A 107,197-nucleotide genomic window follows, 5' to 3' on the forward strand; every position below is an offset into this window, starting at 1 on the left:
CTTTCGACCACCGTTCCTGCATACCCCGAAATCGACCAATTGGAGGCGGTCAGCTCCTCCTTATAACGATCGTTAAGCAGTGTAACCTTAATTTCTTTGCCTGCCTCAGCACCTTTAATCACCGCAGAAGCATCTGCAAGTATTACCGGACCGATCGCAATCGCATTCAGATTAAAGCCTTGGTCTACGACTCGTACGCGCAGCGTATGGATGCCAGCCGTCAAAGCAATGGTATCCGAAGCGGTAGCCCATGTATCCCAACTGCCACTGCTAAGAAGCTCAGTGGTTGCCACAACTTGGCCTTCCGCAGCAAGCTGCGCCTTGGCCCCTTCATTCGTCGTCGAATACTGGTACGTAATGCCGTATTCAGCGTCATCCGGCACTTGAACGACATAATCCATCCAATCATTCGGATCAGCGTAGCTTACGGCCGAGCCATTAACGAGCACGTTGTGCGCAGCCGTGAATTTGCTGGCTTCTAGAAGTGCCGGCAGCTGTACCGGAGCCGTCTCTGATTTGGAGAAGGCAATACTCTTCATGTTGTAATCGTTTTTGCTGACGGACATCGTCAATTTGTGCGTACCTGCAGGAAGCGAGGTGCGAACGCGCTGATTCGCAAAATATTCCCACTGGTAAGTCGTTTGGTTCACGGGCAGCGTCACAAGCGGCTCACCATCGAGCTTAAAGCTGACCAAGCCATCCGTCTGGAAGCCAGCAAGCGCAAGATCGAGGTCGTATTCGCCAGCTTCCGCTACTTTAATTACATATTCAAACGAAGCCGTACCATTCGCTGCAAAGGAGCCCAGGTAACCGCCAGCATTAACCTGATATGCGCCTTCCGCCGATGCGAAGCGCGTAGCGTCTATCACCGCGGGTACTGCCGTAATTTGCGTACGGTTCCAGCGGTAAGTAGCCGCCGATTTAGCCGGGATAACCGCATCGATTTGCAAGCCGTCGACCAAAATTTTGAATGGCTGCGGATCGTTGGTCTGATTAATGACGACCGTTACGATCTCCTTGCCGTCCGGGCTTGCAAAAGCAACGTTCGTTACCGTTGCCGCAGAGCCGTAGTTGCTGTCGATACGCACATAACCTGGTTTAACAAACTTCGTATACTGGCCCATCAAATAATATTCAGGCAGGAGCCAGTAGGCATCAGGATTGGAAGAATCCTGCACGACAGGCGTTGGATCTGGAATACCGACCCATTGATGCGCAGATATATCACTGTCGAGCATCGTCACCCAACTGTTGTAGCTTTTCGCGTAATTGCGGAAATATTGTGCAATCCGGTCAGCGCCGGTCGTTCCCCATACGGCACGCTCGGTCAAATATACGCTTTTTGCCGGGAACAGCTTCTGAAGCTCTGTCATCATCGACAGTTCGCCGCCGTAATCGTGAAACGCCGTTCCTTCAATGGCGTCGTATGCGCCTTCTAACGGGTTGCCCAAAATTTGAGCCGGATACGCCATCGTGTCGCCCGGATTATGGTCGAACATCCACAGCTTCACGCTTTTGATTTTGGCATTGCTGTTTTTATCCAGCTCTGCGCGAAGCAGCTTGGCGAGGCGTGATGCCTGCTGCCAAGACATGGCCGTGCTTGGATAATCAATTTCAAGCAAAGGCTCGTTTTGCAGCGTCATGCCTTCAAAGTAGATGCCATGCTCCGCGTAAGCCTCCAAATATTTAACATAGTAGGTTGCAAGCACAGGCAGGTACTCTTCCTTCACCTGGCCTCTTATCATGCTGCCAGTCGTCTTCATCCAGCCCGGCGGGCTCCACGGCGAAGCAAAAAACTTCACATCCGGATTGATCGCCTGGATTTTCTTAACCGTAGGAATGATGCCGAAATCGATATCCTTCTGAATCGAGAACTTCTTCAGTTCCACATCCGTCTCGCCCGCTGGCAAATCGTTATACGAATAGAACTTCTGTGCCGTGAAATCGGATGTGCCGATCGTCAATCGAATTAGGCTCATGCCAATGCCGCTGTCCTTGTCAATCAGCTTGCGGAGCAGCTCCGTCTGCTTCTCTGGCGACATTTTCACAAGATTATGAATCGTTGACTCCTCCATGGACGAACCGATGCCCAGCATCGTCTGGTACTGCTTGTCAGGATCAATCGTAATGGCAGTTGCTGCCGAACCGTTCGGAAGCGAAAGCGCCAAATTCGGCTGCTGCTCCAGCTTCTTGTCCCCCGCATGATAGCGGTCGGCGTAATACCATTTGCGGTCGCCCGCATCGCGTTCGCTCGAAATCCATGACTCGACGGCTCCGTTAATGAGAGGAACTGCTCCTTCGCCGCCATTGCCCGGCCCCGGCTCCCCGCCGTCACCGCCTGCCGGCACATCGCCGGTACGCGTAAATTCAACCCAGTTAAAGTTCATATCTCCTGCGATAAACTCGAGCCTCAGCTTTTGCATGCCTGCCTGACTGAGCACGATGTTATCTACAGTAGCCGTTTGCCAGCTTTGCCAGCCACCTGTAGAGCCTACGCTCAATGTACCCAGCGTCGCTCCGCCTTCTGTCTTGATCTTCATGCCTGTCGCTCCGCCGTTGCCTGCATAACGGAAAGCTACGCTGTATGTTCCCGGCTCATTCACCTTGACGGCGTAATCCAGCCACGCACCAGCTGCCGTCCAACCGATGTTTTTACCGCCGCCGGTATCCTGCGTATCCTCGGTGTTCAGACCGCTGCTTTTCGCCGAGAAGGCTTCTGCTTCCACCTTGCCCGGTATCGGCAGGGATGGCAGCTCCGGCTGCACAGGCTTGGCAGGCAGCTCCGGCGTCGCTTCTCCGCTCGCCAGACCATACCCTACAGGGAACAACAGGTTGGCGCTGTTCTCTGCTGTAATTGGATAATTCGTCAAATAGAACGGCCATTTCATCGAGTTTTTCCCTTTGAACTCCTTATCGCCAATCAACACGTCAGCGACGCCCTGGCCTTCTGTTCCTGGCAGCCAGGCGGCAACCAAGGCATCCCAGTCATCCATTTGGTCCGCAATCGTAAGCGGACGGCCGGATACGAGCACGACCACAATCGGAATGTTCGGGTCTGCTGCGCGAATGTTCGCGATCGTAGCCAGGTCTTCCTCGTCAAGGTTCAGGCTTGTGCGGTCACCCGCCGATTCTGCGTAAGGCGTTTCGCCAACGACCGCAATTGCTACGTCATACCCCGCGGCTCCGCGGCCGTGTTTGTTATACGTCACCTGCTTCGAAGCGCCTGCAACTTCTTTTAAGCCTTCATATATTGTCGTTCCGGTTGTAATCGCACCGGAAGCGCCCTGCCATGTGATCGACCAGCCGCCGGACTGGTTGCCGATATCGTTCGCATTTTTGCCAGCAACGAAAATCTTGTCCATATCCTTCAGCTGCGACATAATCGGCGTACCGTTCACAACATCGTTTTTCAGCAGCACGAGCGATTCCGCAACAGCTTGGCGCGCCAGCTTGCGATGCTCGGGGGTTCCGAATTCACTGGTCAAGTCCGGGTCCGTCTTTGGATGCTCGAACAAACCGGATGAGATTTTCACTTTCAAAATCCGCAGCACAGCATCGTCAAGACGCTCCTCCGTAATGCTGCCTTCCTTCACAAGGCTAATGAGATGATTCAGGCTTGCCTTCCAATCACCCGTCAGCATGAACATGTCCACGCCTGCGTTGACGGACATCAACAGCTGATTCCTCAAGCCACTAACCGCTTGGCCCTCCTGATTGCGGTTAATTTGCTGAATAGCATTGTAGTCCGAAATAACAAAACCCTTAAAGCCAAGCTCGCCTTTCAGCACATCGGTGAGCAGCCTCTGGTTGGCATGCATTTTGAGTCCTTGAATGCTGTGGTAGGAGGCCATCACCGTTTGTACACCTGCATCAATCGCAGCTTTGTACATATCCAGATCACTCGCGATCAGCTCATCCTCCGTATATTTCGTTACGTTTCCTTGGTTCGTGCCGTTATCCGTATAGCCCTCGCCTAGAAAATGCTTCGCTGCGCCTACGACATGCTTCGTCTGGCTGCGTTCCTCGGCAGTCGCTCCTTGCAGCCCCTGAATATAGGCCGCGCCGAGCACCTTGGAAATCGCTTGATTGCTGCTGTAGCCTTCATATGTACGGCCCCAGCGTATGTCCTGCGGTGCAGCGATCGTCGGCGCAAAATCCCAATTCGCACCGGTTGCCCGGATTTCCTTGGCCGTTGCTGCTCCGATTTGCCTCATCAGGTCAGCATTGTTTGCTGCGCCGAGGCCAATATTATGCGGAAACAACGTCGCTCCCTTCACATTGTTATGGCCATGCACGCCATCCACGCCATACAGCAGCGGAATGCCCAGCCGTGTGGATAACGCTCCGTCCTGGTAACCGTCAATCAACGTCTGCCAGTTCTCGCGCGTGCTGTCCTGCTGCCTGCCGCCGGGGAATGATCCCCCGCCGCTAAGCACAGAACCGATGAAATAATGCTTTACTTCCTCCGGTGTAATATTGGACTTCTCCGGCTGTATCATTTGTCCTGCGCGTTCCTCCAGTGTCATTCTAGAAAGCAAGTCCGCTGCCCGGGCATCCACGCTCTTCGCTGGATCCAAATACGCCGGAAGCAATCCCGCAGACTGCGTCAGAGGCGCCGCGCCGACCGACAATAAACTTGTCATCAGCGAAACGACCAACAGCATTGCCGTCATCATGGATATCTTTCTTTTCAACCCAAACCCTCCTCAAAGACTGAAATAGTGGTCTCTTCGCCACGACTGCTTCACCTCGCGAATGACAGCCATAGACAAGATTATCTCCAAGTATAAAAGTGATGGCGGTTTGAAACTATGGCGCATTCTTGCGATCATGTGCGTTGTTTTTTCGTATTTTGCAAACGGTTCCATATCCGCACGAAGTTTTGCAGAAATAGACAACATTCCTCAAAATTTGCTAATTGGTACCAATAGAAACTACAATAGAGGTATAGCATCAAAAAAGAACAAAGGAGGCTGCGATAAATGAGTTCATTTTCTTCATGGCTGCAAAGCACCAAGCAAGGACTAAACGATCAGGTCAAGAAATTAAAAAATAAAGATTTTATGGACGCGGTCGTCGCGGGCTGTGCAATCGTTGCAGGAGCTGACGGTTCCATCAGTTCCGCTGAGAAACAAAAGATGGCCGGCTACATCAGCCGCAGCGAAGAGCTAAAGGTATTTGATATGACCGATGTGATTAACCGTTTCAACCATTACGTAGGCAACATTGAGTTTGACGGCATGATCGGCAAGCAAGAAGCGCTTAAGGCGATTGCCAAATTCCGCAGCAAACCGGAAATCGGCCGTGTTATCGTCGGCGTGTGCAGCGCTATCGGCGCCGCAGACGGCGATTTCGATATGCAAGAGCAGGCTGCCGTTCGTGACATCTGCAACACGCTAGGACTGAACCCAAGCGAGTTCAGCCTGTAAGAGCATAAGGCAAGCAAAAACGCCTTCGGCGTCCTTAAGACGCTGAAGTAGCTTTGTCGGTGAAATATAAGACTTCTTTATCATGTAAAACATATAAAGTCTTATCTTTCAAGGTGAAACGGTTATCGCCATCCTTTAGTGGCGCGGCGCGTTTCATTCCGAGAAATATAGAGAAGGGATAGCGAAATGATATCCTCTCCTATATTTCAAGGTGAAACGGCTAACCGCCGTCCTTTGGTGGCGTGGCGCGATTCATTCATATATTGCAAAAAAGAACCTCCAAAAGCCACAGGAAACTGGGCTTTGAAGGTTCTTTTTAGTTAGCGATGCCACTTATTTGAAATACACTTTTTACCACCGAACCGTTGAGCTGCTACTCCTTGCGAAACGCCTCATTGTAGCAGCGCCTGCATACCGGCTTGTAATCTTCATTGCCGCCGATCTGGATTTGCTCGCCCGCATTCATTGGCTGTCCGTCCAAATAACGGATGACCATCGTCGCCTTGCGGTCGCAAAACCAACAGATCGTCTTGATCTCTTCAATTTTATCCGCTTGAACGAGCAGGTTATAGCTTCCCTCGAACAGCTGATTTTGAAAATCATTTTTGAGCCCAAATGCCATCACCGGTATATTAAGCTCGTCCACCACCTGCGTAAGCTCCAGGATATGGTGCTTCTTCAAAAACTGCGCCTCATCAATAAGCACGCAGTAGATTTTGGAAGGTACCGCCGCAGCCACGCGCTCCTTCACGCTGTCATATAGATTCGTCGTATCCAGCACCGGAATCGCTTCCCGCTCAAACCCGACTCGTGAGCCTACTCGGTCCACGCCGCCTCGCGCGCTGACGGAAGGCGAGTAGATCAGCACCTGCTTGCCCTGCTCCTCATAATTGTGAGCAACCTTAATAATTTCAAATGATTTTCCGCTGTTCATCGTGCCGTATTTGTAATAAAGCTGTGCCAACCAAATCTCCTCCAAAAACAGTCAATGCTCCTATTATACAGGAAGCGGCGGCATGAAACGATTAGAACTTGCAGAGTTCCCTCATGCCGCTATGAACCGATGCCTAGAAGCTTTGTTTTGGCTTCGCCATAGGCTTTGACGATTTGCTGTATTTTTTGAAACTCCGGATCAGTGGGTCCCAAATCAGCCATAAACATCCGGTGCAAAATTTGATTATACATATTTTGACGGGTTTCCATGAGCTCGACCTCCAGCCGAATCAAATCCTCCAGATCATTCTCCTCAATGAGCCGCTCGATATCAAGCGATTGATCCAGAGGCCGGGGCTCCTCGTCAAAAATACGGTCGGAGCGGCCGCCAAGCCGCGGCAGCTCCTCATATTCGGCTTCCTGGTGACCCAGAGGAATTGAAGTATTTAACTCCGAGAGAATAATCCCCTCCTTAGCCAGCATGACCTGGAACGGCCGGTGCTGAAGCAGATCGGCAATGACGAGCCTGCTCATATCCTTGTTGCGGATAAGCGAGGAATCGAAAGGATGAAGGACCCATTGCTGCTCGCGGTAGAACAGGTTGAAGGTAAACCATTCACCGCCGTATATATAGCGAACATTGATATTTGACTCCGAAATAATTTCATAGGTAAACTCCAAATGGATTACCTCCGATCAGCTAGTATAATATAATTAAGATTATACCAAATCAGAGATAGCCACTACTAGCCTCTTCAAAAAACGCCCGGCTGGTCCACGATGGCTTCTGCTCTTTCGGAGCTTGCGACGACAATTAAAACGACAAGCAGCGCTGCTAAGACAATCCCGCTAATCATGGCGTAATCACCTCGTTTTTTCTTTAAGGCTATGCCGCCAGCATTCTTTTTATGAGCCATATCCTCCATTTTATTCATTATTAGACTCCATAAGCGGCATATAACCGGCCATAGCTGTCCGATTAGCAAAAACAGTCGTTTCGCGGAAAGCTTGGCATCCTCTGCTGTATTGCCTTTATCATTGTGTTTATTTATGCAAAAAAAGACGAGCCCAAGAGAGCTCGTCCGTCATGCGTAAGTTGAAAATATTACTCCAGAAAGCCTTTGGACGCTGAACTCGGAAGCTCCGATTGAGCTGCTCCCGAACCCCCTTGAATGCCTAAACGCTGGCCAACCTTTTGGTTGATTTGCGTCATTTTCTCCGTTTGCTGCGATACCGTTTGGATGATTTGGCGGTTTGAATTCTCGTACTTGTCCATTGCCGAGAACAAATCGGACATTGCCCGCTCTACCAGCTCCATGCTCATGGCCGGCTTGGTCAACGCTTGATTGGCTTTTTCGCTTGTTTCGTTCAGCAGTCGTGCATTTTCGGCAAATTGGTTGCCCAACATCTCATTCGTTGAATTGACCGCTTCGATTGCTTTCATCTGATCATCGATCGCACTTGCGATCAAGACCGATACCGACATCAGATGCTGCGTTTTGTCTATGGAGCTGTCTAGGGCATCCATCAGCTTGTCATTCGTGTCATTAATAATATCGGTTGCCGCAATCGCCTGCTGATACAGCATAATCATTTCCGTATACGTCTGAAGCTTGGTCACGACCTTGCGAAGGCCCCGCTCCAAATGCGTTTTCCGGTGTTCATTCTCGGGCTTCGCAATCTCATCCTCGAACATCTTCTTCAGGCGGTTGCCATATTCTACGAGCAGTTGCAAATCATATACGTTATCCAGACTGCTGCGCTTTAGATTTCTCATATGCACGACATTCTCTTCCAGATTATCACGACCGTCGCGCAGCGACTTTACGATGACTTGCACATTTGTTTTAGCCGATTGGTATTTGTAAATGTAGTTTTTCATCGGCGCTTTCCGCATCAGCTTCTGCACAAGCGTCAATTGCTTGCTTCGGCTTAAGTCCTCAACCTCGCTGCGCAGCTTCAGCATGTTGTTTGCTACCTCGGATCGTTTGCCGGACATGAGGTCAGACAGTGGTCTCTCCAGCATCGTCAGCGTCTGTCCGGAGCGCTCCAGCGTCTTTTGCCCTTTTTTCGTGATTTCATCCATTAGCGTATCGAGATGCATCGCATCCGTTGTCGCTACCTTCTGCATCGTGCTTTGTACTTCCTGCTCCAGCTTCTGAAGATCCTCGTTTCTTATCTGTACGAGTTGTTGTGCCATTATCCATTTCCCCTTTCGTTAATCAGTAATACGGTCACTTAATCCATTAGGCTCCATTGAATTAGTACAACGGTAGGTTAGCTAGTAAACGTGTAGTCATTCGGTAAGACAATCGTTTAGTTCTCAGGCAATCGTTTAGTCTGTAAGCCGGTAACGTTGTTGAATTAATTCTGCTTTCGTATGCAGCTCCATTAAGTCCTTCTGCTCAATCGTTTTCGTGTAGAAGGTAAGCTTGGAGTCGATATCCTTGATGCCATCGAGCAAAAGCCGCCTGTTTTTGCGCTTCGCTTCGCCACTTAACCGCAGAAAGGGATTAATCGTTGAATTCAAATCCTTTCTTATTAAGCGCACGATGTTATGATTAATGCTTGCATCGCCCAAGGCGACCAAATCCGGAATCAAACGGTTGAGACGTGCAAGCAAAGCCAGCGTCTTCTGAACAATTTCATCATCCAAATTATTTTTCTCACCCTCGAGCAAAATCATATCCTCGATAATTCCAATGTACTCTAGGGCAGAAGCAAGCTCTGGATCTTGAATGACCGGCTGCGATGCCGGAAGTTTGGCCTGTGCCGCAGCAGGAGCCGGGGATGAAGATCGTAATTCAGATGTTGGCTGGGGCGCATTGACCGTTCTCTGCTGCTCATGCTCTATTGTAGGAGGTTGGATTTCCGTCCGACCTCGCTGCCTCAGCGAAAGCGCGACTAGTATTCCCACTGCAGGTATGGCTATAGCTATATAGGGAGAAGAAACCCAATAAACAACTAGCGAGACCAAGTAGCTGCCTATCGCTATGCCTAAGGCTTTATTCGTTACATTCATTGCTGCACCTCCATTTAAGCTAGCTTATCCTCAAGTCTATGCTAGTCTCCATAAATCAATTATCTCGTTTTTCCTATAGGGAAGTCAATTTTTAAAAGAACAAAAATTCAAACAATTCAGTCAAGTGCAGATGGATCCGCACTTTTCAGTATAAATACAGTGCAACACTAAATCATCTACTGTATAAATTGAACTAAGTTTCTCGTATTGGTCGCTGCGCAAATAGATCATTCTTTACGATCGCGGTTGTAACCAGATTTTTTGATTGAATAAGACAGTTAAAGGTAAGAATCCGGCTACAAAAGGCGAACACTTCGTTTCTCCAGAACGATCTTCTCGCTTCGCTTAAACTTCATTTCTTTTGTTCCACATATATAGCTACATTACTTAAAATAGGTCTAAAAATTAGATCTATCTAGTCTCAACCCACCAATTTTCCGCTAAAACGCCAATCCAGAGTCATTTAGATCCAAAAAATAGACCTATTTCTCCCAAACTGGCTGCTTTACTCGAAATAGGTCTAAAAAGTAGATCTATTCCAGTATCAATCCATCAATTTTCCTCTAAAACGTCATTTCAGAGTCATTTAGATCTAAAAAGTAGACCTATTTCTCCCAAACTGGCACCATTACTCGAAATAGGTCTAAAAAAGTAGATCTATCCCAGGTAATGGTTAAGCAAGAAATAATTTATACGAAAACAGCCAAAGAAAAAGAAGGGACTCTCGCCGCCTTCTTGGTGGGTAACGCTATTTAGTGGGTTCAGTATATTTAGTGGATTCAACTTATTTATCGGGTTTAGCTTATTTAGCTGATTTAACCGATTTAGTTGATTCAGCTTATTAGTCGGTTTAGCCGTTATTTACTTAACCCATTTAATGATATAGCCTGTTAAATTAGCTTCACACATTGCCTGTTATCACCCATTAGTTCGTGATTGGCAAAATGTTTTCCTTCATAATAAGCGGCTGCTCCACATAGCCGGCTTGAATGCCAAATTGCGGAACAGGTGGTGCTACCTGTTTTCTTTGCAGCGCTTGAACGGCCAAATAAGGCATGTTTACGCCGGAGAGGCAGGTAATATAGAGGCCGCCGGACATGCGCGGATTGATTTCCAGCAATTTTGGCACACCGTTATTATAACGAACTTGAATATTAAAAGCATATGGAATACGCAGCGATGATGCAATTCGCTTGGCAATATCAAGCAGCTCTGGCGACTCTTCCAGCAAGTAGGTGCGCCCTGTTGATTTACGCCGAGGAATCGCGGTAAGCAGTTCACCCTCAGCGGTAGATACGCAATCGATGCTGTATTCCGTGCCATCGAGCAGTTCCATCACCATCAAGGGTTCAAAAGACTCCGTCAACGATAAAGTTTGGTAAGCTTGATCAAACGTCGTGGTCAGCGTCACGTAGCCATATAGGTCACGCAGCGGATCACGCTCGTTGTCGATAATGCGGAAGCCCATGCCTCCTTCGGATACCGTAGGCTTAAAGCAAACCTTATGTCCTGCTGCTACAAGCTCCTCATACGCTTGCTTGAATTCTTCTGCCGTATGGACGACGCGGTAGTCCGGAATCGTGACCAGCGCTTTATCCCGGATCGCTTCGTAAAACTTATCCTTCTCAATCATGGCATCAAGCAGCTCAATATCGCGGCAAACCATTACCTTCGTGCCAATCTCGTCAAACAAATGGACATATCGAGAAATTTCCTCCATATGCAGGCGGGGAATAAAAATATCAATCCGATTCGTTTTACAGAAATCTACGCAGAAATTCACATACTCCAGGCCAAAAACAGCAGGTTCTGTCCCGATATGATCGGACGCAAGCAAAGACATATGATTGATATCCGGATGTGTGCCAAAAAATTCAAACGCTTCGCCATCCGGATTATTGCGAATCATATTAATGTAGTGATACGCTACCGAAAACCAACGATTCATATATACGCGTGTCATGTTTGTCTACCTTCTCCCATGTCATTAAGAATAATGTACTGATCCGTGCTCAAGATCTGCGTGCATGCTCCAAAATAGTGCCAAGCAGTTCGTCCGAAGCAAGCGCCCCTCTGGCTTCCGTAAATTGAATATGGGGATGCGTATCGTAGGTTCGGCCCAATTCGCCATGGGCAGGCGAAAGAGCAAAGTCCGCAGCAAGCAGCAAGCTTTCATCGAGCAAGCTGTCACCCGCGGCATAGACGAAGCTTGAGCCAAGCTTCTCCTTCACATATTGAATAGCCGCTCCTTTGCTAACTTTCTCCGGCACCAAATAAATTTTCCGCCCTTGAAGCGAATAGCTCCATCCATGCGCAACAAGCTCCACGCGCAGCTCCTCCAGCGTTTCAAGCGGCAAGCGGTCCCGTTCCACCTTAATGGAATAAAATAGCTCATCGCAGAGATCACTGGATTTGACCCAATGGTCGCTTGAGATTTTGGCGAACAGGCTTGCGATTTCGGTATGCCCGGCGCAATGCTGCTTAACCGCGTCGCGGACGAAGCTTTGCCATTCTTGATCGACTTGTCCATGAACCAGAATAGTGCCGCCGTTGCTTACGATGACATACTCCGGCTCGAACAGCTCCCTAATCCCGAATATACGGTTAAACTGCTCCGGGATGCGGGTCGTCACGGGAACGAAACGGACATAGCTCGCCAGCTCCTTCAGCTTCTCGATAGCAGGCTTCGTCATATAGGAAATATGTCTGCCCTCGTACAACTCAACAGGAACCATCTCTTCGATAGCCGTTTCGCCTTTGGATCTCGCGGAATAAATAAGCGTTTGATCCAGATCGCTCGCAAAAATCATTCCGTTTCCCCCTTCAAGGCTTTAATAATGCCGCAGCATGAATAGGTCATATCCTTGTATTCCTCGACAGGAACGCCGCGATCCTGCGCAAGCAGAAGGATATGCTTCAAGTTAGGATTATCGAGCCGATCAACTAAAATCTTCCACGGAACCCTGCGCAGAAGAACACGCGTGGTCTCCCCAACTCCTGGCTTAATGAAATTAACATCGGTGATGCCAAAATCCGTTTGGATACGGGCAATGTCCTGCATCCCTTGCCAAGTGATCGCCATCTGGCTGGGGTTCCCTTCCATTTGATTGGCTTCTTCCTTAGAGTCGTTCACAGTCTCATCGAAATAAGCGGAAATTTTGTCTACAAAGACGCGAGATAAGTCGGACGGTTCCCATTCCTTGTAATATTTTGCCCCGTGAAAATCATTCGGCCCAATAAGGTCATCCCGCAACACGGTGCGGCTGATCAGCCCCGAAACCGTTGAGTTCAGGCAAGCGCTCGGAATGAGAAAATCCTCTCTCGTGCCAAAGGTACCCGCGCAATAGCCGGGGTCCGCCAAAACGGCAAGCTCATCATTCAGCTCGATGCCGTATTTTCGCTTCATCTGCGCGCAGGCGTCTATCAGTACCTTTCGGATCGCTCCTTTTCCCGTCCAACCGTCTATGAACTGCACGGCTTTGCCAGGATGGTTCTGGTTCATATAGAGCAGAGCGTTCTCGTCAATGCCCTTCCCGCGAATAATCGACAGACTGTAATGGGGCAGATTGACATCGTACATTTGCTTCACGTAACGTTTGATCAACACACCTATCGGCGTGCCGCCGCGGGCTAGCGATGCGAGCACAACATCAAATCCGTGTTTCTTGAGGATCATCTCCGATACCGTGCCGACGGCTCTCGCTATCCGTGCAGCGGAATCATTTAGCGTCAGCTCGAACAACCCAATATATTCAGCGGTAGGCTGATATTCGATCGGCAAGCTTTCGGAATAATGGCCGCCCGTTTGCATGGCTGTCTCCCGATCCTCGGTGCGCTGCTCCAAGGCCACTCCGCTCAGATCCTTTAGCAAGAAGATAACATCATCCGGATCATAGCTGCCGATTGCAGCTGGCTTCTCCAGCCGTTTGCAACTGAAATAGACAATATGGATACGCGGGATGCCTAACGATTGAAGGATGCCTTTAAGCTCCTCCAACTGACTTGAAGCAACCTCGCGTTCCAGAAACAAAAACATTTCATCATAATGCCCATGCGGGATGTTGTACATGAAATTCGTCACATCAGTATGCTCGGGGGAGGCAAAACGAAATGCGGAATGGACGGCATAATCAGGATGGACATAAGGATGAATCGGGCTTCGCGTACTCGACTGGTACCATGCTTGAGGACCAAGCTTTGCCGCTACTCGCATGGGGATATACATAAATTCGCCAGTTCCCATGCAAAGCGTCTTGCCGCCTGTTCTATGCTGCTCTAGATAAGCCGCAGCCCTGTCCACTTCTTGATCCAGCAGCAAGCTTTCCTCTGCCGTCAGGCCAAAACGGCCCGTGTTCAGCAAGTAAGGAACTTCGTCTCCCGCAGCCGCTAGGCCTGCGAAGCAATGATTGACATAAAGGAAGTCAATCGTCGTCTCCGCCACCTGCTCGCGCTGCTCAACCAAATAATCCGTGCTTTCCACAGGGGCGCCCTGTACCTCGATTTGTCCGTTTACCAGCGATAAGCAGTTCACGCTTATACCCAGCTCATGTTCCAGCTCGCTGAAGCGCTCCCTATGCTCCTCTGAACGCCAATCCAGCAGGCTTGCTACGACGTAGCTTTTTCTGCCATACTTCTCATGCAAATCACGAATGATATTAATCGTCGTTTTGCCCGTAGTCATCTCGTCGTCTACCAGAACAATCGTCTCTGCTTGCTCGAATAATGCAGCATCTGCGGCATAACAGCGATGTGTCGTCGCATGTGAATGCTCTTCTTCAAAATCAATGCAGGAGGCCATATAGCCGATACTCTCGCGAGTCGTATGCAAATAGGATGCCTGTCCTTCGAACATATCAAACATGCTGTGGCCAAGCGCCGTTGCTGTTTCCGCAAATCCGATAAACAACGTTTTTTCAGCCAATTTCATTTTGCTGCTTTTCATCTGTTCATAGATAGGGGCTGCGGAATCCGGCGCCTCGAACGCCTGCAGCAGCTGCTCGATCTGAATCGAAAGCGGCTCCCCTCTGAACTGCTGATACAATAAACCAAGTGCCGCGCCTGATAATAAAGAGACATGAGGCCTTACCGGAATATGCTTGCCGAGCACCTTGCTAACGAATAAGAAGCTTCGTTTCTTATTAATTCTCGCCGCCATCTGGAACAGCTGTTCCAGGGGAAGATCGAATGCATTACCCGTCACCTTGATCGTAACCTCTAAATCTCCAATTATATTAAACGATTGCTGACTCTCGTTCTGCTGCAAGCAGGCAGGTGAAGTTTTGGTTTTCATTTAGCACCCCATATATGTTCGATCTGATCATCATTCGTCTGGCCCAAGTCATATGCGGCTTGAATTCATTCATTTTGTTCGAATAGCGGCTCTTCATCACGCCCAAATCGCCTTGTCCGTTTTCAATAATGTGCAGAGCATCCATATACTCCTCGTGCGTCACGACAAACATCGACTGTACCGGCTTGATATGGGTAGGATGAATAATGGTTTTACCGAGAATACCATTTTCCTTGTCCATAGCAACCTCTCGGATAAGTCCGTCTACATATTTATTAATATACTCCATTCGCAAAATACGGCCATGCCGCCCCATGCTTTCCTCGAAAGGCGTCTGCCGAAGCTGTGGCTTAAAGACGCGGTCGCTCTTGAAGTACTCCCATACCGGTCCTGATATCACATAATGGTTGTCCATCCGGCCAAATACATTAACGATATCCGCAATGCAATCTCGTATAACGCCAATATCATAGATGGTATGATCGGGACTTCTACGAAGCCCAAATAAGCTTGAAAAGTCTGTAGCGCCAATGCGAACGTTCAGCACGTATTCCTTATACTCATTAAGGAGTGCTGATATACCTTGGAGCGTCTCTACTCTCTTCTCACGGTAAATAACATCCGCGCTCTCGAGTATAGGCATGCCATACAGCGTGGAGCAGCCTGGGGATTTACGCTTGTTATAATCCGATAGTAGCCTCAAATAATCGCCGCCGGTTTCCACATTGAATTTCGGAAATACGATTCCGGTCACATAGGCGATTTCTTCTCCGAAGAAGGAAAGCAGCCGCTTCAACTGTTCTACGGAGCGTACTCTAATAAAAATAAGCGGAATATCATCGGAACGTAATAAGCCTGCCGCAATGTAGCGACCAATCTTCAAGAGCGTTGCTTTCAATGTTGCTTCTGCATACTCCAGCTGGTTATCGCCTACTGCATCTTCAAGGTCTATCACCATTGACACGAGTCCCTCGTGTTTAACGGCTACCAAATCATCTGCTATGTTATCCTTGGTTGCCGGCATATAAAGCGCGGCACCAACCGCGTGAGCAATAATTTCTTTGTCAGCATAATTATTGAACTGAGTCGGAAGGGAATAAAAGAAATTTTGCTCTTCTTCATTGGTAAGATAGTTGAAATACCTCAAAGTTATCCCTCCTAAAAATGGTGTAACGCAAGCTGAGAGTGAAAAAATATCCCTCGAGACTCATTGAGGGATATTTCAAATAGTAAAATTATTTGCTGATTACGCCGCTTCGGACTCTCTTTTTTTGCGCACAGCGCTATAAATGAGAGTTCCTGCGAATACTGCGATAATCAGGCCAAAGAACAAGGTATGCGGAACATGTAAGCCATACGCCCCACCGATCATTTTCAGACCGATGACAATAATGAGAATAAAGGCTGCTTTCTCAAGCTCCGGAAATTTGTCGATCAGCTTGAGGAAGACTTGAGCGACACCACGCATCATGAGAACGCCGAGAATACCGCCAAGGAACAATACCCACACTTCTTCGCTCACGCCAAATGCAGCAAGAACGCTATCGATACTGAAGGCAATATCCATAATTTCCACGGCAAGCACGGTACGCCAGAAGCCATAACCTTTGTTTTTAACTTCAGCTTCTTCATCATTGTTTTTCTTGCCAATGTACGGAATCAACGGTACATTGCCGACACGAGCAAGCTTGAATTCGAGATGGAAGAGATTACTTAATGCAATCCATAGCAAGTACAATCCACCGGCCACTTTAATCCACGTAATTTGAACCAGATACACACCCACACCGATGGCAATAAATCGGAAAATATAGGCTCCAATGATCCCGTAGAACAACGCGCGCTTCTGCTGCTCTTTCGGCAAATGCTTAACCATTACCGCTAGAACCAGCGCATTATCCGCCGATAGCAAGCCCTCTAAAAGCACGAGCGTTGCAATGATGCCCCAGTTGGTTGGGTTCGTAAAAACTTCTGATAAGTTGTCCCAGTGAAAAAAGTTACCGAAATTGGCTATGATGTTGTTGAAAAAATCAACCATCTGTGAAAACCTCCGCAATATGCATTATTTGCTTCCTTGCACCCATTTTAGGCCCCAGCGATAGGCCTCATCGAGCTCCTTATGTCCCGAAAAATACTCCACAAGCCGCTGAATACTGAAGGTTTGATCACTTACGTTTTCCACCATGGCAATCGCGCACATTCCCTTGCGATTATTATGCTCGTCCATGCGAACTTCAATGTCAGGTCCGCCCGATTGCTTAATCGTCACAATGCCTGCCGCTTCTGCCCAGTTTGTTGCTCCTTCATAAATATAAGCATAAATGACGATTCTCTTAATTTCGGATACTTTATTCCCGTTTATGCGAAGATTTTCGCCCGTTGTTACTGAACCCGTGCGGTCATCGCCATCGAGGGAAACGTATGGCGCTCTCGAGAAGTCACCGAAGCTGTTGCCTAGAGCCTGTACTGCGCCCTTCATTCCATTCTTCAATTCGTACAGGCAGCCGACATCAAGGTCGACACCGGAGCTTGAACGGCCAAAAAATCCAGTCGATGCTTTCTTCTGGTTCCAGTTCAAGTTCACGACGATTTCACCGAGTGCTCCTGAACCCTTCTGTAAATTAATAACATCTCCGCGCTTGCTGAGGGAAATCTTGCTCAGGTTTACTGGCGCTGCTTTCGGTTCCGTAATAATCGGCTCAGGCGGTTTAGGCGGGATGACTGGAGCTTTCTCAGGAGCTGGCGGCGGTGTTGGCGCGTCGGCCTTTACTTCGATACCAAAGCTATTGCACAGCGCGGCAAGCCCGCCAGAATAGCCTGATCCAATGGCGTTGAATTTCCATTCGCCATTATATCTATATAAATCTCCTACGACAATCGCAGTTTCGATAGAGAAGTTTTTTCCAATGTCATACCGCAAAATCTCACGGCCTGTGGTTTCGTCAACGACGCGAATATAAGCGTCATTCACGCTAGAAAAACTTTGTCTCTTCGCTTCGCCATCATAAATGGTAAGCGTAAAAGAGATACGTTCAATCGCTTGAGGCACCTCGTTAATGCGAACTACGACTTGCTCCTGGTCCACTTTTCCTGCTAAATTTCGTTTATTCTCACCAACTAGTTCGATCGAACCACTGGCATCCTTGGGATTGCTATAAAAAATCAAATCCGAGTCTCCTGCAACCTTTCCATTGGCACGCAATAAAAAGGCGGAGAAATCAACATCAATGCCCGATTCGCTGCTCCATCCCATACCGACGACAAGATTTTTAACGGATGGGTTGTTTTTGGTAATATCCGCCTTCTGGCCTTTCAATAATGCAAGCTCCATGCGTAAACCGCCTTTCCGTAAAATGGATTAGGATGGCTGGTATCAGCCTCGCCACCCTAAACGTTCAAATGCATTACACGGTTAATCCATAGTTCCGGCAAAGAGCTGCAAGTCCGCCTGAGAAGCCTGAGCCGATCGCTTGGAACTTCCAGTCTGAGCCCTGCCTGTATAGTTCGCAGAAAACGATCGCTGTCTCGATGGAGAACTCTTCCCCGAGGTCATAACGGAGCACTTCTCTGCCAGAGGATTCGTCAACCAAACGAACAAAGGCATTCGATACTTGTCCGAAATTTTGGTGCCTGGATTCGGCATCATGAATGGTTACGGTAATCCCAATCCGCTGGATGTGGGCAGGCACCTTCGAGAAGTCGATTTTGACCTGCTCGTCGTCTCCGTCGCCCTCGCCCGTACGGTTATCCCCGGTATGCTCAACCGCGCCGTTATAGGCAATCAATGCATTATAGAATACAAAATCCTTCTCATCCTTGGCCTTCCCGTCCTGATGCAGCAGAAAGGCACTCGCATCAAGATCGATTTCGCCGCCACCTGAGTATTTATTTGTATCCCAGCCAAGACCGAGCACAACCTTGGTAAGGCCTGGGTTAGTTTTGGTAAGATCAATCCGTTGTCCCTTGGAAAGATTGATGGACATCGTGTTATTCCTCCTTAACGCCTGCAAGGCTCTGAACGCTTACGCCAAAGCAGAGCCTAGCCAGCCCATTTTTTTTGATAGCCGCTTTCTGCAGCAACAAGCTTCATCGACTAGCGCCGAGCTATAGCTAACCTTAAGCGGCAGTGGCGATTCACAGCTCCACTCGGAACGTGAATCCAATGATTTCTTTTTCAAAAAAAGGGCCGCCGCCGGCGACCCTTTACGGGTAGTTGTCGATAATTAGTTAGTAGCCAAACCGTAGTTGCGTGCCAAGCCGCCCAATCCGTCTTGGAAGCCGCTTCCGATCGCGCTGAATTTCCACTCACCTGCATTACGGTAAAGCTCACCAACGATAACCGCCGTCTCAATGGAGAAATCTTCTCCCAAGTCGTAACGGATCAATTCAGTGCCGCTTTGCTCGTCAACGATACGAACGAAAGCGTTGGAAACTTGTCCGAAATTTTGGCTGCGTGCTTGCGCATCGTGAATCGTAATGCTGAATGCGATTTTGTCCGTATCCGCAGGAACTGCCGAAAGGTCAACTTTTACTTGCTCATCGTCCCCGTCGCCCTCGCCTGTACGGTTGTCGCCCGTATGTTCTACGGAACCGTTGCTGTTCTTTGGATTGTTATAGAAGATAAAGTCGGAATCAGAACCTACTTTACCTTGTGCGTTCAAGCAAAATACAGAAGCATCAAGGTCAAAGTCTTTGCCGCCATCATATTTATTAGTATCCCAGCCTAGACCAACCGAAATTTTTGAAAGACCTGGGTTTGTTTTCGTAAGATCGATTTTTTGTCCTTTGGATAAGCTAATTGCCATTTGAAATGCCCTCTTTTCTCAATAGAATTATTGGTATTGACGAGCAAGAATATCGATATGGGCAGCATGAGTGCCTTCTCCGATTGCATTGAACTTCCATTCCCCATTGTGCCTGTAAAGCTCACCGACAACGAGCGCTGTCTTGCCACCGTAGTTGTCCGTCAAATTAAAACGGATCAGCTCTTGGTTGTTAACCGGGTTAACGATACGGATAAACGCGGATTTAATCATTCCAAAATCCTGACGTCTGGATTCACATTCATAAATGTTGACCACGACGAGGATTCTTTCAACCGCAGCCGGAACTTGGTTAAGCTGTACGATGATTTGCTCATCATCGCCATCGCCTTCCCCTGTGATATTGTCGCCCGTATGAACGACAGATCCGCAGCCGCTTTGCTTATTGTAGAAGCAAACGAGATTTTTCTCACCGGATAGTTTGCCGTTTGCATCAAGCAGCAATGCGGAAGCATCACAGTCGACGTTAGCAGCCTTCTTCAATCCGAAAAATCCGCCTTTTACCGCGGCAGGGTCCCAGCCGAGTCCTACGATCACCTTGCTGAGTCCGGCGTTGCCCTTCGTGAGGTCAACCTTCTGACCCTTAACGAGAGAGATAGCCATTAGATTTGCACCCCCTTTCCTTGAGTGTTGCGAAGAGAACCATAGATTGCTTCATTGATGACCAACGTTCTAACCATCAATACGCCTAATCGACAGGTAGGTTCCAAAAAAAATGCAGTCTCTACATTATTCTACAAAACCTGATTATTACCTCTTCTTTACTTAAAAACATTATAAGGCTAGCGGCCTTGTGGCAATTGCCACATGAAGACATACGCTACGTTTAATTTTATAACATACCTCGTTCCAATTACAAATTTCTTCAAAATAAGAAACATTCAGGAGATCATGTCGAATACACTCTCATCATAAGCATGTACCCTTTTAAACAAAGTGCAAAACAGGATTCGCAGCGTTAATAAAGCAGACACTATTTTTCTAAAAAAAGGGTGGAAAAATCAGATCATAAGGGGGATAATTATAATTAGTAAATACACACTCGCGAGGTGTTCGCATGGACTTTATAAAAAAGAACAAAACCGGCCTTATTTTTGCCGCTTTGCTCCTCATTAACGGATTATTCTTATTATCGCTTTATCTTTCCAAAAATTAAATAAAGCAGACAAAGCCCCTCGCTTAGGCCCGTCTGCTTGCATTTCGTAGTACGCGCTCCCTTATGAACGTACGGGTTCTTTATCCTTCTCCTCATGCATCGCAATAAGCTTCTCATGATGTGTAGAATATAATGCCTTCACTTCCTCCTGCGGCGCCAAATATTTTTTCGCGCTGTTCACAGCATTGGGACCTTCCGTAAAACCGCCAGCGATCAGCTTCAGCTTGCCAGGGAACGTAACGACGTCGCCTACCGCAAAAACACCATCTATATTCGTCTTCATATGGACATCGACAACTATTTTGTCCTCTTGCAGTTCCAGGCCCCAATTTTTGATCGGACCTAGATCTCCCGTAATGCCGTGGTTAACGATAACCTCGTCTACATAAAGCTCACGCGTTTCCTTTGTCTCCAAATGCTCGATCGTCACGCGGCTTACCTGTTCACCGTCGCCATGCAAATCTTTCAGCCAAAATGGGGTAATAATGTCTACGGAGGAGCTTCTCATTTGGGTAACGTTGCTCTCATGCCCGCCAAATTGATCACGCCGATGGACGACCGTGACCTTTTCTGCAATGGGCTCCAGCGCATTCGCCCAGTCAACCGCCGAATCGCCTCCACCGGAGATGAGCACCTGTTTACCCCGAAAATGATCGAGGCTGTTTACCGCATAATGCAGGCTGTTCCCTTCATAACCGTCCGCACCCTCTTGGTCAAGCTTGCGGGTCACGAACGTGCCATGCCCAACCGCTAAAATAACGGTACGCGAATAATGCGTCTCTCCCGTATGGCTGATTAAGCGAAAGTGCCCGTTCGAAAGCTTCTCCAAATGCTCAATTCGCTGGGACAAAACTACCTCCGGCTTAAAAGTCAGTCCTTGTTTTTCCACTTGTTTGATAAAATCAGCGCCTGTAATGGCAGCAATGCCGCCCACATCATGCAAGACCTTCTCGGGATAGAACTGAACCTTGCCGCCGAGCTGCGGGGCAGACTCGATAATCTTTGTCCTCAGCTCCCTCATACCGCTATAAAAGGCTGTAAAAAGTCCTACCGGCCCTCCGCCAATAATCGTAACATCATATATATCCATCTCAGTTTGAGCTGTCATCTCTTCGTTTCTCCTCTCCAGGATACCGCTTTTTCCTCATTATAATTGATAATGATTATCATCGTCAAATACATTCTCAATTTTCCGCGTCTCTGCTTGAGCCATGGTGTTATTGAGATATGCGGGTGAATGAAGTACATTACAACTATAAACATTAAGGAGCACAACAATGACGATTCAAGAAATAGATGAAAAACACCTTTTTAACCTTATGCCCAGCGGCAGTGGAAAAACAGCCGTCTATTTTTTCACTCCGCTATGCGGCACTTGCAAGCTCGGCGAGCGCATGCTGGAAATTGCAAAGCTAACAGGCATTTCTGTTCCGCTCTTCAAGCTGAACATCAACTATGCGCCGCGCCTGCGCGAGCAATGGAAAATAGCCAGCGTACCTTGCCTGGTACTGCTTGAGAACGGCGAGCCCATTCAAAAGGAATACGCCATGACGTCGGTTGACTATGTGTATTCGCTTTTGAAGTAAGAGGCTTGATTAGGTCGAGGGAGAGAGAGGAACATCAATCAGCGAGATCGACTTTTGCGCGCCGCCGCAGCCACTTAGCTTGTACGTAAAGGTTTGTTTGGCTTGCTCTTTCATTAGCGATTCGCACCGATACGTCTTGACGGTAGGCGAACCATATTTATCCTGCGAGGTATCGTAACGGACCTCGATCTGCTCTTCTATTCTGGAGAGGCTGTAAAAGATCGGGTCTGCCTCCTTCGTATAATGAACAACCCTGACCTGATCTGAAAAACCGCTAATAAACGCATCCAATTGCTCACTGTTTTGTACGATACCGAGCTTCGCGATAACGTCTTCTGCCTCATTTACTACATATTCATTTGCCGTAGGGGCTGCTTGCCCCAGCCCTTTGTCTGGACTGGTGGCAGCACAGCCTCCAAGCATGAGTATGATCCCTGCAAAAATGATTATTCTGCTGAATGCCATGACCTATCTTCCTTCCTGCTAACTGTATTTCTTAATGCAGACGCTCCTGATTCACCTTTTGCAGCTCGCTGCTGGAAAGAACTGACTCGCTTCGCCTAATCGAATCATCGGCCGTTGTTCTTAGCCTGCATTTGGCTTATCTGCTGACGAAGTCTTAGAATGTCGGCCATAAGCGCTTTTTGTTCCGAAGGCTCTTCCGGCTGCGCGCTGCTCATCAGCTGCGTCAGCCGAAGCTCCAGCATTTCTCGTTCATTCTGGTCGATCTGCTGCTTCGGGGACAATAAACAGCTGCGGTCCTTAGAGCTATATTCCTCATAGGAGCCCGGAAACAGGTTCAGCTTCCCCCGTCCCTCCATCACGAGCAATCGGTTTGCCGCCTGACGGATGAAATAGCGGTCATGAGTCACAAGCAGCACTGCACCTGGATAGTGAAGAAGCGCCTCTTCCACCTGCTCGCGCGTGCCGATATCCAAATAATTCGTCGGTTCATCGAGCACGAGCAGATTTGCTTTGCCAAAGTAGAGCTTTAGAAAGGCTACCCGGCAGCGCTCGCCCATACTCAAATCGCCAATCCGTTTGAAGACATCCTCCTTGGAAAATAAGAAGCAGCCGAGAATGGTCCGAGCATGGGATTGAGTCATATTAGGCAGTGCAAGGAGGCTGTCTAATATGGTCGTAGCGAGATCAAGCTTGCTGAGCTCTTGCTCGAAGTAGCCAATCGTCGTTTGCGGATGAAGGACTACCTTTCCTTCATCCGGATTTAAGCTGCCTGTCGCCAGCTTCAGCAGCGTCGACTTGCCCACGCCGTTTGGCCCAAGTACGGCGAGGCGGTCACCCCGGCCAATGGTAAGGCTAAGCTTGCTTAATAAAGGGGGATGGCCCTCATAGGCAAAACTTACATTATCCATGCGAAGCAGCGAGGATGCTGCAAACTCATCTGTCTCCAAGAGCATCCGCAGCTCCGCATCCTCGCGAGGCTTGTGCACCTTACCCTGTTCCAGCCGCTCCAGTGCGGATTCCTTGGCGTGCAGCCGCGATACGTTCTTTTTCGATTTTGACCGAAGAAAATCATTTTGACCTGCTGCCTTATGCGCTTGCTGGAACCATTCCGCATACATCCTGATGCTATCAAGCAGCTTTTCCCGCTCCAGCTCCTGCTTCTTGTACTGTGCCAGCTGCGTTCTCCGCTCCAGCTCTTTCTGCTCCTTGTATTCTGTATAGCCGCCCGTATAACGCCTGCAGCCTCCGGCCACCAGTTCCAAAATGGATGTAGCCGTGCGGTTGATAAACATTCGGTCATGCGAGACGTACAGCACCGTTCCCGGATAGGTCTGCACCCATTGCTCCAGCCAAGCAAGCGCCTCTGCATCCAAATGGTTCGTTGGCTCATCGAGCAGCACCAGCTTCGGTTCCCTAACCATAAGGGCGGCCAGCTGGGCTTTCGTCTTCTGCCCTCCGCTAAGCTGCGCAAATGGCAAGCCCCATAAAGACGGATCGAAGCTTAGCTGCTTCAAACATTGCTCCGCTTTTACCTCCCCTTCATAGCCGCCAAGCTGGACATATCGCTCATATTGCTCGCTGTAACGGTTCAGCAGTTCCTCGCCTGACTCCCCTTCTTGCATTTGCTTGGTTAGCGCAGCCATGCTTTGCTTGAGCTCAAACCATTCAGCCGAACCCGCCTGTACGAATTCCAGTAAAGTGAGCGAGGAGTCGAGCTGTGCCTGCTGATCCAGCCAGCCCCATTCCTCCAGAGGCAAGAGGCGCTGTACCTCGCCGCCATCGAAAGCGAGCCGGCCCGTCAAGCCCTGCAATAGTGTCGTTTTGCCGATTCCATTACGGCCGAACAGTGCGAGCCGCTCGCCTTCTTTTACCTCAAATTCAATATTTTCAAATAGCAGCTTGCCGTCAAATTCTTTATTTACTTGTTTAATCTTTAATAGCATCAAAAGACATTCCCCCATTTGTCCGAACATAATAAAAAACCGTGGCCAGCGGCACACGGTCGAATACGCAAGGGGAAAATCAAATAAACGAAAACAAAGGATGCGTCACGCCGCTGCAAAGCGGGTAAACATCACCTGTATATCGCAACTGATTCATGTTACTTAGGACCCCAAATCGACACACGTATCCCTGACCGGTTCTCGCTTAATCGAGAACGCCGCTTGTACTTAAACAAGTTGTTTACAGGAATCGTGAATTACTTCATCGGCTGGGTTACCTCCGTCAGTCATCAGTTTTAATATGCGTCTATTATATCGGACAAATGAATCTGAATTCAAGCCCAAGTTTACATAAGGTACCAAATAAAGTTAGTACTAGGCTGCAAAGTCCTAATCGGCGATCATATACCCTATACACAATTACACTATGGAGGTGCCTCATGAATCCAGTTTATATTACGAGCATCGGGAAGTTTTTGCCCGGCTCTCCTGTCAGCAATGATGAAATCGAAGATTATCTTGGTAAAATCGGTGGCAAAAGCTCAAAATCCATGCGCCGCATCCTCGATCAAAATAAAATACGCTTTCGCCACTACGCCTTGGACAAAGAACAAAAGAGCCTTTACTCCAATGCAGAAATGGCGAGTAGAGCTATACAGGATGCCCTCACGAGAAACAAAGAGGCCTTGCAGGACAAAATTGATTTTCTCGCTGTCGGCACGACGCAAGGCGATTTGCTTGTTCCGGGCTTTGCCAGCATGGTACATGCAGAAACCAGCCTCCCCGTGATGGAGGTCGCCACTCACCATGGCGTCTGTGCAAGCGGGATGCAGGCGATGAAGAACGCTTACCTGCATGTGCAGTCGGGCGAGCAGCAAACCGCCATCTCCTGCGCCAGCGAATTTCCGAGCCGAGTCTTTAAGCATACGCGATTCGAAGCGCAGGCGGGACTCGCCGAGCGCACCGTTCCATTCGATACCGACTTTCTAAGGTTTATGCTCTCTGACGGCGCGGGCGCTGCGGTGCTGCAGCATCAGCCTTCCACCAGCGGATTGTCGCTGCGCATCGAATGGATCGATAACAAGTCTTACGCGAATCTCTATGACGTCTGTATGTATGCAGGCAGCAACAAAGAAAATCCCGAACAGGCAAGCTGGCTCGATTATCGCTCCATTCACGAGGCTGCCGATGACGGCGCCATCAATTTAAAGCAGGATATTCGGCTGGTGAATGAAATGCCCAAAGTTGGCGTGAACCGTTTTTTCGAACTGGTCGATGAAGGCAAGGTTGACCCTGCGGGCATTGACTGGATGGTCTGCCATTATTCCTCCCATTTCTTCCGCGAGGAAATATTCAGGCTGCTGCAGCTCGGCGGGCTTACCATCCCTGAGGAGAAATGGTTTACAAATTTGTACACGAAGGGAAACACTGGCGCGGCGTCGATCTATATCATGCTGGAGGAGCTGCTAAATGAAGGCCATTTGCAGCCAGGCGAGAAAGTGCTGTGCATGGTGCCCGAGAGCGGCCGATTCCAGACCTCGTATATGCTGCTGACGGTCGTTGGCTCAGCCATTGAGCCCGGTGGCGCTGCATCTCAGCCTGTGTTCGAAGAGCGTGAGCCTGAAGCTCCGCATTTGGAGTACGACGAGGCTGATCATGTGCAAGCGCAGCTGGTGAGGCAGCTGGTTCAGGTATGGATCGATTTTGAGCAAAAGCTCGCACAGGTCCCGGTCATCCATAAGCTGTATAACCAGAAGTTCACGCTCAGCGATTACAAGGCCTTGATGGAAAATATCCGCCAGCAAGTCATTGACGGTTCGCAGTGGATCGCCCGCGCCGCGTCCTATATCGCCATTGAGCATATCGATCTTCGTTCCACGTTCATTGCCCATGCGCGCGATGAGCATCGCGACTTTCAAATTCTCGAGCGCAATTACGTTGCCGTCGGCGGCGAGCTAAGCAAAATCCAATCGGGGGAAAAAAATATTGGCAGCGAGGCGCTCTCGGCTTATTTATTCCAGCGGGCTAGCCGCGATAATCCCGTCGACCTCATCGGAGCCATGTGGATTATCGAAGGGCTCGGCTGCCGGATGGCGCGCTACTGGGGCGAGATGATTCGCGACCAGCTTGGGCTTAGCGATGAAGAGGTATCCTTCTTGCTTTATCACAGCGACTCCGACGAAAAACATTTCGAACGGCTGGAGGCCGTCGTTCAGCATCCGATGCTGACCGCGGACATTGCGGCGCGTATCGTGAAAACAGCCAAAACGACGGCCCGGCTGTATCTGCTGCAGCTAGAGGAGCTGGGTAATGTATGAGCAACGCCGATTATTTCAATAATATGCCGCATGACAAAAACGATCCCAATCCGTTTTTAGCCATCTACATGGACCAAAGCATTCCCTTCAATGAGGAAGCAAAGGCCGCTTATCTCAAAGATTGCGCCAGCAAATCGAGGCAATTTCTGCTGCCGGTGCTCCGGCCGTTCGCAAGGATGATGATTATTCTATTGCAGCTCTACAAAATCATAGTCCCAAAAGCGTTCACATCCTCCAGGCTGCTGCACCGGGTGCTCCATTTTGGGATGAAAACCTTTGTCAGCCCAAGCGCAAACTTTATGATTTTGCGCCACTTTTATCTCGGATCCGAGGTGCTAGGCTTTATTCGGGACAATGTGCCCGGCGTTCAGATCGAGATGAATCCGCTAAAGCCTACTCACCTAGAACCGGTAAAAGACGATCTCTTTCTCATTCACGATCTTAACCTATACAACTTCGTCATCAATCTAAACCGCGAGCTGCGTGAGAAGGGAATTGAAGTAACGAAGCAGGAGCAGCTTCAATTCGGGTCGATTACATCGACTCCTTTGCCGATCGAGCAAATGCCAAACCGTTGGACCAACTTTATGGATCTGACCACAGCAATCGAATGCTTCACCCCTGTTTATCAAATGTTCCTGACGGACAATGATTTTTGGCGGGCGACCAACTCGCTCCAGCTTGATGAGACCATCGGTATTCTCGCCTCCAAAATCATCGGCAGCAACGATCGGCTCGCGCTCATTAATAACAAGCATCCCATGGTGCCGCTGACGACGCTGAAAGCCGGCTTTCGGCTCGTGCTTCACGGATTAGCGACGGAGCAGCTCCATGCGCTGCTTGTCGAGCTTAAACTCAAGCAGCAGAAAGGTCAGGCTACGTAAGTAGCACTTACAATCGCATAAACCTATTAATGAAAAAGGCAATCCCACGGCTCGCGGGATTGCCTTTTTTTCGGTTTTTCAGCCACTTCGTTATTGGCGTTCAACCTTAAATCCTTTTTTCTCTAAAAGCGGTACGATACCGTCTTGCCCAATCATATGAGCCGCCCCTACAACAACAAAGTACGTCTTCTTCTCGCTGCCATTCAAGTATCCGGTAATTTTATCCACCATCGGTACGTTCCGGTCGGAAAGAAGCGCTTTGTAAAACTCGTCGTTCGTCATCGTGGACTGGGTCAGTTCGAGCAACTGCTCCTCATTACCAGTTGCCCACATTTCCGATAACGCATCAATTCCTGAACTTTCTGCGTAATATTGTTCAATGGATGAATTCAGCATTTCCTCCTGCAGTTTGTCCGAGAAATTGTTAAACATATTAAGCTGATACTCAATGGATTCCAGCTCAAGAATCGGCAGCTGGCTTGCGATGGCCTGCTGAAGGAAGTGTGCATCAATGCCGATGCCAGCATCGAAGCCTGATTTAGCCGAAGTTAGATAATCCAGTGCGGAGGATACATTCCATGCTTTGAAGGTATCGAGCGCATGGGTCTCCAACCCGTTCTCTTTCAAAATTCCACCTAGCTTCTTGTACGCTTCGGCTGAGATATGATCCTTTAACGTCGTATTATCCTTATAAACGCTTATATCCAACACTTGCTTTTGAACAGCCTCATCATCCATTTTCGTAATATCAGCCTCTACGACCAAAAAGTTGGAGGCCTCATAGGCTTTCTGAATTTCAGGCCGCAGCGGATACATCGCCTTGTTCGCAATATGTATCGAGCCTAGCAAATAGACGGTATTTCCAGCATTTTCGGTTTTCCAAAGGAAGCCGCGGCTAGGTTCTCTTGCCTCAATCGTAACGGCCCGCTGTTCTTTATTCCAGGATACCTCATAGCCCGATGCTTCGCTGACCGTACGCAGAGGAATATAGACCGTTCCCTTAATGAGCTTCGGAGCGACAAGCAAGCCTTGCTCCGATTGATTGACTACGGCCCCCAGATTGCCGATTTGGAATAATAGGACGAGTCCTTCTTTCTTACCCGTAATGACTTTGTTATCTTGGTCCCAAGTGACTTCGAAGCCAAGCTTCTCAAGAATCTGCTTCGCAGGAACCAGCGTCGTGCCATGCTCCATAATCGGCTGTTGTTCCCCAAGCTGTACCTGCTGATCTTCAAGCCAGACTGAAATCGGCTTTTCATCCGCTTGGACATTGGTAACGAACGAGAATAGTAGAGCTAGTGAAAGAAATAATGCTGCAAACTTTTTCATATACGGACCCTCTCTTTCTTCATCCAGCGGCCTGCTTGCGAGATATCGGATCTGTCAGCATTTACCGCCTTCCTATCCACTATTTTACACAGAGCCCTCGCGCAATTTCCAGTTCGGAAAATACCAATCTATTTTTCGTTGCAAATCGGATGGAAGAATGCTGACCTACGCTGTATGTAAGGAGATGCAGCCGTTTGGCATCAAAAAAAGGCATGCGCCGCACAGGTGCGCATACCATTATTGTTCTTCAATTTAACTTGAACTAAAGCTTGTCGTTTTGGTCGCTGCGCGGGTAGATCATTCTAGGGTGGCGCGGTTGCAGCCAGACTCTTTGATTGACTAGGACATGTTAAGCTAAAAATAAGGTAAAAATCTGGCTACTAAGGCGTACACTTCATTTCTTCAGATCTATCTTCTCGCTTCGCAGATCCTTCAGATCCTTCATATCCTTCATATCCTTCATTTCTTTCGTTCGACTTATCTATTTCTCCAAAACCCAACCATAAGCTACCCATTTGATGACCCTGGACTAATTTAGATCTATTTTTTAGACCTATTTCATCCTTTTCGTCTATTCGCGTCAGATTAGATCTGAAAATTAGATCTATTTCTCCAAAAACCAGCCATAAGCTGCCCATTTGAAGCCGCTGGGATAGATTAGATCTATTTTAAGACCTATTTCATCTATCTCAGTATACGCTCGAAGCTGCCGATGAGTGCAAGCAAACGAAGTTTGTGCGCGAACGGTTCCTCACTTAAGAAAAGATTAATGAACGATGAGATTCACCAACTGCTGTTTGAAGACGAGAGTATGATTCACGATTATTTATGGAGGAAATACCCAATTACAAATGGCTATCATGGACCAACTGTGCGTCCGTATGGAATCCTGCTTTCAGAAAATTTTTAAGTCTAAAATCATTGGTTGAGCTTATATAGCAAGATCCTTCACGATGAAAAATCATAATTCAAAAAACGGTCGGCATTTCTCATGCTGCTCCAAATATCTGCACTTTCTCCGCCTACATACCAGTAGGCTAAGCCTGCAAGCTTGGCATCCACAACCAGCTTGTACTTGGCGGTTAAAGAACGCCCGTCTTCGAGCCACATGCGGTGGCGCACGCCATTTTTCAAATAAGCGGCTGTATATTGGCCGATCTTCGCGTCCCACACCGGTTTGATGGCAAATTGGGCCATAAGCGCATTTTGCTGGGTGAGCGAAATAAACTCGGTTGAAGCTACGCTGCCGTCCTTGTTCAAATCCCAATCGCGATTGTAGAGCGGCACCGCTAAAATGATTTTCTCGCCTGCTACATGCTGCAACAGCTTGTACAGAGCGGCCTTGTCGAAGCCTAATGACGCATTAGAGCCCGCCTCCGAGCCTCCTCCCCAATGCTCGTCATAGCCCATCAAAACAACGTAATCCGCCTGCTTGCCGAGTGCTGCAAAGTCCAAAGCATCCGTCCAGTCAGTGCCCCTGTCGGGCGATACATCGATAGAAAGCGTAACGCTAATTAGCTTGAGCTTCTTCGATAACTCTGTCATAAACGCGGTAAGTGCCGCGCGGTCCTGCGGCGCAACATTTTCAAAATCGATATTGAGTCCGTCGAGTTTATAAGACTTGGCGTAATCAACCAGTTTGGTAACCGCGTTGCTTCTGGCGGCCGAACTAGACAGCATCTGATGCGTGGCCGCCTGATCGGAGCGGTTGCCAACCATCGCCCATACTTTTTTGTTATGCTGCTTGGCCCATGTTAGGAGAGAAGAGTCCGTGTTATCCGTTATATTGCCTGACGCGTCTGTAAAATACCAACGCGGGGATAACGTATTCACATTGGACCTCAGCACGTTGTTCTGATACTCTTTCGTGGTCTGGCCATATTGCCAGCCAAGCTTTATTGATTCTTCCGGCGCTGCTTTCAGCTCCGCTTCCCAGTTTTTATTCTGGAGCACTCGATAGATCATAACCGCCGTCTCTTGTCTTGTGATCGGTTTAGTCGGCCGGAAATCTCCTTGCTCATCACCTTTGATTAAACCTAACTGCTTTACAGCCGCTACGGATGTGCTTGCCCATGTAGCAATCTGGCTGCTGTCGCCAAAGGTTAGCGATCCCTCTGCTTTGCTTCCTGCTTGCTTTAGCGCCCTAGCCAATAAAACGGCTGCCTCCTGCCTGGTGACCGGCATCGACGGCGCGAAACTGGTAGCACTAATGCCATCTGCCAAGCCAAGCTGAACGGCTGCTTGTATCCAGCCATAATGCCATGCTTGCTTGGGAACGTCGGCAAATGGAGAGACCGGTGATGTTACCGGCTCCAAGCCCAGAAATCGGTCGATGATCGTCACAAATTCCGCTCGGGATATAGATTGGGCCGGAGAGAAGCTTCTCTCTGACGTGCCCGTTATGATTTTCCGATTATATAAATCTATGATTTCCTGTTTGGCATAGCTGTTTCCAATATCATCAAAGGGCAAGCTGCTCAAGCTGTCTACTGGCTTTCCCATCGTTGTAAATACGGTTAGTAACGCAATGGTTACCATTGCGAATCTATGATATGCCCGTTTCATGAAGACCCTCCCAAAGAACCGCATCTCCGAAGCATATCAAACTATGAAAAATTACTCATTGCAAAAATAATGGTAGATTGCTTGAACTCCGATAGTCTCCTCTACAAAAAAAACGAGCGCCCCTTATCCAAATGGGAAGCGCTCGTTTAATTAAGACAACAATAGTAACTACCTGTGTAATGAGGCTGGCTTTTAACCTACATTACCATTCTCGCCACTTACGCTTCTGGCTTCGTTTCCAGCGGTTTCAATCTCGCTTCGATCTGCGCACGCTGCGGTTCAAGGAATGGAGGCAATGCAAGCGATTCGCCAAGATGATTGATATCCTCATCCGTATCGAAGCCTGGGCCGTCGGTGGCCAGCTCGAACAATATGCCGTTCGGCTCGCGGAAGTACAAAGAACGGAAGTAAAATCGGTCGACGAATCCGGAATTCGGAATGCGTACACCGCGGATATGATCGATCCACTCGCGCAATTCATCGTCATTGTCTACGCGGAAAGCTACGTGATGAACGCCGCCGTAGCCCTGCTGCTCACGCGGAAGATCATTCCGCTCCTCGATATGAACCTCTGCCCCGCTTCCGCCTTCCCCCGTTTCAAATACGACAATATCCGGCTGGCCTCCCACTGTTGATGGATATTTCCCTATTTCCCTGAAGCCCATTAGCTGAGTTAGCACGAGTACGGTCGGCTCTGGATTTTTGACGGTAAGCTGTACGGGACCTAAGCCCAAAATCCCGTATTGCGCAGGCACGGTGCTTTTCTCCCAAGGAATTCCGCCCTTTACACCGATGTTGTTCTCGTCAGAAACAAGGACCAGGCGTTGCCCTTCAAAATCTCGGAATGCAATCGTCTGGCGTCCCGCTCGCTCTGTTATTTCGTCATGATCCACTTCAAACTGCTCAAAGCGTTCTTTCCAGTAACGCAGCGCCGCATCGTTCGCTACGCGGAGGGATAGAGAAGAGATACTGCTTGTTCCTTCCCGATTTTTGGCGGTCATCGGAAATTCGAAGAAGGTTAGCTCCGTTCCCGGATTGCCTTTCTCATCCCCATAAAACAAATGATAAACCGAGGTTTCATCTTGGTTAACGGTTTTTTTGACCAAACGAAGTCCCAATAGCTGTGTGTAAAACTCAAAATTGCCGGAAGCTGTGCCTGTGATTGCTGATACATGGTGAATACCTTTAAGCTGCATAATATAAACCTCCTCTTATTTTGTAGATCCAAACTTATCGTTTAAATGATTTTATACCAATTAATTTTGAATTTTCTTGAGCAGCATGAGCAGCTGCTTCTTCTCTTCCTGATTCAGAGCATTATATTGTGATGCCTGGTAATACTCTTGTAAGGGAACGACATCATCGAATAGGGCTTGCCCCTTTGTGGTTAGTGAGACATATTTGGTCTTCCACTCTTGCTCACGCTTGATGAGCTCAAGTTCCTCCAGCTTGCTTAACAGCTGCGTAATATTACCTTTGGTAACAAAAAGCTTGTCAGCCAGCTGCTGCTGCGTCAACCGCCCATGCGCGCCAACCTGAGCAAGAATATCGAATTGTGCAGCGGACAAGCTCCACTGTTTCAGATGCTGGTGAGTATCGCGCAAGCTTTGGCTATACACTCGCGATAGGCGGTACCATATCATTAGGCCTAATCGCTTATCGCGTCCAGACAAGCTATTCTTTGTACCGTTTTGCTCCATCTGACCACCTCGCCTCTTTGTTATATTTATCAGTTTAGAACTAAACTGATAAAAAGTCAAGCTTTTCTGCTGCTACCCCTACCCAGGGCTAGGGCGGACGAAGGAGCAATATGGTAAAATGAGCGGATACAAAGCTTAAGGAGATTCAGCATGCTTGAACGGAACCGTTTTTCGCAGCATCACCTGCCCATGGGGCAAGCTCAGTTGGAACTGGCGGCGCGCAACAAGCGCAAACGCAATCGGCTGCTGTTGTTTATTATTTTGGCATTAAGCTCTGTTTTATTATGGAAAAGCATTCTCACCATAGAGCCTTATTTGCCCGAAATTGATCCCGTTCCTGCCCCTGCGGCCCCTGTCACCGGGCTGCACCCGGTCGTATTCGCTAAGCAAAACGAGCTAATCGCCGAGGCGGCAAGCGCCGGCATCGATATACTCATTTCAGATGGATTCCGCTCGAGCGAGGAGCAGGATGCCATTTATGCCAAGGGCAGAACGACCGAAGGCCAAGTGGTAACTCAAGTGCAGGGTGGCCACTCTTATCACAATTATGGACTCGCTATCGATTTTGCGCTGCGAACGAAGAAAGGCGATGTCGTATGGGACATGGAATACGATGGCAACAAGAACGGAAAGGCAGATTGGATGGAGGTCGTCTCCATCGCCAAGAAACTCGGCTTCTCTTGGGGTGGCGATTGGAAAAACTTCCCCGATTATCCTCATCTTCAGATGGACTTCGGCTACTCCATTCGCCAGCTTCGCAACGGACAACGTCCGCCTGTTGATCCTGAATAGTCCTATATCAAGAGTAAACGGCTGTCGCCGTCCTTTGGCGGCGCAGCGCGTTTCATTCCGAGAAATGTAGAGAAGGGATAGCGAAATGATATACGTTCCTATATTTCAAGAAAAAAGAGTGCAACGGGCGATCCGTTGCACTCTTTTGCTTGATATTTGCTTCTTATGGCAAGCAGCATAAGAATAAGCATCACTGCCGATATTAAGGGAAGCCGCTATTACAGACCTGCTATAATCTCATAAGAACGCAGGCGTGCCTTATGGTCGAAGATATGGGCCGCGACCATAATTTCATCAGCCTTTGTCGCCTCAATATACTGTTTCAGCTTGCTTCGCACCGTATCAGGCCCGCCGACGATCGACGATCCGAGCTGCTGCTGCAAAGCGATCTTTTCCTGCGCCGTCCATAAACTATCCATATCGCGTACAGGAGCAGGGAGCGGACCGCGGGTATTGCGGATAAAGGATAAAAACAGCTGCTGCATGGACGTTGCCAGATATGCTGCCTCCTCGTCCGTATCTGCCGCGACTACGTTGACTGCCACCATACCTTTCGGCTTATCGAGAACCGCCGAGGGCTTAAAGCTGCTGCGGTAAAGATTCATAGCTGGCACCGTAAACGTCGGTGAGAAATGTCCCGCGAACGCGAACGGCAAACCAAGCTCAGCTGCGAGCAAGGCGCTAAAATCGCTAGAGCCGAGCAGCCATATCGGAATATCGAGTCCTTCACCGGGAATCGCACGTACGGGCATGCCCACTTCCGATCTAGACGGATCGAGGAACGCCCTTAGCTCTGTTAGCTGTTCCGGGAAGTCCTGCCCGTTGCTTCTTCTGCTGCCGCGCAGTGCCGCTGCAGTTAAGCCGTCTGTTCCAGGCGCGCGTCCAAGACCAAGATCGATCCGGCCGGGAAATAAAGATTCCAGCGTGCCGAATTGCTCGGCGATCACAAGCGGCGCATGGTTAGGCAGCATGATGCCGCCGGAGCCTACCCGGATCGTCGAAGTGCCTGCAGCTACATGGCCGATAACGATCGACGTAGCCGAGCTTGCAATGCTGGCAGCGTTATGGTGCTCGGCAAGCCAATAACGGTTATAGCCCCATTTTTCCGCATGCTGCGCCAAGTCCAGCGTGTTGCTTAGCGATTCAGCCACTGAGCCTCCCTCAACGATTGGAGACACATCAAGAACCGATAATGGAATATTAAAAGTGGAATTACTGCTCGTTTGTTCTGACATTGTGTTCACCCTTTACTTCAAAGTTTAAAAAACCGGCCTTTTAAGGCAAAAACCTTAATTAACTGTATGAATATTAAATACATATTGAACGTAAGGAATAACACATTTCCGGTGAAACCTCTAGCTTTCAAGCCCAGGATGCGGCTGAGAGCCATCATTCTTATAGAAGGATCATTCTTATAGAAGGAGTTTGCTTCCATTAGCGGTAACGGATCATCTTCAATCCATTACCGCTATCACTTCCTAGGCATCTGCACACAGAGATTAACTCTCATGTAAGATACTCCTTAAACCTGCTGCGTTTTTTGCTGCTGTTGGCATTTTCGGATTTTCTCCAGCACCGTTTGCAGCGTATTCTGCTCGAGGTACGCCTCATAATGTTGCTCCGCCTCATAGAAGAAGTGGTCCATGACCACTTGGATATTGGCGGACACGAGACAATCCTCTTCCGGGTTGCCTGAGCACCAGTGCGGCTTCAGCGTACCTCCGGAGAGCGCTCGGTACACCTGAGCGAGTGTAACCTCGCCCGGCGCACAGTTCAAAATATAGCCGCCGCCGATCCCTTCCTTCGTCTTCACAAAACCATGCTTGCGCAAGGAGCTCATAATCTTGCGGATCCGCGTTGGATTCGTAGACACATTCCGGGCAATCGTCTCGCTGCTAGCCATATGGTCAGGTAAATAAGCTAACAGCACTAAGCTGTGAACCGCTACCGTAAATTCGCTATTCATTTACATAACTCCCTCCCAAGAAGGATACTGTAATTTTATTTCATACAGTTGTTAAAGTCAAACCTTCCTTACTAAGCATAACATAGAGAGTGAGCTTAGGCATAGGCTCACCCTCAACTTTCAAGCTTTGAAACCGGATGTGCTGCGCCCTAACAACTGCTTCCAGTCCTTTTCCTAATGAATCAACAATCTATCGGTGCTGTACATAACCGCTGCTTTTGCTTATCTTTGTGATCTGCGCAAGCTCAGCTGTGGAAAGCTCCTCTGTCTCACTCGCTGCTATATTGTGCAGCAGCTGCTCGATGCTGCTTGCTCCGGGAATGACCGCAGCAACCGTAGAGCTGGCCAGTGCGAAGCGAATAGCCGTATGCGCTAGATCTCTATCGTTGCCTCCCTGCTCCAGCAGCGTGGCATACAGTTCACTAAGCTCTTCTTCACTATATTCCAGATAACCCTTCGCCAATTTCGCAGCCCCTGTGCGGGTTAAGATCCCTTTGGCTACCGGTCCGCGTGCAATCAAGCTTATTCCTTTCTCTTCTAGCAAAGGCAGCACCTGCTCCTCAGGTCTCCGATCGATAATGCTGTATTGGCTCATTACGCTTACGATATTGGACCGCTGCGCATACTCCCGAACGACATTCGGACGAATGGAAGAGATGCCGTAATACCGAATAAGTCCTTCCTGCTTCAGCTCCTCGAACGCCTCGATGGTTTCTTCAATCGGATCCTCCAGCGTACCGCCGTGCAGTTGATACAAATCGATATAATCGGTCTGCAGCCTTCTTAAGCTATCCTTAACGGCTTCTTTGATATAGGCTTTGGACGGGTCCCATGTCCAGCCTTCCTTGCCTGGCTCCCACCGGTTGCCTACTTTGGTCGCTATAATTACCTCTGACCGTCTGCCGCGAACCGCTTCGCCGACGATTTCCTCATTCAGCCCTTCATGATAAAGATCTGCCGTATCGAGAAAATTTATTCCTCCTTCGAGTGCCTGATGTACCAGAGCGATCCCCTTCTCCTTATCCGTGCCGAGCGACATACAGCCAAGCCCGATCTCGCTAACATAGAGCTCTGATTGTCCTAATCGATTTCTCTTCATATTGGAACTCTCCTTTTCTGCAGCTAGTGATTTAGTCAAAACGTTTGTTCCTTTATATTGTCTATTGAACCGTCTGCTTCCTTCTCTGTTGTACCCGTCGACTTAGGCCATCGTTCCGTGACCATCCTATCCAATATCTGGTGAAGCATTCGGATAGATAGCTCGCTTTGCCCGAAACGGCTGCGAATCTGAGATTCTGACTGTATGTATGGCGCAGCAATAAGCTCGCTGGACCAATGCTCGAACATCGCTTCCATGCAGGCTGGCGTCGTCTCCAAATGAAATTGCAGACCCAGTACATGCTCCTCGTAAGCAAATGCCTGTACCCTGCAAGCTTCTGAAGTAGCAAGCAGCCGCGTATGGTCTGGCAGATCGAAGGTATCGCCATGCCATTGAAACGAAACTAATTGCTGCGGTAAGCCGTCGAACCAGGGATGCTGCTCCTGAGTGCGGTTGATCGTATGCCAACCGATTTCCTTATGCGCATTGCGATACACAGGGCTACCCAGCAATTCAGCAATCATTTGAGCGCCGAAGCAGATCCCCAGCACTTTTTTGCCGCGCTTGATCGCTTCTTGGACAAAGCGCTTCTCATCTGCAAGCCAAGGATGAAGCTCTTCCTCATAGACGCTCATTGGTCCGCCGCAAATAATGAGTAAATCCAAATCATCAAGCAAATCAAACGGAATGGCAAACGCGGGATCATACATAGATAAACGATGCCCATTCGCATTGGCCCATGAGCGAAATGCAAAGTCATCATCAAAAGAAAAATGCCGGAAAGCAACGATATTATTCATCCAACTCACCTCCAATACGCGCATGCTGCGGTTATTGAAGCTTATTATAATCTCATTATCTGATAGAGGTAATACCACTTTCCCGAATAGTGGGAAACCGTTCAACAAATTTGAATCAACGCTTCAGCTTGTAACGGTACCCCAGCTCATTTGAGATCAAATCCGCATATTTCTTAACAAGAAAGCTGTTTTTTTCAACCGTATCCTCCGTAAACCTCAAGGTCGGACCCGCGACGTTTAGAGAGCCAATGACCATATTTTCATAGGAGAATATCGGTGCGCCAATGCCGGTCGTTCCCTCCGTTGCTTCTCCCGAGGTTACGGCGTAGCCACGCCTATGAATCTTCTCTATTTCCGCCTCGATGTACTCCCGCGTCAACGGCTTAAGAGTGGGCATGGCCCCCCAATCTGCCTCTTCCAGCATTTGCTCCTGCATCTTTCTCGGCAGGTAGGCAAGAATAACCCGGTTGGAAGCGCCGATGAACAAAGGCAGCTTGAGCCCGATCGGCTCCGATATTTTCAGAATTTGCGGCGAGTCTACAGAATCGATATAAACGCCTTCCGTATTCTCACGGGTAGCGAGATATACCGTTTCCTTCGTCTTCTGGGAGAGCTCCTCCATAAAGGGCCTCGCAATCGTGCGCAGCATCAGGCTGTCCCACATCAGAAAACCATACTTCATAATGGACAAGCCCAGCTTGTACTTCTTCGTCTTCGCATTTTGAGCGACGAAGCCATGCTCCATCAAGGAGCTGAGTATGCGGTGGACGCTTTGCACGGGCATATCCAGTTCTCGGCTCATTTCTGTAACGCTCAGTTCCTTCTCTGTTCCTTCGGGGAGCAGAAGGTCCAAGATATGAATGGCTTTCGTAATGACACCGGACATCGCTTCTCACCTCCGCGAAATTGAAAAATCATGTATATTGGATTACAACTGCAATTTTTCCGTTCTAAAAACCATTCATTTTCTTCCAAACGTTGGTCCTTTTTCACCAGCTTTCCTGTATCCTAAAGGAAGGAAAAGAATAATGGAGAGGTGATTCGTATGGGGGAAAAGAATACTTAAAATAGCGAGCCTGCTCGTGCTGGCCGCAGCTCTCCTTGTTGGAGGCTTCTTACTGTATATTACTTTATCTGATTATAAACCGAAAGAAGTGACCGAGCTTTCAATATCCAATCAGACCGGAGCGATTCTGGAGCAAGGCAAGCGGTTTACCGTTACCACCATTAACATCGGTTATGCCGGCTTGGACAGCGAACAAGATTTTTTCATGGACGGTGGAGAGCATTCGCGCGCTAGCAGCAAGAAACAGACGGAAGCCAATCTCGCTTCCATCGCGTCCTTTATGAACAGCAGCCTTTCCAGCTTTTATTTGCTACAAGAGGTAGACGTTCAGTCTTCTCGAAGCTATATGATTAATCAGGCCGAATTCTTCTCCAAAGCCTTGAAGGACTACAGTTCTTCTTTTGCCTACAATTACAAAGTGCCTTGGGTGCCTGTGCCGCTCTTTGAGCCCATGGCAAAGTACATAGCGGCTTGCTAACGCTGTCTTCCTTCTAAAGCACAAGCAGCGAACGCTACGATCTCCCCGTGAAGGAAAGCTGGCCAGTCCAGCAGCTTGATCTCGACCGCGCCTTTATAGCGAATAGATTCCCGGTTCATAACGGCAAGGAGCTGATTCTGGTCAATTTGCATTTGTCAGCTTTTGATAAGGAAGGAAAGATTCGCAAGCAGCAGCTCGATTACTTGTCCGCTTATCTCAAGAAGGAGACAGGAAAAGGCCATTATATCATCGTTGGCGGCGATTGGAACCATGCCCTTCCCGGCACCGATTCGCAAAGATTCAAAACGACGCAGAACTGGCCGGAATGGCTGCAGGGTACGGATCTGAAGTTTGCATTCAGTGACCACAACCCGGTAACAGCAGAGTTTGTCCTCCAATAAGCAAAGAAGAGTTCCGATCGTATGACCATCGGAACTCTTCTTTCTTACTCCATTATTCAACCTCTACAATAATGACAGCCCAGCGATTCCCATACGGACCAAGATCAATGGAACGCATATATTTCGGACTGATTAGGTCCACCCAATAGCTGCCCGGCTTCTCAAACTTCAGCACACCAGAATAGTTGTTGTTCTTAATTGGGCTTTTAACGGAAAAATCCTCTTCATACCCATGCACGGCTGGTTCATATTTGCTAGCTCTTAAAGTCACCTCGTCAAATAATGGGCCTGACTGAAGGACCTCCCCCGCAATCGTAAGGGATTCGCCAGCTTTAAGCTTAACATACCCCTGCGTTGGAGCTGTCAGCTTCGTATATCCCTCGGCGTCTGATGTCAAAGCAACCGGTATCGGCTCCGAAGGATTAACCTTTCGATATACGGCAAGATATTCTTCTCCTGCTGACACAGCCGTAAGCAGGAGCGGATTGACGCCTGGATGGAGCTCTGCTGTTAGACTGATCCGGTTATAGATGCGCCCATCCAGCTTAATGTCCTTTTCAATGATTTTGCTTCCAGAGCTTGAGCCACCCCAGCCCCCTGGCCCAAGCGAACTCAAAAATTGCGGCATGTTCATATCCTTCTGATAAAGCATCGTAAACGTCGTCTGCGGTTCGGCGGTCGACCATTCACGCTGCTGCACTTCGATGATTTTCTCGCTCCAATTCCATGTAACGACTCCTTTATCGAGCGCAACCGCAATGCCTTGATAAGTGTTAAGCGGCCTTATCGGCACGTAGGCACGTCCGCCTGAGATAAAAGGGACTGGAATCGTTTCTTGCTGAAACGCTGTCCCGTCGCCCGAATAAATTTTGTTAGAGCCGATCCGGTAACGCAGCTCCCCAAAAGACGGCATAAGCTTCTTGTTGATGACCACCCTAACCTCCCGTTTGGCCGCATTCCATTCAACCACATCAGCCGCGCCGCTTTGCTTTAGCGTCCTGACCGGGACATACACGCGTCCATCGCGTAAAATCGGCTGATCTACGTTAATCGGCTTGCCATCGAGCAAGCCTTTGGTTCCTTTAAGCTCAAAAGTCAGCTCATGTGGTATACGGTACATTTTGGCTACATCGCCCGGCAATACGGCTTCTTCGTCCGCTGCCTGACTTGACGCAGCCCCTACGCCAGCGGTTCCTCCAGAGTATGCAAGCCATACCGATAACAAGATTGCAGTAGACTTCATCCACTTTTTCATAAAACACCTGCCTATTCTTTTCATCTTATTCGCATAATTACACAACGTATAAAATATGGAAAATGTTACATACCCTAAACTTCCCTCCCATTCTCATGGGTTCAGGAAAGGCACGCAAAAAAGGCCAAGTAGATCGTTCCTCTACAGGGCCTTGCCGCATGCATCTATATTCATGGCTTCCCAAACTCACTCCTGCGGGAACGGCTTCCTTCCGTTAAAGCCATCATGCAGGCCATGATAGTGGCTTACGTGCGCTTCCCCTTCCTTCCAGCAAATGAGAATATCCTCGCCATCCAGAACGGCTGGAAAGTCGATCAGGCCCGGGGTGACCATTTTCAGGAGCACGCCTTTCCGGGCAAAATTATCGATCAGCAGATCAGCCTCCATCTTCATGAATTCCAGCTGGCTCTCCTGCTCAAAGAAAGGGTCCTTTCCGCCTGGCAAGCCTGCAAAGGCCTGCTCATAAGCAGCCTTCTCCTTGTGATAATCCACGTATCGGCTTTCAAACTCGCCTTTTAATTGTTGAAGCTGCTTCAAGTCCACTTTTAATTGCGGCAGCAGCTCATTGGCCTCAGCCAGCGTAAAGGTTCTGTTTCCCATCCCGTATCTACTCCTTATCCGATTGCATTTCTTCATATGATTAATTATAAGTAAATTAGGTAGACATACAAGCACAGGCTCCACTAGCTTAGTAAACCTGAATTTACCGCAGCATAGAACGCAGATTTTCGATTACCAGCTCGAGGCGTGAATCCTCATTCTCTTTATCAACCACATAAAACAACAGAATATTACCGATCACATAACGGCGGTGCTGGACCACGTCGGCCACAGCCGTCTTAGCCTCAAAATCCTTGGCACCCTCTCGTGCGTCCTTTTCAGATGGATAAGCATATATGCTGATGAGCTGTTTATCATTCATAACATACGTCTCAGGCTTCACTCCATTTAATATACGTATAAATACATTCTCCGGATGCAAGTCTTTCGGTTCCGTTAATACAATCGCATGCTTGTCGAACAATTCCTTTACTTGAATCGCAGATACATGCTGACTGTCGCTGTTTGGATGGTTGCTGCAGCTTGATAACAATAAGCATAAAACGATAAGCATCGTGACCATTTTTTTCATTAGCAAGACCCCCTTTTCATACAAGACGTACGAAACGCATCATAGGTTTGACTTCGCTAGAAAAAAATTCCTTATTTTTAGCCGAATGTATGCTAATGTGTAATTCAACCGATAGGGATGTCGAAAAAATAAGGTTATTGGAGGATCACCACCATGGACTTGAAAAAAATAAATTCGTTGACCAAGTATCCAAGTATTCTAACCTACCACAAGCTGGGCGAGAAAGGCCGATTAACGGACGGGCTGTCGGAGGAACGCGGCTTTCTGAACGAAGCCGACTCTGTTTATGTGTATGAGAAAGTAGACGGAGAGAACGCGAGGATCATCTTTTTCCAAAACGAAAACAAGGAAGTCGATTATTTGATAGGCTCGAGAGAAGAGCTCTTATATGCAAAAGGAGACCGAATTGGCAATCCCTACGGTAATATTGCTGAATTTCTTAAGCCTGTGGCGGAGCGGCTGCTTGGGCTTATTTTCAGCCAGAACGATTGGGCATTGACGGTGGTTTATCAGGAATCCTATGGAGGGAAGACGAAGGCCGCCAAACATTACACGGAGAGTAAAACGCAAGGAAGCCGCGTGTTTGATATCTTCTCCCTTGCTAAAGAGGAACTCGAGCGCTTGCTAGCCCTGCCTCAGGAAAAGATAGCCGAATGGCGCGATCACGGAAACCAGCCTTTTTACTCAGAGAACGATAAATTGGCATTTGTTCAAGCCGCAGAGCTCCCTTACGCCCCTTTGTTGAGTGAGGAAGCTGCAGCAAATTTCCCAACAACGCTTGAGGATACCTTTGCATTCTTGCAAGCGTTCGAGCAGACAATGGTAGGCATTGATGCTGAAGGGAAATCAGAGGGGGTAATCGCCCGAACAGCCGATCGGAGACTAATTCGGAAAATACGATTTGAGGATTACGAACGGACGTTCAGAAAATAGGGATGACCTAGGCAGAGGCTTTAAAGATGTCTGTTTCGCTTCTCGTCTAAATGGATATCCATCGCCTTGTTGGCTCGTATCAAAAAGGCCCTTATGATCGCATGGATCGCAAGGGCCTTTCAATAGGATCAAGTTTTCTTTATTTTAAAGTGATCTCTTTTTTCCAAGTTAATTCTTTGCCCTGCTCATTGCGGAACGTGAAAGTAACCTCTCCTTGTTCACCGTTCATTTTGTCTGGATAAATAAATCCTGAAAACTGTCCGTTTCCGCTAATATAAAACCCATCTCCCCCATTGCCCCCATGCTCAGCCGCTTCCTGCAGCGTATTTACGAACTGGTTCTTATCGGATTTCCACTGCATTTCTGACAAAGAATATCCTTCGGGCAGCTGCTTGACCTGAAAATCGAAGCTGTTGCCCTCAATCGGTTTAGGCGTCTGGTCGATAATGATCAAGATTTCTTTTTCCGTATTCACGGAATCATTCGTCGCCGTACTTTCCTCCTGGCCAATTGGCGAAGGTACACTTTCAGACGCTTCCGTGTTCCCTTTGGTCCCGCAAGCACTGATCAAAAGCAGAACCAGCAATACAGCCAACCCATTGATCATTTGTTTCTTATTCATTTTCTCGTCTCCGCCTCTTCTAGTGTAAAGTAAAATGAAACGCCTCGGTTCGTGTTCCTAGCACCAAATTCGCTTCCATGCAGCTCTAAAATATTTTCCACGATGGCCAGCCCCAATCCGGTCCCACCGGATCTTCGGTCGCGGGAACGTTCTGCCCGGTAAAATTGCTCCCATATTCGTTTCAAATCGTCTTCGGCTAGCGGAGGCCCCTCGTTTTCCATATAAGTCGCGATTTTCCCGGGCGATAATCTTTGTATGTCTATTTGAATGATGCTGTGATCTGATCCATAACGGATAGCATTGCTCAACAGATTTTGAACAACCTGCTCCATTCGTCTGGCATCTGCCTTTACCATCAGTTCCCCAGCCTCCTGAATCGTTACTCGAAGCTGCTTGCTTTCAAGCTGATAAGAGAAGGAGTCCGCCACGTTCTGAACAAGCTTTGCCAGCGATAGCTCTGTGAATTGCAGCCGGACCGCTTTCGCTTCGTATTTGGAAAGCTCCAGCATATCCATGATTAACGCATTCATTCGATCCGTTTCATTCACGATCAACTGCAGGTATCGCTCTCTTTTGTCAGCCGCCACATCATCCTGCAGACCCTCTGCGAACCCCTTTACGATGCCTAGCGGCGTTTTGAGCTCATGGGAGATATTCCCGATTAATTCTTTGCGCAGCTGCTCTAGCCTTTGTTTCTTGTCCATTTCCTCTTGAAGCTCTCTATTGGACTCGGTAAGCTGCTGCAATGCTGTATTTAAGTTTTCGGATAATGTATTCATGCTCCGCGACAAATCTCCAAATTCGTCCTTGGAATGGACCGTAGGCTGTATCGTAAAGTCCAGCTGCGCCATGCGCGTGGCCAACCGGCTAAGCTTAACTAACGGAAACGATATCAATCTCGAGAATGCCAAGGACAATAAGATCACAAGAACAAGAATAACTGGTGTCAAATAAATAAAGTATCGTTTCAAAATACTGACGGCTTCCCCCACCGGCTGCAGCGAAGTCATCGCAATGGCATAGCGGTCCTCAGCTTCCCCTCCCGGAAGCGAAAGCATAACGACCGCATATTGAATTCCGCTCCAATTGTCCGTCCACTCCATCTTTACAGGCAGGCCGTTATCCAATCGCTGCTCGTTCTGATCTACCACCTGCATCCAATCCGACAAGGAGCTTTGGATAAGATTATCTTGATAGAAAGGATTGAACGACCGCTGCTCTGGAAGCAAAAGATCGGTTATTTTACCCTTCACGCGCATTAATCCTTCCCCAAGCTCCGACTCTGACTGCTGCACCTTTACGAGCTGCATAATCGTATCCTTTTCATCCATAAAGAAGCCATCTACCACCAGGCTGTCACCGGTGCGAAGCCCCGAGGGGATATCTTTCATCATGGTGCCGTCCGATGACAAACGGATCGTAATCACTCGGGAATCTTGCACAAGCTGGATAAAATAAGGATCGACGCTCACTCGCTCGAACCGATGGTTAACGATGGAAATGCTAGCATCATGATGATTCATAAAATGGCCGAGCAGTCGTGATTCGTCGATGCCCCCAGCAGGTGTTGCGGCATACTCGCGTCCGAATTGTGCCACGCTGCTCTCCAGCCGGTCTATTTTGGATGCTCGGTAAAACCGTTCGAAAAACAGCCCCTCCGCCAGCATGACGAGAGTAAACACGACAAATATCATGGCAGCTGTGACCACGAATAGCTTAACTACAACACTGTTCCTTTTCATGGCTCAAGCTCGAATTTATAGCCAGAACGGATAACGGTTCGGATCAACCGTTCCTCGCTACCCAGCTTGGCCCGTAATTTTTTGATATGGGTATCCACGGTACGCAAATCGCCAAAATAATCGAATCCCCATACCGCATTCAAAATGTAGTCACGGGGCAGGACGGTTCCGTAATGCTTCATCATAAAAATAAGCAAATCGTACTCCTTAGGGGACAGATTGACCAGTTCTCCGCCAACCGTTACCGCATGGGCTCGTTTATTGACAGTCAAATCGCCGAATGAGAGGATATCGCCTTCACGGCCAAGTGTCCCTTCCATTCTCTTTAATAAGGCATTCGCTCTGGCGACTAACACCTTGGGGCTAAATGGCTTCGTTACATACTCGTCCGCTCCAAGCTCAAAGCCCATGATTTGATCGTCATCCTCGGCTCTCGCCGTGATGATAATAATCGGCACATCCGATTTCTGGCGTATACGCCTGCATACCGACCAGCCGTCCATCTCTGGCATCATGATGTCCAACACGACCAAATCGACGATCGTCTGCTCGAAGATTTCCAGCGCTTGTCTCCCGTTCTCCGCCTCGTGCACTTCCCATTGTTCCTTCTTGAAATAATCCGTTATAAACTCGCGCATTAACGTATCGTCTTCTACCAGCAAGATGTTTCTCTTCATTAATTAACACTCCACATCTATCTGACATCACGTTTACATCTGGAAATGAGACGTGTTTGCCTGTCAGCGTTTACGCCCTTATCGATTTACAGCATAAACTGCAATTTTATTATCAAACACGCTGATCCAGATTTCACCGTCGCCAATCATAATCCCCTTCCAATTGACAAAAACCTTATCCACGTCCTGGGCAAGCAGCTTTTTCTTCACTTGATCCGTTATGATTTGATTATACTTGGAGATAAATTGTTTTTTCGACGTAATTTCCACCGACTTTCCGTCATGGTTGACCCGGAGCGGATAAGCGATTAAATTGGCAACGGCCTTTTTGTCGTTTGCGGCAACGGCCTTCTGCAATTTATTGAAAAACTCGATAAACGCCTTCGGATCATCTATGCCGGCAATTTCGTATGGGTTAGCTGCCGAGTCAACAATAACCGAAGGGTTGGTGCCTTGCTGTTTGGCCGGGGCAATAACAGCGTGCTGTTTCATCGTAGTGCTTTTCTGATCGGCCCAAGCATGCCCCGTCAAAGTCGTTGCAGCAATCGTCAGGCTTGCTAAAAATATCGTTTTCTTCATATTTCATAACCTCCGTCTCTTGTTTACATTTCCAAGTATAAAGTTCTCTTATGTACGCCGTGTGTACTCCAAATGCCCATTTGGACCCAAGAGAGAAGCTAAGCAAGTAATGACTATGACTAAGTATTCTCTTGATCCTATGATTCCAACAAAAAAAAGCCTAAAGGATTAGATCCTTTAGGCTTTAACGTTTCATTATGGTGCCGATGAGAGGACTCGAACCTCCACGGTTTCCCTCACGATTTTGAGTCGCACACTCTATTGCGACATGAGCAGAAGTTAAGTCCAAGAAGAGGAATATAAAACCCGCGAAAAGCCTTGTAGAATCAAGGTTTTTCGCGGGTTTTTTCGTTGAATTCAGAGCCTATCTGACTTCCCGACAATCAGCGAAAAAGAAGCTGATTTTAGACGTTGGAAAGAACTCGGAAAGAACTAAAACAGAATCAGCCCGCTCCCTACCATTGACAAATTAACGGAGCGATTGCTCCAGGGAGGGTATATATTATGTCCAAAACAACCGTTATCACCATTGCTAATCAGAAAGGCGGCACAGGCAAAACGACCACTGCCTACAATCTGGCTTACGCCTTATCTAATGAAGGAAAAAAAGTGCTACTCGTCGATTTTGACCCACAAGGCAATCTGTCCATGTGCTTTGGCATTGAGCAGCCGGATCAACTTCCATTCTCAATGTTCAATGTCATGAACGCTATTATGAGCGATGAACCACTTCCTCCTACTGAGGAGTATATCCACTCGCACGGCAATATCGACCTCATTCCGAGCAACATTGAGTTGTCCGTTGCCGAGATTAACTTGCGGGATGAAATGGGCGGGGAAAAAACATTAGCTTCCCTACTTGAACCGATGAAGCCGAACTACGACTACATCATTATTGACACCAATCCTTCACTTGGATTGCTGACGATTAATGCTCTTGCAGCCAGCGATAGCGTGCTGATCCCCGTGAATCCGCAGCTATGGTCTGCTACAGGATTAACCCAGTTGCTCAGAATCATTGTAAAAGTCAAAAAACGCATCAACCCGCGCATTAGTATTGAAGGCATTCTCATGACTATGTGCAACACTCGCACCAACTTGTACAAGGAGGCTTTCCGTCTGGTTAAAGTTTACTACCGCGAAACCTTCCGCATCTTCGATGTGCAGATTCCTTTGTCCGTTAAAGTAGGCGAAGCAAACTTTTATAGTCAGAGTATTATACAGTTTGAACCCAAATCCAAGGTAGCCGCGGCGTATCAAGAACTAGCGAAGGAGCTGATGGAGAGTGACTGCTAAACGTCCCGTTCCCAAACTCTCTAGTATTGATGAGTTGTTGTTGCTATCGGAAAAAGACCAGCCATTGCTTGAACAGGCCAATGGAATTCAAACTATTCCCATAAATAAAATCAGAATGTACAAAGATCATCCTTTTCGCTTATATGAAGGTGAGCGCTTGGCGGATATGGTGAGCAGCATTGAGAGCAACGGCATTCTTGTCCCGGTCATTGTGCGAAAGAATGAAGTCGATGAGAACGGTTGTGACCACGAAATGCTGGCTGGACATAACCGAATGAACGCGGCGCAATTACTAGGGATTGAAAAACTGCCTGCTGTTGTAAAGGAAAATCTTACTGATGAAGAAGCCCTCATGTATGTGGTCGAAACCAATGTGTTGCAACGCTCTTTTACCGACATGCTCCCTTCTGAAAAGGCCAAGGTACTGAATCTTCGTCACTCTGAAATGTTCTCCCAGGGCAAACGAAACGATATTATTGAGGAGCTTAAAAGCCTGGAAAACCCGCAGTACATCAGCGAAAATACAACTTCTGCCCCAGTGGGGCAGAAGTCTACCAGTCGGGATAAAGTTGCTCAAGAATACGGTTTATCTAAAAATTCCGTCTCCCGATTGCTACGTATTGACAAGCTGATTCCTGAACTAAAGCAGCGTACCGATTTCGAGGAATTGCCTTTACGCTGCGCCGTCCATCTATCTTATCTGTCAGAAGATGAACAAAACTTGGTAGAACAAGCTGTAGCAGAAAATGGCTTCAAAGTGGACATGAAAAAGTCCGAACTTTTGCAAGGCTACTCTGGCAAGCTCACCGTCGATCAAGCCATTAAAATCTTATCCGGCGAAGCCACCCGCAAGCCGCGTAATAAAACACCAGGCCCATTTAAGCTCAAATATAAGGTTTATACAAAATATTTTTCCTCCGCTCAAAAAACTGCTGAGGTCGAAGTGATCATCGACAAGGCATTGGAGATGTATTTCACTAATCAGCAAAGAAAATCAAACTAATTACTCTAAAGAAGGGCTTTCACTTTGAAACTTATATTGTAATACTTTGGATGATTAGCTGTATCTTGACTAACAATAAAATCATTCTATCCTAAAGTTTCCCTTAATATCATTAACAATATGGTATGAAACTAAGTGGTTATACCTCGCTTCTTGAAGTAGTTTGTGAATATCATTGCCTCACTAATTCTAAACTCTAGGTAATCGCTTTTTTCTTCATCTAGGCTTCTTAAATATTCTTGAAAATCTAAAGAAAATGCACCAAACATTTGTAATCCATGTTCATGAAAAAATTTGCCTTTACTGGTATTTTCCTTTGAAGGGTTCAAAAAGAGGTAGTTACCACAATTACCCAAATTCCAAACATCATTCATTTCGACCTCATATCGTATATGACCACACATTGCATTTGAGAGCATTATTGCGTCTACATTTTTAAATTTGTCAGATTCAACATAAGATTTTTTGGTGAAGACTCCATCTTCCCCAAAAATATATGAATACCACTCATCAAGGTCTGATATTATATCGAGACTGACAACCAAAATATTTAAATCTTCCTCATGCGTCCCAATAAACTTCTCATTTGCACTTATAAGAAAATCCTTTAACTTATTATCTAGACGCTTTAATTCCTCAACGCCTGAGTAAACACTACTATCAATATTAGATTCAATACTCTGAACTACTGAATTCACCACTTCTTCACGTTTTGGAATTCTTTCATCTAAAAATATTTTCAATTTAGAGTTACTTTCAGCATCCCATCTATTACTTAAATCTGGCGTTTTTACTTCAATGTTAATTATCTGCTCTTTGTATTTAAAAGAACATTCAGGGTTTTTTCTTCCATTATAGCGAGGTTCGTATTTAAACTCATTTTTATAATGTTCAATTATATATGCTAGTACACTAATTTCAGAAGCACTCTGGAGATAAGTAAATTGGGAATATTCAGTTGTAAGCAATAATTTTCTCTCTAGTAGTTCTTTCATTTCTTTCTGTGTAAGGCAAGTATCAAGAAGTTCTATTGTTTTTCTAAAGTCACTATAATATCTCAAATTTTTAGATTGAGCAATTTTCAATGGGTTTTCCTTAACTGCCCTACTCATATACTTCTCTATCATATTATTAAATTCTGTCATTGAATGACCCCCAAGATTATTTTTAAGAGACTACTTATAAATAAGATTCGACAACATCCAATAATTCCTTCCAAAAATTTAGGAATCTTATAGAAAGAACTTCAAAATTATGCATATCTACAAGGAGGACGCCACTATGTTTCCAATCTTTAAAGACATCAATCATGAACAATTTTACGAGGGGAATATTCGCATGACCCACAGTCAGAATGACCCGTATCGTCAAGCTTTCTTTTACATTCTTGGTCTTACACCCCAAACCCGGCAGCATATCCATGATCTCTATAATTACGAAGAACAAGCCATTCGCCTTGAGGCACTAGAACAAGGATGGCAGACCAGCACCTCTGTCAAAATGACTCGTCTTGGCTTTAACCTGTACAACGGCTATACCGGAGATGCTGAAACCGGACGCGATCATCCGCGTAATTATAGTCCATATCAACTATTTGACACTGGACTGATGCCTTACTTTTTTGAAGCGATCAAACTTCGTTATACGGAATACGCTCAATCTCTGGACCTGCCGTACTTTTCCTTTCCACCAACAAAAACAGATCATCATTCTTCATATGAACACGAAGCCTGAATCATCTAGCACCTATCTAACTCCAAACAGAAAGGAGAGCCTGATATGAGCCGCATTCAGCCTTTGCGCCATCTGTACACAACCACTATTCATGACATCACATCCAGCGGAGACAACTGGCAACAATACCTGCACTTCGCTGCATCTATTTACAAATACTCATTTGATAACAGTCTGCTCATTTATGCCCAGCGTCCGGATGCGGCCATGTTGGCTCCCCTCTCGCTCTGGAATCAGCTAGGCCGTTATGTGAGAAAAGGAGAAAAGAGCATTGCCGTCTGTGATTTCCAGCAAAATAGTCCAACATTGAGCCATTTATTCGACGTTACCCAAACAACAGGTAAACAACCCCCTTCTCTCTGGAATCTGAAACAGCTTAATCCTGACGAACTAGCTGGACGATTGACCTCCTACGATACACTGAACCTTACCGAAGCCATCTCCCAACTCGTTCATTCCAAGATTCATTCATCTTGGAATGAATGGCTGCAAGACATTGAACATGATATTCACGATCATTTCTTAGGCAGAATCCCCGTGCTGGGACTTGAACAGCACATGGGTGATTTAATAGAAGATAGCGTTCGCTATCTCATCCACCACCGCTGTCAGTTGCCTGAACCAAATCTTACTGACTTTTCGACAATCACCCATTTTGATACGTTGCCGCTTGCTGCACGCTTGGGTTACCAAGTGAATACTCACGCCCGAAGCCTTCTCACGGACATTGCCCGTTACGTAAAAATAATGGAACAGGAAAGGAACCACGCTCATGAATCATCCCAACAAAACAACCCTGACATACCACGAAGTAGACGGATTGCTGTATCCGAACCTGCAAATCTCGAACGAAGCGACAACCGATCAACAGCCTTTGGGCAAATTTGGACGGCTGGCACTGAATCATTTGCGGAATCATCACCCGCAACGTTTTCAGATTCTTCAAATGGAAGGCAATCTGATGAAGAAAATGCATCAGGTCGAAAGGGAAGCACTGGAACGGATGGAACAATTGACCGATCAACTTCTACGCCCTCAGCCCCTGCCACAGACGGACGATACATTGGAACGGACACGCCACCTGAACCAGATCAAATCGACAGCGGAGGAACTGGTCATGAACGACATCATTCTGAAACCACGGTAACTAAAGCAAGTGTTCCTTCACCTACCTCAACTGAACCGCCATCAAGCGGTTCTTTTTTTATGCCCGAAAAAGAAGCGTCCACTTCCGAAATACGTAATGGAGAAGACATCCTTGCCTACTTAATCGTAAGCAATAAAAGCTCCTGGGCAACAAAGCAACGTATCTATCAATTTGTAGTAGATAATCATCCTGTTAAATCGACGGAGCTTATCTCCCTTCTAAAATCATTGTATGTCATCAGCGGGGCAAGAGGAGATTTTGAGAATGGTCTTGTCGGGTATGGCTTTGATGGCAAAGGAGTTACGGTGTCCTGGAAAGATACAAATGGCTCCCATGAAGAACATTTTAAATGGAAGAAATTTAGTGATACGTTGCTTCAGTTAATAGCAGAAGGACGTTATGACGAACACGCCGCTCCCTTTCCACCTGTAGAGCCAGAATGGACACTATTTAATTACGCCAACGAACAAGCAGAGTTTAAAGATGATTTTAAAGAACCCGAACTCCAAAACAATAACCCCGATCATGACAATGGCCGGCAGCAAAGTGTTCAATCACAGTCATCAAGCACCGAAAGCATGGATGCGAATGCAACATCTACGCCAGATATTCAACAGCCAATCCTTGCTGCGGCAAATTATCGCTTTCATGCCGAGCTATCGCCTTATGTATCAGGTCCAAAGAGCAAGTATAAACGGAACGTCGAAGCGATTCGCCTACTCAAGCAACTGGAATCAGAGCAGGGCCAAGCAACAGCGGATGAACAATATATTTTAGCCGGTTATGTGGGATGGGGAGGATTAGCGAATGCTTTTCATCCTACTGCAAATGGATGGGAAACTGAATATGCCGAGTTAAAGCAACTTTTGGATGAAGATGAATATGCAGCAGCCCGCAACTCTACCATTACAGCCTTCTATACCGAGCAGTCCTTAATTCAGAGCATCCATACAACCTTGCAGCGTTTTGGCCTGTCCAATGGTGCTGGACGCCGCCTGCTTGAGCCTTCGATGGGCAGCGGGAACTTCTTTTCTATTGTGCCGCCGGAGTGGGAGAATGCTGAACTTCACGGTGTAGAATTGGATTCGTTGACAGGAAGAATTTCACGACAGCTTTATCCCAAGGCGAACATTCATATTCAAGGTTTTGAAACCATAGACTGGCGTGAACAACGATTTGATGCTATGTTTTCCAACATTCCCTTTCATATCATACGTATCCATGACCGCCGCTACACTAGCAGCCACTACATTCACGACTACTTTTTTATCCGTTCGCTGGACTTGCTCAAGCCAGGGGGCATGTTAGCTTTTATCGTCAGTAAAGGCACAATGGACAAACGGGACTCTAGTGTGCGGCAGATCCTAGCTCAAAAGGCTGAATTAATTGGCATGGTTCGTTTACCAAACACGACCTTTCAATCTCTCGCTGGCGCTACAGTTACCACCGATATTGTATTTCTGCAAAAGCGAGAATCCCCGCTTCCTCTCACCCAAGCAGATATGCCTGAATGGATAGATGTTGGCGAAACACTAGATGGTGTACCTGTTAATCGCTATTACCTGTCCCATCCTGAAATGCTGCTCGGACAAATGCAATGGGATCGGGGCATGTATGGGGCAGAGAAAACAAGTGCTTGTATTCCACATGAAGGACTACCTTTGCTACCTGCCCTGGAGCAAGCACTCGGCACATTACAAGCTCGTTTTCCTGAGTTGCCTAATTCAGCACAAACCCAAAACAATAATACCTCCCTCTTACTGGATGAGGAAGAACAACAAGCCCGAGAAGCACCACCTGGTACAAAAAACTTTACATTTATCGTCGAACAGGAACGCATCTCTTTCTGTGAAAATGGTATTCTCCTCCCTCAAGACATCAAAGGTAAAAAAGCAGATCGTATCAAAGGCTTATGCGCCATACGTGCAGCGCTGCTGGATGTCATCGAAATTCAATCGCGTGAATACGGTTATGAGGTAAATGAACTTGAAGTAGCTCAATTTAGATTAAATCATAGTTATGACCGTTTTGTTCATCAGAATGGAGCCATTAACGATCGAGCCAATACTTCTGCTTTTGCTGATGATGACCAACTTCCTCTTTTGCGCTCTATTGAAGACTTCACAGCAGATAAAACCTGGATAAAAGCTGCTATTTTTAGTCGTCCAACCATTCGAGTCAACTCCTTGCCAGAACATACAGACAATCCGCTTGAAGCCTTGCAAATCTGCTTAAACCACCGATTACGCATCGACCTCCCATATATCGCCCATCTATGTGGAAAAACAACCGATGAAGCGCGGGAGGCGCTTGGCGAACGCATATTTCAAAATCCGCAATCCTATACAGGAGAGGTAGATGAAGGCTGGGAACTGGACGAGGAATACTTGTCAGGCAACGTCAAAGACAAGCTCGCCTATGCCACACTCAAAGCGCAAGAGTTCCCGGATGTATTCCAGCGAAACGTCGCCGCGCTCACTCGTGTCCAGCCTGCTCCGCTGTTGCCTGGAGACATCGACTTCCGCATTGGTAGCCCCTGGATTCCGGTCAAAGTATATCGGGCTTTTATGTATGAAACATTCGGAACAGCTAAAATTATGCAGGATTCACAGACCATTGATGTAGATTATCTCGAATACACCAATACTTGGCGTGTATCCGGCAAATCTGTGGAAAGAGGCTCCATTAAAGTTAACCAGACCTTCGGTACCGGGAGAGCCAACGCTTATGAGATTTTTGAAAGCAGCCTTAATCTGCAAAGTATCACGGTGCGTGATCCAGTCACATATCTGGATGCAAACGGTAATGAACAGATCAAGTATGTAGTCAATGCCAAGGAAACGATGATTGCCCGATCCAAACAACAACAGATGAAAGAAGCATTCGCCTCCTGGCTCTTTCAAGACAAGACAAGAGCCGATACACTGCTCTCTATTTATAATGATAAATTCAACACGATTCGTCCGCGCACCTATGAAGGCGAACATTTGGTATTTCAAGGCATGAATCAGGAAATGAGTCTACGCAAACACCAAAAAGATGTAGCTGCCCGCATTATTTACTCGGGTACAGCACTTATGGCTCATGAAGTCGGTGCTGGCAAAACGGCAGCTATGATTGCAGCCGGAATGTATTTGAAACGGATTGGTGCAGTTCACAAGCCATTATATTGCGTACCTAATCACTTGACGGAGCAATGGGCAAACGAATTTTTACGCTTTTTCCCCTCTGCTAATGTCTTAGTGACCACGAAAAAGGATTTTAGCTTAGCTAACCGGCAGCGTTTCGTTTCCAAAATTGCAATGGGCAATTACGATGCTGTTATTATCGGTCATTCACAGTTCGAGAAAATCCCCATTTCCCGTGATCGTCAAGAGCAGCTCCTGCAAGTTGAAATCCGCAATGTCTCCCATATGATTAACCAAATGAAAAAAGAAAAAGGCGATAACTGGAGCATTAAGCAAATGGTTGTGTTTGAAAACAACTTAAAATCCCGCCTGGAACGGTTGATGAATGAAAGCAAGAAGGACGACCTGCTTACCTTTGAACAGCTTGGCGTGGATATGCTATTTGTCGATGAAGCTCATGCCTATAAAAACTGCTTCACCTTTACCAAAATGCGTAATGTAGCCGGAATTGGCAAGTCCAGCAGCCAGCGAGCTACCGATATGCTGCTGAAATGCCAATACTTGCAGGAGATGAATCAAGGGCGCGGGGTCATATTTGCCACAGGAACACCTATTAGCAACAGCATGTCCGAGATGTATGTCATGCAGCGATTTCTACAACCTCATTTGCTCCAAAAGCTAGGACTCAACTTTTTCGATAATTGGGCGGCAACATTTGGCGAGGTTGTTTCCTCGCTGGAGATTACACCCGAAGGCAGCGGCTACCGTATGAAATCCCGTTTTGCCAAGTTTCATAATTTACCAGAACTGATGAGCATGTTTCGACTCGTTGCCGATATTCAAACTGCCGATATGCTAAAGCTCCCTGTTCCACGGCTAGAGGGCGATAAAGCTAGTGTAGTGGTCAGTAACCGCTCCCTCTACCAAGAGCAGATGATGGATGAGTTTGTTGAACGAGCCGAAAAAATTCGCAACAATGAGGTCGATGCCAAAGAAGACAACATGCTGAAGTTGACCAATGAAGCCAAACTGATGTCCATTGATCCACGTCTAGTACATGAGGATGCCCCTGCCGATCCGATGTCTAAATTGAATCTTTGCATTACTAACGTTTTTGATATTTGGCAGGAAACGCAGGCTAATCAACTAACTCAAGTAATTTTCAGTGATAGCGGCACTCCAAAACCAGGGCATTTCAATGTATATGATGAAATGAAATCCCAATTGGTGCTTCGTGGTATCCCGGAGCAGGAAATCGCCTTTATCCATGATGTAAATACAGACGCAGCACGAGAAGCTTTATTTGAGCAGGTACGCCGCGGCGAAGTCCGCATCCTGTTAGGCTCCACGCAAAAAATGGGAACTGGGACGAATATACAATCTAAACTTATCGCTGCTCATCATATTGACTGTCCATGGCGTCCTTCCGACATTATCCAGCGCGATGGCCGCATTCTACGGCAAGGCAACCAAAATGGAACAGTGCAAATTTTCCGCTATGTAACCAAAGGAACCTTTGACTCATATTTGTGGCAAATTCAAGAGCAAAAGCTGCGCTATATTTCGCAAGTCATGACAGGCAAAAGCATTTCTCGCTCCTGTCAGGATGCTGACGAAACCGTATTATCTGCAGCGGAGGTAAAAGCTGTTGCGGTGGGCAACCCGATGCTGGCCGAGAAGATGGAAGTAGACAACGAAGTCATACGCCTCAAGCTGCTTAAGACAAACTGGCATAACGAGCAAGTTATGCTGGAACGGCAGCTTAGTCAGCATTACCCGCAAGTGTTAGCTTCTTGCGCAGAAAAGCTGGAGAAATATCAGGCAGATTGGAAACTTGCTGAACTGCACCAGCTTCAGGAGTTCTCCATTACCTTGGATCGCACGGTTTATAGCGAACGTCCCCAAGCAGGAGAAGTGCTACTGCTCTTATCCAAAATCACTGAACTGGAACATCAGGCTGTAAAGGTTGGCCAATTCAAAGGATTTGATATTTCCCTGTCTCGCCCCGGTTTTGAACATGTAAATATCTATCTAGGGGGAGCAGCAACCTACATGGTTGAGCTTGGAGATTCAGCTCTGGGCAATATAAGCAGGCTGGAGAATCTGCTGGAGAAAATACCTAACAGGATCGAGGCAACCAAACAACAGCAGCAAGATACTTTCCATCAGATCGAAACAGCGAAGAAAGAAATTGGGAAGCCCTTTGAATTTGAAGGTCGACTGAATCAACATGTGGTGCGGCAGTCTGAGATTAATTCATCACTAGAGTTTCAGGAGTTGCAAGGACAGGATCAAATTGTAGAGGAGGTAGACACGGAAAAACAAGTCTCAATGAATGAAGAAGCGGTCAAATCGGAAAATGCGGGGCCAGAAGTTTAGGTGAAACAAGAATACGTATGTTATTTTTAAATGTATCAAGATAATATCTGGAATATTTTGAAAGGGTTGAGTGTTTCATAGAAACAAAGAATTGAAAAATTCAGAAAAAGAAAGTTATGTTGTTGAGATGGGAGAATCTGCGTTAGGAAATATCTCCCGAATAGAGAATATAATTGAGAAAATATCCACTTTTTTTAAATTAGTTGAAGAAAAAACATTTTAGACCAACTTAAAATAGCCAAAAATGAAGTCAAACAGTCTTTTGAATTTAACAACCAGTTACAAGCTTTGGTCTCGCGGCAATCTGAAATTAATTCCGCTCTAGAGTTTGAGGATTCATTGTACATTGAAGCGATTGTTGATGATCCGAATATTGAAAATGAGCAATCTTCCAATGAAATGAATAAAGAATTGGAAAGAGAAATATAAAACCCTTCTTAATGGGAAGGGTCTTTAGTACTCTTTAAATTGTATCCGTCCATCATTATCATGATACTACTTACCACGGGTTTACTCGTATCTAGATATTCTATCATTATTTTTGGGAGATGGTTTATTCCTCAAAATTAACTCTATTGTTTCTTCGTAGTCAACTCTTCTAGTCTCCTTAATTGACAAGAGAATTTCTTCATATGTTTGTAATTCATTTTTGTATTCTTGCAGCTTTAAGTATTGGATTTTATATGCGTATAGATAGTGTCTAATAAGTAAAAGATATATTCCGAACAATGCGTATCCTAAATAAACTAAACCGTCTTTGTAATTGATGTTAAGTCCTATGTAGGGGAGTTTTTCAGTTAACATTTTCAAATCATTATTACTTATTACTAATCCCCAAAAAAAGATAATGAAAGGAACAGGTGATGTATACTTAACAAACTCAATTTTTTTATCGCATAATTCTAGAAAAACCTCATTCATTCCAATAGCGTTCTTAAATTTAGCTATCGGATACTTCGAGCGTTCTTTTATAATTTGAATATGGTCTCCCTGATTTAGATAATCTAATAATCTTGAATAATCAATGTAAAAAGAGTAAGCAAGGTATAAAACTAATAACCATTTAAGATGTTTAGAATATTCAAATAGTACTACTGGAAGATAGTGATTACCAATGTAGTATATAATAATAAGGAGAATTACTGTTACCGACGTTGACTTTAACGTGGAAAAAAAAGCATACTTCCTATTTTGCGAAATACTTTTTAGACTCATATAATCCTCCTTGCAATATTGATATAGTTATCTTCTTAATAGCTTTTTTAAGGTTGTCTTAACATTCTTCACGACCTTACTTTCTCTTCTGTTTTTCTTAATAACCACTTCTTTAAACATCATCATTATAGCAAAGACAATAGTTGTCATACCTAGTAAAAACAAGCCATAATAAATATTCCACCATTTGGGCACCAATTCTAGAGGTACAATTAAATGCGCAATTGTAAAATAAAGAACAATCGCACTACTCCAAAACAAAAATACAGATAGATGGTATACGATTCTAAATAGACTTCCTAAAACTACAAAGATAGGATTATTAAATGTATCACTTACAAACTGTTTATGATCCTCATAGATAATATCATGAGCATCCCAGTATTCATTTTCGACCATAAGATAAAGTTCCTTAATCATATCCAACAATTCACGTTCGTTTACCCTGTTGTTTTCTTGTTTATAATTTAAATGAGCTCCTTTCAACTTATAAAAGTAATCTAATACAAACGATGAAGCAATATATCGAATTTTCGATTCTTTTCCTGAGTATTCTTGTACGAAGGAATCAATCAATGTCAGCTTCTGCGGTTTCTCGTCAATCATCATAATGTTAGACAGCAATTCAAACATTGGAGAATAAACTTCATTTTAGCTATTACTCAACTCTTTAAGAAATGCTTCTCTTTTTTTTGCACGACGATTAAATTGATAGCCTATATAGGCTGTTATTAATGCAATAATAATGACCGATATTTCTACTCCAAAAATCTCCAGAATGTATTACCTCACTTCATTAATTGGCATACAAATTCAATTTGTGTTTATATCTGCAATGTTTCTAACATCAAAATTAGCATTCTGCAGCAGTTGATAAAAATCAGAGATACTATTATTTGATTGAGGTCTTACCTGAATATTCCCTAAACGTAATAATTCTCTTGAAGCACTAAAGGTATAGAAACACTGTTTCTTTGCCCGCGATAGCGCAACAAAGAATGCACACATATCCGCGAGTATTTGGGTTTGAAAACTCCAGAAGGCATCATCTTCTAAACTTTGATATTTGCATAACAATTAACCTTCTCAGCATGATGTCTTCTTAAAACTACACTGGAATAACTTTATAAACATGAAACTTCCATACTAAATTATGAGACTAAAATACTAATTTCGACAAATCCTTGGTTATCCCTTTTTCAAATACTAAATATAATTAGGGATCGTTTAAAAGATTTTCTTGAATGCATCAAATCACATAACATAACTACTAAAAATGAACACCCGCCAAGCCCGTTATACGAATCGATGTGACAACAAGGTTGAAGTTCATTTTGATCCAAACGCTGCCAACCTCATACTTGTTGAGCCCCCTCAATATTGGTCAAAATTCAATCCATCAACTTTTATGGATCAACTGCCGCACACTCTGCTTGTATCAATTAAAAAGAACACCACCGCCTCCTTCCTATAGATAAAACGCCTAACTATAAGCGCACAGCATGGTAACTTATTCATATCCGGTCCAAAATTGCCTAGTAAATGATCTACCAAAAAATAATGTATCAGCAGGACATGATCGAAAATTGTACCTTTGTCAGAACGATCAAAGCAGAACAGCCAAATACTGCTCCCTACTGGGCACCAAATCAAACCGTCATTTCAAGTAGGATCGGACTATTCGGATAAAAGCTTTTCTCTTCAGACAGTCGGAAGCAGCCAAAAGGTTTACGTATGTGAAATTCCCATTGATGTAATGAATCACGTTTCCCTTTCGTAAGGATGGGAGAGCCAATAATAGAGTATCTCTTAACTTGCTTATCAAATGTATCCTCGAACATATTCTATGTCACCACAGCATCCATGAAATCATTTTCTACTTAGATTACTACCAAAATGTCACCTTAAAAGACGGCGGAAACGCAAAAAACTGCTCTGTCCAGAGCAGTTTTTGAAAAGCATATTTCTTTTTCTTATTCGACATATCACATGAGTGGTAATGGCGATATTTAAAATCTTCCTAAAGCACCCCTAAAATTAACATTCTAAATATAATTCTCATTCAAATTACATTATGCTAGACACTAAATTTTTATATATTTTGTAACGTGGAGCTAGTAATTACAGAGTTCTTTGTACAATCTTTATTTGATTCATCAGGTAGTTCGGTGCATTCAAATTTTCAACATTTAGATTTCTTAACCAATGGAGGCATACTTCTGAAGTATAAACTTCTAAAAAGCCGAGTTCTTTTGCTAAAACAATAGCTGCCTCCCTTGGAAGTCCAATAGCCATAAACTCAAGAGCTGGGATACTACATGCCCCATATTCTAAATATGCTGATAAATTTATAAGCTTGTCAGCTTCATCTTTCTTTCCTATTGATTGTAAATATGCTTTTAGAACCTCTGTATATACTTGAGTATACTTTACAATTTTATATCTAATCATATTATTTAAAAACTCAACTCTGGTTTTAACAAGACTCGTTAATTGTTTTCCTTTCTTCTCTTGTAAAGACTTATTATAAAATATTATTGATGACAAAGAATCTCCAAGCATCCACCTAAATCCATTCATAGAGATCATATTAATAAATTTTTCTTTCCAATCATCGTTCTCAAACAAAATACCGCTTATTGTAACTATCATTTTAAATCTTTGGTAACTAGCGCCGTAAGAAGGAACGGGATACAAAGGAAACAATTCTTCTATTTCAGCCGTTGATTCAAATAAACGCCATAAGTCATTGATTCGTTGAGGCATTATGCCAGGAATTCTATGTAATAAATCCAAAGGAGGAAGAAATTCATCTATCATCGTTTGAGCAATTCGATCAATCTCAATTAGGTTCTTCTCATTAAAATCATCTACATAAATAGAACTTTCTAACGTCTTCCCTCGCATTCTATCATTTAAAATTACTGATATCATTTGTTCATTATAATCATCCAATTTGGATTCTGAATCATAATTTAATAAATACTCTTTAAACTTATCGCTTTCTTTCGTTAGTATTTTCTCCGTAGCAGGAGTGATGGTTAATCCCCTAGATCCAGTTGTTGGATTTGTTTCCCACTCATCTAATTCAATACAGATGATATTTCCCGAAAAATCATTCCCCATCCTTCCAGCTCTACCTGCCAAATTCCAAAAATTTAGTTTGTCAATAGGTTCACTGTTTCCTTTTTCAGGTTTATACGCAAAAATGTTTTTTGCAGGCATGTTCATTCCTTCAAGGAGGGTTGATGTACAACTAACAATTTTTAAATCTCCAGATTTAAATAAGTCTTCAATACCTGATCTTATGATAGGGGGTAATGAACCAAAGTGGAAGGCTAAACCACATCGTATAAAATTAGCTAATTCAAAATCTTTCGAGATATATTCTTCTATAAAATCAGCAAATTCATCTAGTTTTTCATTGTTCAATTTATCAAATTTACCATTGTTACTAAGTGCTCTTATAACATCAGTTGATTTCATCGGTTCGCTTGCATATATAATGGATGTCTGATTATTCCATAATAGAGATGCAATATCAGCGAGCAATCTGTATTCTGTAGTTCCATTTCTAAAAAAATCAATTACTCCTATCTCTCTTTCATCTTCATCGTCTTCAAAATAAGTGTTTACTGATAGTTTATTTTGATTAACGTTAACTTTAATTAAATTTTGTCTCACAAGGGGGAGTTTTTCTTTTTCATCAGTTCCATTTGTGATTTCAAATGTTTCTAGCAATTTTTCTGGATTTTCCACTAATGGACTAGAGAATAGAATTTTTGCAGTGGGCCATAAAGATTGAGCAAATTTAATTGAGTTTTCTAGTAGAATCCCTCTACCACCACTTTGAATATTATGTGCCTCATCAATAACAATTATGTTTGTATTCAATTTTTTTGAGGATTCTAAATCAGCACATAAATGATATAGTCTCTCTTGTGTTAAAACAAGTATATTGGATCTGCCCTCATTTTTTATTAAATTCTCCGTTTCAGATGAACAACTTACATTAATATTTTTTAACTCTAGTTCTTGAATGTATGATAAAAGATCGTTCATAACCTGTCTAATTAAGGCTCTTGTCGGTACAATATAAATGGCCGTTGCTCCTGGTTGTTTCACGACTTGATCTAATAAAATTTTCAAAAAAATAAATGATTTTCCAGCTGAGGTAGGAGCCGAGACACTTAACCCGTCCACTTCTGTAATCAAATCTGATACATTTCTTTGAAAGTTAGTCAGTAAATAATCTTCATCTAAAAACTTCCTAGTATTAATACTCTCTAGAACAAAGGATTCAAGAGATGATAATCCACCTAAAAGTTTCTTGTAATCACGTATATCCTTTTTCTTTTGAAGCAACGATATAGCTGGATAATTACCCAATTTTCTTAATACAAAAAAAGAACTTAAACTGACACCTTTCGAAGGATTAATCAACGGTAGCGTAGTGGCAATTTGTAGAGCTTTTTTTCTATTATCAATACTCAGAGAATTCGCTAGAATATTTGCAGATTCTAGAAGTATTTTTATTTCATCCATTGTAACTTTTTGAGGTTCCTCATTCGTTTTATCAAAAAACTCATTATAAACCTCTATAGTTTTAATTTTTTTAAGCAGTTCATTCACTATTTCTCTAGAATGAATTCTATTAACTAAAGTCTCCATTTGGATCTCCTTTCTAAGCGAATTCTTCTATGATCAGACGCTCAAATGCTGAAATATCATTAAAAGGAAGAATAAACCAATTAACTTTCACATTATTATTTTTGAAAAATGAAATTATCTCATCGTGAATATAATCATGATTGCTTCCAGACTCTTTTATATAGAGCTGTTTTACTATTTCTTCTATTCTAGAATGACCACCATCTTCAATCCCCTTAATTCTTGAAGAATTATAACCAGTGAATATTGTAATTTCCAATATGACATCTTCCCAATTTCTGGTTTTATTATTAATAAAATTATCAAGTTGTTGCTTGAAATACCCGTAATTCATATGCTCATACATGCCTTCATCAGATATAAAAATGTCGTTCTGTATGTCGATATTACTTTCTAATAATTCAATTGAGTCCCTCACGCTTTGTTTAAAGTCTGTACTCAATTTACCTTCACCTAAATAAAATAGTAATTTACTTTCGCGCATCCCTAGATATACTTCATTAAATGAATCATTATTACCCTCTATACTAAATCTTGTGAAGTATTTTGAAACTCCAAGAACTCCCTCAAAAAGCATCCAAAGTAATATTGCCCCAAGCTTTCCTTGTTTATGAATTTCATGAATTGCAAGTTTCGTCTTTTTATGGATTTCTAAGATTTTCATAGGATCTTGTGATAGTTCAACAAGTTCATTCAAGTTGCATACGTATTGATTCAAAGCGGCAGCCAAATACTTTGCTAACTTCCCTATCTTACTCTTATCTTCATGATATTTTAAATAGTAGGGATCAATTGATATACTTAATCCTTGGTTATCTTTTTCAATGTTTACTTTTTCAAAGAATTCTTTACAACTCGCCTTTTGCGTCTCAATACGCCGTTTAAGGAGAGGACTATTACTTTGAAAAGAAGACATGATCTTTCTTGGATTATCTATAAAAAATGTTTCGCATTTTTTAAAACTAACGGCTTTAAGTTGAGATTTTATTGCACTATTCTCTTCATTAACGATGATCCCACATATTTTATTTTCAATAATTAAAGGTGATCCTGATAATCCCCCTAAAGTATAAGGCCAATCTTCTTTAATTAGATCACTCAGCAAATGAATATCATAAACAGTCTGTTTTTCGAAATTATCAATGTAGTGAATATCTCCATTTATATAACAATGCTTAGTACCTTCTTTAGCCTCATTCCAATTTTCAGGATAGCCAACAGTCTCCCAGTGATCTGTCTCACTTATTTCATCGACACAAATTTGCAGCCAATTTGTTATATGAGTTACTGATTCTTTTAGTTCTAACAATGCAATATCGGACTGATTGTCAAAACTGATAACCTTTGCTATACGTTCTCTAGCTACTCCTTCCTCATCAAAAAAAGATAATATTACTTCCTGGTCACTCTCAATATTTTTTTCCACACAGTGTTTCGCAGTAATAGCATATTTCTCTTCAATAAAAAAAGCTGTCCCCTTAGTGCCGCATAATAAACTGGCTGAGATATCATAAATTTGCTTGACCTTATTTATTGTAACTGCCCCCTTAAAGTGTAACTGTAGCGATAAACCCTTCTGTTCCTTCAGATAAATCATTTGTAATTTCAATGCTAAAATTATATTTTTCTTTCAATTCTTCATTGTCGATTATTTTTATGATATGAATTGGTTTATAGTTAAAAATCAGTGTTTTATATCTATCTCTATTAACGGAAATTATTCTAAAAATAGTTTCAATATCGGGATGTGTAAAACCCTTTCCTCTCCCATTCGTTGAGAATATATATTTATCTGTATCAATAAGTTCTAACAGTTCAATACTTGTATTATGCTTACTTCCATGATGGGAAACTTTAACGGCATTAAAAAACACTTTCTCCACTTTTTCTTTTTCAGCTATTTCCTTCAATTTTCCAATTATTATATCAGTGTGTGAATCAGCTAAAAATAGCACCCTTTTTTCTTCAAATTCTAAAATAAATGCTATCGAACTTCCATTTACCGTCGTACTATCAGGCTCAAAAGGCTCATTAGCTGTTCGCATTATGTCATTATCCGATGAAACATTATATAATTTTCTGTTTCTTGGATTGGATCCATGTATATTTGCGAAATAAACTTCAAAAGCATCATCCATTAACTTATCACTCGATATTTTACCTCTAAATCCTTCTGAAACTAACTTTTCTCTCCACAAATCATCTAACGCTTGTAGCTTATCTGTATCAGGCGATAAAATAGTGATTTTCACATCTTCATTTAACGCGATTTTTCTGAAACAAGAATTACTATTATCATGCAATCTCTCTACTGTCACTGCATTACTACTAAAGTGAGAATTCCAAACATCTGAATATTTATAATAATATAATAACGAAGCTAGGGTTGATCCTTTTGAAACACCAATGCTATCTATAGTCTTATAACCTTGCTCTTTAGGACGCCCTTTATTTGTTATATCTTCCAGTATGAATTCATTTTTCTTATGTTCCGTTTTCTGAATTTCATTATCGAGCAGCCCACTTTTTTGTTTATCAAACTGCAAGTGCCTAAAGCTGTTATACCAAACGTTCTCCACTTTTATTATATTAGTTTTCTCAGACTGACCATTTTCACTGAAGAACTTTATCCCGCCCGAAATATGATCATCATCAACATGAGTAAAGATTATCAAAGATAAGCTCTCACCATTATTATTAATTTCTATTAGTTTCTCTTTAATGCTATTTGAATAGGTTGACATAAATCCCATGTCGATAAGAAGATAAGTATTTTCTTTGCCCATACAGGTTACCAAAAAACTATCACCATATGATGCTGGAAAAACCTCAATTTTTAGCAATCAATATTCACCCGCTCCGAGTATAGATTAACATGATGATCTTCGAATTTAAGTTATCCGTAATAATTGGAAATTTATCCACACTCCATTTTGCATATTCTTCCTAATTCGACACCCACTCCCTTTCCTCCTTCAAAAGACCTATTCTTATTTGTCTCTTTTATCTCAGAAATGCTTATGTGACGACATACTTAAATTTGAGGTGCTTAACATGAGAAGAGAAACGTCAATAAATCATTTTCAGATCACCCAGGCAAAAAACATTAACCTAATACAATTTGCTCGGTCTCAAGGTTACATCCTTCAAAGTGGCGGCCGCCGCGCGTTCCATGCGAAGCACAGTGGTGGCCTATACTTTTTCAAGAATAATAATAAGTATCATCATTTCTCCACAGGCAATAGTGGCGGTCCCATTGATTTTGTCATGCAATTTTGGAACCTAAATTTCAAGGAGGCTGTTACCCTACTCTTAGAAAATGAGATCCCCAATCCCCACTGCTCGCCGCTCTCTCCCGTTTCAAAAAAAGCCGAACAGCTCATTCTTCCGAATAAGGCACCCAATTATAGTAGGACCGCATGGTATCTCATTAATATTCGAGGAATTGACTCCGAAATCGTATCTCAACTCATGCATGAAAAAAAGCTCTACCAGCAAGCTGTAACCGGGAACTGTGTTTTCGTTGGATACGACCAAGATGAGACTCCAAAGTACTGTTCCATGAGGGGTACCAACCCAGAGCGCATGTTTAAACAGGACCGAGAATTCTCAGATAAAAGCTATCCCTTCTATATCTCAACCAACTCATCCAACAAACGCGTTTATGTATTCGAAAGCCCCATCGATGCAATGAGCCATGCTACTCTTACAAAGCTGGATGGCTTGGACTGGAGAGCCGATCACCGTATCTCTCTTGGTTGTTTATCCAATAATGCTCTTCAACACTTCCTCTCTCGCCATAGCATCCAGGAAATCATCTTCTGTCTGGACAATGACTATACTGCCACCTTTAAAGACGGCAGCCCTGCCCCCAATTGGGGACAAGAGGCTGCCTTTAAATTTACCCAAAAGTATGCGGAGCTGGGCTATCAGACTTCGACCCAAACGCCGCAAAATAAAGACTTTAACGAAGACTTAGTAGCCTTCCGACAAGCTGAGCGTGAAGCGAAGCTATCCCCCACAGAGGAGGAATGTGACCATGAGCCTTAAACTTTTTTCTCATTGGATAGGGTTACTGCCGATCCCCAGACAGAGAGGTCCACCCTCTGTCTGGGTGTAAAGGCAGGAATAGCCAAATGTCATTTGGCGTAAGAAACCGCGTGGAAGCAGAGCTTCCACCGACATTTTTGGGGTTCTTTCCCCGATGATCGAATGTCGCTGACGGAACTCCCTATAGCGAGGTGATGCCCTTGGCCCAACCTGAAAAGACCGTACAAATTACCGTCAAACTCCCCAAGAAACAGTATGATGCGCTGAAAAAATACGCAGCCTCCAAACACCTCACCATGGCAGATGTTGTAAGAGCCTTTGTTCAGAAGGGCATGTCTATCGAGTCGTATACCCAAGAGATCGACTTTATTACATCCATTATCCGTCAGGAAATCAACATCTCCATCGGCGGACTCAGCAACCGGCTGGCCGGACTTGCCAGCAAAGACCTCATCATGTCTGCTGCCGCGTACTATTCCACTATTGCCATCATTACGGATCTCATCGACACCAACCGCTATACCACCTTCCGAGAGATTGAAAAGAAAGCACGGCAATTAGCAGTGGAGTATACCAAGATGAAACTGACTGATGCCGAAAAGCTGTTTCTCTCTGGCGATGCCTTCGAGCAAAACATCGAGCACTTGCGCGGAGGTGATGCTACTGTCAGCCCTAATCTATAAACAGCGCTTCTTTCACCCCAACCACCACAAAACCCCTGTCAGCAACTACGTCCATATTGGCTACATTGCCACTCGCCCCGGCGCAGTCCGGCATGAGAACTTGCCTCATGGACTTTTTGGTAAAATACAGCCGGGCAGCTTACAAAGCTTTCAGTCTTGGCAAGAAGTCGCTCGAATTGCCAGAGAAATTTCCCAGCAAGGCAAAAACATGTATCGCAGTGTTATTTCCTTTCGCACCGAAACGGCGATGGAATTGGGCCTCCATGACTTTGCCGCATGGCAGCAGTACACCGAGCAGCATATGGCTACCCTTGCCGCTCAAAATGGAATCCGAATCGAAAACCTGTGCTGGGCAGCTGCCTTTCACAATGAGAAAGACCATCCTCATCTACATGTCGTCTTCTGGGACAAGGCGCAGGCGGTCATGAAAAACTTTACCCATCCCGAAGTTCCCAACCGAATTCGCAAACAACTCATTAAGGATACGTTTGCTTTTAAGATCAAAGCATTCTGCGAACAACGCGATCTGGCTAAGTTAGGCATAACAGGCGTCACAGATCAAGTTATTGAACAATTTGAAACCTATATGAAATCGCTGAATCCCAAAGCATTTCAATCCCTCCAGCAGCGTTTTGAACATGAGGATGAGGATTCTTTGCTTCGTTTGCCCAAGCATCATTTGGTGGACAAGCAGACCCTAGAACAGCTTGCTTCACGACTCATGGTGCTGCGTAATCAAATGCCCAAAACAGGCCGACTCGCATACAAGCTGCTGCCGCCGAATGCAAAGGAACAAGTAGACGAACTGGTTCAACATGTACTGAAGGACACCCCCTATTTATATCAAATGACACAAGCTTACGTGCAAGCCAAACTGGGATTAGCCAAGCTGTATACATCCGATCCAGAACAATTGGAAAAACAGCGATTCCGGTATCAGGCAGAAGCAGAAAAGCGCATTGCCAACCGTGTCCTCTCCACCATCCGAACGATCATCAAGCTGGAAAAAGACGCCGATTTCCACCTGCATCAAGCCAAGCGCCAGACAGCAATGGCAGAGCAACTTCTATTGGAACTGCTTCATGTGATGGAAGGAATGGCTATGACTGCTCAACTGGATTTTGACGAGAAAGTGAAAGTAATGGGAGGCGATTTATCCAAGCAAGCCAAGAAAGACTGGTTTTTACGGCATCAGGATCAGGGCTTAGGAAGATAAACCACGGTACTCGCTGCGAAAGGCGTGTTTTTTATGGGCAATGTCGTGGATAACTTGTGCATAATAATCATTTTTCTATGGATAACAACACTTAATCAGAAAGGACAGATCCTATGTTATTTACAAATGGTCGACTGCAATCCTTTGAGCAGATGATGAAGCAAGCTCCGCATCACCATCATCGCAGCCCAAAAAAACAGCCCCAATCGAAAACTAGCTCCTCCCCAAAGCCATCGGATTTAAAACCAAAAAATCGGGAAACACTTGGGGAACAAACGACTTCTCCTATTGATTTGTAGGAGTGACGCCCCATGAAAAGCAAACAAGAATTTTACAAAGCTTTTTTCGCTGCGCTTACCGTACAAGGCATGGATGTTCGCCGCTCCAACTCTGCCGACTACTTGGCCGACCTTTATCAAAATGACCAACTCATTGCCTTTTTTACTCGGACAGACAACATCGAGAAAAACCCATTTGTTACTGTGCCGGATCGGCTAATGAGCAGCATTCATGACCTAGCCAAAAAAACGGCATTTCAATTGGGTATTTGCTCAGAGAAGCCCTATCACGACAAGACCGAAAAAATTGCAAATGGTGTGTATAAGCTTTGCGAACACGGCGATGTCATTCTGGCTTGCAAGCATCATCCGCTATTTGAATACGTCTTCTCCACCTACCGTCTGGCCCCAGACAATCAAGCACCTGTACAGCGGCAATATTTTTACAACAAGGATGAGGCCATGGAAAGCTTCGCTGTTCGCAGCGGCTTGGTAGATGCCCGAAAACTGTTCAGCGAATCGGAACTGGTACTCATCCATGATGAAATGGTCAAGTTCCTTATTACCCCCAATGACAAAACGATGGAGCAATTCGAACAAGTGCAGATCCTGATTGATCGTCTGGAAGACCTTCTGCCCGCGCTGAAAGAACGGGACATTCATCTTAATTATGATGCCGAATTTGCCCATGACCTTGACGGCAACCCTGATGTACTGGATGCTGCTGAACCATCCCGTTAAGTCATACCCGTTATTTATTGTAGAAAGAGGGGATTCTCATGCCGCAACCGCAAACCTCCATTTGGGGAACCATCTTGACTTGCGTCGAAATCGGGCTGCATATTTATGCCCTGCAAACCGAACATAATCAAGGACTGGCAGTAGATGCCGATTTCGCCAAAGAAATGCTCAGTGAAGAAGCGCTGAAGCTAGGACAACAACACGGTGATCACCTCTATTTTGATGATACCAAAAGCATTGTCCCTACCTATGAATTGGCTCAGCAAGGGGCAATCAACCATCCGGAACTTAGCGAGGTGACAGCCAACCCGAACAAGCTGGCACAGGAAGGGCGCTATTTTGCACCTAAATACTTTGGGGAATTTGAAGCGCCACAAGACGCAGCAGGACAGGCACTAAGCCCGTCTCATCGCTGGGACAACGGTATTTACCTTACAGAACGGCAAGGTATCCAGCAGCTTGCTGTACATCAAACTGTCGGTAATCAAGTGTTATCGGATATAGCCCTCCACCATGCTTCCGGTCAAGGGGATTACTACTTTTACCCGCTGGGTGACTGTGCCATTCCGGTTTATGAATTGTCGGCTTCGCATCCTGGCGTACTCGTTCAGGTCATCAATGAAGACAGTCTACTGCATACGCTTTGCGACGATTACCCTGAATATGTCGGGATGCACAACCTGCATACGGAGGAATGGGGGCATATTCATGATAGCCCTGCTCCCAAGTCACTCTTTTTGCAAGCACAGCTTGATTATGCCGCTCAGCACGAGACATTTCCATCAGAGACAGAGGCTCAACTTCCGTCTGCCTATGCTCCGTTGAACGGTTCTCCTGCACTACAGGCTAGGGAATCTCCCGAAGATTTTTTTGAACCATGCGAGGAGATAGAGTGGTGACACTCAAAACCAAGCTGTGGCTTTCACTGCTGTTCCTTACACTTGGAGCCGTCTTCAATCTTTTTTTCACTACGGCCTTGCATAACCTTTTGTCTGGAACGACGAGAACGTTGGCTTTCCCTTCATTAAGCCTTAGCCTCAACAGTCTGCTGTACACCAAGGCTCATCTACTGCTTTTTCTATGCTTTCAGGGCATTGTAATGGTGTTGGCTGTCCTATTCTTCCTGGCGAACAGTCAGCCTTACCAAAGCAAGCTGAAGCGAGTTGCTCCGGGAATTGAAACACCGGTTCCAGTCGGACAGCATCAGCACGGTTCGGCACGTTGGATGCAGGAGAACGAAATGCCCCACTTATTTGAAAGTCAAACGGTTGACCTTGGACATCCATTCATCCGGCACTTAATGGACACTGGTTATGACGACCTGACCTTTATGAATTCCAAAGACAAGGAGGACGCTTTGCATGAAGTTCATTCACCTGAAGGGGATTCCTAGACGGATGAAAGCCATTAACTCCGATTCAACCCATGATGCTCCACCTTCCTTCTCTTCTGGCGGAATTGTCCTTGGGCTGCATCAGCAGCGCAATAAGGAGCGCTTATATTATATCGGTGACGATGTTCACAGTCTTTGCATAGGGGCAACCCGCAGCGGCAAATCTCGCTCCGTCGTGCTGCAATCCATTGGCCTTTTGGGACTTGCTGGAGAATCCATCGTCATTAGTGATCCCAAAGCGGAATTATTTCATTTCAGCCATGTTTTGTTGGAAAAGTTAGGTTACACCGTACGGACACTGGATTTTCGCCATCCTGAAAAAAGCCACCATTACAACCTGCTCCAACCCGTCATTGATGCTGCCTTGAAGGGAGATCAGGAACAAGCGGAAATGCTGGCCTGGGATATGACACAAGTGCTGGTTGGCAAAGCGGAAGGGGAAAAAATCTGGACGAACGGGGAAATGTCCGTCATTGCCGCTTCTATTCTCAGCGTGGTATGGGACAACATTAAACGTCCTGAATATCAAAACCTGACCAATGTTTACTGGTTCCTCGCAGAAATGAACCGACCAATCGGCAATAAAACACCCATGCAAGAATACGTCAAACGGTTGCCTCAACAGCACCCGGCCCGAGCCTTGCTCAGCATTTCGGATATTGCGCCCTCCCGCACCAAAGGCAGTTTCTATACCTCAGCACTCACCACGCTCCGGCTGTTCACCTCGAAATCCATCTATGCCATTACCCATAAAAGCGACTTTTCTCTGGCCGATCTGGGTCGTGAGAAACAGGCGCTTTTTATTATTTTGCCGGATGAAAAAACGACCTTCTACCCCGTCGCCTCCCTCATGGTGTCCCAGCTCTATGAACTGCTGACCGCTCAAGCCGATGAGCGCGGTGGGCGTTTACAGCAGCGAGTCAACTTTATTCTGGACGAGTTCGGCAACTTCACACCGATTGCAGACTTCACCAACAAACTCACCGTTGGCGGCGGACGTGGGATGCGCTTCAACTTGTTTTTACAGAGTTTTGAGCAACTGAAGGAAAAGTACGATGATCATGCCGCCAACACAATCAAGAGTAACTGCCAAACTTGGATTTATCTGCAGGCGGATGATCTGGAGACGCTTCGCGAAATTAGCGAAAAGCTGGGAACATACACAACCTCCAGCTACCAGCTCTCTGCTTCCCACGGCAAATACTCCACGCCAACCACCTCGCATTCGCTCAATCTACTGGAGCGCAAGCTGCTAACGGTAGATGAAGTACGCCGCATCTCCCGCCCTTACCAAATTGTCCTCTCCCGCTCTCATCCTGCCATGATGTTTTCCCCTGATCTGAGTCAGTGGGCATTCAACCGTATGATGGGCCTTGGAGACAAAGAGCATAACCGAAAGCTGCGGGAAGAACGTGAACAGCGGCGACCAATTCTCACGGATACGAGAGAGGAGGTGAAACTATGGAACATCTGGATTTACTATCAAAAGGACATTACGAGGCAACTAGCCGAACAGCGCCAGCAAGCAGCAGGAGCACATGGTGGGTTTATGACTCCTCCCTCAGACGATTAATCAGCGGTAAGAGACGCATTAGGCAATTTGCAACAAGTGCCTTTGCCACCTGCTGGCTGTTAGGAGTTGCCCCATCGGCCTCAGCATCAGACATTCAAAACAGCAAGCTGGTTAAAGGAACCGAGAAGCTAATTGGTGATGTAACCACCTGGCTAATGATCCTAGCTCCCGTTGTAGCGGGCCTACTCATTATTTATTTCTGTATTCGACGCTCAGCTGCTGACGAAATGGACACAAAGAAATGGAACAATCGGATTATTGTAGCGATCATCTCTTGCATCGGCGCTGTGCTAGGATCGGCTACGCTGAACCTTATTATCGGTTACTATAAATAAACCGAACTTGCCTCATACGGCTCACTCTTAATATTCCAACTTTATTTTTGGAGGTTTTGAACAATGAAAAGATGGATGAAGGCAATCAAAGAAAAAAGTGTATACACCGTGGTTTTGGCCAAACAAGCGCTTGGTAATCGACGTGGAGAAGGCTTTGTAGATAGTGCTGTGAAAATTCTGATGGCCGTCGTCATTGGTGCGTTGCTGTTGGCGGGGCTGTACCTGCTGTTTAATGGAACCATCCTGCCGACCCTAACACAGCGCATCAAAGACATGTTCAACTACAAGGGATAAATCTACTACCTTCAGTGAGGTGCGGCGACAACACCGCGCCTTGCAGAGAGGAGGAGGGCCAATGGATAAAATTCTGTTATTGCTCATCATTGCTATTTTAAACGGTTCACTGATCTATCTGGATACGCTTTTAAAAGAGATCATTCCCATTTCGTTGTATGCGGAGACATACATGACGATGACCACCGGTGCTAATTTGCTGGAAGACTTGTACGACATCATATTCTCCTTTGGAGTAGCTCTGATGATTCTCAAATTTCTCAAAAAAGGATTCGAGATTTATGTATTGTGGAGCGACGGCGATCCAGACGAAGAACCCCTGTTCCTTCTCACCAATTTCTTTCGCGCCATGGCTGTAGCCGTTTGTTTCCCAACCGTCTACTCCTGGCTTGGCAGTATCGTTGAAGATTTGACCGACCGTTTGCTCAGCGTAATTGGGCAATCTACCCAGTATAATTGGCAAGTTTGGGTTAGTGCGCTGGAATCGGCCGGACTGGTAACGGCTTTGTTCGGACTCATCTTCATTGTGTGTTTTTTCATTCTGTACTTTCAGTTTCTCATGCGGGGACTGGAGATGTTTATTTTACGGGTTGGCCTTCCACTGGCTTGTGTCGGGCTACTGGACAACGACAAAGGTGTTTTCCGGGCATATGCCCAAAAGTTCACCCAGTCCATGCTGGCTGTCGTCATTCAGATTGCGCTTGCCAAACTCGGTGTAGGGCTGATGCTGCAAAATCATGTATTTTGGGGTATGGCCTGCATGATGCTGGCGATTCGCACGCCTCGCTTCCTGTCCGACTTCCTCATCACAACTGGCGGTGGAGGCGGTGTCGTCAACAACGTCTATCACAGCATCAAGCTGGTTGGTATGGCACGCAAGCTGAGCAAGGCTGGTTAAGCTATGGTAACACTGGAGGAGTTGGCCCAGGCTTGTATCCTGCTCATTCGTGTAGGCTGCGTGTTCCGTTTCATCTACACGATGATTCGCTTATCCGGTGCAGATGAGGAATCCAGTAAATACAAAAAGCGTGCTCGTAATGTAGTCATCTTTTATATTTTGGCTGAAAGCATTTGGCAGGTGAAGGAGCTTATCTTATTTTACTATCAGTAAATCATCAACCGTTGCCGTTATCTCTCCCACTCTTCTTCCTCATCTTGCAACCCGCTATATGCAATGTTCTTCTTCACATCCGTGCGGTGATCATCCAACCAGGCTTGTGGATTTTGGGAGCGAATGATGTCCTCCAGACGCTCTATTCGTTGCCGCAAGGCCGTACAAAGCGCATTACAACGGGCCTCATCGACGAAGAGGGAACCACGGAAAATATCCCTGAGCTCTTCTTCTATGCCTTGCAGCACAGACAAATCCAGCCAGTCAAACGAAGTCACCAGTTTAATTTGTTCATCATGGTCAGGTTTGAATGGTTTACATGTCAGCTTGCCGTCTGCTCGTATTAAGCCTAACGGTTTAGAAAACCACATGGACGATCCGCTATCGTAAATGGGCGCTGGCCCAATCCATTCTAATGTCTCTGCATCACGGATCACGCCAAAATTGTTCTGATGCCGGTCTTCATTGGCAATCAAATAATCCACCACCATCATCCGATCAAGTGCCCCAGCGATACCAGAGATGCCCAGCTTCTCACAGCAGTTCACGTAATGCTGATACACCGATACATGATTAGGCTTTTGCTGGGTATGCATCACATACCAGGCCGTAATAAGTTCTGTCTGCGGGGTAATGAAATTTTCACACACACTGTAAGGATATTCCTCCTGCTCCATTAGAGTGTAAGGAACGTGAGGAATGCCTAACCGCTCCATGATCTTGCTGGCAATCACTTCATTGTATGGCTCCTGCTGGGTCGCGCCGCTGCCGCCTTTTACCAGACAACGCTTCTCGCTCACAATCACCCATTTCTTTTTCAACCAGCCATCCGATGTATTGTCCGGCGATATCAGACTAATGGCATCGGATGAACCTTGCCCGAACAAGACATTCCCAACATCATCCGAAAACGGATTTTCAAAAAAGTTAATAGATGACCAGTTTATAGTTGAACCTTTTGGCATGATCCAATATTGATCGGACAGGCTAAGCCCCAAGCTTTTATCCAGCAGTTTTTGCGTGGTCGATAAGTTTAATTCCAAGAGCGCTTCTTTAATCCCGTCCCGACTGGCTGGAATTGCACGCCCTCTCCACCATTCATTCAGGGCAGCACGATCCACTTTCCCTTTCTTGACAGGAACTCCTACTGGCACATGACGCTCGGCATAAACCTGTCCGATGACCGAAATGGAAACCGTCGCTTCATCCAATTCAAGCTCGGCAACAGGTTCGTTCTTATGCATGAGAACATAGTTCCTATGAAACGTTTTTGCCATACGATCTACTCCATTCTTAGCTTCCTTTCTTCCATTATAACAAGTCTGAATAGGCTCCGCAGAAAGAAATCAATGTTTTCCATATGTCCCCGTAGAGAGGAGACTTTCCCACAATGACTCAAGAACCGCTAAGCTTGTACATTCCTATGGGCGTTAAACCGGAGACGGAATGGTTTCCTGGTTTTGGAAGGCGGCAATTGCTGCAAGCAGCCCTCGGTTCCGCTCTAACGCTGGCTGTCGCCCTGCTCATTTGGCTGTTTAAGGGCAGTATCCCATTTATCATCGTCACGTTTTTAAGCGGTGTAGCAGCTTCCGTCATGATTACGACCAAGGATCGGCATAACCTGTCCGTATTGGATCAACTTCGCTTTATGGTTGCCTTCAAAAAAAGCCAAAAGCATTATGCTTACCGTGCATGGCCGGAATGGGAAGAGTGATCGGCATGAGTTTAACAACAGGAATAGGTATTTTGTTCACGCTGCTGCTTTTAATCGCCAGTATATACGATGTAAAGACACGGCAGATCCCAAATCGTCTGCCGCTGGCTATCGGCATACTTGGGCTATTTCAAAGTGCTCCCCTTCCTGCCTTTCTTGGTCTGCTTATGACCGGATTACCTTATTTTCTAGCTGCCGTATGCTCTGGCGGCAAAATAGGCGGCGGTGATATTAAGCTGATGTCTGCTTGCGGCATGGTGTTAGGACCTGTTTATGGCACGTTACAAAGTATTCTCGGTCTTATGCTGGTACTTCTGTTTGCCTTAGTATTCGGTTTACGTCATGGCTTCCAAGCGACAAAGCATACCGCCCTGCCGCTGGCTCCATTTCTGTCTGCTGGCGGTGCTTTGACCTATTTAGGTTCCGCCCTTTTCCATGTTGCCATTTAAAATTGATGAGGAGGTTATCGTTTGAAACCCTTTTTTCGCAATCGTACCGTTGTAGGTATTACTTGTATTGCCCTTTCACTCATACTTGCCCTCGGCATTGCTCCTTTGTTGAATCGTACAAGCAATGAACAAATGACTATCGTTCGGATTGCCAAAGACGTTTCCAAAGGAGTCACAGTTACAGCCGCACACGTCGAGACGGTTCAAGTAGGAGCCTTTCGTGTGCCTATCGATGTGTTGACTTCACCTGATGCGGTCATTGGTCAATACGCCACAGTGGATATGAAGCCAGGCGATTATATCATGCCTTCAAAGCTGTCGAGAACGCCACTGGATGCTTATATAGGCCGCTTGAATGGTCATAAGCAGGCCATTTCAGTAACCATTAAAAGCTTGGCCGCTGGTTTATCTGGCAAGTTGCAGCCTGGCGACATCATTACCTTGATTGCTTCCGATTATGGTGAACTGCGTACAACTACGCTGCCGCCGGAATTACAATATGTCGAAGTGTTGGCCGTAACCGCGAGCAGCGGCGTAGACGCTCAGACAAACCCTCCTTCATCTGACAATCAGGAAGACGAATATGAATTACCCTCTACGCTAACCTTGCTGGTGCTGCCTCAACAATCACAGCTGCTGGCTGATTTGGAAACAAAAGCAAAGCTGCACGCAACACTCGTATACCGGGGAACACCTGATTCCGCCAAAACCTTCATTGACAAGCAAGATGCGTTCCTCTCCTCAAGCACCGCGCCAAAGGAGGGCCAAGACGGTGAACAATAAATCCTTGATTGCCGTATGGGGCAGTCCGAGCAGCGGTAAAACACTCACGACTGTCAAACTGGCTCAAGCCTTTGCGGCACAAAAACAAAATGTGCTCATTCTCTGCTGCGATGCCCTTTGCCCTTCGATCTCAACCATTGCCCCGCAGGAAGCCGCCAAACACGCTTCGCTTGGGGAGTTGCTCAGCCTCCCGTCTCTATCGCAAGAAGATGTGCTTCGTTTTGCCATGCCGCTGGATGTCACACCGCACATCGCACTGCTCGGCTATAAAAAAGGGGACAACGCTTTTACGTATGCCGCTTACAATCGGGAACGAGTGGTTGACCTTTTGACTCTGGCTCGCCATTTGGCGGATGTGGTACTGGTGGATTGCTCCAGTTTTCTTTCCGCCGATCCGCTCTCCACCGTAGCGCTGGAGCTAGCAGATCATGTTGTGCGCCTGCATAGCTGTGACCTGAAAAGCTTGATGTTCTATGCCTCCTATTTGCCCCTTGTCGCCGATGCGAGATTTCGCCGCGCATCAGTACTGCCCGTACTCTCCAATGTGAAGCCGAGTCAGGACAGCCGGGAGTATCGTCACGTATTTGGCGGCATTCAGCTTACGCTGCCCCATGTAGCACAGCTTGAACAGCAGACTGCCGCTGCCAAGCTGCTGGAACATGGTTCTGGTAAAGAAGCGATTGCCTATCAAAAAGCGTTCAATCAACTATTAACCTTGCTTCAGCCACAAGAAGGAAAGGAAGCCCCAAAGTCCAAAGTACGTCTTCCATTTCAATCACTCTGTAAAGAGCTCGAACGCCTGAAACGATTATGGCCAAAACGTAGAGGTGAAGGACAATGAACAACGCTTCTCTCTTCTTTTCAGCGACAGAATCCAAAGTCTTTGCCGATGTCCTACAAGAAGTACAGAGCTATCTTTCTAGCAAATACGCCACCTTAATGAGCCGCAAGCCGGAGGAGCAGAAACAACAAATTCATGCCTATATGAGCCAGTACGTAACCGATCATCGGCTGCATGTAGCGGGACTTTCCTTCGATGAACTGCTGGATCGTTTGTACGCCGAAATGGTCGAGTATTCGTTCCTGACCCGTTACCTGTTTGCTCGTGAGGTAGAAGAAATTAATATTAACAGCTACAATGATGTCAAAATCAGCTATACGGATGGCCGCATCATTCCGGCGGACGAACAGTTTACGTCTGCGGAACATGCGATAGACGTGATTCGGCGACTGCTGCATCACTCCGGCATGATTCTGGACTACGCTCAACCTATTGTGCGCGGCCATCTGGCAAACAATATTCGCATTACCGTGTTTGGCCCACCCATTACCGATAAAGAGAAAGGCATCGCAGCATCTATTCGGATCATTAACCCTCAAAAGCTGGCGCGGGAAGACTTTGTTCGCAGCGGCACGGCAACGGCCGAGATGCTGGATTTTTTGAGCGTATGTCTGCGTTACGGCCTGTCTATGTGTGTCACTGGAGCTACAGGCAGCGGGAAAACAACCCTGATGAGCTGGTTGCTGTCCACCATTCCCTACGATAAACGAATTTTCACCATTGAGAACGGCGCACGAGAGTTTGACTTAATCGTTGAAGACGATGCCGGGCTTGTCGTGAATAACGTGGTGCATACCGTGACCCGTTCCAATGAAGACCCTCGCCAGCATATTGATCAGGAAAAGCTGCTGGAATTTGCCCTAACTGCTAATCCAGATGTCATTTGTGTGGGTGAGATGAAATCGGCCGAAGCCTTTGCTGCGCAAGAAGCAGCTCGCACTGGGCATACGGTCATTACAACGACTCATGCCAACTCTTGCCTGTCTACCTACTATCGTATGGTCACGCTTTGTACGCAAAAATACGAAATCAATGATACCACCTTGTACCATCTAGTAACGGAAGCCTTCCCTCTCATCCTGTTTGTCAAAAAACTGGAGGATAACTCCCGGCGAATCATGGAGATTACGGAATGCCGTATCCAGCCAGATGGCACACGCGACATTATTCCGCTCTATCGCTACGCCGTTCATTCCACAAGCGAAGTAGCTGGCAACATGGTGCTTGAAGGGGAGTATGAGAAGGTTAACGACATTTCTCCTGGCCTGCAAAAGCGTTTGCTGGAAAATGGGCTTCCCTTGCCGCGCTTACTGACACTGCTTGGAGGTGAGGCTTAATGACGATGTTATTTCTGATCTCTTTCCTAGGCTTGTCCGCTGGCAGCTTATTTCTGTTGAATCTTCCCCCGCGAACCCTACTCTCCGAGCTATCCAGCCTGTTCAACCAGCTCTCTTCTCGGAAGCAGCCGCTGACCAAACAAATTCGGGCGATTCACTATCCCAAAAAGCTCAAAGGCTGGAGAGCTGCGGTTCAAGAAGCACAAGCGATTCTTAAACAGACGGGAAACAGCCATCAGTGGGGATTACTGATTTCCGCTTCCTTACTACTGGCCATAGCAGGGGCAGGGCTGAGCCTGTTCCTGCATAACCTTTGGTTATTGCCGGTTTTATCCGGCGGTTTTGCCTTACTTCCGTTCTGGTTGGTCCTGTTCTCTGCAACCTTTTACCGGAAGCGATTGCACGGCGAACTGGAAACAGCACTCTCCATTATCACGACTTCCTATTTACGGAACGAAAACATTTTAGCCGCTATAGAGGAGAATGTACCTTATCTGAATCCTCCGGTAGCAGATGTGTTTCAGGCATTCCTGACCGAATCCAAGCTCATTCATGCCAATCTGCGACTGGCACTCCAGCAGCTCAAAGGTCGTGTCCATGACAGCGTATTTCAGGAATGGTGCGATGTACTGATTGCTTGCCAGGATGATCGGACACTGAAATCTACATTAATGCCTGTTGTGACCAAATTGTCCGATATGCGCGTAGTCTCGGCAGAACTGGATTATTTACTCTATGAACCGCTCAAGGAGTTTTTGACCATGGCCTTGCTGATGCTGGGCAATCTTCCACTGCTGTACTTCTTAAATCGGGAATGGTTTTTCACCCTCACCACCAGCACACCTGGACAAATGGTATTGGCCTTCTGCGGTGTAATATTGTTCGTCTCGTTTGCAGCGGTTATCCGTTTAACCCGACCATTGGCATATAAACGATAGGGGAGCGATCATATGTCTGCATCTGAAACCGCTCATTTGCTGAGCGAGTTACTGGAAGTTTCTCCTGAGGAACGTAATGAAGTATCTACACTGTTGCAACAACATGGAACAGTTGTTTTTTGGGCACGTTTGGAGGAATGGCCTTTGTCAAATGACTTACGCCAACATTTAAAAGTAGTCAAGCAACTTTTGCATAGCATTGCGCCGGAAAGGAGGGAAGCCGATGCTCCCGGCTTCGTTAGATGAACAAGTCACCGCTCACTTTGTTGAGTCCCTCCATCGGCTAACAGGCATTCCCATTAAGAAACTGCAACGATACGGAACGCAGAACAATCTGCTGAATGCGCTGGAGCATCCGCATTCATTGGAACTGACAACAGCGCAATTGCTCAAGGTAGAGCAGCTCAATGCCTTCCTCCAATCGCATCGTGTTCTGCAGTGGGAGGAAGGGAATACCAAAAGAGCTCTCTCTACCCCCGAACAGGCAAGCGGCTACTTTTTAGCCTATCTGAGTGGGCTGAAGGATCGAGAACGGTTTATGGTCGCCTTTCTGGATCAGAAAAACCAAATTATCGAAACACGCGTGATGTCCGAGGGTGGCTTAGCGGAAGCGCCTGTCTATCCCCGTAATATTTTGAAAGCTGCTCTTAATTGTGACAGCTCATCCATCATCATGGCTCATAATCATCCGAGCGGCATCCCAACCCCCTCCCCTGAAGACGTGTTGCTCACCGAACGAATGGTAGCCATTTTTGAACCCCTAAACATCCGCGTTCTGGATCATATCGTCATTGGCGGAACTACCTTCGCTTCACTCGCAGAATTGGGGCAAATGCCGAAAACCGCGCAGCATTCGCCTAACTATGAGCCAATCAATGGGAAAGCGAGTGAAGCAGCCGCGACTTACTCGATCACGCCACTGTTCCTTTCATATGCAGAAGCTGAATGTTCCACGGACGAATGGGAGCGATAAAGGAGATGTTTACGTAGATGATTGGATTATGGCTAGGCTTCAGTTTGCTGTTTGCAGTCGGCTCCTATTTTTTGATCGCCAACTGGCTCAAGCTGCCCACACTTGCCTCCACCCGCGCAATACTGCTGGTTGCCAAACAAGATAAGCTTAAAATGTCCATCCTTCAAGTCATTATTTTTCGATTATCTGCCTGGCTGGCAGGAAAACTACCGTTAAGCGACTACTATAAACGAAAAACAGCCGCCACGCTCCGTTCTGCTGGTATTCAAACGACACCAGAAGCGTATATAGCAGGGGCCATCGTCAAGGCAGGTCTCATTTGTTGTGGCGGCCTACTCCTCCTTCCGCTGCTTCCATTGCTGTTTCCTGTTTTTTTGTTTCTCTCTATCGCCGTATTTTTCAAAGAAGCCCAAACCGCCGATGCGATTGTCCGTAAGAAACGAGAACAAATTGAAATGGAGTTACCTCGGTTTGTCGCAACCATTGCTCAGGAATTAAAGGCCTCGCGGGATGTGCTTCGAATGCTTGAGGTTTACGCCAAACATGCTGACAGCGGCTTACAAAGCGAATTGCACATGACCATTGCAGACATGAAAAGCGGTAATCAGGAGACAGCGCTCCTGCGGTTGGAAGCCCGCATTGGCAGTACCATGCTGTCTGATACGGTTCGGGGCTTGCTCGCTGTAATGCGCGGCGACCAGGGCGGGGTCTATTTTGATAGGCTGGCGCATGATTTCAAGCTGATGGAAATTCAGAAGCTCAAGTTAATTGCCAGGAAACGTCCGGGGAAAATTCGCAAGTATTCCTTCTACATGCTGGTCTGTTTTATGCTCATGTATATGGTCATTTTGGGCTTGGAAATTATGAAGGCGATGGGAAAGCTCTTTTAGGTTCGGATCTCATCCCATGAAGAAAGGAGCAAGGCGATGTTCTACCTCTCCAATAAACGCGGCGAAGGCTATCTGGATGTTGTTGTGCTGGTGCTGGCCGTTATGCTATGCATGGCGCTCGTTCTCAAGGTTACGCCTGTATTTATGACCAAATCTCAGCTCGACACCTTTGCAACAGAGCTAGTGCGAGAGGCCGAAATTTCCGGCAGAGTTGGGCAGGAAACCACGCAGCAGACAGGAAAACTACAAGCTCAAACGGGACTGAACCCCGCCATTGCCTGGAGTAGAACCGGAAAACTTCAAATCAATGAGGAAGTGACGGTTACACTGAAAACAACCGTGAATATTGGCTTATTCGGCGACTTCGGCTCCTTCCCGATTGAGCTAACAGCCAAAGCTAGCGGCAAGAGCGAGGTGTACTGGAAGTGAAATGGATTTGGAAAAATCGTGCCGGTAGCGGATTCCCCTTGACGGTAGCCATTGTACTGGTCATTCTGCTCCTATCGTGTGCCATTTATGAATATTTAAGGCTCAGTATCATTGCCAGTGGGGTGCGGGATGCCGTCCAAAGCTCCATCATAGCAGTATCCACGGAAAATTACGCTCATGTGTATAACGGTCTTCGGGAAGGATATTCAGGCGGGTACTTGCTGAATGCCTCGAATGGCTGGAGAGAGCATGTCACTACCGGGGATGTCTTGGAGCGGCTTGATCAAACCTTGGGACTCACAGCAAAAGGCTCGGATCATATCAAATTCGCAGGATTAAACAAGGAATTTACAATCTCTGAATTACAGGTCCTGATTCATAACGCCCCCTTCGCTCCCTCTTCATCCGCTGAAGCGCCCAGGTTTGAAGCCACTGTAACACTCACGCTCGAAGTTCCTCTTTCCTTCGGTTGGACAAACCTTCCCCCCATGAAATCTACACTGACCGTCAAAGCAGGTTACACCCCGAAATTTTGACATTCTTGCACGCGATTTTCGTTGGTATTTACAGATTTATACAATATAATAGAGATAAGCGATGTTAGCTCCATCCCCTTTCTACACTATCATCCGTAGAGGAGTTGAAGTCTATGTCTGGTTTTTCAAAAAATAAACGTTGGCTTCTCATTGGCGTATCCTTGGTCTGCCTCACTGCTGTTATCATCATTTTTACAACCATGAAACCTGAAGAAAAACGTTCCGATCCACAGCCTACGGTTATAGAAACACCCCCTCTTGTCGTCGTTGAACCGAAAACAATAGAACCTACCACTACTACGCCTGTCGCATCAGAGCAGCCAGAAACCTCACCTTCTCCTAGTCCTTCATCTCCTGTAGTTATTCCTGAAATATCGGACAAGCCAACCACTACCGAGAAACCCACGCCTATACTTCAGCCTGAAAAACAAAACGAACAAGTGCAGGTTCCCATTACTAAACCAAAATCAAAACCAAAAGCTACGGAACCACCAAAGCCTATGCCCGAAACAAATCCTTCCGAAAAACCAAATCCATCCACGCCACCAACATATTCGCAGAAGGAAACGAATCCTGATAAAAAAGAGAGTACAGAACCGAAGTCGGGAGACAAGAATGACAAGGGTCAAGTATACTTGCCGGGGTTTGGCTGGATAGAACAAGGCGGGCCGAACCAAGGAGAAATCAGTAATTCTGACGGCGATTGGGACAAACAAGTCGGCACAATGGACTAACTAAATATTACAAATATCAGGAGAGCAACTTCGGTTGCCCTCTTTTTATTTTGGAGGTGAACAAAAAAATGAAGCAGGTTGGCTCGCTAATTTCTATTTTGATTCTACTGTTTTGCTTCCCTTTCACCGTATTCAGTGAGGGAGATGGAAACATTGATAATGGCGGCGGCGGTATGGGATCAGGTACATCGCAGAACAAATGGCGTCCTGGTGAAGAAGGAGTTCGGGTCACAGTAGTTCGCGCTTCAGATGAAATCGCAGTTTCACAATCGCTAGACTATACAAATAAAACGATGCCCAGCAATATGTTTCATTTTGGGAAGGTTAGCAAAATTCATTATCGGAATGGCTCTCCTCTAACTCCTCACAACAACAGCTATACATTCAAAAATCCCTCCATGGCACTTCCTAAAATTATCAGTTCCGGTAGCGAGAACATCAATATTGAGGTCATAAAGCAATACTTTTGTTCCGAAGGCGCTTTAAAAATGATTGCAGACGACCTTGGAGTAAGCTATGAAACACTCACTAGCGGTGATTACCGCTTACTGCTTGAACCTATTACCTACATTACCTTCCAAGGAAACTATATGGCGATGACCGCTCACGAAGCCGCCCTATATGACCAAATTCTAAGTGGCGAACTTCGAACAAAAATGGTCAGCTTAACCCATCAAAATTTACCCCTTTCAATGTTTCTGGAGAAGTCTGATCTGAGCTTTCCAGCATGGGCAGGCACTACTAACGGACGAGTAAGCAACTCGGAGATTATATCCTCGCTAGGACTTGGAGTCGTCCGCTTTACAGAATTGCCTCCACCAATGGAGAGCACAGCAGCCTATGAATATCGTACAGACACCGAAGTCATTACATCCGTTTTTCTATCTACTGGTCGGGAGATTACGCCAAAAGCACCCGCAAGTGTCACCTTCTCTTTACTTGGCAGCTCATACACGGTGACGAATATCGTCATTCCTGAGGGGGACAGCCAAATCGTTTGGTTCAAATGGCGAACTCCCTCCAAGCCACAAACTGTCACCATTCAAGTCAGCGCAAGCGAAGGCGTGCTGAGTCAGCAACGCATTACTGCCAAACTGGTCGACTTGAATCAGAATGTGCCACCCAACCCAACAGCTAAAGATCGCAATGATTCCTTCTCCATTCCAAGCCTACCCAAAAACAAAGAAAAGACGAATGATTCCTGGGGAGTTTGGTCTGCAAGCTGGCATTCCAATTGGGTATGGATTCCAAACTGGCAATGGTATGGAACCGGGAATGGCGGTGGATATTGGGTGGATAACGGACATTGGGAGGATCAAGGCTGGTGGGACTATCAATTTTCCCGTTATCAGGCTTCGTTGAGCGCTGCTCATTCCATTCAGCCAGATCGTAAAGTACCCACTGCAATCGGTCAAGAAATGAAATCCGGCTACGGGATTCAGATGAAGGTTAACACAAACCTCACTACAAATGCCCCCTCCTCTCATTTTAAAGGCGCGCAACACGCCGTCGCCTATTTCCCTGAATTTCAGTATAAAACGTACTGGCGACTGTATGACCGACTTCAGAGCGTAAACCAGGCTACCTTTGAACTCAAGCCAAATCCGTATTCCACCTACAATCAACGTGTCCATTTTACACCGATTTGGTATCCTGACGGCAGCTATATCCCACATACAACCATTATTGATGCCTGGACACCAAATGGAATGCTTCAACTCAACGTATCAGATCGCGTACAAATCAAAGGTAATCTATTTTCGGATTGGCATATCTCCCCGAAAAAATAACAAAAGAAGGGTGGGCATCTCCTTGCTGCTACCTATTATTGTACTGTTCCTCTGCCTAATTGGTGGAGGCGCAGTTCTTTTTTATCTTCGTACAGGCTCACGCATTAAACATGTATCACCCCCGGCTCACGAGCTAACCGCGCAGCATTTCATCAACGTTAAAGATGTTCGCGGACACTACTTATACACCTTGGATGGCTGGGTTCTTTGCTTTCTTAAAATCACACCAATCAGTATTGATCTGCTCAGCTCCAATGAAAAAAAACAACTGATTAACATGCTGACAACCGAGCTGTCTACTGTTCAGTCCCCCTTTAAATTTTTAGCAGTCAGCCGCCCTGTAGATATCTCCCCCCTTATTTCCCAACTGACAGGTTTACTTCAAACCGACGATCCTAAACAAAAAGAATTGCTCAAGCAGGAAATCGCAGAAATGCATACGTTGGCGGTTTCGGGCGAAGTAGTTGAGCGACAGTTTTATATGACGGTTTGGCAGAGACTGGAGCCTGACGGGGAGCGTGATGCACTACAACAAATTAAAAAGCTGGCTCAACATTTGGATGATTGTCATGTACATTCCCATGTGTTGAAGCAGCAGGAAATTGTGCGGCTGTGCAATTTGATTCATAACCCTGGCTACACCCATCTGGAGGATAGTGAATATTCAGCCTCGATCCCTTTTTGGAACGAGGTGTAGCCAGTGGCTGTTGATCCTGCTACCGCGAAGCTTCTAGCCCGATTAGCCGTTAAAATTGCTACTGACAAAAACGCTCGAAAGCGTGTTTTCTTTTTAGTCATCGCCCCCCTTGTTGCCTTTCTATTGCTGATTGCCATGATCCTGCAAATACTGACCTCTCCCTTTCAACTGATTTCAACCTATTTCCGACCCGATGAACTGACACATGTAAATGAGCTTCGTACAGATTACGGCTTTACACAAATGCTGCAAACCGATGAAGAAGGCTATCAGGAGAGCTTAGGGCAGCAATACGATGGAATTCACTTAAAGTCTGGTCACACCGAGGTCGTGTACTACAATCAATTGGACTCCCGATGGGCCGATACGATGTATGGCATCAGCGGTACGATTGGTGAAGCCGGGTGCGGTCCGACTTCATTAGCAATGGTCGTGTCCACATTGACGGATATGCTTATTGATCCCGTGTCGATGTCCGATTGGTCATACCAAAACGGATATCGTGCAGAAGGAAACGGTAGTTACCACAGTCTAATACCCGAAGGCGGCAAGCATTTTGGATTGCAAGTCGAAGGCGTACAGAAAAAGGATTCTCAAAAAATAATAGATGCCCTGAGTAGCGGAAAACTGGTCATTACCATAATGAGCAAAGGCCATTTCACCTCGTCAGGGCATTTTCTAGTTTTACGAGGCGTTACAGAAGATGGAAAGCTATTAGTTGCCGATTCTGCAAGCAAAAAGCGAAGTCAACAGGAATGGGACTTGTCGCTCATAGTGCGCGAAGCACGGGAGAATGCCGCTGCTGGCGGTCCCTTTTGGATTTTATCCAAGGAATAGGAGTTGAGTACTGGATGTCTACCTCTAAAGATCAATTTCATATTCCCATAAACCCCTCTCTATTGAACGTAATCTCGCCTGTTGGATTGGAATTTGAACGGAATCGCCTGATGCTTGGCGAAAATAGCGGCAAGATTTATGGTGTCATTCAATATCCGCAAAAAGTCGATATTGGATGGTTGTCCAAAATTACGAATATTCCCAGTACCATTGTATCTATCGGTTTTGAGCCTACAGATAACAGTGCGCTGATTTCGGCCATCTCCAAGTCCATTGTTCAGAATCGAAGCACGGCTGAAAGCGCCAAAGATCCGCTTACCCGACAAAGAGCCGAAAAAGCGGCTAGTGATGGTGAGCGTATTATGATGCAAATTGATCAGCATGGTGAAACGGTGGGGCTGATGAACATTGCGCTGATGCCTATAGCCGATGATGAGAAAAACTTTAGCCGAATCTGCCGACGCGCTGAACACACCTTAAGTATGCTGAAATGTAAAATTCGTTCCTTACCTAACCTCCAAAAGCAAGGATTACAGCATCTGTCCCCCACCTATCCAGCTAATGAAGAGATTAGCGGGATATTAAACCGGATTATTCCCATGAGTACCTTTGTTGGCGGCTTTCCTTTTGCCAGTAGCGGCTTCAGCGATGCCTCTGGTTACTATTTCGCCAAAGATAGTCAAGGTGGGCTGATTATTGTTGATACCTGGCTACGCGGCGCAGATCGAACAAATTCCAACATCGTCATTATGGGGATTGCTGGTGTGGGCAAGTCTACCGCCGTCAAACATATCGCGCTTAGCGAATATATGACAGGCACGAAAGTGATATTTATCGACCCGGAGTCTGAGTATCGGGAATTATGCCACAAACTCAACGGGGACTGGATTAATGCAGGCGGCGGCTCCAATGGCAAAATGAATCCGTTGCAGATTCGACCCGCTCCACGAGATGAGGAGAACGAAGAATATCCGCTTTATAAGGATGAGGGCTACGGTATGTCGGATATGGCGCTGCATCTGAAGAATCTTGAGATTTTTTTCAATCTTTATTTACCCGAATTATCCATGATGCACAAAGCGGTACTCAAGCAGTGCTTAATTGAATTGTATCATCAATTCAGCATTACATGGACAACAGACATCTCCACATTGTCCCCTCTAGATTTCCCCATTTTTTCAGACCTGTATGCGCTAATCAAAGAGAAAGAACCAACGCTGAAAGACGACATCTATAAGGAACTCGCACTACTTCTCTATGATATTGCACATGGTGGAGACTCATTTTTATGGAACGGTCATACCACGGTACAAACCTACTCGCGCTGTATTTGTCTGGATACTCATACGCTGCAAAATACAGCCGATCATATTAAACGAACCCAATATTTCAACCTGCTTTCCTGGTGCTGGGAGCAGATGTCGCAAGATCGATCTGAACGCGTATTGCTCATCTGTGATGAATCTTATCTTATGATTGATCCCCATGTGCCGCAAAGTCTTGTCTTTCTTCGCAATGTGGAGAAGCGTTCTAGAAAATATGAAGCTGGGCTTGCTATCGTCTCCCACAGTGTCGTGGATTTCCTTGCACCAGAAGTGAAAATGTATGGGCAGGCGCTCCTTGACATTCCTTGCATAAAAATTCTCATGGGAACAGACGGAAAGAATTTGCAGGAAACACGCGATTTGTACAACTTGACAGATGCCGAAGAAGAATTGTTAGCCAGCAAAAAACGGGAACATGCTCTGCTTATGATTGGCTCCAAGCGACTTCATGTCCACTTTGAAATTCCCGAATACAAATTTGCTTATATGGGTTCAGCGGGAGGACGCTAACATGGACAAGAAGAAGCAGCTCATTGAGCTTTTCTTCTATATCGGTCTGGTCATTGCAGGTATCATTTTGCTGCTCTTGGAAGGAGAATAGTTCATGATTCTATATTTGACCAGCAATGCCCGCATTAATTTGCTTGATTTTTTGGAAGAACAACAGGGGATACCTTTGAAAAAGTTAACCGGTTCCTTCTCCTTTCTATCCTTTGTCATTAAAGATATGCGACACTTTGCTCACGCACATTATGTGGTTTTGGATCGGGATGCTATAACAGAAAGCGATTCGGAACTGCTCGAAGCCTTGTTGTCGTATTTGACGATATATGATAGGCGTGTGCTGATTATCGCAGAAGGACTGCCTATAGGCAGTCCTTTTATATCACAGTTGGTGCAGGCTGGTATTTACAATATCGTGACCGCCACAGAAATCAAAGCGATTCGGGAAGAACTTCAAGAATGCTTTACTGAGGATGGAATGCAGAGGTTCAGTCCTGCTGCATTCATTCAACACGTCGAAAATGAGCCACAGATGGATATTCAAGAAGAAAATGTTCGCTATAACTTTACCTGCTCCAACCTTATCATTGCAGTTGCAGGGTGTGACCGCCGGGTTGGTGTAACAACAACCGCAATGAATCTGGTCTGTTGGATTAATGCACACGGTGGAACTGCTTGTTACGTGGAGGCAAATACAAATAATCACCTGGCTCACATCATTCAGTTGTTTGAACCAGAGAAGACAGGTAATGCTTACACACTAGCAGGCAGCGACTTTTACATGACAAAGGAGTTAAATCACGATTATAATTTCATTGTTTTGGATTGTGGTGTTCTTGGAGAGCAGCGTATCCAAGAGGATTTTAAATCGGCTAATTTAAGAATACTTTGCGGTTCCGCCATGCCATACGAATTGGTAAATTTATATCGGGCTATACAACGATGTAACCCTCTCTCTGTACAACCGATTGGATTATTCGTGCCGGAGAATTTGAAAAATTATCTTATTAACAACATCCGTCATGATATTCTTTTTGGAGAGAATTCACATGACTTGTTTAACATAACAACAAACAACAACTTACATGAAACATTACTACAGACTTCTATTTATTGCTAGCTGGGATAACACTCTAAACATGCAATTAAGCTTTGTGCCCAGAATAGACGACCACATTCCAGTGAGAGTGTGGTTGTCTACGTCTATTATTTATTGTTAATTCCTATGTTTCAAGTTACACATCCAATATTCAAAATGAGAAAATTGAATTAACCGCTTAAAAATTGAATTAATGAGTAGAATCAGACAACCAAACAGAGCGGAACAGAAGTTCCGCCTGTCTGAATTGTATTTTAATATGTTGCTTTTATTGATTTGAAGGCCAAGCGAACTTAATTCCCAGCTTCGTTTTTACTTCTTGGAACGCCTTGTTTTTATAATCAAACAATTGCTGGTAACCAAGCTTATCCTCTTGCGCAGGCATCTCTTGGAACAGCTTCTCTACTTCTGCTTCATTCTTGGCAAGTATAATTTTAGCTGTCATTTTTGCACGGTAATCTTTAACTTTTGCCTCAATACCTGCTTCGGTAGTTCCACCTTGTACGGTCGTGGCCTCGAATGCAAGATCATCATAAGCAAATTGTTCAAAGTATTTGTCATGCTCAACCTGTAGTTTTTCGAATTCATTGCTTGGAGCTGGCCAGGTACGCTTAATCGGCACCCAGTTTAATAACCACCCGAATGTGTCATTGCCATATTTACGTTTAGCTGCATCCGGATCAGCTTCGAAATCTTTAATGCGCTGCTCAGACAATTTGACCCTGCCGTCCTCATCATAATCCCATGCAACGCCTTTCGGTCCATAAAAAATATTAAGTGACATTTCATCCGTCGATAAATATTCGAACAATTGAACAATACGATCTTGATACTTGCTATCACGTCCGATCATCGACAGCATCCATCCGGAAAGTGGACTAGGTGTAAAATTAAATTCATTTCCTGCATCACCTTTTATCGGTCCAACCGGGACGTAAACGGCATTTTTGTCATTAGCATAAAGCGCCTCCCATTTAAGAAGCGATCCTGTCTTAGCGAAGACGCTCCCAGCGGCTACTTTCTCAACCTTCTGTTCGTCCGTCAACGTCAAGCTATCCTGTGGTAAAAGACCTTCCCTGTATAACTGGTTTAGGTACTTAAATGCTTCTAGTGACTCCGGCGTCCGAATCGTGTCCTGCCAATTACCATCCTTCGATTCGGGAGAAGCACCGAAAAACTCCGTGAGATTGTGGTGATCGAAATAGGACGGAATGATGTTAAAGCCATTATATTTAATGCCGGCTTCCTTTACTTTCTTTAAGGCATCTATCGTGCCTTGTTTGGTTTTGAAATCTTCGGCTCTAATACCTACTTGCTCCATAATGTCCTTACGGGCTACCATATCAATATGAGTCGCTAGCGTATCAATACCCTCCTGCATTTGTTCTTTAGCATAGAAGAAGTTAGGCAGCCCATAAAAGTGACCATTTTCATCCCCATACCATTCCTTTATAGACTGAGGAACTTTGAAATCGGGTGTGTATTTTGCAATCAATTCATCTAGTGGTACGACCAGACCTGATTTCTCCATTATCTTCCTCTGAGGAGCGATATTCCATACCGTCACAACATCCGGAATACTCCCGGAAGCAATCATCGCACTCAACTTTTCCTCATTCCCCGTACTGAATTCAACGGTAATACCTGTAGCATCTGTAACCATTTTATCGACGAGAACGTTCTCAGCGTCCCATTGTTTGGAGTACCAGTCTGCTGCCACGAACCATTTGATCTTTATCGGCTTTTTCGTATCCACATTTCCAGCAGTTTCTTCCTCTTGCTTTGTTTCATTTTTACCAACCATTGAATCCGAATTATCATTTCCTCCCGAGCATGCTGCCATTAACATTGTAAATAAGGCCAAAATCAGAAGCATTATCATTAAGTTTCTCATCTTGCGCATTCTTTTTCCTCCCCTTATGTGTAAGCAATATTGTTAATCCGCTTTCTTTCGTAGTTCGCGGAGACTAACCTTTGATTGATCCTATCATGATCCCTTTGACGAAAAAGCGCTGCAGGAAGGGATAAATCAACAATATCGGGGCTGTAGTTGCGATCATCATCGCAAGCTTAAGCGTCTCTGGACTGATTTTTTTAGCCTGTTGCGGCACGAGTTGCGCAGCCTGCGCACCCATGCCTTGGGCAAAAGTGGCATCTGTCACAACTCTCATGAGAAATAATTGGATTGTCTGGAGTGATTCGGATGTCGTAAACATCAAGGAATCGAAATATGAATTCCAGTGCCCAACACCATTGAACAACGAAATAGCTGCAAGCGCAGGCATCGCAAGTGGAATAATAAATCGTAAGAAGATTCGATACTCCCCGGCACCATCAATCTTTGCTGATTCTATTATCGACTCTGGGATAGAACGAAAGAATGACAATAAAATCATGAGATCCCACACACTGAACATCGACGGAATGATAAAGACTAAAAAGTTATCCAATAGTCCTAGATCCCTATAGAGCAAATAAGTAGGAACTAGGCCACCTGCGAAAAACATGGTCAACATAATATAAATCATGTAGACTGATTTTCCTTTTAAGTTAGGCCTTGATATGCCATAAGCAACCAGCGCTGTGAATAAGACATGTAGTACAGTGCCCAATATGGTTCGTGCTGCCGTTACGAAATAGGCACTGTAGATGGAGGGGTCAGAATACACGGCTATATAGTTACCCCAAGTAAATTCCCTTGGCCAGAAGTAGACTCCGCCTCTCATATAGTCCAATCCCTCGTTCAGCGAGCCTACCAGAGAAAACCAAAATGGAGCTACCGTCAGAAACATAATAATAAGCATAACGACTGTGTTAAATATGGAGAACACCATTTCCCCTCTGCTTTTTACAGACATCGACGTTCCCCCCTTTAGAATAAACCTTGGTTGGTAATTTTTTTAGAAAAGTAATTTGCACTGAGCAGAAGCAGCACCGCAACTATTGATTTGGCAACGCCAACCGCCGTTGAGTATGAATATCGCATCTGCTGTATACCGGTTTTGTATACGTAGGTATCAATTGTCTCACTTGTATCCAAGTTAAGTGGGTTCTGTAGTACCAAAATTTGCTCGAATCCTGTATTAAGTATTGCGCTGATTGCAAAAATCAACATGATGACAACCGTCCCCATAATACTAGGGAGCGTAACATACCACATCTTTTGCAGCCTACCAGCACCGTCGATAGTTGCCGCTTCATACATTTCTTGATCTACGCCAGAGATGGCCGCGATATAAATAATGGCTCCCCATCCAAGCCCCTTTAGCACTTCGCCAGAGACAAGAATGTACCAAAAATTATTTGCATCTCCAATAAAATTAATCGGCTCGGATATCAGACCCAACTGCATAAGCAAGTAGTTCAGTATCCCATTTGAAGGCGAAAGAATCGTGAGAATTAGCCCTCCAAAGACAACCCATGAGACGAAATGAGGCAAATAAGAGATCGTCTGTACAAACCGTTTGAACTTCATGGTGGAAATTTCATTCAGCAGCAGGGCGAAAATAATTGGGGCTGGAAATCCGATAATTAAGTTCAATCCATTAATGGCCAGCGTATTTCTCATGACTCTGAAGAAATTTGGGTCAAAGAAAAATTCGACGAAATGATCGAAACCTACCCATGGAGAACCCGTAACACCAAGAAACATGTCATAATCCTTAAAAGCTATCAAAATGCCGTACATAGGGATGTAAGCGAATACAAAAAGAAAAATCAATCCCGGCCATACCATGCTCTGTAGTTCAAATTGCGATATAATTCGAAACCATCTAATCGAATTTATTTCAATCTTTTCGGCGCCTTTTGTCGACTTAACTGTATTGTTCATTCTTTCCACCTTCCTGCTTGTCATTCCATTTCATGATGATGTTACCGCTTGCAAGCTTGTTAACATCATAGACTAGATGAGAGCTCCGAAAAATATCATTGTTTCAGTATTGTTACCTTAATTTCAGGTTTACTGTGAAAACGCTTTCGTTTCGTTGTATACTTTCAGTAAATCTATCTTGTGGAAGTTGGAGACCCTATCATGCGAATTAGAAAATGGGATCATCTTAGTATTAAGCAGAGACTCACCGTCTCTTACATTATTTTCATCCTTCTCCCCTTCTGTCTTCTATCCGTTCATTCCTATATTCAAAGTAGGACATTTCAGAAGGAACAGACGGCTGTCAATATGAAGCAAACGCTCTCCATCCTTAAAAACGGAATGGAAGGAAAGCTAAGTCTGGTGGAAAGTATTAGCCAGAGCATTACCTATAATGCTCGTTTGCATAACTTTCTTAGTGAACCGTTCGAAAATCAAAATGGCTCAATGGATGAGTATTTTCAATTTATCAATCCGATTGTATTTTATAGTCTTCAGTATAATCAGGTAGACATAAGAAGCATAAAAGTATACATGAATAATTACTCCATACCTGAAGGATTCGGGAGCTTCTATCATGATACTATTGTTCAAGGAAGAAAATGGTATGATTCCTTTATTAAATCAGATAAACGTTCCATTTGGATCTCCCTTCCCGAAGAAGGATCATATGATTACCTGCAGAAACTTGTTTCCTTGGAAGGTGAATTTCTTGGCGTCACCCGTGTAACGATTCTGAAACAAAACCTGCTTACTACCTTAGATGAGTCTTCCGTGGACGGATCCGGTGTTTATGTCATGGAGGCAGGCCAGCATTTGATTTATAGCAGTGAGGAAGATTTTCACTCATCAGTAACCGAAATGGACTCATTAATTGATAAACAATTCGAACAGAATGGCAAACTCTATGTTCAGGAGCATATTAATCGCCTGGCTATAACAGTCGGAATGACAAAAAGTCTCCCTCGATCCCTGCATTCATATCAGTTGTTAACTACAGCAGCGTTCATTACAGCGATTATTTTATCTATTTTTCTGTTCTATCAATTACTAAAAAAGACATTCGTTAAAATTAAAGGCAGCATCCGTGCTATGGATTATTCTATTCGTACTGGATTTATTGAAAAAATCCCAGTGGAAAGAAATGATGAAATCGGAGTGATTTCTGAGAAATTCAATACTTTGCTTGATCAAATCAACACCTTGGTCAACGACATGATCAAAAGGGAAACGGTACACAAAGACGCACAACTGAGAGCACTTCAGGCACAGATCAATCCTCATTTCATCTATAATACGATCAACCTGTTCAGTGCCAAAACTGAACTAGCTGGATTATATGACGTCTCAGACGCGTTTGCTGATTTCGGACAGATGCTGCGATACAATATGAACGATCAATCCGAGTATGTAACCATACAGGAAGAAATTAATCATGTGATAAATTACATTCAACTTCAGAAATTAAAATATACAGAGAACCTTAAGCTGGATTGGACATGCAGTCCTCAATTAATTAACCGTCAAATAATTCGTTTTATTCTGCAGCCAGTGGTTGAGAATAGTATTATCCACGGTATGGCAGGCCGTAAAGAATTAGCAATCTCACTTGATGTCAAATGGAATGATCTAGGAGAAATTGTAATTATTATTACGGATAATGGCGCCGGCGTCCCAGCGGAGAGATTATTAGAACTGAATCGCTTTTTCCAACGAGGTCAAGATGATATTCACCCCTTACTACATCTAGGTATGGGAACAGGAATTGCTCTAGGAAATATTAATGAACGGCTTAGACTTTTTTATGGAAACCAATCTGCAATTAGAATGGAGAGCGTAGAAGGATCCTACACTCGAACTGAGATTACAGTTCCATGTCAGAAAGAAGAGGAGGATTTCTCTGATGCTAAATCTCTTAATTGTTGATGATGAAGAGCTCATACGCGAAGAAATTAAATCTAAAGTTATTCGTATTTCCCATCCTGCTATTGGCAGAATCGAACTCGCAGGCAATGCCATGGAGGCGATGGAGCTTCTACGCGACCTTAAGCCAGGAATCGTTATCTCGGATATCCGGATGCCGAATATGGATGGATTGTCCCTTATTCGCGAGTGTTCACAAACAAATCCTGAGGTGAAGTTCATCGTGCTTAGCGGTTATGGAGATTATGCCTATGTCAGGGAAGCGTTTAATTATGGCATTGTCGACTATCTCCTTAAGCCCGTTCGGCTATCTGATCTTGAACTGCAATTGAATAAAGCAGTTCAATTATACAAGAATGGTGAAGCTGAAAAATTCAGTGTACCCTCTGTCATCTCTCCTAAAGACAATATTAAACAATTGCTTATTAATCTAGTTAATGGAAATGATTTGGAACAGTCTCTAACGAACAAGCTTTCAACCACATATCCAGAAGCCTGCTGGCGTATAAGCAGGTTCGTGTATGATTATAATGACTTTAGAAACTTTCCAAGCGTGGACAATATACAAGAGACGATTAACAACCTAATTAACGAGAGCGGAGAAAGTATGTTGATTAACGCGGTCACACTAAAAGCTGACAAAGAGGGTGGCACTATTGCGTTTAATCACAACGATTGCGTACTTACGGGACATTTAAAGTTCATTCTTGAAACGCTAGTGAAGCGCCTTACTCAAGTCAGCGGTGCTCGCGTCATGGCTTCCATAAGTGAACCGCAACTCTTATTGAATTTAAATGAGGCAGATAAAAATGCTGTACAAATCATCTCTTATCGTATTATGCATGAAGGTTCATTCGTCCTAGACGAAGAAGATACGAAAGGCAAAGAGATACAATTCCCACTTAACAACAAAGAGATTGATGTACTAATGGAAAACATTCGAATGCTCAATATTGAAGAAGTGAAACAGGGGGTCTACGACTGGTTCCATGTCAATCGGCTAAAAGCAATTGATACAGTTGCCATTCGCCAAATGTATTTGATGATCCTAACAGAGTTGTATAGGTGGCATAGTGAAAGACTACCAGCACATATGATATTCCGCGATGATGATTTCAACCGCCTTCATTCCCTTCAGGAAATTCGACTATATCTCCTCAAGCAGCTAAATTCTATTAAGCAGAATACACGCCAGTCTAGTATTCGATCCAAATCAGCAATCAGCATCGTCAAACAATATATTGATGAACACCCATATGGTGATGTTACTCTAGCTGAGGTTTCCAATTTGATTTCCATGAATTATACGTATTTTAGCTCATGGTTTAAAATGGAAACTGGAATTACGTTTTCTGCACATATTACTAGGCAGAGAATGGAGAAGGCAAAACAGTTGCTCGAAGATCCTACAATTCGTATCAACGAAGTTGCTCCACTGGTTGGATATGATAATATTTACCACTTTTCTAGGGCATTCAAGAACTATACAGGATTTTCCCCAAAAGAATACCGGAAGAGTGCTGACAACATTTAGAAACATATCTTAAATAATATCTAATATGTATATAAAAAAGTAACCTTCAGTTCCACTTTATAGTGGAGTTGAGGGTTACTTATAGATATATTTGAATTAGCCTACTGTTTTTCACATTGTATCATAACGTGACCTCTAACTAACTACATTTTCTTCTTTAATCTAGAGGTTTAAAGAAACAACTTCACTAGCTTTTCGTCAAAGACCAATCGTCCACTCGCAGCCATTGATTGGCATTTGCAATACTAAATACCCCAATTTCTGCATAACCATTCGTGACCACGATATTCGGAATGGTCACTTCCGTCCAAGAACTAATTGAGTTGTTAATCGAATAATTTTTCTCCGTACCGCCGTAGTTTTTCACGTAAATGTGAGCTGTTGGCTGACCTCCTCCGCTTCTCACCCAGGCTTTCAGGGTATAGGTACCATTAGGTAAGTTGATATACTGATACATACTTGCGTTATAAGCCGAGGAGCTCCATTGATTCATTGAATATTTCCCCGTTCGTCCAGGGGAAATGTTTGAATTCGGATCAGCGGAAACGTTAGTCCAGTTGTTCCAGCCAGTAAGTGTTGACAGGGCAATTCTATCTGCCTCATAGCTGGGATTCATTACATAATTATTGCCTTGTGCTACACTCCATGTACCTGCTGCTGAATCTAGATTGAACTGGCTTAATGAGTTCAGCACGGGAGTTGTGCCGTTGAAAGTAATCGGCATCCATTGATTGTAGCCAAGACCGTTCCCGGCAAAGTTACTCCACCTGTCTCCTGCCATGAGTATAGTCGTGCCTGCTGTTCCCTGAACTTTAATGAAGAACCCCGTTTGCGTCACATGAGAGTAATCTTTATCCGAGTTAGTCATTACGAATTCAGACGAATAAGGGCCTGTAATGGAACTTGACGAAATACAATAAGTTTTGGAAGAATTCCACCCATGTAGGTCGGAAGAGCACAAATAATATAGACCGTTATTTTTAAACATCGCATTGCCTTCCCGTCCACCTGCCTGACTAGTATATAGATATGTTGGAGGATTTATGTTTAGATAATCTGAAGGCCTTAGTTCCGCTACATACAGATGCTTTCGGCCATTAACGTTACTGAATACCAGATAAGCTTTACCGTTATCATCGACAAAGGTCGACTGGTCACCTGGTGCATTGTTTACAACATTAGGAAAAGAGGTTTGAACATGATGAAAAGTAAACGCTCCCGTTGGCGTACTGCTAGTAGCAAATGCAGTTCCTGAGCCCTCCGGTCCTGTGTATTGAGTCAGCAGTACATACTGCTGCGTGTTCTCGTTGTACACGACGCCCAATCTACCGAGCCAGTCTACATCCCATGTAGATCCATCCGTTGCACCAGTGATTACATTACCTCGGAAAGTCCAATTTACAAGATCTGTAGAGGAATAACAGGTGACTGCCAGAAACTGAGTGTCACCATTTTTGTTAGTCGGATTGTTGTAATAAGTCACAGCTCCGTTGTACTTCACTCCATACCAGTAATACGTATTTCCCACTTTCAAAATATTGCCGCCTTGCGAATAGATCGGATTACCTGAAGTGTCTTTCCAGAATATATCATTTGTTAAGGTCGCATTTGCCGCGTTCGCTTGCGGAATTGACAATGTTGACAGCATTAATGATGCAAAAACCAAGAGCAACGTGAATTTCAATGATCTAAAAACGTTTCTTTTACTCATTTTCCGAAACACCTCTCTCTTCGTAAATGGTTTGAAAGTTTAATCTTCGAAATTAACCGGGACTATCGTATTACAATTTTGATGCAATTTTTCACGAATTAACTTTACACTTTATAATGCCCCCTCCTTCTTATGGTTCCATTTCATCGTTATGTTAGCGCTTACAATTGATGCTTTTTCATCATAAACCACTTAAGGAATCTAAAAAATATCATTGTTTCAGAATCGTTACCCGCATTTCAGGTTCGAGTGAAAGCGTTCCCTTTTCCCTTTATACTTTCAATATAAAGTTCTATTGAACATTATATTAGAAACTGAGACTGGCGGTGCGCACTAACCTGGTATGTATTGTTTACTACTTGCATTTAGATAATGAACATCTAGTCTTTTCAAAATTTTTCGAAATGAGCGGGAATTTTGCTCCAAAGAGTTCATTCGCAAAGAATAATCACTTTAGCATCTTCAATATTAGCGTTCCGACCCGGAATTTTGTAATTTGCATACGTTCACTATATTTGAAACTAAACCTTTATAGTTTATTTGATTCAATAATAATAAAGCCACCCAACAGGGTGGCCCTTACTCATGATGAGCACTATAGGATTTGGATAGGAGTGGAGAGTCTTGTCTTGAACCCGTAGTTTTTATGACTAATAAGGAAAAAATATTCCTTACTCTTCTGTGGTATAGAAAGTATAGCTGCCGGAACTAATTTTTATGACGCCATAAAGCTGGTCATTTTCCCAAACGCTTTCGTAATCTATCATCGTACTTGCGTCTAGCACCTTAGCATTTGTGGAAGCAAGCGGAATCTTAACCTGTCCTGACGTATTCGCTGGCAAGCTTACCTGCAATCTCACGCCATCTTGCCCATGTGAGAAATCAACTTGGATGATGCCTCTTACGGAATGATAGCTTCCTCGCACAGAGCGCACCTTGTCTATACAAATTGGAGCAATCCCAATTTCTTGATAGGCATCCTTTATCGATGAAATACCGAGCATATGCTTATATAGCCACTCTAAGATATGTCCCATCATGTCATGATTACGAGATCTGGATTCGTCTGTCCAAAATTCCGGCAACGCCGTTTCGCCTTGCTCTACAAATCGGATATAGCTCGGATGCTCCGGCTGCATCATCATATCGAAAACGATATCGTTGCGTTTTATTTTAGCTAATGCGCCAAACAAATAACGAAGTCCAATCTCTCCCGAACGTAATTGATGGCTCGCTGCCGCCTGAAGCAATGCATTCTCTATATCTGGGAGCTGCTCCTCCGGCACCATGCCAAAATAAAGCGGCATCGCTTGCATGACTTGGTTTTCAGGGTCATATTCACCATTCAACTTGCAATAGGCGTACCGGGTCTCTCCAGGCACTTGCCTAAGCAGCCGTTCATTATAAAGCTGTTTAATTCGCTTCGCTTTTTCCTCGTAATGCACATGGTCCTCACTATATCCCAGCATTAGAGCATACTTTGCCATCAAGCGGAAGGCTTCGTAATAGAAGGCGGTTTCTACATTCTCAACATAATCTCCGCCTGTCTGCGGTGCAATGCCCCAATCGCCTAAACCATGTCCAATGAATCCGCCATGAATTTCTTTGGTATGCAAGTAAGCCATATAAGCCTTCATAGCCGGATATGCCTCAACTATAGCGGTCCTGTTTCCGTACGTCTGTAATAGCAGCTCCGGTACGAAGATGACCGCGCTTCCCCATGCGATGGAATCACGGAACCCATCCTCAAATCTTGAATACTCAGGCGCAATATCTGGGATGAGCCCCTTATCTGTCTGAGCCTCCATCATATCGCGTGTAATTTTCAACCAGAGCTCTTCTACCTGCTTAACGTACATAATGGAGGGTCCCATCAGACTAGCCGTCTCTACCCAGCCCAGCTTCTCAATCGTCGGACAATCCGAATGCACGCTCTGCAAATTACTCTCAATCGCTTTCAAAATAATTTGAGCAAGCTGTGTGATCCGCGGATCATCTGCCTCCAGTTCGCCAACCTTTTTTGCGGCAGATGTGACAAAGTAACCTTTAACATCGTGAATAACTGGCTTAGCAGGATCTGCGCCATCACGCGTGCAGCCTTCGATTTGCACCCATCTGGCTCCATAGCAGGAAAAATCAGGCTTCCATATCTCGATATCACCTGTACCAGCAAGGGTATATTCGGAAAAAGTAACAATATCCCATGGGGTAGCAACTGTATTATCCTTATTCCGCAGCTCGCCTGGCTTGATTGTCACTTTGCTGCCTGCCGGCCCGCTCACATGGATCTCAAACATACCGGACATGTTCTGACCAAGATCATAGACATAAACCTGTTCAAGCGGTTCTTCAATTCCAATGGTGTCATATATTTTTTGGACGGTTATCGGAGGTTGATTTTGGCGGACCAGTCTGCCTGAAGGAGCTGCCAGCACCACTGCCTGTTCCCAATTAGCAGCATCAAACGGAGCATTATACCAGCCTACTGGGTAACGTCTTGCATCAAAATTTTCAGAACCGTACACATTCGCAAGCGTCGTTGCACTATCTCTAACACTCCAGTAGTCGGTATCCGTAAGGATGAGCGCTTTGGAGCCGTCCACATATTCGATATGCCATTTTCCAATGGCGAGCAGGTTCTCTCCAAATGCTTCGTAACCTTTCCCTATCGTATAGAAATGCCTTCCACCCGCATCTCCCGCATAGAAGCCATTGCCTACTGACAATCCAATGACATTGGTTCCCGTGCAGATGTGATCTGTTACATCAAAGCACACATATTGCACGGACTTGTGATAATTCGTCCAACCGGGGTCCATTTCATGGTTGCCTACTTTGCTCCCATTCATAAACAACTTAAAATGGCCCAACCCGGATACGACAGCATATGCCCGTTTGACCTGCTTTACTACTTGAAATTCATGACGGGCATAAAAGGGCTGCTTTCTTCCGCTACCGATCCACTTTGCTTTCCAATCCGTTTCATGCAGGTACCCTGTCAACAGTATTTGCTGTTCGCTCCATACCTGCTTGTCCGCTTGATCCCAAACCGCTACTTTCCAGTAATAAACGGTAAGACTCTGGAGTTGTTGCCCCGAGTAACGTATATTCAACTGCTCGGAGGAACCCACTTTTCCGCTGTCCCAGCATAATTCCGCTTCATTTGATAAGTTCTCTTCCGTTTCAGCAACCACAATTCGGTAGCTTGTTTGCCGTTCTCCGCGATTCTCGCTCTTCAACTGCCAAGCAAAGATTGGACAATCCGTATCAATTGCCAGAGGGGAGTCATAGTTTTTAATTTGCAAGTGAATAGGCCGAATGATGCTCACTCTCCTGATGATTATTTTAGATCATACATTAGCTTTGGCGTTTCCATAAGTCCATAGGGCTTACCCTGATATCGAGGCGTATAATCCCCTTCCTCTGGATGGAATGACCACCAATCCATCCAGTTTGGCTGAGGATCGGCCTGATGGAGTGGGCCAAACAAATTGCGCGGACTGCCCACGACTTCGATGGCTATGGAGTTCAAGCCAGGGTTCAGTATGTTATCCAACTCTACAAACGCTTCGCTGCGCCAAGGAATCGTTTTTCCTTCAGCTTCATTCACCTTCACATCAAGCAGAACAGCTTCATAATGACCAAGCTCCAGTCTGTATCCTGTGCTATGCCCCGGCTGCCATTCCATCTCATAAAAGTACTTCATACTCCCGCAATAATAAGGATAGCCTTGGCTTCGCCAATCTCCATAAGCTAGCTTTAATGGCTCCTTAATTAGCTTTCTATGCTCATTAACAGCAAAGTCTCCGATAAGATAACCATTCTCAAGCTCCATATCATTCTGATATGAAATTAGAACGTCTACTGTGTTTACCCCTTGTGCAAGCGCGGGCAGCCTAATCTTCTTCATGCTGATATCCAAATAATAGCCTTCGGTTTCTACCTGCACTTCCTTGCCGTTCAGAATAAAGCTAAAGCGTTCCGCATCCTCGAACACAAAAAACACATCGCTGCTTGGCAAATCAGTTACAACAAAGGTAAAGCGAAGCGAGATTGGCGTTCCATTTCCCGGATGAGGCTCCTGAATCCAGAAATAGCGCTGCAAATTTCCGGAATGAAATACCTGCCGCATCCCAAGCTGTTCCCGGATTTGTCGCTGTGCTCTCCAGACTTCCATTGTCTCTGACCAATGCTCTTCTCCGAAGCGATACTGACATTGATCTAGTATCAACGCATTTGGCGCTGTGCGCTCGAAGGCCACTGGCTCCAAACGAATTTCCGACTTGCTGGCTGGAAGCGTCTTCATTTGCCCAGCATCCCCCTCTGGTTGTTCCGTAAATAAAACATACAGCTTCGAATCAGCGGGGCCAAAAGAAGCTCGAAAGCTTACCCCTTGCTCGGTCGCTTCGGTTTCTATCGTTTTGATCTTGCCCGTCCAAGCATCCCACTCCTGCAAGTAGCTGCCGCCTTCTAGTTCAATTTGAACCTCAAAGCCTCTTTTACGATCGTTATTGACGATAAAAGCAATCGCTTGCTTCTCAAGAGTACGATGCATATGAATAAAGGTAGTAGCTTCCGCTCCATGATGCTCCTGAATACGAATAGAACGTTTGGTTTCATTGCCGAGTATCCGCTCCAATTCCTTCAAATCCGCTACCATAGAATATCGCTCATGACTCAGCAGCGCAGCCAGTTTGCCTGACTTTTTACCATCGATTAGCGAAGGCTGTTCTCCATAGGAAGCTACTTTTCCTCCATTATCCATAAACGTAAGCAGCAATTCAACGGTAGAGGATAATAAATTCATTAGCGAGGGCAGCACGACAAAGCTGTAGCCGCACTCGCCTACAACAATGCTGTCTCCATTCACCTTGCCGAATTCCTTCATTATAAGCTCATCACCAAGATCATAATCATGGTGAAGCTGGACGAGCCAATTCACAAAATGATTGAATTCACGGTCATATTTTTGAAGCTCTTGCTCGTTGCCTGCACTATTTTTCCATTCTTCTATCTTCACATCATGCCCCAGCCTCGTCCACACCGATGTGGCCGGATGAATAACTAATAAATTACGAGTAAGCTTGCCTTCACTCAGCACAGCGCTTAATCTGGCATAATAATCCTCCATGCCGCGGTTATGCTCCCACCAGTTCGTATGATAATTAAAGGATGGCGGATAATCGCGCTTTCGGCACCCGCGCAGCGAATACCAGGATAAATGATGCGTCAATACATTGACACCCAGCGCAAATTGCCAATCGCCAATCCATCTGCGAGTCTCGAAGGTGAGGTCCCAGCCCGTCACACCATAAGTTTCCGTTATGACTCTCTTTTTTCCTAGCTGGTTTGCCACACTGGATACCTGCTTCATCGTAAGATGCTCATTGGTTTGCTCGCATAACGTATCGACACCGGGAATATCCAGATACCTATAATGCGGCATGACCGCTCCGCTATTTAAGGTAGAGCCGATTAGACTGCTCTCTGAATGAAAATGTCCAGTGAACTGGATGCCTTGCTCAGTGCACCAATCGCCAATTTGCTTCGTATACGATTCGCTAAACGTTTCTGTTATCGTGAGCCAGTAATCATGCCTGATCTGCGCGGAGCTCTCACCTTGAAAAAAAAGAAAGGGGAGCAGTTGGCCGATTGGATATCCCCGTCCTTGCTCAAAGGATTGCTCCAACACTTCACTCCAGGCCATCCAGGTCAGCTCTGGGTCATTCAAACGCTCTGAAAAGCCTTTTACCGTTGGCTCATCCGTAAAAATGCCAGGAATCGTTGTACCGAACTCTTCACCAACGACTTGGCGATAGGGCTCATAATTGGTTTCAATAAACAAGCGTGTCGTTTCCGGATTCATCAAATCAGTGTACGTATCGCCATGGCACCAGTCGTTTTTGGCAGCAATCTGCTGCTCGAACACGAGATAAATCTCGTTCTCTTCATGAAGTGGCTCGCTAGGCTCATCCAAGGATAGCTGTGTCAACTTGTGAAGATGGTTGCCCTTTATGATGGCTCGGTAAACAAAACGGAGGTCAGCGCCTAGACGATATTCACGGCAAATATGCAGCACTAGCGCCTTAGCTCGCACAGCATCGCCGCCAAGCCGCGGAACCAGACCTCCTCCCATGCCTGAGGAATAGCGGTCCTCATCATACAACCATGCCTTAATGCCGGTTGCCTTCGCTTTAGCGACGCTCGCTTTTACACGATCCATAAATGTCTCACTGAGATAAGGCGTCTCAAGACCTTCGCGAACATGCATCATAAATCCGCCCATCCCCTGCGCTTGAAACCCCTCGATCTGACGGTCCAATTCCTCCTGCTTCAGCTCGTCGTTCCAAGCCCAGAAAGGTACCGCCCGATAGTCGATACCCGGATTCTGAAATGCTTTTTTCAATTCGTTCCGTTTCATCTTACACCTCTATCGTTGTAAAATTGGCTAGCCTTTCACGCTTCCCAGAACAAGGCCTTTAACAAAGTATTTTTGCAGGAAAGGATAAATACAGAGTACCGGCAGCATGGAGACAAACAACTGTGCCGCGAGCACCGTCCGATTGGAAATATTGGCGATCAACGACAGATCGCTCGCATTCATATTCGTTAAATCTCTAGCGACGATGACCGTCCTTAAATACGTTTGCAGCGGATAGTTGGAAGGTGAATTCATATAAATCATGCCATCAAACCAGGAATTCCAATGAAAAATAATGGTAAACAATGCGATCGTAGCCAAAGAAGGCTTGGAGATCGGCAAATAGATGCTCCATAGCGTTCGCCATACGCCAGCTCCGTCCATTTGAGCCGATTCCTCCAGCTCAATTGGCTGCGTACGAAAGAAATTGAGCATGAGCACGATATTGAATACATTGACGGCGGATGGAATAACGAGCGCCCAAATGGAATCCATAAGTCCTGTCTCTTTGACGACCATAAAGGTCGGAATCAACCCTCCGTTAAAGATCATAGTGACAACAAAATACCAGGAATAAATCGTTCTAGAACGAAATTTCAAATTCGATTTAGACAAAGGATAAGCAGCTA

Annotated in this window: 90 protein-coding genes and 1 pseudogene (1 of these 91 only partly in view); 42 read left to right on the forward strand and 49 right to left on the reverse strand. The window is 45.4% G+C overall.

Annotated features, from left to right (window positions below):
- On the reverse strand, positions 1-4,694 hold the 5' portion of the coding sequence (locus E0496_RS00450; protein WP_241674468.1) for a glycoside hydrolase family 3 N-terminal domain-containing protein. Its footprint begins 2,854 nt before the window's first position; the window shows 4,694 of its 7,548 coding nt (coding positions 1-4,694); the start codon lies at positions 4,692-4,694; its stop codon lies off the left edge, out of view.
- A 288-nt stretch (positions 4,695-4,982) separates the two neighbouring features.
- Between E0496_RS00450 and E0496_RS00455 the strand changes: the two genes are divergently transcribed.
- Positions 4,983-5,429, forward strand: a complete 447-nt coding sequence (locus tag E0496_RS00455) for a tellurite resistance TerB family protein (protein ID WP_141499667.1) — start codon at positions 4,983-4,985, stop codon at positions 5,427-5,429.
- A 373-nt stretch (positions 5,430-5,802) separates the two neighbouring features.
- On the opposite strand, the gene E0496_RS00460 is transcribed toward E0496_RS00455, so the two are convergent.
- The 16 genes and pseudogenes from E0496_RS00460 to E0496_RS00530 form a co-directional block, all read right to left on the reverse strand.
- Complete coding sequence (locus tag E0496_RS00460; RefSeq protein WP_139993168.1) at positions 5,803-6,393, reverse strand: thymidine kinase; 591 nt, start codon at positions 6,391-6,393, stop codon at positions 5,803-5,805.
- An 89-nt stretch (positions 6,394-6,482) separates the two neighbouring features.
- The gene (locus tag E0496_RS00465; protein ID WP_141499668.1) at positions 6,483-7,043 is read right to left on the reverse strand and encodes a hypothetical protein; all 561 of its coding nucleotides are present in this window, start codon (positions 7,041-7,043) and stop codon (positions 6,483-6,485) included.
- A 74-nt stretch (positions 7,044-7,117) separates the two neighbouring features.
- Complete coding sequence (locus E0496_RS00470) at positions 7,118-7,297, reverse strand: hypothetical protein (protein ID WP_141499669.1); 180 nt, start codon at positions 7,295-7,297, stop codon at positions 7,118-7,120.
- A 170-nt stretch (positions 7,298-7,467) separates the two neighbouring features.
- Positions 7,468-8,562: a toxic anion resistance protein gene (locus E0496_RS00475; protein WP_141499670.1), complete on the reverse strand. Its 1,095-nt coding sequence runs from the start codon at positions 8,560-8,562 to the stop codon at positions 7,468-7,470.
- A gap of 135 nt (positions 8,563-8,697) precedes the next feature.
- The gene (locus tag E0496_RS00480; protein WP_141499671.1) at positions 8,698-9,384 is read right to left on the reverse strand and encodes a hypothetical protein; all 687 of its coding nucleotides are present in this window, start codon (positions 9,382-9,384) and stop codon (positions 8,698-8,700) included.
- 925 nt (positions 9,385-10,309) lie between these two features.
- Positions 10,310-11,347, reverse strand: a complete 1,038-nt coding sequence (locus E0496_RS00485) for an ATP-grasp domain-containing protein (RefSeq protein ID WP_141499672.1) — start codon at positions 11,345-11,347, stop codon at positions 10,310-10,312.
- 49 nt (positions 11,348-11,396) lie between these two features.
- On the reverse strand, positions 11,397-12,194 hold the full coding sequence (locus tag E0496_RS00490) for an HAD family hydrolase (RefSeq protein ID WP_141499673.1): 798 nt from the start codon (positions 12,192-12,194) through the stop codon (positions 11,397-11,399).
- The gene (locus E0496_RS36355) at positions 12,191-13,345 is read right to left on the reverse strand and encodes a cysteine protease StiP family protein (RefSeq protein ID WP_241674482.1); all 1,155 of its coding nucleotides are present in this window, start codon (positions 13,343-13,345) and stop codon (positions 12,191-12,193) included. Before E0496_RS36355 ends, E0496_RS00490 begins: the two co-directional genes overlap by 4 nt.
- Before the next feature lie 36 nt (positions 13,346-13,381).
- A pseudogene (locus tag E0496_RS36075) lies at positions 13,382-14,674 on the reverse strand (phosphoribosyltransferase family protein); the annotation flags it as partial.
- On the reverse strand, positions 14,616-15,821 hold the full coding sequence (locus E0496_RS00500) for an HpcH/HpaI aldolase/citrate lyase family protein (RefSeq protein WP_141499675.1): 1,206 nt from the start codon (positions 15,819-15,821) through the stop codon (positions 14,616-14,618). The pseudogene E0496_RS36075 and the gene E0496_RS00500, both read right to left, overlap by 59 nt.
- A gap of 99 nt (positions 15,822-15,920) precedes the next feature.
- The gene (locus E0496_RS00505) at positions 15,921-16,712 is read right to left on the reverse strand and encodes a TerC family protein (protein WP_141499676.1); all 792 of its coding nucleotides are present in this window, start codon (positions 16,710-16,712) and stop codon (positions 15,921-15,923) included.
- A gap of 24 nt (positions 16,713-16,736) precedes the next feature.
- Positions 16,737-18,005, reverse strand: coding sequence for a TerD family protein (locus E0496_RS00510; RefSeq protein WP_141499677.1), 1,269 nt, complete (start codon positions 18,003-18,005; stop codon positions 16,737-16,739).
- A gap of 73 nt (positions 18,006-18,078) precedes the next feature.
- Positions 18,079-18,657: a TerD family protein gene (locus tag E0496_RS00515; protein WP_139992935.1), complete on the reverse strand. Its 579-nt coding sequence runs from the start codon at positions 18,655-18,657 to the stop codon at positions 18,079-18,081.
- A gap of 240 nt (positions 18,658-18,897) precedes the next feature.
- Complete coding sequence (locus E0496_RS00520) at positions 18,898-19,479, reverse strand: TerD family protein (RefSeq protein WP_141499678.1); 582 nt, start codon at positions 19,477-19,479, stop codon at positions 18,898-18,900.
- A gap of 27 nt (positions 19,480-19,506) precedes the next feature.
- Positions 19,507-20,100 (reverse strand): TerD family protein, encoded by a 594-nt coding sequence (locus E0496_RS00525; RefSeq protein ID WP_141499679.1) that lies wholly within the window; start codon positions 20,098-20,100, stop codon positions 19,507-19,509.
- Between the two features lie 614 nt (positions 20,101-20,714).
- Entirely contained in the window at positions 20,715-21,761 is a 1,047-nt protein-coding gene (locus E0496_RS00530) for an NAD(P)/FAD-dependent oxidoreductase (protein WP_141499680.1), read from the reverse strand.
- Between the two features lie 169 nt (positions 21,762-21,930).
- On the opposite strand from E0496_RS00530, the gene E0496_RS00535 reads away from it, so the two are divergent.
- On the forward strand, positions 21,931-22,239 hold the full coding sequence (locus E0496_RS00535; protein ID WP_141499681.1) for a thioredoxin family protein: 309 nt from the start codon (positions 21,931-21,933) through the stop codon (positions 22,237-22,239).
- A 9-nt stretch (positions 22,240-22,248) separates the two neighbouring features.
- On the opposite strand, the gene E0496_RS00540 is transcribed toward E0496_RS00535, so the two are convergent.
- Together E0496_RS00540 and abc-f are read right to left on the reverse strand one after the other, a co-directional pair.
- Positions 22,249-22,704 carry a DUF4362 domain-containing protein gene (locus tag E0496_RS00540; RefSeq protein ID WP_141499682.1) on the reverse strand — a complete coding sequence of 152 codons (456 nt, stop codon included), beginning with the start codon at positions 22,702-22,704 and terminating at the stop codon, positions 22,249-22,251.
- A 104-nt stretch (positions 22,705-22,808) separates the two neighbouring features.
- Positions 22,809-24,647 (reverse strand): ribosomal protection-like ABC-F family protein, encoded by a 1,839-nt coding sequence (abc-f, locus tag E0496_RS00545; protein ID WP_241674483.1) that lies wholly within the window; start codon positions 24,645-24,647, stop codon positions 22,809-22,811.
- 440 nt (positions 24,648-25,087) lie between these two features.
- Between abc-f and E0496_RS00550 the strand changes: the two genes are divergently transcribed.
- Complete coding sequence (locus E0496_RS00550; RefSeq protein WP_141499683.1) at positions 25,088-26,965, forward strand: 3-oxoacyl-[acyl-carrier-protein] synthase III C-terminal domain-containing protein; 1,878 nt, start codon at positions 25,088-25,090, stop codon at positions 26,963-26,965.
- Positions 26,962-27,849, forward strand: coding sequence for a DUF6999 family protein (locus E0496_RS00555; protein ID WP_141499684.1), 888 nt, complete (start codon positions 26,962-26,964; stop codon positions 27,847-27,849). The genes E0496_RS00550 and E0496_RS00555 overlap by 4 nt, the downstream gene beginning before the upstream one ends.
- 90 nt (positions 27,850-27,939) lie before the next feature.
- Here the strand turns inward: E0496_RS00555 and E0496_RS00560 are convergent, their stop codons facing one another.
- The 4 genes from E0496_RS00560 to E0496_RS00575 all read right to left on the reverse strand — a co-directional run bounded on the left by E0496_RS00560 (position 27,940) and on the right by E0496_RS00575 (position 33,443).
- Positions 27,940-29,178, reverse strand: a complete 1,239-nt coding sequence (locus E0496_RS00560; RefSeq protein ID WP_141499685.1) for a TraB/GumN family protein — start codon at positions 29,176-29,178, stop codon at positions 27,940-27,942.
- Between the two features lie 948 nt (positions 29,179-30,126).
- Positions 30,127-31,743 (reverse strand): S-layer homology domain-containing protein, encoded by a 1,617-nt coding sequence (locus E0496_RS00565; protein ID WP_141499686.1) that lies wholly within the window; start codon positions 31,741-31,743, stop codon positions 30,127-30,129.
- Between the two features lie 218 nt (positions 31,744-31,961).
- A complete protein-coding gene (locus E0496_RS00570) occupies positions 31,962-32,939 on the reverse strand; it encodes a ring-cleaving dioxygenase (RefSeq protein ID WP_141499687.1) in 978 nt (325 codons plus the stop codon).
- Between the two features lie 60 nt (positions 32,940-32,999).
- Entirely contained in the window at positions 33,000-33,443 is a 444-nt protein-coding gene (locus E0496_RS00575; RefSeq protein ID WP_141499688.1) for a MarR family winged helix-turn-helix transcriptional regulator, read from the reverse strand.
- Positions 33,444-33,593: 150 nt separating this feature from the next.
- Between E0496_RS00575 and E0496_RS00580 the strand changes: the two genes are divergently transcribed.
- Entirely contained in the window at positions 33,594-34,235 is a 642-nt protein-coding gene (locus E0496_RS00580; protein ID WP_241674470.1) for a M15 family metallopeptidase, read from the forward strand.
- 218 nt (positions 34,236-34,453) lie between these two features.
- On the opposite strand, the gene E0496_RS00585 is transcribed toward E0496_RS00580, so the two are convergent.
- The 5 genes from E0496_RS00585 to E0496_RS00605 form a co-directional block, all read right to left on the reverse strand.
- The gene (locus E0496_RS00585) at positions 34,454-35,470 is read right to left on the reverse strand and encodes an LLM class flavin-dependent oxidoreductase (protein ID WP_141499689.1); all 1,017 of its coding nucleotides are present in this window, start codon (positions 35,468-35,470) and stop codon (positions 34,454-34,456) included.
- A gap of 287 nt (positions 35,471-35,757) precedes the next feature.
- Positions 35,758-36,201, reverse strand: coding sequence for an Rrf2 family transcriptional regulator (locus E0496_RS00590; RefSeq protein WP_141499690.1), 444 nt, complete (start codon positions 36,199-36,201; stop codon positions 35,758-35,760).
- Positions 36,202-36,391: 190 nt separating this feature from the next.
- Positions 36,392-37,300, reverse strand: coding sequence for an aldo/keto reductase (locus E0496_RS00595; protein ID WP_141499691.1), 909 nt, complete (start codon positions 37,298-37,300; stop codon positions 36,392-36,394).
- A gap of 35 nt (positions 37,301-37,335) precedes the next feature.
- Complete coding sequence (locus E0496_RS00600) at positions 37,336-38,100, reverse strand: type 1 glutamine amidotransferase (protein WP_141499692.1); 765 nt, start codon at positions 38,098-38,100, stop codon at positions 37,336-37,338.
- A gap of 115 nt (positions 38,101-38,215) precedes the next feature.
- Positions 38,216-38,986, reverse strand: coding sequence for an IclR family transcriptional regulator (locus E0496_RS00605; protein WP_141499693.1), 771 nt, complete (start codon positions 38,984-38,986; stop codon positions 38,216-38,218).
- Positions 38,987-39,182: 196 nt separating this feature from the next.
- Between E0496_RS00605 and E0496_RS36360 the strand changes: the two genes are divergently transcribed.
- Both E0496_RS36360 and E0496_RS36365 read left to right on the forward strand, forming a co-directional pair.
- Positions 39,183-39,644 (forward strand): hypothetical protein, encoded by a 462-nt coding sequence (locus E0496_RS36360; RefSeq protein WP_241674473.1) that lies wholly within the window; start codon positions 39,183-39,185, stop codon positions 39,642-39,644.
- Between the two features lie 47 nt (positions 39,645-39,691).
- The gene (locus E0496_RS36365) at positions 39,692-40,045 is read left to right on the forward strand and encodes an endonuclease/exonuclease/phosphatase family protein (protein WP_241674474.1); all 354 of its coding nucleotides are present in this window, start codon (positions 39,692-39,694) and stop codon (positions 40,043-40,045) included.
- Positions 40,046-40,097: 52 nt separating this feature from the next.
- On the opposite strand, the gene E0496_RS00615 is transcribed toward E0496_RS36365, so the two are convergent.
- From E0496_RS00615 to E0496_RS00625, 3 genes are all read right to left on the reverse strand, one after another.
- Positions 40,098-41,300 carry a stalk domain-containing protein gene (locus E0496_RS00615; protein ID WP_161601269.1) on the reverse strand — a complete coding sequence of 401 codons (1,203 nt, stop codon included), beginning with the start codon at positions 41,298-41,300 and terminating at the stop codon, positions 40,098-40,100.
- A gap of 186 nt (positions 41,301-41,486) precedes the next feature.
- Complete coding sequence (locus tag E0496_RS00620) at positions 41,487-41,900, reverse strand: DUF2203 domain-containing protein (RefSeq protein ID WP_139992897.1); 414 nt, start codon at positions 41,898-41,900, stop codon at positions 41,487-41,489.
- Positions 41,901-42,003: 103 nt separating this feature from the next.
- Positions 42,004-42,432, reverse strand: a complete 429-nt coding sequence (locus E0496_RS00625; protein ID WP_241674475.1) for a hypothetical protein — start codon at positions 42,430-42,432, stop codon at positions 42,004-42,006.
- Between the two features lie 153 nt (positions 42,433-42,585).
- On the opposite strand from E0496_RS00625, the gene E0496_RS00630 reads away from it, so the two are divergent.
- A complete protein-coding gene (locus E0496_RS00630) occupies positions 42,586-43,365 on the forward strand; it encodes an RNA ligase family protein (protein ID WP_141499695.1) in 780 nt (259 codons plus the stop codon).
- A gap of 139 nt (positions 43,366-43,504) precedes the next feature.
- On the opposite strand, the gene E0496_RS00635 is transcribed toward E0496_RS00630, so the two are convergent.
- The 4 genes from E0496_RS00635 to E0496_RS00650 form a co-directional block, all read right to left on the reverse strand.
- Positions 43,505-43,987 (reverse strand): hypothetical protein, encoded by a 483-nt coding sequence (locus E0496_RS00635; protein ID WP_141499696.1) that lies wholly within the window; start codon positions 43,985-43,987, stop codon positions 43,505-43,507.
- Entirely contained in the window at positions 43,984-45,729 is a 1,746-nt protein-coding gene (locus tag E0496_RS00640; RefSeq protein WP_141499697.1) for a sensor histidine kinase, read from the reverse strand. The genes E0496_RS00635 and E0496_RS00640 overlap by 4 nt, the downstream gene beginning before the upstream one ends.
- On the reverse strand, positions 45,726-46,406 hold the full coding sequence (locus E0496_RS00645) for a response regulator transcription factor (protein ID WP_141499698.1): 681 nt from the start codon (positions 46,404-46,406) through the stop codon (positions 45,726-45,728). Before E0496_RS00645 ends, E0496_RS00640 begins: the two co-directional genes overlap by 4 nt.
- 78 nt (positions 46,407-46,484) lie before the next feature.
- Positions 46,485-46,985 carry a hypothetical protein gene (locus E0496_RS00650; RefSeq protein WP_141499699.1) on the reverse strand — a complete coding sequence of 167 codons (501 nt, stop codon included), beginning with the start codon at positions 46,983-46,985 and terminating at the stop codon, positions 46,485-46,487.
- A gap of 504 nt (positions 46,986-47,489) precedes the next feature.
- Here E0496_RS00650 and E0496_RS00655 point away from each other — a divergent pair.
- Entirely contained in the window at positions 47,490-48,281 is a 792-nt protein-coding gene (locus E0496_RS00655; protein ID WP_141499700.1) for a ParA family protein, read from the forward strand.
- Entirely contained in the window at positions 48,271-49,284 is a 1,014-nt protein-coding gene (locus E0496_RS00660) for a ParB N-terminal domain-containing protein (RefSeq protein ID WP_141499701.1), read from the forward strand. Before E0496_RS00655 ends, E0496_RS00660 begins: the two co-directional genes overlap by 11 nt.
- A gap of 131 nt (positions 49,285-49,415) precedes the next feature.
- Here the strand turns inward: E0496_RS00660 and E0496_RS00665 are convergent, their stop codons facing one another.
- On the reverse strand, positions 49,416-50,429 hold the full coding sequence (locus E0496_RS00665) for a hypothetical protein (protein ID WP_141499702.1): 1,014 nt from the start codon (positions 50,427-50,429) through the stop codon (positions 49,416-49,418).
- A 136-nt stretch (positions 50,430-50,565) separates the two neighbouring features.
- Between E0496_RS00665 and E0496_RS00670 the strand changes: the two genes are divergently transcribed.
- The gene (locus E0496_RS00670; protein WP_141499703.1) at positions 50,566-51,018 is read left to right on the forward strand and encodes a DUF6075 family protein; all 453 of its coding nucleotides are present in this window, start codon (positions 50,566-50,568) and stop codon (positions 51,016-51,018) included.
- 45 nt (positions 51,019-51,063) lie between these two features.
- Positions 51,064-57,672, forward strand: coding sequence for an SNF2-related protein (locus E0496_RS37100; RefSeq protein ID WP_421922947.1), 6,609 nt, complete (start codon positions 51,064-51,066; stop codon positions 57,670-57,672).
- A gap of 510 nt (positions 57,673-58,182) precedes the next feature.
- Here E0496_RS37100 and E0496_RS00685 read toward each other — a convergent pair.
- The 5 genes from E0496_RS00685 to E0496_RS00710 form a co-directional block, all read right to left on the reverse strand.
- Positions 58,183-58,887, reverse strand: a complete 705-nt coding sequence (locus E0496_RS00685; RefSeq protein WP_141499706.1) for a hypothetical protein — start codon at positions 58,885-58,887, stop codon at positions 58,183-58,185.
- A 27-nt stretch (positions 58,888-58,914) separates the two neighbouring features.
- Positions 58,915-59,520 (reverse strand): hypothetical protein, encoded by a 606-nt coding sequence (locus tag E0496_RS00690; RefSeq protein WP_141499707.1) that lies wholly within the window; start codon positions 59,518-59,520, stop codon positions 58,915-58,917.
- A 1,488-nt stretch (positions 59,521-61,008) separates the two neighbouring features.
- Positions 61,009-63,558, reverse strand: a complete 2,550-nt coding sequence (locus tag E0496_RS00700; RefSeq protein WP_241674476.1) for a DEAD/DEAH box helicase — start codon at positions 63,556-63,558, stop codon at positions 61,009-61,011.
- A gap of 13 nt (positions 63,559-63,571) precedes the next feature.
- Positions 63,572-65,155: a Hachiman antiphage defense system protein HamA gene (locus E0496_RS00705; RefSeq protein WP_141499709.1), complete on the reverse strand. Its 1,584-nt coding sequence runs from the start codon at positions 65,153-65,155 to the stop codon at positions 63,572-63,574.
- A complete protein-coding gene (locus tag E0496_RS00710) occupies positions 65,106-66,401 on the reverse strand; it encodes a ComEC/Rec2 family competence protein (RefSeq protein ID WP_141499710.1) in 1,296 nt (431 codons plus the stop codon). Before E0496_RS00710 ends, E0496_RS00705 begins: the two co-directional genes overlap by 50 nt.
- 211 nt (positions 66,402-66,612) lie before the next feature.
- Between E0496_RS00710 and E0496_RS00715 the strand changes: the two genes are divergently transcribed.
- From E0496_RS00715 to E0496_RS00765, 11 genes are all read left to right on the forward strand, one after another.
- The gene (locus tag E0496_RS00715) at positions 66,613-67,608 is read left to right on the forward strand and encodes a DUF3991 domain-containing protein (RefSeq protein WP_141499711.1); all 996 of its coding nucleotides are present in this window, start codon (positions 66,613-66,615) and stop codon (positions 67,606-67,608) included.
- 200 nt (positions 67,609-67,808) lie between these two features.
- Positions 67,809-68,291 (forward strand): hypothetical protein, encoded by a 483-nt coding sequence (locus E0496_RS00720; protein ID WP_141499712.1) that lies wholly within the window; start codon positions 67,809-67,811, stop codon positions 68,289-68,291.
- Positions 68,266-69,507 (forward strand): MobP3 family relaxase, encoded by a 1,242-nt coding sequence (gene mobP3 / locus E0496_RS00725; RefSeq protein ID WP_141499713.1) that lies wholly within the window; start codon positions 68,266-68,268, stop codon positions 69,505-69,507. Before E0496_RS00720 ends, mobP3 begins: the two co-directional genes overlap by 26 nt.
- 311 nt (positions 69,508-69,818) lie before the next feature.
- On the forward strand, positions 69,819-70,526 hold the full coding sequence (locus tag E0496_RS00730; RefSeq protein ID WP_141499714.1) for a hypothetical protein: 708 nt from the start codon (positions 69,819-69,821) through the stop codon (positions 70,524-70,526).
- 38 nt (positions 70,527-70,564) lie between these two features.
- Entirely contained in the window at positions 70,565-71,425 is an 861-nt protein-coding gene (locus tag E0496_RS00735; protein WP_141499715.1) for a hypothetical protein, read from the forward strand.
- On the forward strand, positions 71,422-71,919 hold the full coding sequence (locus E0496_RS00740) for a TRAG family protein (protein ID WP_141499716.1): 498 nt from the start codon (positions 71,422-71,424) through the stop codon (positions 71,917-71,919). Before E0496_RS00735 ends, E0496_RS00740 begins: the two co-directional genes overlap by 4 nt.
- Entirely contained in the window at positions 71,888-73,492 is a 1,605-nt protein-coding gene (locus E0496_RS00745) for a VirD4-like conjugal transfer protein, CD1115 family (RefSeq protein WP_141499717.1), read from the forward strand. The genes E0496_RS00740 and E0496_RS00745 overlap by 32 nt, the downstream gene beginning before the upstream one ends.
- Positions 73,381-73,827, forward strand: coding sequence for an Mbov_0395 family pilin-like conjugal transfer protein (locus tag E0496_RS37105; protein WP_421922952.1), 447 nt, complete (start codon positions 73,381-73,383; stop codon positions 73,825-73,827). The genes E0496_RS00745 and E0496_RS37105 overlap by 112 nt, the downstream gene beginning before the upstream one ends.
- A 63-nt stretch (positions 73,828-73,890) precedes the next feature.
- Positions 73,891-74,121 carry a DUF6133 family protein gene (locus tag E0496_RS00755; protein WP_141499718.1) on the forward strand — a complete coding sequence of 77 codons (231 nt, stop codon included), beginning with the start codon at positions 73,891-73,893 and terminating at the stop codon, positions 74,119-74,121.
- Between the two features lie 61 nt (positions 74,122-74,182).
- A complete protein-coding gene (locus tag E0496_RS00760; RefSeq protein ID WP_141499719.1) occupies positions 74,183-75,019 on the forward strand; it encodes a conjugal transfer protein TrbL family protein in 837 nt (278 codons plus the stop codon).
- 3 nt (positions 75,020-75,022) lie between these two features.
- Positions 75,023-75,232, forward strand: a complete 210-nt coding sequence (locus E0496_RS00765; RefSeq protein ID WP_141499720.1) for a mercury transporter — start codon at positions 75,023-75,025, stop codon at positions 75,230-75,232.
- A 17-nt stretch (positions 75,233-75,249) separates the two neighbouring features.
- Here E0496_RS00765 and E0496_RS00770 read toward each other — a convergent pair whose 3' ends face one another.
- Positions 75,250-76,476 carry a HipA domain-containing protein gene (locus E0496_RS00770; protein WP_241674477.1) on the reverse strand — a complete coding sequence of 409 codons (1,227 nt, stop codon included), beginning with the start codon at positions 76,474-76,476 and terminating at the stop codon, positions 75,250-75,252.
- Between the two features lie 146 nt (positions 76,477-76,622).
- On the opposite strand from E0496_RS00770, the gene E0496_RS00775 reads away from it, so the two are divergent.
- From E0496_RS00775 to E0496_RS36375, 17 genes are all read left to right on the forward strand, one after another.
- Entirely contained in the window at positions 76,623-76,946 is a 324-nt protein-coding gene (locus tag E0496_RS00775) for a hypothetical protein (RefSeq protein ID WP_141499722.1), read from the forward strand.
- Positions 76,947-76,951: 5 nt separating this feature from the next.
- Positions 76,952-77,395 carry a prepilin peptidase gene (locus E0496_RS00780; RefSeq protein WP_141499723.1) on the forward strand — a complete coding sequence of 148 codons (444 nt, stop codon included), beginning with the start codon at positions 76,952-76,954 and terminating at the stop codon, positions 77,393-77,395.
- 21 nt (positions 77,396-77,416) lie between these two features.
- Complete coding sequence (gene cpaB, locus E0496_RS00785) at positions 77,417-78,178, forward strand: Flp pilus assembly protein CpaB (RefSeq protein ID WP_141499724.1); 762 nt, start codon at positions 77,417-77,419, stop codon at positions 78,176-78,178.
- Positions 78,168-79,019, forward strand: coding sequence for a ParA family protein (locus E0496_RS00790; RefSeq protein ID WP_141499725.1), 852 nt, complete (start codon positions 78,168-78,170; stop codon positions 79,017-79,019). The genes cpaB and E0496_RS00790 overlap by 11 nt, the downstream gene beginning before the upstream one ends.
- Positions 79,016-80,356 carry an ATPase, T2SS/T4P/T4SS family gene (locus E0496_RS00795; protein WP_141499726.1) on the forward strand — a complete coding sequence of 447 codons (1,341 nt, stop codon included), beginning with the start codon at positions 79,016-79,018 and terminating at the stop codon, positions 80,354-80,356. The genes E0496_RS00790 and E0496_RS00795 overlap by 4 nt, the downstream gene beginning before the upstream one ends.
- Entirely contained in the window at positions 80,356-81,294 is a 939-nt protein-coding gene (locus E0496_RS00800) for a type II secretion system F family protein (RefSeq protein WP_141499727.1), read from the forward strand. The genes E0496_RS00795 and E0496_RS00800 overlap by 1 nt, the downstream gene beginning before the upstream one ends.
- A 12-nt stretch (positions 81,295-81,306) precedes the next feature.
- Positions 81,307-81,540, forward strand: a complete 234-nt coding sequence (locus E0496_RS00805; protein ID WP_141499728.1) for a hypothetical protein — start codon at positions 81,307-81,309, stop codon at positions 81,538-81,540.
- The gene (locus E0496_RS00810; protein ID WP_141499729.1) at positions 81,518-82,267 is read left to right on the forward strand and encodes a JAB domain-containing protein; all 750 of its coding nucleotides are present in this window, start codon (positions 81,518-81,520) and stop codon (positions 82,265-82,267) included. The genes E0496_RS00805 and E0496_RS00810 overlap by 23 nt, the downstream gene beginning before the upstream one ends.
- Positions 82,268-82,284: 17 nt before the next feature.
- Positions 82,285-83,157: a secretion protein F gene (locus E0496_RS00815; RefSeq protein ID WP_141499730.1), complete on the forward strand. Its 873-nt coding sequence runs from the start codon at positions 82,285-82,287 to the stop codon at positions 83,155-83,157.
- A gap of 36 nt (positions 83,158-83,193) precedes the next feature.
- Positions 83,194-83,586: a DUF4320 family protein gene (locus E0496_RS00820; RefSeq protein WP_141499731.1), complete on the forward strand. Its 393-nt coding sequence runs from the start codon at positions 83,194-83,196 to the stop codon at positions 83,584-83,586.
- On the forward strand, positions 83,583-84,122 hold the full coding sequence (locus E0496_RS00825; protein ID WP_141499732.1) for a hypothetical protein: 540 nt from the start codon (positions 83,583-83,585) through the stop codon (positions 84,120-84,122). The genes E0496_RS00820 and E0496_RS00825 overlap by 4 nt, the downstream gene beginning before the upstream one ends.
- 113 nt (positions 84,123-84,235) lie before the next feature.
- A complete protein-coding gene (locus E0496_RS00830; RefSeq protein WP_141499733.1) occupies positions 84,236-84,856 on the forward strand; it encodes a DUF6550 family protein in 621 nt (206 codons plus the stop codon).
- 68 nt (positions 84,857-84,924) lie between these two features.
- Entirely contained in the window at positions 84,925-86,646 is a 1,722-nt protein-coding gene (locus tag E0496_RS00835; protein WP_141499734.1) for a DUF8193 domain-containing protein, read from the forward strand.
- 22 nt (positions 86,647-86,668) lie between these two features.
- Positions 86,669-87,343, forward strand: coding sequence for a TraC-like domain-containing protein (locus E0496_RS00840; RefSeq protein ID WP_141499735.1), 675 nt, complete (start codon positions 86,669-86,671; stop codon positions 87,341-87,343).
- 3 nt (positions 87,344-87,346) lie between these two features.
- Positions 87,347-88,180, forward strand: coding sequence for a C39 family peptidase (locus E0496_RS00845; protein WP_141499736.1), 834 nt, complete (start codon positions 87,347-87,349; stop codon positions 88,178-88,180).
- A 14-nt stretch (positions 88,181-88,194) separates the two neighbouring features.
- Positions 88,195-90,015, forward strand: a complete 1,821-nt coding sequence (locus E0496_RS00850) for a VirB4 family type IV secretion system protein (protein WP_141499737.1) — start codon at positions 88,195-88,197, stop codon at positions 90,013-90,015.
- Positions 90,016-90,109: 94 nt separating this feature from the next.
- Positions 90,110-91,129, forward strand: a complete 1,020-nt coding sequence (locus tag E0496_RS36375) for a hypothetical protein (RefSeq protein ID WP_241674478.1) — start codon at positions 90,110-90,112, stop codon at positions 91,127-91,129.
- A 247-nt stretch (positions 91,130-91,376) separates the two neighbouring features.
- On the opposite strand, the gene E0496_RS00860 is transcribed toward E0496_RS36375, so the two are convergent.
- The 3 genes from E0496_RS00860 to E0496_RS00870 form a co-directional block, all read right to left on the reverse strand.
- On the reverse strand, positions 91,377-93,011 hold the full coding sequence (locus E0496_RS00860; RefSeq protein ID WP_141499738.1) for an extracellular solute-binding protein: 1,635 nt from the start codon (positions 93,009-93,011) through the stop codon (positions 91,377-91,379).
- 64 nt (positions 93,012-93,075) lie between these two features.
- Positions 93,076-93,966: a carbohydrate ABC transporter permease gene (locus tag E0496_RS00865; RefSeq protein WP_141499739.1), complete on the reverse strand. Its 891-nt coding sequence runs from the start codon at positions 93,964-93,966 to the stop codon at positions 93,076-93,078.
- Between the two features lie 14 nt (positions 93,967-93,980).
- Positions 93,981-94,940 (reverse strand): ABC transporter permease, encoded by a 960-nt coding sequence (locus E0496_RS00870; protein ID WP_141499740.1) that lies wholly within the window; start codon positions 94,938-94,940, stop codon positions 93,981-93,983.
- Positions 94,941-95,288: 348 nt separating this feature from the next.
- Here E0496_RS00870 and E0496_RS00875 point away from each other — a divergent pair, with 348 nt between their 5' ends.
- Positions 95,289-96,905: a sensor histidine kinase gene (locus E0496_RS00875; RefSeq protein ID WP_161601270.1), complete on the forward strand. Its 1,617-nt coding sequence runs from the start codon at positions 95,289-95,291 to the stop codon at positions 96,903-96,905.
- Positions 96,883-98,436, forward strand: a complete 1,554-nt coding sequence (locus E0496_RS00880; protein ID WP_141499742.1) for a response regulator — start codon at positions 96,883-96,885, stop codon at positions 98,434-98,436. Before E0496_RS00875 ends, E0496_RS00880 begins: the two co-directional genes overlap by 23 nt.
- A gap of 187 nt (positions 98,437-98,623) precedes the next feature.
- On the opposite strand, the gene E0496_RS00885 is transcribed toward E0496_RS00880, so the two are convergent.
- The 4 genes from E0496_RS00885 to E0496_RS00900 form a co-directional block, all read right to left on the reverse strand.
- Positions 98,624-100,147: a family 43 glycosylhydrolase gene (locus E0496_RS00885; RefSeq protein WP_141499743.1), complete on the reverse strand. Its 1,524-nt coding sequence runs from the start codon at positions 100,145-100,147 to the stop codon at positions 98,624-98,626.
- A gap of 671 nt (positions 100,148-100,818) precedes the next feature.
- On the reverse strand, positions 100,819-103,476 hold the full coding sequence (locus E0496_RS00890; RefSeq protein ID WP_141499744.1) for an alpha-L-rhamnosidase: 2,658 nt from the start codon (positions 103,474-103,476) through the stop codon (positions 100,819-100,821).
- 11 nt (positions 103,477-103,487) lie between these two features.
- Positions 103,488-106,568, reverse strand: a complete 3,081-nt coding sequence (locus tag E0496_RS00895; RefSeq protein ID WP_141499745.1) for a glycosyl hydrolase — start codon at positions 106,566-106,568, stop codon at positions 103,488-103,490.
- A 27-nt stretch (positions 106,569-106,595) separates the two neighbouring features.
- Positions 106,596-107,197, reverse strand: a 602-nt coding sequence (locus E0496_RS00900) for a carbohydrate ABC transporter permease (protein ID WP_141499746.1), incomplete at its 5' end; no start/stop codon positions are given.

Source organism: Paenibacillus luteus (assembly GCF_006542765.1).
Taxonomy (GTDB): Bacteria; Bacillota; Bacilli; order Paenibacillales; family Paenibacillaceae; genus Pristimantibacillus; species Pristimantibacillus luteus.

Excerpts from the sequence above, each read along its gene's own strand:
- E0496_RS00455 (WP_141499667.1), top strand. The coding sequence starts at position 4,983 with ATGAGTTCATTTTCTTCATGGCTGCAAAGCACCAAGCAAGGACTAAAC.
- E0496_RS00470 (WP_141499669.1), bottom strand. The coding sequence starts at position 7,297 with ATGAATAAAATGGAGGATATGGCTCATAAAAAGAATGCTGGCGGCATA.
- E0496_RS00475 (WP_141499670.1), bottom strand. The coding sequence starts at position 8,562 with ATGGCACAACAACTCGTACAGATAAGAAACGAGGATCTTCAGAAGCTG.
- E0496_RS00480 (WP_141499671.1), bottom strand. The coding sequence starts at position 9,384 with ATGAATGTAACGAATAAAGCCTTAGGCATAGCGATAGGCAGCTACTTG.
- E0496_RS00485 (WP_141499672.1), bottom strand. The coding sequence starts at position 11,347 with ATGACACGCGTATATATGAATCGTTGGTTTTCGGTAGCGTATCACTAC.
- E0496_RS00490 (WP_141499673.1), bottom strand. The coding sequence starts at position 12,194 with ATGATTTTTGCGAGCGATCTGGATCAAACGCTTATTTATTCCGCGAGA.
- E0496_RS00505 (WP_141499676.1), bottom strand. The coding sequence starts at position 16,712 with ATGGTTGATTTTTTCAACAACATCATAGCCAATTTCGGTAACTTTTTT.
- E0496_RS00510 (WP_141499677.1), bottom strand. The coding sequence starts at position 18,005 with ATGGAGCTTGCATTATTGAAAGGCCAGAAGGCGGATATTACCAAAAAC.
- E0496_RS00515 (WP_139992935.1), bottom strand. The coding sequence starts at position 18,657 with ATGTCCATCAATCTTTCCAAGGGACAACGGATTGATCTTACCAAAACT.
- E0496_RS00520 (WP_141499678.1), bottom strand. The coding sequence starts at position 19,479 with ATGGCAATTAGCTTATCCAAAGGACAAAAAATCGATCTTACGAAAACA.
- E0496_RS00525 (WP_141499679.1), bottom strand. The coding sequence starts at position 20,100 with ATGGCTATCTCTCTCGTTAAGGGTCAGAAGGTTGACCTCACGAAGGGC.
- E0496_RS00530 (WP_141499680.1), bottom strand. The coding sequence starts at position 21,761 with ATGACAGCTCAAACTGAGATGGATATATATGATGTTACGATTATTGGC.
- E0496_RS00535 (WP_141499681.1), top strand. The coding sequence starts at position 21,931 with ATGACGATTCAAGAAATAGATGAAAAACACCTTTTTAACCTTATGCCC.
- E0496_RS00540 (WP_141499682.1), bottom strand. The coding sequence starts at position 22,704 with ATGGCATTCAGCAGAATAATCATTTTTGCAGGGATCATACTCATGCTT.
- abc-f (WP_241674483.1), bottom strand. The coding sequence starts at position 24,647 with ATGCTATTAAAGATTAAACAAGTAAATAAAGAATTTGACGGCAAGCTG.
- E0496_RS00550 (WP_141499683.1), top strand. The coding sequence starts at position 25,088 with ATGAATCCAGTTTATATTACGAGCATCGGGAAGTTTTTGCCCGGCTCT.
- E0496_RS00555 (WP_141499684.1), top strand. The coding sequence starts at position 26,962 with ATGAGCAACGCCGATTATTTCAATAATATGCCGCATGACAAAAACGAT.
- E0496_RS00560 (WP_141499685.1), bottom strand. The coding sequence starts at position 29,178 with ATGAAAAAGTTTGCAGCATTATTTCTTTCACTAGCTCTACTATTCTCG.
- E0496_RS00565 (WP_141499686.1), bottom strand. The coding sequence starts at position 31,743 with ATGAAACGGGCATATCATAGATTCGCAATGGTAACCATTGCGTTACTA.
- E0496_RS00570 (WP_141499687.1), bottom strand. The coding sequence starts at position 32,939 with ATGCAGCTTAAAGGTATTCACCATGTATCAGCAATCACAGGCACAGCT.
- E0496_RS00575 (WP_141499688.1), bottom strand. The coding sequence starts at position 33,443 with ATGGAGCAAAACGGTACAAAGAATAGCTTGTCTGGACGCGATAAGCGA.
- E0496_RS00580 (WP_241674470.1), top strand. The coding sequence starts at position 33,594 with ATGCTTGAACGGAACCGTTTTTCGCAGCATCACCTGCCCATGGGGCAA.
- E0496_RS00585 (WP_141499689.1), bottom strand. The coding sequence starts at position 35,470 with ATGTCAGAACAAACGAGCAGTAATTCCACTTTTAATATTCCATTATCG.
- E0496_RS00590 (WP_141499690.1), bottom strand. The coding sequence starts at position 36,201 with ATGAATAGCGAATTTACGGTAGCGGTTCACAGCTTAGTGCTGTTAGCT.
- E0496_RS00595 (WP_141499691.1), bottom strand. The coding sequence starts at position 37,300 with ATGAAGAGAAATCGATTAGGACAATCAGAGCTCTATGTTAGCGAGATC.
- E0496_RS00600 (WP_141499692.1), bottom strand. The coding sequence starts at position 38,100 with ATGAATAATATCGTTGCTTTCCGGCATTTTTCTTTTGATGATGACTTT.
- E0496_RS00605 (WP_141499693.1), bottom strand. The coding sequence starts at position 38,986 with ATGTCCGGTGTCATTACGAAAGCCATTCATATCTTGGACCTTCTGCTC.
- E0496_RS00615 (WP_161601269.1), bottom strand. The coding sequence starts at position 41,300 with ATGAAAAAGTGGATGAAGTCTACTGCAATCTTGTTATCGGTATGGCTT.
- E0496_RS00620 (WP_139992897.1), bottom strand. The coding sequence starts at position 41,900 with ATGGGAAACAGAACCTTTACGCTGGCTGAGGCCAATGAGCTGCTGCCG.
- E0496_RS00625 (WP_241674475.1), bottom strand. The coding sequence starts at position 42,432 with ATGAAAAAAATGGTCACGATGCTTATCGTTTTATGCTTATTGTTATCA.
- E0496_RS00630 (WP_141499695.1), top strand. The coding sequence starts at position 42,586 with ATGGACTTGAAAAAAATAAATTCGTTGACCAAGTATCCAAGTATTCTA.
- E0496_RS00635 (WP_141499696.1), bottom strand. The coding sequence starts at position 43,987 with ATGAATAAGAAACAAATGATCAATGGGTTGGCTGTATTGCTGGTTCTG.
- E0496_RS00640 (WP_141499697.1), bottom strand. The coding sequence starts at position 45,729 with ATGAAAAGGAACAGTGTTGTAGTTAAGCTATTCGTGGTCACAGCTGCC.
- E0496_RS00645 (WP_141499698.1), bottom strand. The coding sequence starts at position 46,406 with ATGAAGAGAAACATCTTGCTGGTAGAAGACGATACGTTAATGCGCGAG.
- E0496_RS00650 (WP_141499699.1), bottom strand. The coding sequence starts at position 46,985 with ATGAAGAAAACGATATTTTTAGCAAGCCTGACGATTGCTGCAACGACT.
- E0496_RS00655 (WP_141499700.1), top strand. The coding sequence starts at position 47,490 with ATGTCCAAAACAACCGTTATCACCATTGCTAATCAGAAAGGCGGCACA.
- E0496_RS00665 (WP_141499702.1), bottom strand. The coding sequence starts at position 50,429 with ATGACAGAATTTAATAATATGATAGAGAAGTATATGAGTAGGGCAGTT.
- E0496_RS00670 (WP_141499703.1), top strand. The coding sequence starts at position 50,566 with ATGTTTCCAATCTTTAAAGACATCAATCATGAACAATTTTACGAGGGG.
- E0496_RS37100 (WP_421922947.1), top strand. The coding sequence starts at position 51,064 with ATGAGCCGCATTCAGCCTTTGCGCCATCTGTACACAACCACTATTCAT.
- E0496_RS00685 (WP_141499706.1), bottom strand. The coding sequence starts at position 58,887 with ATGAGTCTAAAAAGTATTTCGCAAAATAGGAAGTATGCTTTTTTTTCC.
- E0496_RS00690 (WP_141499707.1), bottom strand. The coding sequence starts at position 59,520 with ATGTTTGAATTGCTGTCTAACATTATGATGATTGACGAGAAACCGCAG.
- E0496_RS00700 (WP_241674476.1), bottom strand. The coding sequence starts at position 63,558 with ATGGAGACTTTAGTTAATAGAATTCATTCTAGAGAAATAGTGAATGAA.
- E0496_RS00705 (WP_141499709.1), bottom strand. The coding sequence starts at position 65,155 with ATGATTTATCTGAAGGAACAGAAGGGTTTATCGCTACAGTTACACTTT.
- E0496_RS00715 (WP_141499711.1), top strand. The coding sequence starts at position 66,613 with ATGAGAAGAGAAACGTCAATAAATCATTTTCAGATCACCCAGGCAAAA.
- mobP3 (WP_141499713.1), top strand. The coding sequence starts at position 68,266 with ATGCTACTGTCAGCCCTAATCTATAAACAGCGCTTCTTTCACCCCAAC.
- E0496_RS00730 (WP_141499714.1), top strand. The coding sequence starts at position 69,819 with ATGAAAAGCAAACAAGAATTTTACAAAGCTTTTTTCGCTGCGCTTACC.
- E0496_RS00735 (WP_141499715.1), top strand. The coding sequence starts at position 70,565 with ATGCCGCAACCGCAAACCTCCATTTGGGGAACCATCTTGACTTGCGTC.
- E0496_RS00745 (WP_141499717.1), top strand. The coding sequence starts at position 71,888 with ATGAAGTTCATTCACCTGAAGGGGATTCCTAGACGGATGAAAGCCATT.
- E0496_RS37105 (WP_421922952.1), top strand. The coding sequence starts at position 73,381 with ATGGAACATCTGGATTTACTATCAAAAGGACATTACGAGGCAACTAGC.
- E0496_RS00755 (WP_141499718.1), top strand. The coding sequence starts at position 73,891 with ATGAAAAGATGGATGAAGGCAATCAAAGAAAAAAGTGTATACACCGTG.
- E0496_RS00760 (WP_141499719.1), top strand. The coding sequence starts at position 74,183 with ATGGATAAAATTCTGTTATTGCTCATCATTGCTATTTTAAACGGTTCA.
- E0496_RS00765 (WP_141499720.1), top strand. The coding sequence starts at position 75,023 with ATGGTAACACTGGAGGAGTTGGCCCAGGCTTGTATCCTGCTCATTCGT.
- E0496_RS00770 (WP_241674477.1), bottom strand. The coding sequence starts at position 76,476 with ATGCATAAGAACGAACCTGTTGCCGAGCTTGAATTGGATGAAGCGACG.
- E0496_RS00775 (WP_141499722.1), top strand. The coding sequence starts at position 76,623 with ATGACTCAAGAACCGCTAAGCTTGTACATTCCTATGGGCGTTAAACCG.
- E0496_RS00780 (WP_141499723.1), top strand. The coding sequence starts at position 76,952 with ATGAGTTTAACAACAGGAATAGGTATTTTGTTCACGCTGCTGCTTTTA.
- E0496_RS00795 (WP_141499726.1), top strand. The coding sequence starts at position 79,016 with ATGAACAACGCTTCTCTCTTCTTTTCAGCGACAGAATCCAAAGTCTTT.
- E0496_RS00800 (WP_141499727.1), top strand. The coding sequence starts at position 80,356 with ATGACGATGTTATTTCTGATCTCTTTCCTAGGCTTGTCCGCTGGCAGC.
- E0496_RS00805 (WP_141499728.1), top strand. The coding sequence starts at position 81,307 with ATGTCTGCATCTGAAACCGCTCATTTGCTGAGCGAGTTACTGGAAGTT.
- E0496_RS00810 (WP_141499729.1), top strand. The coding sequence starts at position 81,518 with ATGCTCCCGGCTTCGTTAGATGAACAAGTCACCGCTCACTTTGTTGAG.
- E0496_RS00815 (WP_141499730.1), top strand. The coding sequence starts at position 82,285 with ATGATTGGATTATGGCTAGGCTTCAGTTTGCTGTTTGCAGTCGGCTCC.
- E0496_RS00820 (WP_141499731.1), top strand. The coding sequence starts at position 83,194 with ATGTTCTACCTCTCCAATAAACGCGGCGAAGGCTATCTGGATGTTGTT.
- E0496_RS00830 (WP_141499733.1), top strand. The coding sequence starts at position 84,236 with ATGTCTGGTTTTTCAAAAAATAAACGTTGGCTTCTCATTGGCGTATCC.
- E0496_RS00835 (WP_141499734.1), top strand. The coding sequence starts at position 84,925 with ATGAAGCAGGTTGGCTCGCTAATTTCTATTTTGATTCTACTGTTTTGC.
- E0496_RS00850 (WP_141499737.1), top strand. The coding sequence starts at position 88,195 with ATGTCTACCTCTAAAGATCAATTTCATATTCCCATAAACCCCTCTCTA.
- E0496_RS36375 (WP_241674478.1), top strand. The coding sequence starts at position 90,110 with ATGATTCTATATTTGACCAGCAATGCCCGCATTAATTTGCTTGATTTT.
- E0496_RS00860 (WP_141499738.1), bottom strand. The coding sequence starts at position 93,011 with ATGCGCAAGATGAGAAACTTAATGATAATGCTTCTGATTTTGGCCTTA.
- E0496_RS00865 (WP_141499739.1), bottom strand. The coding sequence starts at position 93,966 with ATGTCTGTAAAAAGCAGAGGGGAAATGGTGTTCTCCATATTTAACACA.
- E0496_RS00870 (WP_141499740.1), bottom strand. The coding sequence starts at position 94,940 with ATGAACAATACAGTTAAGTCGACAAAAGGCGCCGAAAAGATTGAAATA.
- E0496_RS00875 (WP_161601270.1), top strand. The coding sequence starts at position 95,289 with ATGAAGCAAACGCTCTCCATCCTTAAAAACGGAATGGAAGGAAAGCTA.
- E0496_RS00880 (WP_141499742.1), top strand. The coding sequence starts at position 96,883 with ATGCTAAATCTCTTAATTGTTGATGATGAAGAGCTCATACGCGAAGAA.
- E0496_RS00885 (WP_141499743.1), bottom strand. The coding sequence starts at position 100,147 with ATGAGTAAAAGAAACGTTTTTAGATCATTGAAATTCACGTTGCTCTTG.
- E0496_RS00895 (WP_141499745.1), bottom strand. The coding sequence starts at position 106,568 with ATGAAACGGAACGAATTGAAAAAAGCATTTCAGAATCCGGGTATCGAC.